Annotated in this window: 117 protein-coding genes, 1 tRNA gene and 1 other RNA gene (2 of these 119 only partly in view); 64 read left to right on the forward strand and 55 right to left on the reverse strand. The window is 65.2% G+C overall.

Annotated features, from left to right (window positions below; all coding sequences use genetic code 11):
- Positions 1–146 carry the 5' portion of a YebC/PmpR family DNA-binding transcriptional regulator gene (locus KUW62_RS12570; RefSeq protein ID WP_224815813.1) on the reverse strand. The gene continues 625 nt to the left of window position 1, outside the view, so only the first 146 of its 771 coding nucleotides appear in the window; its start codon is at positions 144–146; its stop codon lies beyond the left edge, outside the window.
- A gap of 175 nt (positions 147–321) precedes the next feature.
- Here KUW62_RS12570 and KUW62_RS12575 point away from each other — a divergent pair, with 175 nt between their 5' ends.
- Both KUW62_RS12575 and KUW62_RS12580 read left to right on the forward strand, forming a co-directional pair.
- Complete coding sequence (locus KUW62_RS12575) at positions 322–1,578, forward strand: hypothetical protein (RefSeq protein WP_224815814.1); 1,257 nt, start codon at positions 322–324, stop codon at positions 1,576–1,578.
- Between the two features lie 65 nt (positions 1,579–1,643).
- Positions 1,644–3,413 carry an SLC13 family permease gene (locus KUW62_RS12580; protein ID WP_224815815.1) on the forward strand — a complete coding sequence of 590 codons (1,770 nt, stop codon included), beginning with the start codon at positions 1,644–1,646 and terminating at the stop codon, positions 3,411–3,413.
- A 498-nt stretch (positions 3,414–3,911) separates the two neighbouring features.
- Here the strand turns inward: KUW62_RS12580 and KUW62_RS12585 are convergent, their stop codons facing one another.
- The 5 genes from KUW62_RS12585 to KUW62_RS12605 are packed head-to-tail and all read right to left on the reverse strand — an operon-like array spanning position 3,912 to position 8,444.
- Complete coding sequence (locus tag KUW62_RS12585) at positions 3,912–4,292, reverse strand: hypothetical protein (RefSeq protein WP_224815816.1); 381 nt, start codon at positions 4,290–4,292, stop codon at positions 3,912–3,914.
- Positions 4,293–4,309: 17 nt separating this feature from the next.
- Entirely contained in the window at positions 4,310–6,091 is a 1,782-nt protein-coding gene (locus KUW62_RS12590) for an SLC13 family permease (protein WP_224815817.1), read from the reverse strand.
- A 59-nt stretch (positions 6,092–6,150) separates the two neighbouring features.
- The gene (locus tag KUW62_RS12595; protein ID WP_224815818.1) at positions 6,151–7,050 is read right to left on the reverse strand and encodes a DMT family transporter; all 900 of its coding nucleotides are present in this window, start codon (positions 7,048–7,050) and stop codon (positions 6,151–6,153) included.
- Positions 7,047–7,850, reverse strand: coding sequence for a TIGR00282 family metallophosphoesterase (locus KUW62_RS12600; RefSeq protein WP_224815819.1), 804 nt, complete (start codon positions 7,848–7,850; stop codon positions 7,047–7,049). The genes KUW62_RS12595 and KUW62_RS12600 overlap by 4 nt, the downstream gene beginning before the upstream one ends.
- A 9-nt stretch (positions 7,851–7,859) precedes the next feature.
- Positions 7,860–8,444, reverse strand: coding sequence for a 5-formyltetrahydrofolate cyclo-ligase (locus KUW62_RS12605; protein WP_224815820.1), 585 nt, complete (start codon positions 8,442–8,444; stop codon positions 7,860–7,862).
- A 75-nt stretch (positions 8,445–8,519) separates the two neighbouring features.
- Here KUW62_RS12605 and KUW62_RS12610 point away from each other — a divergent pair, with 75 nt between their 5' ends.
- The 5 genes from KUW62_RS12610 to KUW62_RS12630 all read left to right on the forward strand — a co-directional run bounded on the left by KUW62_RS12610 (position 8,520) and on the right by KUW62_RS12630 (position 11,950).
- Positions 8,520–9,134: a VOC family protein gene (locus KUW62_RS12610; protein ID WP_224815821.1), complete on the forward strand. Its 615-nt coding sequence runs from the start codon at positions 8,520–8,522 to the stop codon at positions 9,132–9,134.
- Positions 9,131–9,601 (forward strand): GNAT family N-acetyltransferase, encoded by a 471-nt coding sequence (locus KUW62_RS12615; protein ID WP_224815822.1) that lies wholly within the window; start codon positions 9,131–9,133, stop codon positions 9,599–9,601. The genes KUW62_RS12610 and KUW62_RS12615 overlap by 4 nt, the downstream gene beginning before the upstream one ends.
- A gap of 200 nt (positions 9,602–9,801) precedes the next feature.
- Positions 9,802–10,503, forward strand: a complete 702-nt coding sequence (locus KUW62_RS12620; RefSeq protein ID WP_224815823.1) for a molecular chaperone DjiA — start codon at positions 9,802–9,804, stop codon at positions 10,501–10,503.
- A gap of 72 nt (positions 10,504–10,575) precedes the next feature.
- Positions 10,576–11,574, forward strand: coding sequence for an endonuclease/exonuclease/phosphatase family protein (locus KUW62_RS12625; RefSeq protein WP_224815824.1), 999 nt, complete (start codon positions 10,576–10,578; stop codon positions 11,572–11,574).
- A gap of 22 nt (positions 11,575–11,596) precedes the next feature.
- Positions 11,597–11,950, forward strand: a complete 354-nt coding sequence (locus KUW62_RS12630; RefSeq protein WP_224815825.1) for an AAA+ family ATPase — start codon at positions 11,597–11,599, stop codon at positions 11,948–11,950.
- 9 nt (positions 11,951–11,959) lie between these two features.
- On the opposite strand, the gene KUW62_RS12635 is transcribed toward KUW62_RS12630, so the two are convergent.
- Positions 11,960–12,292 carry a hypothetical protein gene (locus KUW62_RS12635; RefSeq protein ID WP_224815826.1) on the reverse strand — a complete coding sequence of 111 codons (333 nt, stop codon included), beginning with the start codon at positions 12,290–12,292 and terminating at the stop codon, positions 11,960–11,962.
- Positions 12,293–12,474: 182 nt separating this feature from the next.
- On the opposite strand from KUW62_RS12635, the gene KUW62_RS12640 reads away from it, so the two are divergent.
- From KUW62_RS12640 to KUW62_RS12650, 3 genes are read left to right on the forward strand one after another with little or no spacing between them, the layout of a single operon-like run.
- Positions 12,475–14,319, forward strand: a complete 1,845-nt coding sequence (locus tag KUW62_RS12640) for a M3 family oligoendopeptidase (RefSeq protein ID WP_370632891.1) — start codon at positions 12,475–12,477, stop codon at positions 14,317–14,319.
- Complete coding sequence (locus KUW62_RS12645; RefSeq protein ID WP_224815827.1) at positions 14,316–14,795, forward strand: GNAT family N-acetyltransferase; 480 nt, start codon at positions 14,316–14,318, stop codon at positions 14,793–14,795. The genes KUW62_RS12640 and KUW62_RS12645 overlap by 4 nt, the downstream gene beginning before the upstream one ends.
- Positions 14,792–15,694, forward strand: coding sequence for a M28 family metallopeptidase (locus tag KUW62_RS12650; RefSeq protein WP_224815828.1), 903 nt, complete (start codon positions 14,792–14,794; stop codon positions 15,692–15,694). Before KUW62_RS12645 ends, KUW62_RS12650 begins: the two co-directional genes overlap by 4 nt.
- A gap of 3 nt (positions 15,695–15,697) precedes the next feature.
- Here KUW62_RS12650 and KUW62_RS12655 read toward each other — a convergent pair whose 3' ends face one another.
- A complete protein-coding gene (locus tag KUW62_RS12655; protein ID WP_224815829.1) occupies positions 15,698–15,967 on the reverse strand; it encodes a DksA/TraR family C4-type zinc finger protein in 270 nt (89 codons plus the stop codon).
- A 79-nt stretch (positions 15,968–16,046) separates the two neighbouring features.
- Between KUW62_RS12655 and KUW62_RS12660 the strand changes: the two genes are divergently transcribed.
- Entirely contained in the window at positions 16,047–17,234 is a 1,188-nt protein-coding gene (locus KUW62_RS12660; RefSeq protein ID WP_224815830.1) for a dipeptidase, read from the forward strand.
- A 99-nt stretch (positions 17,235–17,333) separates the two neighbouring features.
- On the opposite strand, the gene KUW62_RS12665 is transcribed toward KUW62_RS12660, so the two are convergent.
- From KUW62_RS12665 to KUW62_RS12685, 5 genes are all read right to left on the reverse strand, one after another.
- Positions 17,334–17,576 (reverse strand): CDGSH iron-sulfur domain-containing protein, encoded by a 243-nt coding sequence (locus KUW62_RS12665; RefSeq protein WP_224815831.1) that lies wholly within the window; start codon positions 17,574–17,576, stop codon positions 17,334–17,336.
- A gap of 108 nt (positions 17,577–17,684) precedes the next feature.
- Positions 17,685–17,990 (reverse strand): DUF4389 domain-containing protein, encoded by a 306-nt coding sequence (locus KUW62_RS12670; RefSeq protein ID WP_224815832.1) that lies wholly within the window; start codon positions 17,988–17,990, stop codon positions 17,685–17,687.
- 94 nt (positions 17,991–18,084) lie between these two features.
- A complete protein-coding gene (locus tag KUW62_RS12675; RefSeq protein ID WP_224815833.1) occupies positions 18,085–18,462 on the reverse strand; it encodes a hypothetical protein in 378 nt (125 codons plus the stop codon).
- Between the two features lie 398 nt (positions 18,463–18,860).
- The gene (rpoH, locus tag KUW62_RS12680; protein WP_224815834.1) at positions 18,861–19,757 is read right to left on the reverse strand and encodes an RNA polymerase sigma factor RpoH; all 897 of its coding nucleotides are present in this window, start codon (positions 19,755–19,757) and stop codon (positions 18,861–18,863) included.
- 169 nt (positions 19,758–19,926) lie between these two features.
- The gene (locus KUW62_RS12685; RefSeq protein ID WP_224815835.1) at positions 19,927–20,946 is read right to left on the reverse strand and encodes an RluA family pseudouridine synthase; all 1,020 of its coding nucleotides are present in this window, start codon (positions 20,944–20,946) and stop codon (positions 19,927–19,929) included.
- Here KUW62_RS12685 and KUW62_RS12690 point away from each other — a divergent pair.
- Positions 20,945–21,262, forward strand: coding sequence for a DUF6476 family protein (locus KUW62_RS12690; protein WP_224815836.1), 318 nt, complete (start codon positions 20,945–20,947; stop codon positions 21,260–21,262). The genes KUW62_RS12685 and KUW62_RS12690 overlap by 2 nt on opposite strands.
- A 136-nt stretch (positions 21,263–21,398) precedes the next feature.
- On the opposite strand, the gene KUW62_RS12695 is transcribed toward KUW62_RS12690, so the two are convergent.
- Together KUW62_RS12695 and KUW62_RS12700 are read right to left on the reverse strand one after the other, a co-directional pair.
- Positions 21,399–21,475: transfer RNA gene (locus KUW62_RS12695), tRNA-His, on the reverse strand.
- A gap of 53 nt (positions 21,476–21,528) precedes the next feature.
- Positions 21,529–22,017, reverse strand: a complete 489-nt coding sequence (locus tag KUW62_RS12700; RefSeq protein ID WP_370632892.1) for an N-acetyltransferase family protein — start codon at positions 22,015–22,017, stop codon at positions 21,529–21,531.
- Positions 22,018–22,089: 72 nt separating this feature from the next.
- Between KUW62_RS12700 and KUW62_RS12705 the strand changes: the two genes are divergently transcribed.
- A complete protein-coding gene (locus tag KUW62_RS12705) occupies positions 22,090–22,284 on the forward strand; it encodes a DUF6324 family protein (RefSeq protein ID WP_224817116.1) in 195 nt (64 codons plus the stop codon).
- Positions 22,285–22,635, forward strand: coding sequence for a hypothetical protein (locus KUW62_RS12710; protein ID WP_224815837.1), 351 nt, complete (start codon positions 22,285–22,287; stop codon positions 22,633–22,635).
- 48 nt (positions 22,636–22,683) lie between these two features.
- Here the strand turns inward: KUW62_RS12710 and KUW62_RS12715 are convergent, their stop codons facing one another.
- A complete protein-coding gene (locus tag KUW62_RS12715) occupies positions 22,684–23,142 on the reverse strand; it encodes an MmcB family DNA repair protein (RefSeq protein ID WP_224815838.1) in 459 nt (152 codons plus the stop codon).
- A 287-nt stretch (positions 23,143–23,429) separates the two neighbouring features.
- Here KUW62_RS12715 and KUW62_RS12720 point away from each other — a divergent pair, with 287 nt between their 5' ends.
- The 3 genes from KUW62_RS12720 (at position 23,430) to ssrS (ending at position 24,376) form a co-directional block, all read left to right on the forward strand.
- The gene (locus KUW62_RS12720; protein ID WP_224815839.1) at positions 23,430–23,750 is read left to right on the forward strand and encodes a helix-turn-helix transcriptional regulator; all 321 of its coding nucleotides are present in this window, start codon (positions 23,430–23,432) and stop codon (positions 23,748–23,750) included.
- Positions 23,747–24,160 carry an SRPBCC domain-containing protein gene (locus KUW62_RS12725; protein WP_224815840.1) on the forward strand — a complete coding sequence of 138 codons (414 nt, stop codon included), beginning with the start codon at positions 23,747–23,749 and terminating at the stop codon, positions 24,158–24,160. The genes KUW62_RS12720 and KUW62_RS12725 overlap by 4 nt, the downstream gene beginning before the upstream one ends.
- A 59-nt stretch (positions 24,161–24,219) precedes the next feature.
- A non-coding RNA gene (ssrS, locus tag KUW62_RS12730) (6S RNA) lies at positions 24,220–24,376 on the forward strand.
- Here ssrS and KUW62_RS12735 read toward each other — a convergent pair.
- Positions 24,376–24,684: a hypothetical protein gene (locus KUW62_RS12735; protein WP_224815841.1), complete on the reverse strand. Its 309-nt coding sequence runs from the start codon at positions 24,682–24,684 to the stop codon at positions 24,376–24,378. The genes ssrS and KUW62_RS12735 overlap by 1 nt on opposite strands.
- Before the next feature lie 170 nt (positions 24,685–24,854).
- Here KUW62_RS12735 and KUW62_RS12740 point away from each other — a divergent pair, with 170 nt between their 5' ends.
- Both KUW62_RS12740 and KUW62_RS12745 read left to right on the forward strand, forming a co-directional pair.
- Positions 24,855–26,198: a hypothetical protein gene (locus KUW62_RS12740; protein WP_224815842.1), complete on the forward strand. Its 1,344-nt coding sequence runs from the start codon at positions 24,855–24,857 to the stop codon at positions 26,196–26,198.
- Positions 26,191–27,003 (forward strand): hypothetical protein, encoded by an 813-nt coding sequence (locus KUW62_RS12745; RefSeq protein WP_224815843.1) that lies wholly within the window; start codon positions 26,191–26,193, stop codon positions 27,001–27,003. Before KUW62_RS12740 ends, KUW62_RS12745 begins: the two co-directional genes overlap by 8 nt.
- 131 nt (positions 27,004–27,134) lie before the next feature.
- Here KUW62_RS12745 and nusB read toward each other — a convergent pair whose 3' ends face one another.
- The 6 genes from nusB to KUW62_RS12775 form a co-directional block, all read right to left on the reverse strand.
- Entirely contained in the window at positions 27,135–27,626 is a 492-nt protein-coding gene (gene nusB, locus KUW62_RS12750; protein WP_224815844.1) for a transcription antitermination factor NusB, read from the reverse strand.
- Entirely contained in the window at positions 27,623–28,174 is a 552-nt protein-coding gene (locus tag KUW62_RS12755; protein WP_224815845.1) for a 6,7-dimethyl-8-ribityllumazine synthase, read from the reverse strand. Before KUW62_RS12755 ends, nusB begins: the two co-directional genes overlap by 4 nt.
- A complete protein-coding gene (ribB, locus tag KUW62_RS12760; protein WP_224815846.1) occupies positions 28,174–29,304 on the reverse strand; it encodes a 3,4-dihydroxy-2-butanone-4-phosphate synthase in 1,131 nt (376 codons plus the stop codon). The genes KUW62_RS12755 and ribB overlap by 1 nt, the downstream gene beginning before the upstream one ends.
- A 75-nt stretch (positions 29,305–29,379) precedes the next feature.
- The gene (locus tag KUW62_RS12765; protein ID WP_224815847.1) at positions 29,380–29,949 is read right to left on the reverse strand and encodes a hypothetical protein; all 570 of its coding nucleotides are present in this window, start codon (positions 29,947–29,949) and stop codon (positions 29,380–29,382) included.
- Positions 29,946–30,173, reverse strand: coding sequence for a hypothetical protein (locus KUW62_RS12770; protein ID WP_224815848.1), 228 nt, complete (start codon positions 30,171–30,173; stop codon positions 29,946–29,948). Before KUW62_RS12770 ends, KUW62_RS12765 begins: the two co-directional genes overlap by 4 nt.
- A 13-nt stretch (positions 30,174–30,186) precedes the next feature.
- Positions 30,187–30,777 carry a riboflavin synthase gene (locus tag KUW62_RS12775; protein ID WP_224815849.1) on the reverse strand — a complete coding sequence of 197 codons (591 nt, stop codon included), beginning with the start codon at positions 30,775–30,777 and terminating at the stop codon, positions 30,187–30,189.
- Positions 30,778–30,948: 171 nt separating this feature from the next.
- On the opposite strand from KUW62_RS12775, the gene KUW62_RS12780 reads away from it, so the two are divergent.
- The 3 genes from KUW62_RS12780 to KUW62_RS12790 all read left to right on the forward strand — a co-directional run bounded on the left by KUW62_RS12780 (position 30,949) and on the right by KUW62_RS12790 (position 35,556).
- On the forward strand, positions 30,949–32,238 hold the full coding sequence (locus tag KUW62_RS12780) for a capsule biosynthesis protein (protein WP_224815850.1): 1,290 nt from the start codon (positions 30,949–30,951) through the stop codon (positions 32,236–32,238).
- A gap of 116 nt (positions 32,239–32,354) precedes the next feature.
- Positions 32,355–33,512, forward strand: a complete 1,158-nt coding sequence (locus KUW62_RS12785; protein WP_224815851.1) for a polysaccharide biosynthesis/export family protein — start codon at positions 32,355–32,357, stop codon at positions 33,510–33,512.
- A gap of 4 nt (positions 33,513–33,516) precedes the next feature.
- Positions 33,517–35,556 carry a capsular polysaccharide biosynthesis protein gene (locus KUW62_RS12790; protein ID WP_224815852.1) on the forward strand — a complete coding sequence of 680 codons (2,040 nt, stop codon included), beginning with the start codon at positions 33,517–33,519 and terminating at the stop codon, positions 35,554–35,556.
- Positions 35,557–35,625: 69 nt separating this feature from the next.
- On the opposite strand, the gene ribD is transcribed toward KUW62_RS12790, so the two are convergent.
- From ribD to KUW62_RS12810, 4 genes are all read right to left on the reverse strand, one after another.
- A complete protein-coding gene (ribD, locus tag KUW62_RS12795; RefSeq protein ID WP_224815853.1) occupies positions 35,626–36,720 on the reverse strand; it encodes a bifunctional diaminohydroxyphosphoribosylaminopyrimidine deaminase/5-amino-6-(5-phosphoribosylamino)uracil reductase RibD in 1,095 nt (364 codons plus the stop codon).
- A gap of 1 nt (position 36,721) precedes the next feature.
- The gene (nrdR, locus tag KUW62_RS12800) at positions 36,722–37,192 is read right to left on the reverse strand and encodes a transcriptional regulator NrdR (RefSeq protein ID WP_224815854.1); all 471 of its coding nucleotides are present in this window, start codon (positions 37,190–37,192) and stop codon (positions 36,722–36,724) included.
- A 165-nt stretch (positions 37,193–37,357) separates the two neighbouring features.
- Positions 37,358–37,774 (reverse strand): secondary thiamine-phosphate synthase enzyme YjbQ, encoded by a 417-nt coding sequence (locus tag KUW62_RS12805; RefSeq protein ID WP_224815855.1) that lies wholly within the window; start codon positions 37,772–37,774, stop codon positions 37,358–37,360.
- A gap of 101 nt (positions 37,775–37,875) precedes the next feature.
- The gene (locus KUW62_RS12810; RefSeq protein WP_224815856.1) at positions 37,876–38,520 is read right to left on the reverse strand and encodes a DUF2161 domain-containing phosphodiesterase; all 645 of its coding nucleotides are present in this window, start codon (positions 38,518–38,520) and stop codon (positions 37,876–37,878) included.
- A 194-nt stretch (positions 38,521–38,714) separates the two neighbouring features.
- On the opposite strand from KUW62_RS12810, the gene rpmB reads away from it, so the two are divergent.
- The 3 genes from rpmB (at position 38,715) to KUW62_RS12825 (ending at position 40,047) form a co-directional block, all read left to right on the forward strand.
- Positions 38,715–39,005, forward strand: coding sequence for a 50S ribosomal protein L28 (gene rpmB, locus KUW62_RS12815; RefSeq protein ID WP_224815857.1), 291 nt, complete (start codon positions 38,715–38,717; stop codon positions 39,003–39,005).
- Between the two features lie 109 nt (positions 39,006–39,114).
- Positions 39,115–39,468 (forward strand): hypothetical protein, encoded by a 354-nt coding sequence (locus KUW62_RS12820; RefSeq protein ID WP_224815858.1) that lies wholly within the window; start codon positions 39,115–39,117, stop codon positions 39,466–39,468.
- A gap of 51 nt (positions 39,469–39,519) precedes the next feature.
- Entirely contained in the window at positions 39,520–40,047 is a 528-nt protein-coding gene (locus tag KUW62_RS12825; protein WP_224815859.1) for a copper chaperone PCu(A)C, read from the forward strand.
- A gap of 92 nt (positions 40,048–40,139) precedes the next feature.
- Here the strand turns inward: KUW62_RS12825 and KUW62_RS12830 are convergent, their stop codons facing one another.
- Entirely contained in the window at positions 40,140–40,835 is a 696-nt protein-coding gene (locus tag KUW62_RS12830) for an NAD-dependent deacylase (RefSeq protein WP_224815860.1), read from the reverse strand.
- Positions 40,825–41,415 (reverse strand): hypothetical protein, encoded by a 591-nt coding sequence (locus KUW62_RS12835; RefSeq protein WP_224815861.1) that lies wholly within the window; start codon positions 41,413–41,415, stop codon positions 40,825–40,827. The genes KUW62_RS12830 and KUW62_RS12835 overlap by 11 nt, the downstream gene beginning before the upstream one ends.
- Positions 41,416–41,454: 39 nt before the next feature.
- Here KUW62_RS12835 and KUW62_RS12840 point away from each other — a divergent pair, with 39 nt between their 5' ends.
- On the forward strand, positions 41,455–41,886 hold the full coding sequence (locus KUW62_RS12840; RefSeq protein ID WP_224815862.1) for a low molecular weight protein-tyrosine-phosphatase: 432 nt from the start codon (positions 41,455–41,457) through the stop codon (positions 41,884–41,886).
- Between the two features lie 15 nt (positions 41,887–41,901).
- Here KUW62_RS12840 and KUW62_RS12845 read toward each other — a convergent pair whose 3' ends face one another.
- On the reverse strand, positions 41,902–42,201 hold the full coding sequence (locus KUW62_RS12845; protein WP_224815863.1) for a hypothetical protein: 300 nt from the start codon (positions 42,199–42,201) through the stop codon (positions 41,902–41,904).
- A 150-nt stretch (positions 42,202–42,351) separates the two neighbouring features.
- Here KUW62_RS12845 and KUW62_RS12850 point away from each other — a divergent pair, with 150 nt between their 5' ends.
- Positions 42,352–43,113 carry a 1-acyl-sn-glycerol-3-phosphate acyltransferase gene (locus KUW62_RS12850; RefSeq protein ID WP_224815864.1) on the forward strand — a complete coding sequence of 254 codons (762 nt, stop codon included), beginning with the start codon at positions 42,352–42,354 and terminating at the stop codon, positions 43,111–43,113.
- Complete coding sequence (locus KUW62_RS12855) at positions 43,110–44,054, forward strand: phosphatidate cytidylyltransferase (RefSeq protein WP_224815865.1); 945 nt, start codon at positions 43,110–43,112, stop codon at positions 44,052–44,054. The genes KUW62_RS12850 and KUW62_RS12855 overlap by 4 nt, the downstream gene beginning before the upstream one ends.
- Before the next feature lie 28 nt (positions 44,055–44,082).
- Here KUW62_RS12855 and KUW62_RS12860 read toward each other — a convergent pair whose 3' ends face one another.
- The 4 genes from KUW62_RS12860 to KUW62_RS12875 all read right to left on the reverse strand — a co-directional run bounded on the left by KUW62_RS12860 (position 44,083) and on the right by KUW62_RS12875 (position 46,555).
- Entirely contained in the window at positions 44,083–44,331 is a 249-nt protein-coding gene (locus KUW62_RS12860) for a ParB/RepB/Spo0J family partition protein (protein ID WP_224815866.1), read from the reverse strand.
- A gap of 449 nt (positions 44,332–44,780) precedes the next feature.
- A complete protein-coding gene (locus KUW62_RS12865; RefSeq protein ID WP_224815867.1) occupies positions 44,781–45,923 on the reverse strand; it encodes a hypothetical protein in 1,143 nt (380 codons plus the stop codon).
- Positions 45,924–46,301, reverse strand: coding sequence for a type II toxin-antitoxin system death-on-curing family toxin (locus KUW62_RS12870; protein ID WP_224815868.1), 378 nt, complete (start codon positions 46,299–46,301; stop codon positions 45,924–45,926).
- Positions 46,298–46,555 carry a hypothetical protein gene (locus KUW62_RS12875; protein ID WP_224815869.1) on the reverse strand — a complete coding sequence of 86 codons (258 nt, stop codon included), beginning with the start codon at positions 46,553–46,555 and terminating at the stop codon, positions 46,298–46,300. The genes KUW62_RS12870 and KUW62_RS12875 overlap by 4 nt, the downstream gene beginning before the upstream one ends.
- A gap of 126 nt (positions 46,556–46,681) precedes the next feature.
- On the opposite strand from KUW62_RS12875, the gene lepA reads away from it, so the two are divergent.
- From lepA to KUW62_RS12895, 4 genes are all read left to right on the forward strand, one after another.
- The gene (gene lepA / locus KUW62_RS12880) at positions 46,682–48,481 is read left to right on the forward strand and encodes a translation elongation factor 4 (RefSeq protein ID WP_224815870.1); all 1,800 of its coding nucleotides are present in this window, start codon (positions 46,682–46,684) and stop codon (positions 48,479–48,481) included.
- Between the two features lie 356 nt (positions 48,482–48,837).
- Complete coding sequence (locus KUW62_RS12885; RefSeq protein ID WP_224815871.1) at positions 48,838–49,488, forward strand: DUF5343 domain-containing protein; 651 nt, start codon at positions 48,838–48,840, stop codon at positions 49,486–49,488.
- Positions 49,489–50,088, forward strand: coding sequence for a Swt1 family HEPN domain-containing protein (locus KUW62_RS12890; RefSeq protein WP_224815872.1), 600 nt, complete (start codon positions 49,489–49,491; stop codon positions 50,086–50,088).
- A gap of 33 nt (positions 50,089–50,121) precedes the next feature.
- Positions 50,122–50,469 carry a hypothetical protein gene (locus KUW62_RS12895; RefSeq protein ID WP_224815873.1) on the forward strand — a complete coding sequence of 116 codons (348 nt, stop codon included), beginning with the start codon at positions 50,122–50,124 and terminating at the stop codon, positions 50,467–50,469.
- An 841-nt stretch (positions 50,470–51,310) separates the two neighbouring features.
- Here KUW62_RS12895 and KUW62_RS12900 read toward each other — a convergent pair.
- Positions 51,311–52,072, reverse strand: a complete 762-nt coding sequence (locus KUW62_RS12900; RefSeq protein WP_224815874.1) for an alpha/beta fold hydrolase — start codon at positions 52,070–52,072, stop codon at positions 51,311–51,313.
- Between the two features lie 99 nt (positions 52,073–52,171).
- Between KUW62_RS12900 and KUW62_RS12905 the strand changes: the two genes are divergently transcribed.
- Positions 52,172–52,543, forward strand: coding sequence for a hypothetical protein (locus KUW62_RS12905; RefSeq protein WP_224815875.1), 372 nt, complete (start codon positions 52,172–52,174; stop codon positions 52,541–52,543).
- 70 nt (positions 52,544–52,613) lie between these two features.
- Here KUW62_RS12905 and KUW62_RS12910 read toward each other — a convergent pair whose 3' ends face one another.
- Positions 52,614–53,525 carry a pirin family protein gene (locus KUW62_RS12910; protein WP_224815876.1) on the reverse strand — a complete coding sequence of 304 codons (912 nt, stop codon included), beginning with the start codon at positions 53,523–53,525 and terminating at the stop codon, positions 52,614–52,616.
- Between the two features lie 88 nt (positions 53,526–53,613).
- On the opposite strand from KUW62_RS12910, the gene KUW62_RS12915 reads away from it, so the two are divergent.
- Complete coding sequence (locus KUW62_RS12915) at positions 53,614–54,126, forward strand: hypothetical protein (RefSeq protein ID WP_224815877.1); 513 nt, start codon at positions 53,614–53,616, stop codon at positions 54,124–54,126.
- 57 nt (positions 54,127–54,183) lie between these two features.
- On the opposite strand, the gene KUW62_RS12920 is transcribed toward KUW62_RS12915, so the two are convergent.
- On the reverse strand, positions 54,184–55,617 hold the full coding sequence (locus KUW62_RS12920) for a Glu/Leu/Phe/Val dehydrogenase (protein WP_224815878.1): 1,434 nt from the start codon (positions 55,615–55,617) through the stop codon (positions 54,184–54,186).
- Between the two features lie 272 nt (positions 55,618–55,889).
- Between KUW62_RS12920 and KUW62_RS12925 the strand changes: the two genes are divergently transcribed.
- The 13 genes from KUW62_RS12925 (at position 55,890) to KUW62_RS12985 (ending at position 70,687) form a co-directional block, all read left to right on the forward strand.
- Positions 55,890–57,599, forward strand: a complete 1,710-nt coding sequence (locus KUW62_RS12925) for a TadE/TadG family type IV pilus assembly protein (RefSeq protein WP_224815879.1) — start codon at positions 55,890–55,892, stop codon at positions 57,597–57,599.
- Positions 57,600–57,604: 5 nt separating this feature from the next.
- Entirely contained in the window at positions 57,605–58,144 is a 540-nt protein-coding gene (locus tag KUW62_RS12930; protein ID WP_224815880.1) for a TadE/TadG family type IV pilus assembly protein, read from the forward strand.
- Positions 58,145–58,157: 13 nt separating this feature from the next.
- Positions 58,158–58,706 (forward strand): TadE/TadG family type IV pilus assembly protein, encoded by a 549-nt coding sequence (locus KUW62_RS12935; protein ID WP_224815881.1) that lies wholly within the window; start codon positions 58,158–58,160, stop codon positions 58,704–58,706.
- Between the two features lie 125 nt (positions 58,707–58,831).
- Complete coding sequence (locus tag KUW62_RS12940; RefSeq protein ID WP_224815882.1) at positions 58,832–60,085, forward strand: sarcosine oxidase subunit beta family protein; 1,254 nt, start codon at positions 58,832–58,834, stop codon at positions 60,083–60,085.
- Complete coding sequence (locus tag KUW62_RS12945; RefSeq protein WP_224815883.1) at positions 60,048–60,524, forward strand: hypothetical protein; 477 nt, start codon at positions 60,048–60,050, stop codon at positions 60,522–60,524. Before KUW62_RS12940 ends, KUW62_RS12945 begins: the two co-directional genes overlap by 38 nt.
- Before the next feature lie 8 nt (positions 60,525–60,532).
- Complete coding sequence (locus KUW62_RS12950; protein ID WP_224815884.1) at positions 60,533–60,796, forward strand: sarcosine oxidase subunit delta; 264 nt, start codon at positions 60,533–60,535, stop codon at positions 60,794–60,796.
- On the forward strand, positions 60,793–63,720 hold the full coding sequence (locus tag KUW62_RS12955; protein ID WP_224815885.1) for a sarcosine oxidase subunit alpha family protein: 2,928 nt from the start codon (positions 60,793–60,795) through the stop codon (positions 63,718–63,720). Before KUW62_RS12950 ends, KUW62_RS12955 begins: the two co-directional genes overlap by 4 nt.
- Entirely contained in the window at positions 63,713–64,258 is a 546-nt protein-coding gene (locus KUW62_RS12960) for a sarcosine oxidase subunit gamma (protein ID WP_224815886.1), read from the forward strand. The genes KUW62_RS12955 and KUW62_RS12960 overlap by 8 nt, the downstream gene beginning before the upstream one ends.
- 290 nt (positions 64,259–64,548) lie before the next feature.
- Positions 64,549–66,495 carry a DNA primase gene (gene dnaG / locus KUW62_RS12965; RefSeq protein WP_224815887.1) on the forward strand — a complete coding sequence of 649 codons (1,947 nt, stop codon included), beginning with the start codon at positions 64,549–64,551 and terminating at the stop codon, positions 66,493–66,495.
- A 94-nt stretch (positions 66,496–66,589) separates the two neighbouring features.
- A complete protein-coding gene (gene rpoD, locus KUW62_RS12970; protein ID WP_224815888.1) occupies positions 66,590–68,602 on the forward strand; it encodes an RNA polymerase sigma factor RpoD in 2,013 nt (670 codons plus the stop codon).
- A gap of 656 nt (positions 68,603–69,258) precedes the next feature.
- Positions 69,259–69,636, forward strand: coding sequence for an HlyU family transcriptional regulator (locus KUW62_RS12975; protein WP_255599018.1), 378 nt, complete (start codon positions 69,259–69,261; stop codon positions 69,634–69,636).
- A gap of 29 nt (positions 69,637–69,665) precedes the next feature.
- A complete protein-coding gene (locus tag KUW62_RS12980) occupies positions 69,666–70,157 on the forward strand; it encodes a thiol-disulfide oxidoreductase DCC family protein (protein ID WP_224815889.1) in 492 nt (163 codons plus the stop codon).
- Positions 70,157–70,687: a DUF4166 domain-containing protein gene (locus KUW62_RS12985; protein WP_224815890.1), complete on the forward strand. Its 531-nt coding sequence runs from the start codon at positions 70,157–70,159 to the stop codon at positions 70,685–70,687. Before KUW62_RS12980 ends, KUW62_RS12985 begins: the two co-directional genes overlap by 1 nt.
- Before the next feature lie 2 nt (positions 70,688–70,689).
- Here KUW62_RS12985 and meaB read toward each other — a convergent pair whose 3' ends face one another.
- Entirely contained in the window at positions 70,690–71,682 is a 993-nt protein-coding gene (gene meaB, locus KUW62_RS12990) for a methylmalonyl Co-A mutase-associated GTPase MeaB (protein ID WP_224815891.1), read from the reverse strand.
- Positions 71,683–71,775: 93 nt separating this feature from the next.
- Between meaB and hrpB the strand changes: the two genes are divergently transcribed.
- Positions 71,776–74,184: an ATP-dependent helicase HrpB gene (hrpB, locus tag KUW62_RS12995; RefSeq protein ID WP_224815892.1), complete on the forward strand. Its 2,409-nt coding sequence runs from the start codon at positions 71,776–71,778 to the stop codon at positions 74,182–74,184.
- A gap of 2 nt (positions 74,185–74,186) precedes the next feature.
- Here hrpB and KUW62_RS13000 read toward each other — a convergent pair whose 3' ends face one another.
- The 4 genes from KUW62_RS13000 to truA form a co-directional block, all read right to left on the reverse strand.
- Positions 74,187–75,266, reverse strand: a complete 1,080-nt coding sequence (locus KUW62_RS13000) for a DUF2235 domain-containing protein (protein WP_224815893.1) — start codon at positions 75,264–75,266, stop codon at positions 74,187–74,189.
- On the reverse strand, positions 75,253–77,550 hold the full coding sequence (locus tag KUW62_RS13005; protein ID WP_224815894.1) for a xanthine dehydrogenase family protein molybdopterin-binding subunit: 2,298 nt from the start codon (positions 77,548–77,550) through the stop codon (positions 75,253–75,255). Before KUW62_RS13005 ends, KUW62_RS13000 begins: the two co-directional genes overlap by 14 nt.
- 73 nt (positions 77,551–77,623) lie before the next feature.
- On the reverse strand, positions 77,624–79,777 hold the full coding sequence (selD, locus tag KUW62_RS13010) for a selenide, water dikinase SelD (RefSeq protein ID WP_224815895.1): 2,154 nt from the start codon (positions 79,775–79,777) through the stop codon (positions 77,624–77,626).
- 2 nt (positions 79,778–79,779) lie between these two features.
- Positions 79,780–80,562: a tRNA pseudouridine(38-40) synthase TruA gene (gene truA, locus KUW62_RS13015; RefSeq protein WP_224815896.1), complete on the reverse strand. Its 783-nt coding sequence runs from the start codon at positions 80,560–80,562 to the stop codon at positions 79,780–79,782.
- Positions 80,563–80,667: 105 nt separating this feature from the next.
- Between truA and KUW62_RS13020 the strand changes: the two genes are divergently transcribed.
- The 4 genes from KUW62_RS13020 to KUW62_RS13035 are packed head-to-tail and all read left to right on the forward strand — an operon-like array spanning position 80,668 to position 85,678.
- Positions 80,668–82,080 (forward strand): YcjX family protein, encoded by a 1,413-nt coding sequence (locus KUW62_RS13020; RefSeq protein ID WP_224815897.1) that lies wholly within the window; start codon positions 80,668–80,670, stop codon positions 82,078–82,080.
- Complete coding sequence (locus KUW62_RS13025; RefSeq protein WP_224815898.1) at positions 82,077–83,081, forward strand: YcjF family protein; 1,005 nt, start codon at positions 82,077–82,079, stop codon at positions 83,079–83,081. The genes KUW62_RS13020 and KUW62_RS13025 overlap by 4 nt, the downstream gene beginning before the upstream one ends.
- A gap of 3 nt (positions 83,082–83,084) precedes the next feature.
- On the forward strand, positions 83,085–84,710 hold the full coding sequence (locus KUW62_RS13030) for a cyclic nucleotide-binding domain-containing thioredoxin-disulfide reductase (protein ID WP_224815899.1): 1,626 nt from the start codon (positions 83,085–83,087) through the stop codon (positions 84,708–84,710).
- 38 nt (positions 84,711–84,748) lie between these two features.
- Positions 84,749–85,678: a DMT family transporter gene (locus tag KUW62_RS13035; RefSeq protein WP_224815900.1), complete on the forward strand. Its 930-nt coding sequence runs from the start codon at positions 84,749–84,751 to the stop codon at positions 85,676–85,678.
- A 97-nt stretch (positions 85,679–85,775) separates the two neighbouring features.
- Here the strand turns inward: KUW62_RS13035 and KUW62_RS13040 are convergent, their stop codons facing one another.
- Positions 85,776–86,966, reverse strand: a complete 1,191-nt coding sequence (locus KUW62_RS13040; protein WP_224815901.1) for an NAD(P)/FAD-dependent oxidoreductase — start codon at positions 86,964–86,966, stop codon at positions 85,776–85,778.
- A gap of 151 nt (positions 86,967–87,117) precedes the next feature.
- Between KUW62_RS13040 and KUW62_RS13045 the strand changes: the two genes are divergently transcribed.
- From KUW62_RS13045 to KUW62_RS13070, 6 genes are all read left to right on the forward strand, one after another.
- Positions 87,118–87,417, forward strand: coding sequence for a hypothetical protein (locus tag KUW62_RS13045; protein WP_224815902.1), 300 nt, complete (start codon positions 87,118–87,120; stop codon positions 87,415–87,417).
- 189 nt (positions 87,418–87,606) lie between these two features.
- Positions 87,607–90,564: an isoleucine--tRNA ligase gene (ileS, locus tag KUW62_RS13050; RefSeq protein ID WP_224815903.1), complete on the forward strand. Its 2,958-nt coding sequence runs from the start codon at positions 87,607–87,609 to the stop codon at positions 90,562–90,564.
- 177 nt (positions 90,565–90,741) lie between these two features.
- On the forward strand, positions 90,742–91,608 hold the full coding sequence (yghU, locus tag KUW62_RS13055; protein ID WP_224815904.1) for a glutathione-dependent disulfide-bond oxidoreductase: 867 nt from the start codon (positions 90,742–90,744) through the stop codon (positions 91,606–91,608).
- Positions 91,598–91,831 carry a DUF3253 domain-containing protein gene (locus KUW62_RS13060; RefSeq protein ID WP_224815905.1) on the forward strand — a complete coding sequence of 78 codons (234 nt, stop codon included), beginning with the start codon at positions 91,598–91,600 and terminating at the stop codon, positions 91,829–91,831. Before yghU ends, KUW62_RS13060 begins: the two co-directional genes overlap by 11 nt.
- Before the next feature lie 31 nt (positions 91,832–91,862).
- Positions 91,863–92,225 (forward strand): glyoxalase/bleomycin resistance/extradiol dioxygenase family protein, encoded by a 363-nt coding sequence (locus KUW62_RS13065; RefSeq protein WP_224815906.1) that lies wholly within the window; start codon positions 91,863–91,865, stop codon positions 92,223–92,225.
- The gene (locus tag KUW62_RS13070; RefSeq protein ID WP_224815907.1) at positions 92,222–92,674 is read left to right on the forward strand and encodes a methylated-DNA--[protein]-cysteine S-methyltransferase; all 453 of its coding nucleotides are present in this window, start codon (positions 92,222–92,224) and stop codon (positions 92,672–92,674) included. Before KUW62_RS13065 ends, KUW62_RS13070 begins: the two co-directional genes overlap by 4 nt.
- Positions 92,675–92,723: 49 nt before the next feature.
- On the opposite strand, the gene KUW62_RS13075 is transcribed toward KUW62_RS13070, so the two are convergent.
- On the reverse strand, positions 92,724–93,476 hold the full coding sequence (locus KUW62_RS13075; protein ID WP_224815908.1) for a folate-binding protein YgfZ: 753 nt from the start codon (positions 93,474–93,476) through the stop codon (positions 92,724–92,726).
- A 121-nt stretch (positions 93,477–93,597) separates the two neighbouring features.
- Here KUW62_RS13075 and KUW62_RS13080 point away from each other — a divergent pair, with 121 nt between their 5' ends.
- On the forward strand, positions 93,598–94,788 hold the full coding sequence (locus KUW62_RS13080; protein ID WP_224815909.1) for an alanine--glyoxylate aminotransferase family protein: 1,191 nt from the start codon (positions 93,598–93,600) through the stop codon (positions 94,786–94,788).
- Here KUW62_RS13080 and KUW62_RS13085 read toward each other — a convergent pair.
- Complete coding sequence (locus KUW62_RS13085) at positions 94,785–95,888, reverse strand: pyridoxal phosphate-dependent aminotransferase (RefSeq protein WP_224815910.1); 1,104 nt, start codon at positions 95,886–95,888, stop codon at positions 94,785–94,787. The two genes, KUW62_RS13080 and KUW62_RS13085, sit on opposite strands and share 4 nt — an antisense overlap.
- A 63-nt stretch (positions 95,889–95,951) precedes the next feature.
- On the opposite strand from KUW62_RS13085, the gene KUW62_RS13090 reads away from it, so the two are divergent.
- Positions 95,952–96,131: a Tat pathway signal protein gene (locus KUW62_RS13090; protein WP_224815911.1), complete on the forward strand. Its 180-nt coding sequence runs from the start codon at positions 95,952–95,954 to the stop codon at positions 96,129–96,131.
- Here the strand turns inward: KUW62_RS13090 and KUW62_RS13095 are convergent.
- The 6 genes from KUW62_RS13095 to KUW62_RS13120 form a co-directional block, all read right to left on the reverse strand.
- Positions 96,128–96,490 (reverse strand): hypothetical protein, encoded by a 363-nt coding sequence (locus tag KUW62_RS13095; RefSeq protein WP_224815912.1) that lies wholly within the window; start codon positions 96,488–96,490, stop codon positions 96,128–96,130. The genes KUW62_RS13090 and KUW62_RS13095 overlap by 4 nt on opposite strands.
- A 91-nt stretch (positions 96,491–96,581) precedes the next feature.
- A complete protein-coding gene (locus KUW62_RS13100; RefSeq protein ID WP_224815913.1) occupies positions 96,582–96,782 on the reverse strand; it encodes a hypothetical protein in 201 nt (66 codons plus the stop codon).
- 92 nt (positions 96,783–96,874) lie between these two features.
- A complete protein-coding gene (locus KUW62_RS13105; RefSeq protein ID WP_224815914.1) occupies positions 96,875–99,919 on the reverse strand; it encodes a valine--tRNA ligase in 3,045 nt (1,014 codons plus the stop codon).
- 80 nt (positions 99,920–99,999) lie between these two features.
- Positions 100,000–101,046, reverse strand: a complete 1,047-nt coding sequence (mnmH, locus tag KUW62_RS13110) for a tRNA 2-selenouridine(34) synthase MnmH (protein ID WP_224815915.1) — start codon at positions 101,044–101,046, stop codon at positions 100,000–100,002.
- 145 nt (positions 101,047–101,191) lie between these two features.
- A complete protein-coding gene (locus tag KUW62_RS13115; RefSeq protein WP_224815916.1) occupies positions 101,192–102,376 on the reverse strand; it encodes an MFS transporter in 1,185 nt (394 codons plus the stop codon).
- Between the two features lie 93 nt (positions 102,377–102,469).
- Entirely contained in the window at positions 102,470–103,354 is an 885-nt protein-coding gene (locus KUW62_RS13120; RefSeq protein ID WP_224815917.1) for an NAD(P)-dependent oxidoreductase, read from the reverse strand.
- A 128-nt stretch (positions 103,355–103,482) separates the two neighbouring features.
- Between KUW62_RS13120 and KUW62_RS13125 the strand changes: the two genes are divergently transcribed.
- The gene (locus KUW62_RS13125; protein ID WP_224815918.1) at positions 103,483–103,770 is read left to right on the forward strand and encodes a putative quinol monooxygenase; all 288 of its coding nucleotides are present in this window, start codon (positions 103,483–103,485) and stop codon (positions 103,768–103,770) included.
- On the forward strand, positions 103,767–104,561 hold the full coding sequence (locus KUW62_RS13130) for an N-acyl homoserine lactonase family protein (protein WP_224815919.1): 795 nt from the start codon (positions 103,767–103,769) through the stop codon (positions 104,559–104,561). The genes KUW62_RS13125 and KUW62_RS13130 overlap by 4 nt, the downstream gene beginning before the upstream one ends.
- Positions 104,562–104,570: 9 nt before the next feature.
- Here KUW62_RS13130 and KUW62_RS13135 read toward each other — a convergent pair whose 3' ends face one another.
- The 4 genes from KUW62_RS13135 to KUW62_RS13150 all read right to left on the reverse strand — a co-directional run bounded on the left by KUW62_RS13135 (position 104,571) and on the right by KUW62_RS13150 (position 109,066).
- Positions 104,571–105,761: a CaiB/BaiF CoA-transferase family protein gene (locus tag KUW62_RS13135; protein WP_224815920.1), complete on the reverse strand. Its 1,191-nt coding sequence runs from the start codon at positions 105,759–105,761 to the stop codon at positions 104,571–104,573.
- Positions 105,762–105,961: 200 nt separating this feature from the next.
- Entirely contained in the window at positions 105,962–107,488 is a 1,527-nt protein-coding gene (locus KUW62_RS13140) for a tripartite tricarboxylate transporter permease (protein ID WP_224815921.1), read from the reverse strand.
- A gap of 12 nt (positions 107,489–107,500) precedes the next feature.
- Positions 107,501–107,995, reverse strand: coding sequence for a tripartite tricarboxylate transporter TctB family protein (locus KUW62_RS13145; RefSeq protein ID WP_224815922.1), 495 nt, complete (start codon positions 107,993–107,995; stop codon positions 107,501–107,503).
- A 96-nt stretch (positions 107,996–108,091) separates the two neighbouring features.
- Positions 108,092–109,066: a tripartite tricarboxylate transporter substrate binding protein gene (locus KUW62_RS13150; RefSeq protein WP_224815923.1), complete on the reverse strand. Its 975-nt coding sequence runs from the start codon at positions 109,064–109,066 to the stop codon at positions 108,092–108,094.
- Between the two features lie 236 nt (positions 109,067–109,302).
- Between KUW62_RS13150 and KUW62_RS13155 the strand changes: the two genes are divergently transcribed.
- Together KUW62_RS13155 and KUW62_RS13160 are read left to right on the forward strand one after the other, a co-directional pair.
- Positions 109,303–109,911, forward strand: a complete 609-nt coding sequence (locus tag KUW62_RS13155; protein ID WP_224815924.1) for a DJ-1/PfpI family protein — start codon at positions 109,303–109,305, stop codon at positions 109,909–109,911.
- Positions 109,912–109,967: 56 nt separating this feature from the next.
- A protein-coding gene (locus KUW62_RS13160) for a response regulator transcription factor (protein WP_224815925.1) crosses the window boundary here: on the forward strand, positions 109,968–110,516 show its 5' portion. It continues 111 nt past the right edge of the window; 549 of the gene's 660 nt are visible here — the first part of the coding sequence; its start codon is at positions 109,968–109,970; its stop codon lies off the right edge, out of view.

The raw sequence follows: 110,516 nt of genomic DNA on the forward strand, positions 1-110,516 counted from the left end.
AGGCGGGGGTTCTTGTCGGGGTCGGGGTCGCCCATCTTGGCGGCGACGGTGATTTCCTTGGCGAGCTTGGAAAACAGCTTGGAGCGCAGCTTGTCCTGACGTCCCTTGCGATGCTGGATATTCGCCCATTTTGAATGGCCGGCCATGGGCTTTCCCCTTGCAGAAATCTCAATGATTGCGGGGTCTATACAACGTCGCCTCCGGTGCGGCAAGGCGGGCGATTTCACGCTTTTCCCCGCCCTTTTCACGCCGGGTTCACGGGCAGGTCGTGGTAAGCTTCGGCCATTGAAAACCAAGCATTCGGGGGGCACCCACATGACGTTGAAACTCACAACCTGGAACATCAAATGGTTCGGCCAGTTGCTGCAAGGCATGACCCGCACCACGCCGCAACGCTCAAAGAAGGTCACGTCTTCGGCGGGCAAGGCGTTGCAGCGCCTGCAACGCGAGCGCATCGCGCTTGAGATCGAGACGATCAATCCGGACATCCTGTGCATTCAGGAAGGGCCATCGACCGGCAATATCGCGCGCCTGAAGACCTTCTGCGCGGAGGATCTGGCGGGCCGGTGGAGCGTGGTGGAGCGGGCGGGCTCAGACAAATATTACATCGGTGGCAGCCAAGGCATCTTCTTCCTGGTGAAGACCGCGCTGGTCCCCGCCCTCGACCCGACGCTTCTGCCGATTTCCCGCTGGCGCGAGGCGACGGAGATCGAAAGCCGCGTCGATCCGGAGGCGGGTGGAGAGCACCAGGACAAGTGGAACGTCAACCATCCGTGGTTCAAGATGGACCGCGGCCACCCGGATGTGGACGTGGCCTATGATTTCGGCGATGGCAGCGACGGGGCGGATGACGCGGTGCCCAACCCGACCCGGTCGTCGCGGGAACACTGGCACTATCGCCATCCCCAGACCCTGATCTGCACGATCGGCGGCAAGCGGGTGGATTTCATCGGGGCGCATCTGAAATCCAAGTTCGGCGGGGACGATTACAAGAAGGCCTCCGACCTGCGGAAGAAGCCCAAGCCCACCAAGGCGGAAGAGCGCCTGATCGAAGCCGTCGAGCAGGTCGCGGTGGAGGCGCGGGTGAAGCTGACCACCGAATGTGTGAACATCCGCCACTATATCGACAATCGATTCCGTAACGAGCCGTGGCCGGCGGTGTTCCTGCTGGGTGATCTGAATGACGGGATCGGCAAGGAATATTTCGAGCGCCGCTACCTGTTCCACGATCTGATCTCCAACCTCCAGGGGGATGTGTTCTTTGCCCAGAGGTTCCTGAACCACGCCCTGTTCGATTACGGGCTGGAAAGCGGTGGCGATCACCGGTGGTCGGCCCTGTTCCAGGATGCCTGGGATCCGGGGCGCGCGCCGGAAGTGCTGTTGGACCATATCATGTTCACTCAATCCGTGACCGGAGAGGCGGCGCTGGACCGGGCGGGCGTGCGCGTCCATTCCAAGGCCGGGCGGGTGGAGCATGACATCCACGAGGCGGTGAATGCCGTCTTCGATACCAGGTCCGACTTCACCTCCGATCACCGCCCGGTCTCCGTCGACATGACGCATGTCGCACCGCTTTGAGCGCGCCGTGCGCCGGGCCGAAGATTGCGGTTCCGGGTCGGGGCGGCCTTGACTAAGGTCGGCCCATGACGACGGAGCAGATCATCCTCTTCACGCTGTTCGGCGCGGTGTTCGGCCTGCTCCTTTGGGGTCGGTTCCGGTACGACCTCGTGGCCTTCTCCGCCCTGATGGTCGGCACGGTTCTGGGCGTGGTGGAACCGTCGGAGGCCTTCGCGGGCTTCGGCCATCCGGCGGTGTTGGTCGTGGCGCTTGTGCTGGTCGTCTCGGCCGGGTTGGTGCGGTCGGGTGCGGTGTTCCTGATCACGCGCACGCTGGTGGATGCGGGCCGGTCGCTGGGGGCCCATATCGCGATCATGGGCGGGATCGGCGCGGTCCTGTCGGCGTTCATGAACAATGTCGCGGCGCTGGCCCTGCTTATGCCGGTGGACATCGCTACGGCGCGCAAGGCCGGGCGCAGCCCCGGCATTTCGCTGATGCCGCTGAGCTTCGCGACGATCCTGGGCGGCATGGCGACGCTGATCGGGACGCCCCCCAATATCATAATCGCCACGATCCGCGAGGATTCCCTGGGAGAGACGTTCCGGATGTTCGATTTTGCCCCTGTGGGCGGCGTGGCGGCTTTGGCGGGGCTCGCTTTCGTGGCGCTGATCGGCTGGCGTCTGATCCCCGGGCGGGATTCCGGAGTGGGCGATCAGCTGGCGCAGCTGGAGCCTTACATCTCGGAGCTGCGGGTGCCCGAAGGCTCCAAGCTCAACGACACGCGCCTGCGCGAGCTGGAAGCCGCGGCGGCGGAAGCGGACGTGGCGCTTCTGGGCATCCTGCGCGACGGCAAAAGGCGCTTCGGCACCGGGCGCAACCTGCGTCTGAGGGAGGGCGACGTGCTCGTCCTGGAAGCCTCCCCCGAGGCGTTGGACGAATTCCGGGTGGGCCAGTCGCTGGAAGTGGCATCGGGCGGCGGCACCGATGCGGTGACGGGCGACGGGGTCAGCTTCATCGAGATGGTGGTGCAGGACGGCGCGCGCATATCCGGCAAGACCGCGGAGAGCGTGGGATTGTCGTGGCGACAATCGAGCACGCTGATGGGGATCGCGCGCAAGGGAACCCGGATCACCAAGCGGTTGCGCAAGACCGTGGTGGAACCGGGCGATATCCTGCTGCTCCTGGTGCCGTCCGACCGCGCCGATGACGTGGTCAGCTGGCTGGGGGGCCTGACCCTGGCCGACCGGGGCCTGACTGTGACGAACGACACCAAGACATGGGCCGCGATTGGCCTCTTCGCCGCGGCGGTGATCGCGGCGTCACTGGGGCTCGTCTATCTGCCGATCGCGCTGGGGATCGTGGCGGTGGGTTACGTACTGCTCCGGATCCTGCCCCTATCGGAGATCTACGACCATATCGAATGGCCGGTCGTGGTCCTTCTGGGCTCCATGATCCCCCTCGGCGCGGCACTGGAAAGCTCCGGCGGGACCGAGCTGATCGCGGGCGCGCTCGTGGGCCTGACGGACGGATTGCCGCCTTGGGCAATCCTGACGGTGCTGATGGTGGTCACGATGACGATGTCGGACGTGCTCAACAACACCGCCACTGCCATCGTCGCGGCACCCGTTGGCATCACCATGGCGCAGGCGCTCGGCGTGTCGCCGGACCCATTCCTGATGGCGGTGGCCGTGGCCGCGTCGGCCGCGTTCCTCACGCCGATCGGACACAAGAACAACACCCTGATCCTGGGGCCCGGCGGATACCGGTTCGGGGATTACTGGCGGATGGGATTGCCGCTGGAGGTGATTGTGATCGCCGTCTCGATCCCGACGATCCTGATCGTCTGGCCGCTCTAATGCGTGGGAGCGATTGCGCTTTGCGTTGCCGCAAATCGCCGGGGGCGCGCTCGGGCTGACGCCCTCGCGCGCGGTGGCCCTTGCCGGGGCCACCCGACCTCCACCCTGCCCGTCTTCCATGTGCCAGAAATATCCCGGGGGGAGTCGCCCTTGGGCGACGGGGGCAGCGCCCCCACGTCTAGGCAAGAAATTTGACCGATGCCGCAATCGGTAGGAAGCGGATCAAGAGTATAATGCCTCCGGCGGGGATATTTTCGGCACATGGAAGACAGGCGTTCACGCTTCGTTAAGCATCTCTCGCAATGATGGATCTGCGGTACAGGCGGGGACGCCGATGGCCGTGCACGTGGAAGACCGCCCGGGAGGAATGGCTGCGGCTAGCCCGGGTGGCTTCTCATACGCGACGCGGGTGTAGTGCCGCGCCGTCGCGCAGCGGCGGCGCCCCCGGGCGATTTGCCGCAAGGCAAAGCGCAATCCCTCATTACCCCGTAGGTTGCTTCAATCGTCGTCCTCGACAGGGCGCGGGGAGGCGAAGGTCCAGGTATTTCCCGCCGGGCCGTCAATCTCCACCCGCGCGATCGGCGCGATGTCCACGCCGATGCTCGCAAAGACCTGCTCCAATCCAAGCCGGATCGGATTGCCGCTGTCATCCAGTTGGACCCGATAGGGGTAGGGGCTGTCACAGCCCTGCAATGTGCCTTGCCAGCTGCTGCCCGTCGCAGGCGCGGGAGCGGGTCCGATGCAGGTCTGGCGGTTGGACATCGTGACCTCGATTGCGGTCCGGCTCACCTCCACCTGCGTCGGTTGGGCCGGCATGGATGCGCATGCCGCGAGGAGCGAGAGCGTCGGAAGGACAAGAAGGGGCTTTGCGATGCGCATCGAGAAATCCTTTTGGGTCAAAGCGGCCAGATCAGCGGTATCGTGAGGCAGACCACGATGCCAAGGCTCAGGTTAAGCGGGACGCCGACGCGCAGAAAGTCGCTGAAGGCATACCCGCCCGGCCCGTAGACCAGCATGTTGGTCTGGTAGCCGATGGGCGTGGCGAAACAGGCCGAGGCGGCGATCATCACCGCGATCACCATCGGGCGCGGGTCGATGCCCGTCGCCTGGGCCAGGGCAATCGCGATGGGCGCCATGATGACGGCGATGGCGTTGTTGGAGACCAGCTCGGTCAGGATCGAGGTCAGGAAATAGACCGCCCAGATCAGCACGACGGGCGGCATGTCCGAGAGCCAAGGCGCGATGGCGCCCACGATCATTGCGATGGCGCCGGTATGTTCCAGCGCGGCCCCCACGGCGAGCATGGCGAAGATGAGCGCCAGGAGCCGGCCCTCGACAAAGGAAAACGCCTCTTCCGCGTCGATGCAGCCGGTGAGCAGCACGATGGCCACGGCGATCACGGCGAGCGCGAGGATCGGGGCGAGGTTCAGGCCCGCGCAGATCACGATGCCAGCCATGGCCGCGATGGCGATGGGGCTTTTCGCCCGGCGATAGGCGCGTTCGGACGGTTGCGAGACATCGACAAGGTCCATGTCGGCGGCCAGTCGCTGAATGTCGGCCGGATCGCCTTCCAACAGCAGAGTGTCGCCCACGCGCACCACCAGATCGTCCAGTTGCGTGCCGATATTCTGGTTCCGGCGATGCACGGCAAGCGGATAGACGCCGTACCGGCGGCGCAGGCGCAGGTTGCCGAGCGAGCGCCCGATCATCCGGCATCCGGGCGTAATCAGCACCTCCACCGTCGCGGTGGCCACCTGGCTGAGCTTGTCGACGGTCTTGAGGTCCTTGCTCTGCTGTAGGCTCAGAACCTCCGACATTTCCGTGCGCAGGACGACGCGGTCGCCTTCCTCAAGCACCACACCGGCCATGTCGCGGCGCAGCGAAGCATCGCCACGTAGCACGTCGATCAGGCGCATTCCGTCGCGTTTGAAGAGGTCCACCTCATGGGCCGATTGGCCGACAAGCGCGGAGCCCTCGGGCACGGCCACTTCGGTGAAGAATTTCGGGCGCGCGCGGTTGCCGCCCAGAAGGGCGGCCATGGACGAGCGGTCGGGCAGCAATTTGCGCCCGAAGATCAGCAGGTAGAGCATGCCCCATCCGACCACGACAAGGCCGATGGGGGTGACTTCGAAGATGGTGAACGGCTCCAACCCCTGCGCGCGGGCGACGCCGTCGACGAGCAGGTTGGTGGAGGTGCCGATCAGCGTCAGCGTTCCGCCCATGATCGCGGCATAGCTGAGCGGGATCAGGAATTTCGACGGCGACTGGCCGAGGATGCGGGCGATCTGGACGAAGACGGGGATCATGATGACCACGATCGGCGTGTTGTTCATGAAGGCCGACGCGATGGCCACGAAAGCCAGAAGCGACAGGACGGCCAAAGCGGGGCGCGCCTTGGCGTTGGCCTCCGCAAACTTGGTCAGCCGGTCAAGCGATCCCGTGCGCACCAACGCGCCCATGACGATGAACATCGCCGCGATTGTCCAGGGCGCGGGGTTCGACAGGACGGAAATCGCGTTCTCATAGGGCAGAAGGCCCAGGATCAGCAGGGTGGCGCAGCCGCCGATGGCGACGACCTCCGTCGGCCAGCGTTCCCAGAGGAACAGCCCGAACATGGCCAGCAGGATGGCGATGGCGAGGAAACCTTCGCCGGTCTGGGAGAGGGATAGGTCGATCATGGTGCGGCGATCATGGTGGAGTGTGCGGGGGGCGGCAAGCGCGGAGACTGCGCGGCGCGTCACGCCCCCTGATTTGCGCCCTTGCGCGGCTGCACCAGCGCGACGCCGATCAGCATCAGGGCCAGTGCGCCCCAGATCCAGCCGGAATAGGATTCCCCCAAGACCAGCTTGGCCCAGACCACCCCGAAACCGGTCACGAGGTAGCCAACCTGGGATACGAAGACCGCGCCGGTTTGTCCCACGAGCCAGACATAGGTGGCGTAGGCGCTGGTATGGGCCAGCGCGATACCGACGATGGCCCAATCCGCCGGCCCCCAGATCGCGGGCGGGGCGATGAATTCGCCGGTCACAAGCGCCAGCGGCAGGGCAAGGATCGCCCCCAGGATCGACGCGCCCAGAAGAACCTGCACCGCATCGAGGCCCGCGGTGCCCCACTTCGCCACCACGTTGCCCTCCACCGCGTAGAAGAACGGCGCGATCAGGGCGACGGGGAGCCAGATGGCAAGCGACGGGTCGGGCAGGCTGCTGTCCGGCGCGGCGATCATCACGATGGCCCCCAGACCGAGCAACAGACCCACGAAGCGCAGCGTCGAGAAGCGGTCCATCCCGAGCGCCATGGCAATGGGAAAGGCCATCATCGGCACCGTGGCCAGCACGATCGAAAGGATGCCGGAGGGCAGGTGCACCGCCGCGGTGAAGCTGGCCCAGTTAGGCAGGATCGTTCCGATCAACGCGATCATCAGATAGAACCGCAATTGGGCGGGCCCGAGCGGGAGGCCCCTGCCCCGGACCAGGTTGAGCGCGCCCAGAAGCACGCTGCCGATGGCGAATTGCCAGAAGATGATGCCGATGTCGCGGTATCCGTCGGCCACGGCGATCTTCGACAGGGGCTGCGTGATGCCCCAAAGCGCGCCCATGCCGATCAGCAGGATCAGCGGCAGCCAGCGCGTGCGGGTCATGGGGTGCTGGTCTGCAAACGTCCGCCTTCGCGAATCGGCGTGATCCTGGTGGTCTTGCCCGTCTGGTCATCGGTTTCGATCAGGACGCCGGACAATGTCGCCTCCCCCGTTGCGGGGCTGAAGCGGTCCTTGGGCATGCCGGTCAGGAAGCGGCGCAGCGGCTCTGTCTTGTCCATGCCGATGACGGAATTGTAGTCGCCACACATGCCTGCATCCGTCAGGTAACCGGTGCCGCCCGGAAGGATCATCGCATCACCGGTGGGGACATGGGTATGGGTGCCGACAACCAGGCTTGCCCGGCCATCGCAGTAATGTCCCACGGCCATCTTCTCGGACGTCGCTTCCGCATGGATATCGACGATGCGCGCCGCCGCCTGCCCGCCGAGGGTCTTGAGCGCCCCGTCGAGCGCGGAGAACGGATCATCGAAGGGTCGTTTCATGAAGACCTGCCCCAGCGCCTGGGCGACCATAACCTTGCGGCCTTTGACGTCGAACAGCCGCGCGCCCTTGCCCGGCGCGGATTTCGAGAAGTTGAGCGGGCGCAGAACCCGCGGCTCTGCTTCGATGAATTGCAGCATGTCCTTCTGGTCGAAGGCATGATCGCCGAGGGTCAGGCAATCGGCGCCAGCCTCCAGCAACACCTTCGCATGTGCGCCGGAAAGCCCCGCGCCTGAGGTCGCATTTTCCCCGTTCACGATCGCGAAATCGACGCGCCATGCCTCCCGCAGGGGCTTGAGCCGTGTGGTGATCGCGGTCCGGCCCGCGCGGCCCATGACATCGCCGAGAAACAGAATACGCATGGCGTTGGCTTAGGTCGCCTTGGCGGGCGCGGCAAGGGGGCCGTTTTCCGTCACGATCTGATCGAGCGGCTGATCGGTCGGCTCCTGCGGAAGCTCCGCCATCTGCTGTGCGGCATAGGCGAACCCGATGGCGCGGACATGGCCCCTGTCGCGAAGATCGTGAAGCGTGCGGTCATAGAAGCCGCCGCCATATCCCAGCCGATTGAAATGGGTATCAAAGGCCACCAATGGTGCGATCACGATATCGGGTTCCAGCCAAGCGCCATCGGCGGGCACTTCCGCTCCGAACGGGCCATCGACCAGCGCGCAATGGGGGGTCCATTCGCGGAAATCGAGCCGCTCGCCCGGTCCCCGGATCACCGGCACGCAAAGGCGCGCGCCCTGCGCGTGGAGCAGCGTCATGGCCGGGCGGGGATCAATCTCCGTTCGGATGGGAAGGTAGCCCGACACGGTCAGGCTGTCGGAGACCGGGCCGATGACGTCGAGCAGGTGGGACGTGGCCATGCCGATCTTGTCGATGGCGCAGGCATGGGCCGCCTTGCGCGCAGCGAAGGCCGACCTGCGGGCGATGGCTTTGGGATCGTCGTCTTTCATGGCGCCATGTGGCGGAAGCGGGCGCGGTCGCGCAAGATGCTTTCCGCCCCGGCGCGCCTGCGCTAGGACAGACCCATGCTGACCCTGGATCATATCGTGGTGACGAGTTCTGCCTTGGCCGAAGGCGTGGCCGAGACCGAAGCGCGCCTTGGCCAGAGCCTGCTTCCCGGTGGGGAACACGCGGCGATGGGCACCCATAATCGCCTGCTGTCGCTGGGGCCGGAGGAATATTTCGAGGTAATCGCGGTCGACCCCGAGGGGCGCGATCCGGGCCAGCCGCGCTGGTACAACCTGGACGCGCGCGGACCCGGCACCGGGCTGACCCATTGGGCGGCGCGGTGCCCCGATATCGACGCGGCGCTGGCGCAGGCGCCGGAAGGGGCTGGCGTGCCATGGGACTTGGCCCGCGCCGATTTGCGCTGGAAAATGGCGGTGCCGGAGAGCGGGCAGACGCCGTTCGACGGGCTGTTCCCGGCATTGATCGAATGGACGGGGCCGGTCCATCCCGCGCCGTTGCTGCAAGATACCGGCGTGCGGTTGCGAGAATTGCGCCTGCATTCCCCCGTGGCGGATGCGCTGCGCGCGGCCCTGGCGCCCCTGTTAGATGACCCGAGGATCGTCATGCAGGAAAGCGAGACCGTGCGGCTTGAGGCGGTGCTGGATACGCCCGACGGCCCGGTCACGCTATGATCCGGCGGGCGACATCTGAAGATGTGCCGGCGATCCGCGACCTTTGGAACGAGGTGATCCGCGAGACGACGATCACCTTCACCTCCACGCCGAAATCGGAAGCGGAGATCGCGGCGATCGTGGAGGACCAGCCGATGTTCGTGGCACTCGTGGACGGGACGTGTCGCGGCTTTGCCACCTACGGGCCGTTTCGGGGCGGGGATGGCTATGCCCATACGAAAGAGCACGCGATCTATCTTGGTCCGGCAGCGCGGGGTCAGGGGTTCGGGCGGGCCTTGATGGATGTCCTGGAGGCCGACGCAAAGGCCGAGGGTGTGCATTCCCTGATCGGCGGCATTTCCGCGGAGAATGCGGGCGGTCTGGCGTTTCACGGGGCGCTGGGATTCGTGGAGGTCGGGCACGTGCCGGAGGCGGGGCGCAAATTCGGACGCCTCATCGACCTGGTGTTGATGCAGAAGCATCTGTGAAGATGCTGGGGCTTGCAGAAGCGTCTGTGAAGACGCTGGGGCTTGCAGAAGCGTCTGTGAAGACGCTGGGGCCAGCAGACGCATCTGTGAATATGCTGCGGCTTGCCGAATTGTGTTTCAAAGTGCGGAGCGGGCTTTGACGCCGCAGGGCCGCGCTTTCCCCATGACGAAACCGGCCCCGGCGCGCTAAAGCTGTGGCCATGTCGCTCTGGACCCGCATAAGTGAAGCCGTGGCCGCGCTCCGCCAGGGAGAAAGCCTGTCGATGGTGTTCGAGCGGCTGCGCACGCCGCCCGAACGCACGGTCGCCTTCACCATCGCGGTCATTGCGCTGTCCGCGAAGATGGCCAAGGCCGACGGGCGTGTGACCCGTGACGAAGTGGCGGCCTTCCGCGACGTGTTCCATATACCCCCCGAGGACGAGCCGGCCGCCGCGCGGGTGTTCAACATGGCCCGCGAGGACGTGGCCGGGTTCGAGCAATATGCCGGCAGGATCGCCAAGATGTTTCGCATCGACGGCCAGCCCTGCGGCACGGATTCGGTCCTGTGCGACCTGATGGAGGGGCTGTTTCACATCGCCACGGCGGATGGCGAATACCACCCCGCCGAGGATGCTTTCCTGTCGCGCGTGGCGGAGATCTTCGGGATGGAGGATATCGCTTTCCAGCGTTTGCGGATGCGCCACGTGCCGGAATACGCGCCCGATCCGTACAGCGTACTGGGCGTCTCGCCCGACGATGACTTGTCGGACATCCGTGCCGCGTGGCGGGCGGAGGTGTTGCAGACCCATCCCGACCGGATGATCGCCCGCGGTGTCCCGGAAGAGGCGGTGCGGCTGGCCGAGCGGCGGATGCAGGCGGTCAACCGGGCGTGGGAAGACATACAGGCCGCGCGCGCGGCGTGACTGTCCCGCAGCCTCCGGCGGGGATATTTTCGGCACATGGAAGACAGGGCGCGCGCGCGAAAGGATCTCGGGATGCGGATTGCGACCTACAATGTGGAATGGTTTCACACGCTGTTCGATGATGCGGGCGGGCTGTTGCACGATGACGCATGGTCGGCGCGGCGCGATGTGTCGCGCGCGATGCAGATCGACGCGCTTGGGGTGGTGTTCCGGGCGCTCGACGCCGACGCGATCCTGGTTGTGGAGGCGCCCGATTGTTCACGCGGGCGCGACGGGGTGGCGGCCTTGCGCAATTTTGCGCATGCGGCGGGCATTCGGGCGCGCGCGGTTTGCATGGGGTTCCAGAACGATACCCAGCAGGAATTGATGCTGCTCTACGACCCGGATGTGGTGCAGGCCGCCCACGCGCCAAGCGATTTGGGCGCGCCGGGTTTCGAGACGGAGTTTCGCATCGACCTGGATATCGACGCGACCGAGGACGTGGTGCGCTTCTCCAAGCCGCCGCTGGAAGTGGCGCTGGAGACGCCGATCGGACCCCTGCACCTGATCGGGGTCCACGTGAAATCCAAGGCCCCCCACGGCGCGCGGGACGATGACCACGCGATGCGGCTGGCCATCGCCAACCGGCGCAAGCAATTGGCGCAATGCATCTGGTTGCGGGCCCGCGTGGAGGCGCATCTGGAGGCGGGCACGCCCCTGATCGTGGCGGGGGATCTGAATGACGGGCCGGGTCTGGATGAATACGAGGCGCTCTTCGGGCGCTCCGGTCTTGAGATCGTGATGGGAAGCGGGGCGGCGGCGGGGCGGCTGTTCGACCCTCACGGCGCCCGGGCGCTGCAATCGCGGCTGTCCGCCATGCCGACAACGGCGCGATTTTTTCTGCGCCACGAGGGGCGGTACCTTCAGGCCTTGCTGGATTACATCATGGTATCCCCCGATCTGAGGACAAAAGCGCGGCGCTGGCATATCTGGCACCCGTTCGATGACCCGGCCTGCTGGGGGGACGCGGCCTTGCGCGATGCGTTGCTGACGGCATCGGACCATTTTCCCGTTTCCCTTGATCTGGGATAGGGGCAGGCCCCATCTTTGGGCCATGAAACATTTCATTTCGACGATGGCCGTGGCCGGGATGCTTGCGATTGCGGCACCCGCCGCGGCGCAGGACGATGGCGGAGATGTCAGCGAGGGCCTTGGCCTTCTGGGCGAGGGGACGCGCCTGATCCTCGAAGGGCTGATGGAGGAGATGCGTCCGATGCTGGAGGAGGCGCGGCCCTATTTCGAGGAAGAGGTGCTGCCGTTCCTGGATCGGATGGGCGAATTGATGGACGATTTCACCTCCTACGAGTTGCCCGAGCGCCTGCCCAATGGCGACATCATCATCCGCCGCTCCCCCGATGCGCCGGAATTCCAGCCCGGTGTCACGGGTGAGGGCGACGTGGAGTTGTAGGCGCGACGTTTAGCGGTAGTCATCCGCGTTCAATTCTTGCAGCGTCTGGCGGACCCGCCGCACGCAATCCTCGTCATTTTCGCATCGGACCGTCCGGTTTCTGACCTGGACCTCCAGAAAGCGGTTTGCGCGCTCCGAGCCGAAACCCGGTCCGGTCCGGCCGTCCTCGATCCAGAGGTGGGTCACGTTCGTGACGAGAAAATTCGTCCCGTCGACGGTAATGATACCGCCATCCTCGCGGATGGTCTGGTCGGGCCGCTGCGACAGGAGTGGCAAGCTCCCATCGGTCGGCGTGACAAAGCCTTCGCATCCGGCAAGCAAGAGGATTCCAGCCAAGGCCATGGCGCAAGTTGAATGTGACATTGAAAATCACCCCTCTCCCAGTCTCGGTGCCTTTCGTGCGCACCGCACTGCCCCACCCCATACCATATCTTGCTGCGCTTTTCATTTTTCGAGGTGACGGATTGCGATCCCGGCTTCGGCCACCCTATGTAGATGCGGAAAGCTACCCAATGAGGATTTACATGTTGCATCGCTCGTTCCGTCCAATCGAAGCCCCGCGTGACGCCGCCGCCGAAGCCGGGGGGATGCCCTTGGGGGACTTGCCGGAATGGGACCTCAGTGACCTGTATGCCGGGGAAGACGCGGCGGAGTTGAAGCGCGATCTGGATTGGCTGGAAGAGGCCTGCCGGTCCTTTGCGGCGGATTACGAGGGCAAATTGGCCGATCTGGATGCGGCGGGCCTTCTGGACTGTACGCTGCGCTATGAGAGGATCGACGTGATCGCCGGGCGCGTCATGTCCTTCGCGGGCCTGCGCTATTACCAGAAGACGACCGACGGTGCGCGGGCCAAGTTCATGTCCGACATGCAGGACAAGATCACGAATTTTACCACGCCGCTGGTGTTCTTCAGCCTGGAATTCAACCGGATCGAGGACGCGCATTATGATGCGATGATGGCAGAAAACGCCGACCTGGGCCGCTATAAGCCGGTCTTTGACCGGATGCGGGCGATGAAGCCGTACCAATTGTCGGACGAGTTGGAGAAGTTCCTGCACGACAAATCGGTCGTGGGGGCAAGCGCGTGGAACAAGCTGTTTGATGAGCAGATCGCGGGGCTGTCGTTCGAGGTCGATGGCGAGGCGATGGGGATCGAGGCGACGCTGAACCTGCTGACCGACAGCGATCGGGACCGGCGGGAAGCGGGCGCGCGGGCGCTGGCCGACAAGTTCGCGGAGACGGCGCCCTTATTCGCGCGGGTGCACAACACGCTTGCCAAGGAAAAGGAAATCCACGACCGCTGGCGCGGATTGCCGAGCCCGCAGATGGGCCGCCACCTGTCGAACCACGTGGAGCCGGAGGTGGTGGAGGCGCTGCGCAATGCGGTCGTCGCCGCCTATCCGCGCCTGAGCCACCGGTATTACAAGCTGAAGGCCAAGTGGATGGGCTTGGACACCCTGGAGGTCTGGGACCGCAACGCGCCCCTGCCGATGGAAGAGGATCGGCTGGTCGGCTGGGACGAGGCGCAGCGCGTCGTGTCAGAGGCCTATGCGGCTTTCGATCCCCGGATGGAGGAGCTGGCGCGGCCCTTCTTCACCGATGGCTGGATTGATGCGGGCGTGAAGGAGGGCAAGGCGCCCGGTGCCTTCGCGCATCCCACGGTCAGCGAGGTGCACCCTTACGTGATGCTCAACTACCTCGGCAAACCGCGTGACGTGATGACGCTGGCTCATGAGTTGGGGCATGGCGTGCATCAACGGCTGGCGGCAGGTCAGGGTGAGTTGCTGTCCTCCACCCCGCTGACGCTGGCCGAGACCGCGAGCGTGTTCGGGGAGATGTTGACCTTCCGCAAGATGCTGGCCGAGGCCAAGGATGACGCAGCGCGCAAGGTGATGCTGGCGGGCAAGGTGGAGGACATGATCAACACCGTCGTGCGCCAGATCGCGTTCTACGATTTCGAGTGCAAGCTGCATGACGCACGCCGTGCGGGGGAGTTGACGGTCGATGACATCAACGCGCTGTGGATGTCTGTGCAGGGCGAAAGCCTTGGCCCCGTGTTCAATTTCATGGACGGGTACGAGACCTTCTGGGCCTATATCCCGCATTTCGTGCATTCGCCCTTTTACGTCTACGCCTATGCGTTCGGCGACGGCCTCGTGAATGCTTTGTATGCGGTCTATGCCGAGGGGGCGGCCAATGGGGAAACCGGCTTCGAGGAGAAGTATTTCGACATGCTGAAGGCGGGCGGGTCGAAGCATCACAAGGAGCTTCTGGAACCCTTCGGCCTGGATGCCAGCGACCCGGCGTTCTGGGACAAGGGCCTGAGCATGATCGAAGGCTTCATCGACGAATTGGAAGCGATGGATTGAGCAGGGCCGTTTCCCTGGCCCGGATCTTGGCGGATGATCGGGCGCGCTACGCCGACATCGCCGTCTTGCCGGAGCAGGAGGTGTATTGCGGCACCGTGGCGGAGGCGTTTGCGGAGAACCCGGCGCGTTTCGACCTGCACGGGATTTTCGAGGGAGACGTCCCGGTGGGGCTGTTCAAGATCGACCGGGCGTATCACTACAACATCCCCATCTGCGCCAGGGATGCGCTGGGGCTGCGCGCCTTCATGATCGACCACGCGCATCAGGGCCGAGGGATTGCGACGGCGGCGGTCCGGGTGATGAAGGCCCATCTGGCGGCGGAATATCCTGACCGGCCTTGCGTGGACCTGACCGTCAACCACCGGAACATTGCGGCGCGGGCGTGCTATCTGAAAGGCGCGTTCGAGGATACGGGCGAAGATTGGCTGGAGGGACGCGCGGGGCCGCAGGATCTGCTGAGGATGCGCCTGAGATGATGGACCGGCGGATGGTTCTGGCGGGGGCAGCCGCGCTTGCCGCCCGACCGGTATGGGCGCAGGGCGATCCGATCGCGGCGCTGGTGGATCAGGTGCGGCCCGCCATGCTGGAATTCGTGATCCAGACCCTGACCGCTTTTCCGACCCGCTTCACGGACCATCCCGATTTTCCCGCCGTCGAGGCCGAGATGGCGCGGATCATGTCGACGGAGGCCGCCCCTGCGCGCCGACAGAGTTTTGACATGCCATCGGGCAAGACGCGCGCGAATATCGTGGCGGGCGATGTGATGGACCCGCGCGGGATCATCCTACTGGGCGCCCATTACGACAGCATCTCGGAAGCGCCGCTGAGGCGTGCGCCGGGGGCAAATGACAACGCGACCGGCGTGGCGGCGATGCTGATGGCCTATGACGTGCTGACGGGGGCGGGCCTGGACAAGGGCGTGGTGGCCGTGGCCTTCGCAGGAGAGGAGCAGGGCTTTGTCGGCTCAAGCGCCTGCGCGCGGATCGCGACGGCCGAGGGATGGCCGGTGGAGATGATGATCAACCTCGACATGTTGGGCTGGCGTCCGCCTGATCCGGCCACCCCGATGATCGTGGAATACGACATGGGCAACGCGGTACCGGGCAATGATGCGGCCGCCGCGCAATTCGGGCGATTGATGGCCGAAGCCGCCGCCGACTACACGACATTGACCACCACCCATACCGATATCTGGGGCAGCGATTACATGCCGTTCGAGGCGGCGGGGTTTCCGGCGGTCGGGCTTTACGACGGCGGGGCCGAAAGCCCGCGCAACCATACCACCACCGACATCGCGCAGGCCCTGGACATGTGGCGCCTTCACCAAGCCACGCAGATCGTCGTCGCGTCGGTCGCCCGCTACGCCGGGCTTTGACGCCTATTTCAGCTGTGAATCCTTGGAGCCGCGCCGGTTGATGCCGCCGCGCATCTCGGGCCGGGCATCGCGGTCGCTGGCGCAGTCGATGCAGAGCTTCACACCGGGGAGCGCCTTGCGCCGCGCCTCGGGGATCGGTTCGTCGCAATCGGCGCAATGGGTGAGGCTTTCGCCCGTCGGACCCTTGGTGGCGCGCATCCGGGCCAGTTCATCGTTGATGGAGGCTTCGATCTGCTCGCTTACCGCACCGTCTTTCGCCCATCCGCCGGCCATGGCCCTTCTCCCGTCACGTCGCCCTTGCGCAGGTGTTACACCTGTTTAACCTGAGCCCGAACGACGGGAGGTTCAAGACATGCGCAGCTTCGGAAAATGGTTAGGACGTTTTTTGCTGGTCTGCATCGCGGCACTTGTCGCGTTCCTGATCTTCGCGCCGGGTTACGTCGAAGCGGAGCGGAATGCCGTGAACTGGCAAGGCCCCTATTCCGTGTCCGACGAGGCCGCCGCCCTGCATGAGACACTGGTCATCGGGGATTGGCACGCCGACAGCCTGCTGTGGAACCGCGACCTGACGGAGCGGGGCAATCGCGGCCATGTGGATGTGCCGCGCCTGTTGGAAGGCAACGTGGCCGTGCAGGTTTTCACCGCCGTCACGAAAAGCCCGGCGGGGCAGAATTACCACGAGAACTCGGCGGATGCGGCGGACAACATCACCCTTCTGGCCATCGGACAGCTTTGGCCACCGCGGACCTGGGACAGTCTGGTGGAGCGGGCGCTTTACCAGGCGGAGCGGTTGCACGGCTTTGCCGACGCCTCGGATGGGGCATTGAGGGTGATTACGGATGCGGCCGGGTTGGAGGCCCTGCTGGCGGACCGCGCGAGCGGCGCAGCGGTGGTCGGCGGGATCCTCGGGATCGAAGGGGCCCACGCGCTGGAGGGGCATATGGCGAACCTCGACCGGTTGGAGGACGCGGGCTATCGCCTGGTCGGGCTGCACCATTTCTTCGACAATGAACTGGGCGGGTCGCTTCACGGGGTGGGCGACCGGGGCCTGACCGATTTCGGACGCGCGGTCGTGGAGGAGGTCGTGGCGCGCGGCATGATCCTGGACCTTGCCCATTCCTCCGAACAGGTGGCGCGCGAGGTGGTGGAGATGACGGATATCCCCCTGATCGTCAGCCATACCGGCCTGCGGTCGGCCTGCGATGCCCACCGGAATTTCCCCGATGACCTGATGCGGTTGATCGTGGAGAACGGGGCCGATCAAGGCGGCGGCGTGATCGGGATCGGCTATTGGGCGGATGTGACCTGCGATGACAGCCCCGACGGGGTGGCGCGGGTGATCATGGCCGCGATTGACGTGCTTGGCGTCGAACACGTCTCTCTCGGGTCGGATTATGACGGGTCGGTCACGGTGGGGTTCGACACGTCCGAACTTGCCGCACTGACCGATGCCCTGTTGCGCGCGGGCGCAACGGAGGACGAGGTGCGGGCCGTAATGGGCGGAAACATGATGCGGGTCTTGCGAGCGCGGCTGGACTAGCGCGACCCCGACAGGGCGACCGTGTGCAAGGTTGCACAGACGGCTGATTCATTGAAAACGCAGGCAATTCTGCGAGGCTAACGGACCACACCCAGATGCCTAGAGCGTGCTGTGAGACCCATCACAAAGCGGCGCGTTAGACGTCGCTTTGCAGCCGCAGAAGAACGCAGTGCCGTCCTCCTCGGCGGTGTATTTCAGGGGCGCGAACGCTGATCCCTGGTGGGACCCGTCGCAAAAGGGCTGCGCGCCGGATTGGCCGCAGGTACACCAGAAATAGGTTTTTCCGGCCTCCACCTTCACGGGATAGGGGGCTTTCTGGGCGATCTTGGGGGCGTCGGACATCCGCTGGCTCCTTGCTGGCGCGATTGCGTGCGAGGATGGGCGGCGCGGGGCCGTTCGGTCAATCACAGACCGCGCAGGCCGCCCGTGCGGACATGCACGGCGCGGCCGTCAGTCGAGGTCGGTCCACGGCCAGGGCTTCACCTCCGACGCCGCGGTCTGGTAGCGCGTGGCCTTGGCGATCCAGATGCCGAGATCGGTGCCGAAATCGGCCAGCCTCTCGTTCGGTTCCCCCTTGGAGGCGGCCATGACGATGAACTGGATCACGGTCACGGCGGTCAGGATTGTGTTGGCAAGGCTGAGCATCACGGCGATCAGAACGATGTAGAGCAACCGTTGCAGCAGCGGATCGCGGTCACTTGCGGGCTGTTCGCCGTTCAATCGGCCGTCCAGATTGGCGTCATCGTTGCGGGCCATGGCATCCTCTCCCACGCATCTACGGGGGACAGCCTACTGGGTTCGCGGTGCATGGGCCAGACGTTGACCGAGCCCATATGCGGGGAATTTTGCCTCAGGCCGCCTCAGCCTGGGGGGCGGGTTGAAGGCCATGGGCCGCGCGCATCATCGTGGTCAGCGCCTGGTCGAGCCCCGATTGCAGGCCCGCGCGCATATCCGGCACCTCGGCGGTGACATCGTTCAACATTTCGTCCAGCACCCCGTGGAGCGCGAAATACGTGCGGGGCGAGGCACCGGCCCCGCGCAAGGCCCGGGCCATCTCCTCCAACGCTGCGCGCGTGGCGGCATCGGAGGGGTGCAGCGCCGCATCGAAGACCACGCCCGCAAGATCCGCCCAAATCGCGGCGACGGGCGCACCGCATTCCATCACCACGCGGGCGTGGTAACGGTTGGAACCGATCGCGGGACGAAAAGCGTGGATCATCTTGGTCATGGTTAAGGCACTTTCGGACGGGGCGTTTGTCGGGATCATCATGGCCTGCGGGGCGCGGGGCAGAAAGGCACGGGAAACCTTACCTGCGTGCCGGGCCCTATCCGGCACCATTACGACAGGGGCTTGAAGAGGCGAAATCCGCCCGCGCGATGCTTTGCACGGGTATGCGTCACGAAGGTCCAATAGGAGGATTGCAGTTTCATGGCGGTCGGTCCCTTTTGAAATGTCGGTTGGGCAAATGAAGGGGACGATTATAAGGCCCCCACCCTATGGTCCAAGTCGGGAGAACCTTACCAGATTGATCGTTAAGCCGCGGTTAAGCACGATGCGGAAAATGCGAAACGGCCCGCACCGGGGGGACCGGGCGGGCCGTTTGCTTGTCGTCGGTCGGGCGGGCGTCAGGCGGTGGCGAGCATGCCCTGCTGCCGCGCCATTTCGCGCATCCGTTTCTGCAACTTCTCGAACGCGCGCACCTCGATCTGGCGGATGCGTTCGCGGCTGACATTGTAGACGCTCGACAGATCCTCAAGCGTCACCGGGCTTTCCTGCAGACGGCGCTGGGTCAGGATGTCCCGCTCCCGTTCGTTCAGGACCTCCATCGCCTCTTCCATCAGGGACATGCGGGCCTGAAACTCATCGCGCTCCGCGTAATCCGTCGCCTGGTCGGCATCCTCGTCCTCCAGCCAATCCTGCCATTGGGCAGAGCCGTCATCCTCGGACCCGATCTGAGCGTTGAGAGAGGCATCGCCGCCCGACAGACGCCGGTTCATGGAGATCACCTCCGTCTCCGTCACGCCCAGATCGTTGGCGATCCGCTCGACGTTTTCGGGGCGCAGGTCACCCTCCTCCAACGCGCCGATGCGGGCCTTGGCCTTGCGCAGGTTGAAGAACAGCTTCTTCTGGGCAGAGGTTGTGCCAAGCTTCACCAGCGACCACGAACGCAGGACATATTCCTGGATCGCGGCGCGGATCCACCACATCGCGTAGGTCGCAAGGCGGAAGCCCTTCTCGGGGTCGAATTTCTTCACCGCCTGCATCAGGCCCACATTCGCCTCGGCAATCACTTCGGCCTGGGGCAGGCCGTAGCCGCGATACCCCATGGCGATTTTCGCCGCGAGACGCAGGTGTGACGTGACCATTTTGTGGGCGGCTTCGGTGTCGCCCTGTTCGACCCAGGCCTTACCCAGCATGTATTCCTCGCCCTGTTCGAGCATCGGGAACTTGCGGATTTCCTGGAGATAGCGGTTCAGGCCGCCTTCCGGGGTCGGTGCGGGAAGATTTGCGTAGTTGGCCATGATCGGTCCCCCTTTGATCGGGCGGGCGCTCCGGCCCGGTTGCAGGACATGTAAATACGATTAACTTCAAATCAAGTGGTTCGGTTCCGAAAACCGGAGCCTGTTATGCACTATGCGAATGCGAACCGCAAGGCGCTACAGCGCGCAGCACCGTGCAATTCTGCACAATTTACCGTGTATTCCGCGTGATCTCGGTCAGGAGCGCGCGCAGGTCCTCCGGCAATGGGGCCTCGAACCGAAGGACATCGCCAGAGACAGGGTGTTTGAAGCCCAGAACCGCCGCGTGGAGGGCCTGGCGCGGGAACGTGTTGAGCGCCGCCGCGCCGGGGGTCTTGTCGGAGACGCGCCGCCGTCCGCCATAGGTCTGATCGCCCACCAAAGCGTGGCCCACATGGGCCATATGAACCCGGATCTGATGGGTGCGCCCGGTCTCCAACCGGCACGACACCAGGGCGACGGTCCCGATCACCTCCTGCACCCGTACCCGCGTGACGGCGTGGCGACCGCCGGAAAACAGCACCGCCTGGCGTTGCCGGTCGGTCTTGTGGCGGGCCAGCTGCGTCGTGATCTTCAGGACCGGCCCCTCGAAGCTGACCCCCTTGGTGCCGCGCAGGCGCGGATCGGACGGCGTCGGCGCACCGTGGCAGATGGCGAGGTATTCCCGCTCCATCGAATGATCGGCGAATTGCGCGGCGAGCCCGTGATGGGCGCGGTCGGATTTGGCGACGACCAGGATGCCGGACGTGTCCTTGTCGATCCGATGCACGATCCCGGGCCGCTTTTCGCCCCCCACACCCGACAATTCCCCACCGAAATGGTGCAGCAGCGCGTTGACGAGCGTGCCGGTGGGGGAGCCGGGGGCCGGATGCACCACCATATCCGCCGGTTTGTTCACCACGATCAGGTCGGCATCCTCGAACAGGATATCGAGGGGAATATCCTCGGCCCGTGTCTCCACCTCGACCGCTTCCTCCACGCGGATCTCCACCGTGTCGCCCTCGGCCACTTTCGCCTTCGGATCGGTGACGGGGGCGCCGTTCACCCACACCGCGCCCGCCGGGATCAGCTTGGCAAGGCGAGACCGGCTGATCGCCTCGCCCTCTGGCACGGCGCGGGCGACTGCCTTATCAAGGCGCGACTCCGGGTCGGGGCCGATGGTAAGTGAAACGATACGTGTGGAGCCCGACATGGCCGATCCTGCCCAGGAAGAAGACCTCCCCCTACCCGCCTCGCTGCGGTTCCTCAAGAACCTCGTGACGGTGCTGACCGGTGTGATGATCCTCGGGATGGTGGCGGTGATCGTACTTCTGGTCGTGTTCCTCAACCAGGATCGCCGCCCGGTTCTGGTCCATCCGGACGTCTTCGACATTCCCGCCGGTGTCGAAACCGTGGGCTACAGCGTCGTCAACGGCTACACGATCGTGATCGGCGATGACGGCATCATCCGCGTCTTCGCCTCCGACACCCGCAACCTGGTCGACGAGATGGACCTCAACACGCGCTGACCCCCCCCTTCCATGTGCCCGAAATATCCCGGGGGGTCCGGGGGGCTGGCCCCCCGGTCGGTCGACGTGCACACGCACGGCGAAACGGTCGCGCGCGCACCGTCACCGCACATCGTCACATCATCGGGAGGGGGCTTGGTACCAGCGCCCCGGCTCGAACGGGGGACCTCCTGATCCACAATCAGGCGCTCTAACCAACTGAGCTACGCCGGCATATCCAATGCACTGGCGCGGAATAGCGCCGAGACCTTCCGATTGCAAGGCCCTCAACGCGACAAGTCGAGCGTCCATTCCTGCTCCACCAGATCCACCCCAAAAGAGTGGACGGGCCGCGACGCGACGCAGACAAACCCGGCCTTTCGGTAGAGCGCGCAGGCCGCCGCGTGGCTCTCGTGGGTCCAGAGCGTGAGCGCCGCGAACCCCTGCGCACGGGCGTGCTCGATGCACAGATCCAGCATCCGGCGCCCCAATCCCTTGCCGCGCGCGGCAGGCAGAAGCAGGAACAGGCGCAGCTTGGCCACACCCGGCAGAGCGCCCTTCACGCAGAAGATGGACCCAAGACGCCTGTCGCCGTCGCACGCGATCCAGGCGCGCTCCACGGGCCGCTCCCGATGGGCCATGAAATCCTCTAGGATGCCCGCCACAAGCGGCCCAAACGTGTCGTCAAACCCGTCATCCTCGGCGTAGCGCTCCGCGTGGGCGCGGATCAGCCATTCCACGTCCCCAACCTCGATATCGCGGAAGGTGATCTCCAACCACGCGCCCTCCCTTGCCTTGCCCCTCTGCCGTGCGATAGGCCGTTCGGGTCAATGTCACCGGAGGCGTCCATGGGGATCAACAGCGAAAACGACATCTCGGCGGATATGCAAATCGGTCCGACGACGCTTGGCATGGTCCGCATCTACATCGCGGGTGACGGGATCGACCTGCCGATGGATTTCGAGCCGGAAGAGGCCGAGGATATCGCCGAGGAGCTCCGCGCCGCCGCCGCCGCCGCGCGCAAGGCCGGCAAGAAACGCTAGATGAACGATCAGACGCCTAAGCCCGGTGGCGTGCCCCCGTTGGGCGTGCGGCTGATCCTGTGGGGCCTTGCCGGACTGGGATACCTCGTGATGGGTCTGGCTCTGAGCAGCGCCCTTGCGGCGTTGGTTTTCCTGTGGAGTGGCGAGATGCAGACACGGTGGGCCGCCGACCGGGACTGGCAGGCGGTCGCGGGATATGCGGCGGGATATGGCGCGGTGGCGATGATCCTCGGCCTGCCGAGCTTCCTGGTTCTGGCGATCCTCCCGTTTCTGCGGTGGAGGCGCGCCTACTGGATCGCGGTGCTGGCCGCAACGGCCTTCGTGCTCTTCGCCTACGTGATGGATGCGTGATGGCGCGGGGCCAAGGGCGCACCTGCCCAATGGCTCAAACCCGAGACCTCAAAACTCGAACACCGCCGCCGGATCGCGGAACCCGTGCAGGCGCATCGCCGCGTGGCGCGCGAATTTCTGCGTCACCGCCTTGCGCCGCGCCCCGGCCAGCTTCGTCTCCGGCCCCATGCGCAGGATTTCCGCGTCATAGGCATCCGCGATGATCAGGCCGGTCCCGTCGGGCAGCAGTTCCGTCGGGAAATCCGCATCCACCGCCCAAAAATAGCGGTCGCCCCATTCCAGATAGCCCTCCCATTTCGCATCGGAGGTGAAGTCCACGCGGGAGGATTTGCACTCCACCACCCACAATTCGCCTTTCGGCCCCATGGCCATCACGTCGAGCCGTTTGCCCCGTTCGGGCGTGAATTCTTCCAGCGTGACGAAATCATGGGCGCGCAGATGGCGGCACACGCCGCGCGCCAGCAACTGGCCGGGCATCAGGACGGGATCGGTGGCATCGTCACGCATCCCTAGAACATGAACAATAGGTGAACAAAGCGCAAGAGATTTCGCGCTTGACGTGATACCTTTCGGTTACATATAAGTCGAGATACCAAACGGTATCATTTAGAGGTACAGATGCGACATTCGCCGCCCCCGGCGCCACCCGCGTGCCCCCTGTCCGGCAACACGCCGTTCGGCAAGGCGCGATCGCGCGCCCCGCTGTCGATGGTGCGTGCCACCTCGGCGCGCACCGCACCAATGCACGAGCGTACCGGCGACGCCGCAAACCCACATTCCCGCCCGGTGACACCATGAGCGGCGCGCAGCCCGTTTTCCGCGCCCTGTCGGACCCGACCCGGCGCGACATCCTGATGATGTTACGCGGCAAGGACATGACCATCGCAGAGGTCGCGCAGCACTACGACATGACCCGCGCGGCGGTGAAAAAGCACCTCAATGTATTGAGCGATGGTGGCCTGATCCGGGTGGAGGCGCGGGGGCGGGAGCGCATCAACAGCCTCAACCCCGAGGCGATGGCACCCATCCGCGACTGGCTGGGGATCTTCGATCAATTCTGGGACGAGAAGCTCTCCGCCCTCAAAACCGCCGTCGAAAAGGACTCCGCACCATGAGCACCCATGCCATCGAGAAGACCCTGATCCTTGCGGCCCCGCCCGCGGAGGTCTGGGCGCACCTGACCGATCCCGACAAGCTGGCCGTGTGGTTTCACCGGCCCGAAAGTAGCCTTGCCACGCCCGGTCCCTTCTCCATGGCCGGATCGGACGGCGCGCCGCTTGTCTGGGGCGAGGTGCGGCACGCCGAGGCCCCCAACCGCCTGTCGATGAGCTTCACCGCGCGTCCCATGGGCGGTTTGATGACGGAGGTGACGTGGACGCTGACGGCGGTGGAGGCCGGCACGCGCCTGCATCTTCGTCACGACGGCATTCCGGACGGCGCGGAGGCCTTCGGTCTGCTTACCGCGTTCGATGCCGGATGGGACGATCACCTGGTCCGGATGCGCAAGGCGGTGGCAGACGAATAAGTGGCACCACGGGCGCGCGCCCTTGTCCCGGCTCTCGGGCGGGCCTATGTCGCTTCCCGACGGGTCTGCCCAATTCGTGCCTGTGGCAACATTCCGGTGGCCTTAAGCAAATCCGAGGGAGCTGGCTCTGGCCGGGCCGTGGTTCGGTTATCCGGCGCCCACCTGTATATACAGGTCCTCGGGAATAAACGCCTCTACGGTTGCGGCGGTCCCCGTCACCCTTCCTGCCGATCGGCGCGCACCCTGATGGGGACGGTTGAGGCCACGCGCTCTGGCGCGCGCGTTCCGCCGCCCTGATCGTCGTCCTTCGCCAGGGCCATGATGCGGATGCCGATCTGGACCGACCCGAAGGTGATCCAGCACAGGATCGTCAGCACGATCACGGCGAGCATCCCTTCGGAGGTGTGCGTCACGAGGTGCCAGAGATTGCCGACATTCAGCACCAGAAGCCCGGCGACGAAGGCGATGGCGACCAGCCCGCCCCAGGCGGCGTGGCGCAAGATGAACCGGATGTGATCGGGCATGGCACAAGTCCCTTTGATGGTGTCGATGGCGTTATTACTATTCTACCACGGTCCCCGCACCGCGCCCAGTCTCGCCATTGGCATCAGCACCTTTCCGCGTGTCACGCTTGGGGTCCCGGCCCTCAGGCTCTATATGCACTGCCAGACCCCAGACCGGAGCCGCCTGCCCCATGCCCGACACCAATCCCCCCGCCCGCGATCCTCAGGGCTTGGCCCATGCCCGCGAATTGCAAGGCCACCTGACATGGCTCGACAGTTTTTCGGGCGCGGCTCTGGCAGTGCTGGCCACCGCGTCGGGCATCTACACCTATCTCGGCGTCTCCTCGCTTCTCGATGATACCGGCGCGATGTCTTTTTTCGCGGCCTCGGCCTATTCCATCGCGGTGTCGGTGGGGATTTTCGTTTTCTGGTCTTACCTGATGCGGCTTCTGCCCGCGATGCGCACGGCGGGCGCGAAACTCAAGCTGATGGGCGCGATGGCGCTGGGGTCGCTTGCGATCATCGCGATGTCGTCCTGGCTGAACGCCGCCGCCTTGGCGGGATCGGCGGCGGTGGAACAGCACCTTGCCCAGACCGTGCAGGAATACCAGCAGGCGCTGGAACAGGCCCATGACACGGCGGTCAGCGCCCAGGCTCTTGAACGCGACGTGACCCGTGTGCGTCAAAGCTTCGAGGATTTGTCGGAGCAGGAAGCCGCGGGCGATCTCTCGGGCCTTGCGGGCCGCGGTGCCGTGTTCCGCGTCCTGCGCCAAAAGGCGGAGGAGCTGGCCGCGTTGGAGACCCAGATCCAAGCCCAGGCCCCACTGATCGAAGCCGCGTTTGACGAGGGCAACGCCATCCTCAGCCGGATGCGCGCCCTGATCGTGGAGCCCGGCGCGGTGGAAGCACGCTCCGTCGCGTTTTCCGAAGATGCCGTGCGCTTGGCCGGTCTGGTCAGCACGCTGCGCCAGCTCTCCGTCGCCCCACTGGTGGACCGCGCGGCGGAGGATCTGTCGGCCTCCGTCGTCTTGCCGGAACTGGATGCATCCGGCGTGGCGGGGCAGAACGCGCAGCAATCCACCATCTCTTCCGTGCTTCAGGTCCTGGCACTTCGCGCCGCGTCGCTGGAGGAAGCGGCCGAACAGGTCCTCGCCCGTCCCGCGGCCCCCGAAGTGCTCTATACGCCGATCTCCTCGGCCGATGCGGTGATCCTTTACGCGGGCAATTTCGTGCCGTCTTGGGCCGGGGCGATCGCCATCGACCTTCTGCCGGCCGTCCTGGTCCTGATCCTGATGGTCACGCAAAGCGCCATCCGCACCGGGCGGGGCGATATCCCGGCGGAAGATACGCTGACACTGGCCGAGTTACGCTCCGCGCTGCACGCGATGCGGGAGATGGAAGCGCTTGACCGGCCCGCCGCCGCGCCCGCCCCCGCCGCGCCAATCGCCCCGGAACCGCCCGCCAGTCCGGAGGCGGAGCCCGAGAATATCCGCGCGCTGCCGCCCCATCCCTCCGTCAGGTCCACCGATGGCTGAGGCGTCGCCGCCCCCCGACGCACCGCGCGGCTTCACGGTTCAACGGGCGATCTACGCGATCCTCGCCTTCCAGATCGCCATGGCGGTGGTGCTGGCAGGCTCCGACCTGATCGGCGCGATCCCACGGCTGTTCACCGGCACCTCCGCGCCGCAACTCGACGCGCCGGTCGCACCGGGGGACCAGGTGCGCCGTTTCCGCCCCGGCGACCTTCCGGGCCGGGACCGCAGCAACCCGGATCGCCAGACGCCGATCCCCGATCCCGGCGACATGCCTTCCCGCCTGCGCTTCACGGTCGAAGGCACAAGCGCGCTTGTGACCGGCACGATTGCACCCGGCGACGCCACCCGCTTCTCCGAATGGCTCGGCGCGGATGCGACGTTCGACACGATCCGCCTGCATTCCCCCGGCGGCTCCGTTCAGGATGCGCTGGCCATCGGGCAGGCGATCCGCGATGCCGATCTCGACACGATGATGGAGGGCGGCGACATCTGCCTTTCCGCCTGTCCCTACATCTTGGCCGGCGGCGTGGCGCGCACGATCGCAGACGACGCGATGGTCGGCGTCCACCAGCATTATTTCGGCGAAAACACCGTCCTGCCCGCCTTCCTCGCCGTCGAGGATGTTCAGCATGGGCAGGCGGATGTGATGGCGCATCTCGATGACATGGGCGTGGATGTCCGCATCATGCAACACGCGCTCAGCACCCCGCCCGAGGCGATCTACGTGCTGCTGCCCGAGGAACTCGTGGACTACGACCTTGCCTTCACGCCCGAGCGCGAGGACGAGGGGGAAGTGGAGGGGTGATCCCCCGGAATCCGGCCCGAACAGGCGAAACCGACAGGACCATCGCCCGAATGGACATGATCCGCCCCCCCGCGTGCCCGAGCCTCATTTCAGGAGATTTGCCCCGCGTCCGCGCCTGCGGGCGCAAGCCCTCAGGCCTCGAACGCCTCGGGCCGGGCCTCGCGCGCCATGTGATCCAGAACCGCGTTCACGAATTTCGGCTCCTTCCCATCGGGAAAGAACGCACGCGCCACGTCGACGAATTCCACGATCACGACCTTGGGCGGCGTTTTGCCCGCCGTCAGCTCCGCCCCCGCGGCCCGGAACAGGGCGCGCAGCGTTGGGTCGATCCGGTCGATGGGCCACTTCGCCACCAGCGCGCGGTCCGTCATCTGGTCGATCACACCCTGCCGCTCCACCGCCCCTTCCAGAAGCGCGCGGAAGACATTCACGTCGCCCTCGGCCATTTCGTCGCCGTCATAGATCGCGCCGAAGCGATGGGTCTCGAACTCCGCGCGCACGGCATCGAGCGTCTGGCTGGAATGCTCCATCTGGAACAGGGCCTGCACCGCGTAAAGCCGAGCCGCGGATTTCATCTGACGCTTTTCCTCGCGCGACGGGCCCTTGGGCTTGGTCTCACTCATGCCTGGTCCGATCCGTCTTGACCGGAACCGTCTGCGATCTCGATCGTGCCCTTTGGCCGGAAGCCGAGATTGCCCTTGGGTCGCCCGTATTTCCGGGTCAGCGCGATCAGGTGCAGCGCCGCCTCCGCCGCGCCGCCTGCGGTGTTGAGCCGCGCGCCATCGGCCCGCTCCTCGGCCTGGTCGCGGTTTTCCACGGTGATGATCCCGTTGCCGATGCACAGCCCCTGCAAACCCAGCATCGTCAGCGCGCGGGAGCTTTCATTGACCACCACGTCGTAATGGCTCGTCGCGCCCCGGATCACGCAGCCGAGTGCCACGTAGCCGTCGAAATTGCTCAGGCGATGGGCGATCACTATTGCGGTCGGCACCTCCAGCGATCCCGGCACCTCGATGGTTTCGTGGCTGACCCCGGCGCGGTCCAGAACGTCGCGCGCGGCGGCCAGCTGCGCCTCGGAAATCGAGGTGTAGTAGGGCGCGATCACGATCGCCACTTTCACCGGCCGGTCAAACTCCGGCAGCCCCAAATCGTTGTCGGAATGTCCGGCCATTATCCAAGCTCCGAAATTTTGCGGGTGCCCACGATGGACAATCCGTAGGCATCCAGCCCCACGACCTTGGGCCGCGGCGAATTGGTCAAAAGCACCATGTCACTGATCCCAAGCGAGGACAGGATCTGCGCGCCCAGCCCGTATTGGCGCAGGGTCTGGGGGCTGACCTCATCCTCTACGACCAGCTTCATCGTCAGGTCGCGCAGCAACACCAGCACCCCGCGCCCCTCCTCCGCGATCAGCTTCATCGCGTCGCCGAATTCATCCGCCCGCCCGCGCGGGCCTGTTCCCACTACGTCGAGGAGCGGGTCCATCGCATGCATCCGCACCAGCACCGGCGCCTCGCCCGAGATGTCGCCCTTGATCAGCACGATATGCTCCGCGCCCTGCGTCTCATCAGTGTAGATCCGCATGGTCCACTGGCCGCCAAACTCGCTTTCGATGACCTCTTCCTGTTTCACCTTCACCAAATTGTCGTGGCGGCGGCGATAGGCGATCAGGTCGCTGATCGTGCCGATCTTGAGGTTGTGGCGCTGGGAAAACGCGATCAGGTCCGGCAGGCGCGCCATGGACCCGTCCTCGTTCATGATCTCGCAGATCACGCCCGCCGGCGTCAGGCCCGCAAGGCGGCTGATATCCACCGCGGCCTCCGTATGGCCGGCACGCACCAGAACGCCGCCATCGCGCGCGCGCAGGGGAAAGACGTGGCCCGGCGTCGCGATGTCCTGCGCGCCCTTGGACGCATCAATCGCCACCTGCACCGTCCGGGCGCGGTCGGCGGCGGAGATGCCCGTCGTCACCCCTTCGCGCGCTTCGATGGAGATGGTGAAGGCGGTTTCGTGGCGCGAAGAATTGTTGGTCGACATCAGCTGCAATCCCAGCTGATCCGCGCGGTCGGAGGTCATGGACAAGCAGATCAAGCCACGCCCGTGTGTCGCCATGAAGTTGATGACATCCGGCGTCGCCCATTGCGCGGGTATCACCAGGTCGCCCTCATTCTCCCGGTCCTCGTGATCGACGAGGATGAACATCTTGCCGTTGCGCGCATCCTCCAGGATCTCCTCCACGGACGAGATCGCGTCGGACCACCCCTTCTCGACGGGGCCGGGCTCCTCAAACGGTTGATTCATGGCGGGCATCCCTTTCGCGCGGCGCACAGGGGGGCAGATAATCCAACCTCGCGCGATTGGCCAGAGATGGTGGCGTCAAGACGCAGGCGCGCCCGGGAACATCACGTCACGCGCCACCGTGCCACCGAAGCCCGCATTGGCGGACCAGTCGCGTTCCAGCGTGGTGGCGGCCACAACGATCAACCCGTCGAACGGCACGTCGCCTCGCCGGGCTAGGTCGCGCAAACCTTCGCGCGCCTCCCGCCACGGGGTGAAGAGGCCCGGCGCGCGCCCCGTGGCCTCGAATCCGCCGCCCGCAAGTACCCGCTCCGGGTCCAGCGGTGGATGCAGGGCCGCGAGGCGTCGGGCCGCGCTGTCCAGATCGTCGAGCCGCGTCCGAGCGTCCACCGGCAACACGCCGTCGCGGCGCATCCCCAACGCATTGTCGGAAAACAGGAACCCCACGATGTCACGCCCGCTGACGGCGCGGATCGTGGCGTAGGTCTTGTAGGGCAGGCCCAGGCGTTGCGCCCGCTTCACGCGAAGGCGCACGACCTCCAGCGGCAGGGCCGGCATCAGGGCCGTGCGCGCCTTGGTCCACGCGACTTTGCGAAACCCCGCGCCCCGCTCCATCGACGGCCCGCCATTATGTCCGATCCCGCTCATGCCTCATCCTCCATCCAGCCGACACTCCCGTGCGCGTCGGCCCGTGCCGCGTCCGCGCTCGCGAACCCGTCCGCCCCGTGTCCCAAGACCCGCCAGCCATGGCGGTCTTCCGGGTCGCGTCGACATTCTGCCCAAGAAAACACTCCATCCGCCCCGCGCCGCAGATCGACGCAGCGTTGACCGGACCAATCCTCGATCGACTGCACCACAATTGCCTTTTTCATCGCACCCCGGTCCCTAACCCTTCCAATCGACAAGCCGGGCGACGTAACGCGCCAGCGTGTCGATCTCCAGGTTCACCGGATCGCCGATCTTGGCCCCGCCCCAGGTCGTCACCGATTTCGTGTGGGGGATGATGTTTACCCCGAAGTCCACCCCATCGACCTCATTCACGGTCAACGACGTCCCGTTCAGCGCGACGGAGCCCTTGGGCGCTATGAAACGGGCCAGATCCTTGGGCGCGCGGAACTTGAAGCGCGTCGAGTCCCCGTCGTCCTGCATCCCCACGATCTCCGCCACGCCGTCCACATGGCCCGACACGATATGCCCGCCCAGCTCATCCCCCACTTTCAGCGCGCGCTCCAGGTTCAGGCGACCGCCCTCCGCCCAGCCGCCTACGTTGGTTTTCGATACCGTTTCCGCCGAAATATCGACATCGAACCAATCCGCGCCCATCGCCACCACCGTCAGGCACACGCCGTCACACGCGATGGAGGCGCCCATATCCACATTTTTCATGTCATAGGACGTGCCGATCCGCGCCCGCAGATCGCCGCGATGTTCCAGCGCGCGCACCGCGCCCAGATCGGTGATGATGCCTGTGAACATGGCCGTTCCCCTTGCCGTTTCCTTCCTCTACCGCGCCGGGGCGGGCAGCGTCCAGCGGCCCAGATGCCACGCCATCGCCACAATCCCGCCCTGCCCCGGCCCAAGGGTTTTGCTCCTGTTCACGAAATGCGGCTATTACGCCCTGCAACGTTGTTCCGAGTACCCCGCCCCATGGCGCCAAGCCACGCCCACCGATCGTTCCTGTTCCTGCAAGGCCCCCACGGGCCCTTCTTCCGCCGCCTGGCGGAGATGATGGAACGTGCGGGTGCCGCGATCTGGCGGGTCGGGTTCAACCGCGGCGATCAGGCCTTCTGGCCCGACCGGGCGACCTACATCCCGTTCAACGACGCGGCCGATGCCTGGCCGGACCGCATTGCGGTGCTGCTTGACGAGAAGTCGATCACCGACCTGGTGCTCTACGGCGACACGCGCCCGATCCATGCCGAGGCGATCGAGGCGGCGCGCGCCCGCGGCATCACGGTCCATGTGTTCGAGGAGGGCTACCTGCGCCCCTATTGGGTCACGTATGAACGGGGCGGGGCCAATGGCCATTCCCGCTTGATGGAGACCTCCGTGGCGCAGATGCGCCGTGCGCTCAAGGATCTCGACCTCGACCTGCCCGACGCGCCCGCCAAATGGGGCGACATGCGCCAGCACGTCTTCTATGGCGCGGTCTATCACGGCTTCGTCCTGCTGGCCAACAAGGCCTATGCCACCTTCCGCCCGCACCGTGCGCTGAGCGTGCGGCAGGAATTCCGCCTCTACCTGCGTCGCCTCGCCCTGATGCCGTTTTTGTGGATGGACCGGGTGCAGGCCACCTACCGGATCAAGACCGGCGGCTTCCCCTATCACCTTGCACTGCTGCAACTGGCCCACGACGCCAGCTTCCGCGACCACGGCCCGTTCGAGGATATGGCCGAATTTCTGGAGGTTCTGATTGCGGGCTTCGCCGATGGCGCACCGGCGCACCACCACCTTGTCTTCAAGGCGCATCCGCTGGAGGACGGCCGCACACCGATCCGGGCCGATATTCGCCGGATCGCCACGCGCCACGGCGTCAGCGACCGCATTCACTACGTGCGTGGCGGCAAGCTTGCGCGGCTCCTGAATGATGCACGGTCCGCCGTGACCGTGAACTCCACCGCCGCGCAGCAGGCGCTGTGGCGCGGACTTCCGCTCAAGGCCTTCGGGCAGGCCGTCTACCTCAAGCCGGAATTCGTCTCGGACCAGTCCTTGCCCGCATTTTTCCAGGAACCGACCCGTCCAGACAGCCGCGCCTACCGCGATTATCGCCATTATCTGTTGGAGACGTCGCAGATTTCCGGCAGCTACTATTCGGCCCGCGGGCGCAGGCAGCTTTTGCGCCAGGTCGTGGACATGATGCTCAGCTCCGAGGACCCCTATGATGCCCTTGACGCTGGCAGACCGGCACCAAGGCAACACCTTTCACTGGTTAAATAAACCCGGGGGCTTCCCCGATCGGGCGGATTTCGCTAATCTGCCCCAAAGCGAGGCAAAAACGCACTCGCCCACGAAAAAAGAGACCGAGGCAGTTTCAGGCTAAAGGAGCCATCCCCGTGACATCGACGGTTCCCCGTTTCGCGCGCATGGCCGCGCTCATCACCTGTGTGGTGGCTGTTGGCGCGTGTGACGTCCTCACCCGCGTCCTGCCCTCCGCCGGGCCGACCCGCAACCAGATCCTCGAAGGATCGGTCCAACGACAGGGCGATGCCTTCGTGGTGGAGGTCAACCAGCGCGTGACCGCCGCAACATCGCTGGTCCCCGCGCTCGGCTTCCCGCAGGAATTGCTCAATGCGGGCGTCTCCAACACCGACGTGATCCGCCCCGGCGACACGCTGACCCTGACCGTGTTCGAGAATGTCAGCGACGGCCTTCTGGCCAACGAGGGGGCCAATGCCTCCAGCCTCTCGACGCTTCAGGTGGACAGTTCCGGCTTCATCTTCATCCCCTATGCGGGCCGTATCCGCGCGGCGGGCAACACGCCCGAGCAATTGCGCGAAGTCATCACCCGCAGCCTCGATGAGCAGACCCCCGATCCCCAAGTGATCGTGGTGCGCGAGGCCGGAAATGGCGCCACCGTCGTTGTGGCCGGGGATGTGGCCAGCCAAGGCATCTTCCCCATCGAACAACCCACGCGCACGTTGTCGGGCATGTTGGCCGCCGCCGGTGGCACATCCGTGAATGACGAGATTGCGCGCGTCACCGTTGTGCGGGGCGGGCATTCCGGCACCGTCTGGTACCAGGACATCTTCCGCGATCCCTCCATCGACATCGCCCTGCGCCCCGATGACCGCATCCTGGTCGAAGAAGACAGCCGCCGCTTTACCGCCCTCGGGGCCACGGGCGCACAGACCGTCGTGCCCTTCGACACGCAAGTGATCTCCGCCATCGACGCGATCGCCTCCGTCGGTGGCCTCAGCCCGACGCAGGCCGACCCGACCGGCGTCTTCATCCTGCGCAACGAGCCGGAGGAGCTGGCCGAGCTGGTGCTGGCGCGCAATGACCTCACCGGCACCCAGCGCATGATCTACGTGTTGGACCTGACCGCGCCCACCGGCATGTTCGAGGCGCGCGATTTCGTGATCCGCGATGGCGACACCGTTTACGTCACCTCCGCCCCCATCACGCAGTTCAACACCGCCATCTCGGCGCTGACCGGCACGCTCACCTCCGTGACCGGTGTGGGCGACGCGCTGCAAGGCACGTCGAACTGACCCGATGGGCGATCCCGGGCGACAGCCCTCGCGCCGGGCCTATCACTACAACGCGGGTTTTCTGACGAATGCCCGCGTCCGGCGCATCCTGACCCTTGCGGGCTATGACCTGAAACTCGGAAAACCCGATGCCGACGACGACGTGGTCGTTTGGGGTCATTCTCCCTACGCCCCGCGCGGGGAAGCGGTGGCCAAGGCCACGGGCGCGCATCTGGTCCGCGTGGAAGACGCCTTCCTGCGCTCGCTCCATCCCGGTCGGTCGGGGGAGCCGCCGCTCGGCCTCGTCATCGACCGGACCGGCATCTATTTCGACGCCAGCGGGCCGTCCGATCTTGAGACGCTGCTCGCAACGCATCCCTTTGACGACACGGCCCTTTTGAACCGCTCCCGCGACGTGATCGCCCGGATGGCCGAAGCAAAGCTGTCGAAATACTCCGCCACCGATCCGTCCCTGACGGCCCCCGATCCGGGCTATGTCCTGCTGATCGACCAGACCCGCGGCGATGCGTCCATCGAACTGGGCCAGGCCACGCCCGACAGCTTCGCGGAGGCGCTGACCTGGGCGCGGGAAGATCACCCCGACGCGCAGATCATCATCAAGACCCATCCCGAAACCCGCGACGGCCATCGCGCCGGGCATTTCGACTCTGCCGCCTTGCCGCCCAATGTCACGCTTGATGATCGGCCGATCCCGCTGTGGCAGATGTTCGATAATGCGCGCGCCGTCTACACCGTCACCTCCCAGGCGGGGTTCGAGGCGATCCTGGCCGGCCACAAGCCCGTCACGTTTGGTGTGCCGTTCTATGCCGGTTGGGGCCTGACCGACGACCGCCGCCCGACGCCCGCGCGCCGTCAACGGGTCCTGACCCGCGCGCAACTCGCCGCCGGGGCGCTGCTGCTCCACCCCACTTGGTATGATCCCTATACCGATGCGCTGGGGGAGGCGGAGGATGTGATCGGCGCGCTGGAGGCGCAAGCGCGCACGTGGCGGGAGGATCGCGGCGGCTATGTCGCCGTCGGCATGCGCAGCTGGAAACGCGGCCACCTCAAGGCGTTTTTCGGCAGCCAGGGCAAGATCAGCTTCACCGATCAGCCAGAACAGGCCGCCGCCGACGGACGTGGCGTCATGGTCTGGGCCGGGCGCGAGACGCAGGAGCTGCGCGCGGCCTGCGACGCCGCCGGTGTCAGCCTGTCGCTAGTGGAGGATGGCTTTCTGCGCTCCCGTGGATTGGGGGCGGAGCTTGTGCCGCCCCTGTCGCTTGTCCTGGATCACGGCGGCATCTACTACGATCCCTCCCGCCCCAATCGGCTGGAGGCGCTCATCGCCGCCGCCTCTGACCTGCCCCCCGCACGGCTGGACCGGGCCGAGCGCCTGATCCAGAGCCTGCGCCGCGCCGGGCTGACGAAATACAACCTCTCGGGCGGCACCATGCCCGATCTGCCGGAGGGTAAACCGGTCATCCTCGTCCCCGGTCAGGTGGAGGACGACGCCTCCATCCGGCTTGGCGCGGGCGATGTAAACACCAATGAGGAGCTTTTGCGCACCGCGCGGCGGCTCAACCCGCAGGCCTTCGTCATCTACAAACCTCACCCCGATGTGGAGGCTGGATTGCGCGTCGGCACGCTTCCCGACACTGCCCGTGACCTGGCCGATCACATCGCGGCTGAGACGGGGGCGGAGGCGCTTATGTCGATCGCCGACCGGGTCGTTACCATGACCTCCGCCATGGGGTTCGAGGCGTTGATCCGGGGCATTCCCGTCACCACGCTCGGCGCGCCGTTCTATGCCGGGTGGGGCCTGACGAGCGACCTTGGTCCGGTGCCGGACCGTCGCACGGCGCGGCCTTCGCTCGCCGCCCTCGTCCACGCCGCGCTGATCGACTACCCGCGATACCTTGACCCCGTGACCGGCCTGCCCTGCCCGGTGGAAGTGGCCGTAACCCGCCTCGCCTCGGGCGAGGGGGTTCCACGCAAACCGAGCCTGCGCGCCTTGGCGAAACTGCAAGGTTGGTTCAGCAGTCAAAGCTGGCTTTGGCGACGGTGAGTTACACATTCTCAATGCGAAGATGCGAAACCCACAGACTTATCCACAGATTTTCCGCTCATTCATAACCTATGCCGGATTACGCCGCCAATGGGCAAGGGCATCCGCTCCGACCCGTTCCACCCCGCGCAAGGTGAAACGCGGGGCCTCCGCCAAGGCCGCGATCCCCAGCGCTCCGATGGCCGGCACCCCTTCCGCCCCCAGCATCGCACCGCCGGAAAACACGCTCAAGTCATCAACCAGATCGGCCCCCAGAAGCGACGCGGCCAGCGACCCGCCGCCTTCGCAGAACACCCGCGTCAGCCCGGCCGCACCCAGAGCCTGCATCGCCGCGCCGACCTCCACCTGACCGCCTGCACCGGTCGCCACCTCGAACAGGCGCGCGCCCGCCGCGTGCCACGCATCGCGCGCCGCCTTAGGCGCGTCGGGGCCGTGGATCATCCAGACCGGAACGTCCCGCGCCGACCGCCCCAGCTTGCTCTCCACCGACACACCCAGCCGCCGGGACATCACCACCCGCCCCGGCTGCGCCACCGCCCCCATGCCCCGCACGGTGAGGGAGGGATCGTCGGCCCGCGCCGTGCCCGCCCCCACCAGCACCGCGTCGTGAACCATCCTCATGCCGTGAACCCGCCGCCGCGCCTCCGGTCCCGTGATCCACTGGCTCTCGCCCGACGCCGTCGCGATCCGCCCGTCCAGGGACGTGGCGAGTTTCAGCGTCACCATCGGGCGACCCTCCTGGATGCGCGTGACGAACCCGCGATGGGCCTCCGCCGCCTGCGCCTCCAGCACCCCGCTCTCCACCGCAATCCCCGCCGCGCGCAACCGGTCAAGCCCGCCACCCGCCACCGGGTTCGGGTCCGCCATCGCCACGACCACCCGCGCCACGCCCGCGTCGATCAGGGCCTGCGCGCATGGCCCGGTCTGTCCTTGATGATTGCACGGCTCCAGCGTGACATAGGCGGTCGCGCCGCGCGCGGCGCCGCCGGCCTGTTGCAATGCCACGATTTCCGCGTGCGGCCTGCCGCCCGGTGCGGTCCAGCCGCGCCCGACCACGCGGCCCGCGCGCACCAGAACGCAGCCCACCGCCGGGTTCGGCCAGACCCGGCCAAGCCCGCGCGCGCCCAGACCCAGCGCCAGAGCCATCCAGCGCCGGTCCGACATCTCAGCTCTCGGGTTCGGTCGCGGGCGGGCGCAGTTCCGACAAGAAGTCCTCGAAATCGCCGGTGGCCTGGAAGTTCTTGTAAACGCTCGCAAATCGCACGTATGCGACGGTGTCAATCGCGGCCAGGCGTTCCATCACGATCTCACCGATGACCTTGGATTGAATGTCCGTCTCGCCCAGGCTTTCCAGCCGCCGCACCATGCCAGAGATCATCTGATCGACGCGGTCGGGGTCCACGGGCCGCTTCTGCAACGCGATCCGGATGGAGCGTTCCAGCTTGTCGCGGTCGAAATCCTCCCGCTTCCCGGAGGATTTGATCACCACCAGATCGCGCAATTGCACGCGCTCATAGGTCGTGAACCGGCCCGCACAGGCGGGGCAGAACCGCCGCCGCCGGATCGCGACGTGATCCTCCGCGGGACGCGAATCCTTAACCTGGGTGTCTACATTTCCGCAAAATGGGCAGCGCATGGCCGCGCCCTCCTGTCCTTGTCGCGCGAAGGGAGCCCTTGCGCCTGCCTCGTTCCTTGGGGCTGGTGCCCTCTTATCCACAGGCACTATACGAAGGCCCCTGCCGATTGGGTAGAGCCATTTACGCGCCACAGCATCTAGGTGTTGCACAGACGCCCCGGCGCCTCAAAACGCCATGAATGTCGCCGCGATCCGGCGCGAATGCGGGGCGTCGCGATGCTCGAACAGGTAAATCCCCTGCCACGTGCCCAGCCGCATCCGCCCGCCCGCCACCGGGATCTGCAACGACACCGGCAGGACCGACGCCTTGATGTGGGCGGGCATGTCGTCGGGGCCCTCCGCCACATGGGTCAGCCAGCCCATCGACGGATCATCACCGCGCGGCACGAACCGCTCGAAGAAGTGCCGCAAATCCACCTGCACGTCCGGATCGGCATTCTCCTGGATCAGCAACGAGGCTGACGTGTGCCGCACCATAAGCGTCAAAACCCCGTCACCCGAACCGGCCACCCAGCGCGCCACGTCGCGGGTGAATTCGTACAATCCAGGCCCCCGTGTACTGATCTCGAATTCCGTCTGCATCACCTTGTCCTTGCTTTATGCGACCGCAAGAACCGCCATCTGCCAGTCCAGGACCATCCGACCCGCGCGCACCTGCCTGAGCAGCATACGCCTAGGCCCCCTTAACCCGCGCTCGCAACGCTGCGGCCTGCGTCACTCAACCGATAGGTGCCGATCGTGACCTTCTCGAACCAGCCGTAATGGTTGTCGCGCATGATCGTGGTGGCCCGTGCCACGCCGGTCGACTTGGCCACCTCAGCCCCCCTGGCCTCCCCCGCCAGTGCAAGGAATTCCGCGCATAACGTCGCCTCCTGCCGGTAGGCCGTGACCCGCGCGCCGCGGATGCCGCCGAGGTTGGGATCGCCCTCGCGCCGCTCGAACTCGCGCAGCATCGCGCGCTTGCGACGGGCCACCTTGCGCGGCGCATAGGGTCCCGGATCGCAATGGATTTCCACCAGCCCGGTCTCCATCCGCACGCTCATCAGCCCAAGGCCCAGCCGCCGGGCCAGTTTCACGTTCTCGCGCAGGGATTTCAGCCAGGGCCGCCCCTTGCCGCGCGCCACGCAGACATAGACGCAATCGCAGACCGCCAGCCGGGCGATCCCCTGGTGGAACAGCGCCAGCGAAAAGCCCCGCTTCAACTCCACGACCACCATGTCATCCCCGCGCAACCCCACCACGTCGGCCGCGCCGATCTCGGCCTTGACGTCGAAGCCCAGCGCCTCCAGGTGGGTCTTGACCGGCGGATACAGATCGCTTTCCTTCATGCGGCGCAGCCTAGGGACAAACGCGGCGCCCGTGAATCCCCCTTCGCGCCCGATTCCCGGCTTGACACCCCGCCCCCGCCTTCGTAATGCCTGCCCTCAGTTTTCCGGGCGTGGGGCGTTGTCCCTCGCCCTTTTGGTTTCCGGCCCGGCAGGCCCCGCCTCCGCCCCGGTAGATGATGATGAGAGGAACGCCCATGTCCCGCGTTTGCGAACTGACCGGCAAAGGCCCGATGACGGGCAACAACGTATCCCACGCCAACAACAAGACGAAGCGCCGCTTCCTGCCGAACCTGAGCGACGTGACCCTTGGCTCCGATATCCTGGATCGCCGATTCAAGCTGCGGATCTCCAACGCCGCCCTGCGCACGGTCGATCACCGCGGGGGCCTCGATGCCTTCATGGCGAAAGCCAAGGATGCGGAGTTGAGCGAACGCGCCCTGAAGATCAAGAAAGAGATCGCGAAGGCCCAGGCCGAACAGGCCTGATCCCACCCGCATCCCCGATTGGCACGCCCCGCCGGTGACAATACCGCGCGGGGCGTTCTCGTTTTTGTGCCTTGGCCACCGATGGTCCGGGGCGCTACACCTGCCCCCGATGATGATGCGCCTTCTCCTGACCGGCTTCCTGGCCGCCTGCCTGACGCTGACCGGCCTCTCGGCTGTCGTGGCGCAAACGCGCATGGCCGCGTCGGGGGGCTATTGCGGCACGGATGCGCCGCAGATTTTGCTGGATGCGGCGGGCCTTCCGGTCCTGGACGCGGGCGGCGAAACCATCACGGCCCCCGATTGCCCGCTCTGCCATCTGCCCGTGGTCCTGTCCGCCCCCGGAACCGCCCCCTCGGCCCCGCCCGAGACCCTGATCGGCGCAGCCCCTGCGCCCGCCACAACCGACCTCGCCCCCCGCGCTGTCCGTCTGACGGCCCAGGCCCGCGCGCCCCCGCGCGCCTGATCCAAGCCGACCTTCCATTTCCAGACGACACAGCAGCGAAAGAAGTTCCCCATGCAGCTCAAATCCGCCCTTCTGGGCGCGGCCCTTGCCGTGCTCCCCGCCCTCGCCTCCGCCCATATGGTGATCGAGGATGCCTATGCCCGCGCCGCCAGCCCGCTGGCGCAGACCGCAGCCATCTACATGTCTGTCCGCAATCACTCGGACGCGGATGATCGCATGTTCCGCGTCGAAAGCGATGCGGCCGACAGGGTGGAAATCCACACCCATGTGCAGTCCGATGATGGCGTCATGCGCATGGTCGAACTGGAGGACGGTATCTCCATCCCCGGTGGCGCAACCCACACCCTGCAACCGGGCGGGGATCATATCATGCTGCTCGGCCTGTCCGAACCACTGGAGCAGGGCGATACGTTCGAGATGCTGGTCTTCTTCGACGTCTGGGTTCCGATGATCGTGACCGTCACCGTCGACAACGAGGCAGTGAATGCTATGGTCGGTCACGGCGACGGTGATGGCGGGATAGACATGGATGGCGATGCCGGGGCCGACCATTCCGGCCACGGATCCTCTGACGGTTGACCGGTACGCGATCTGCGCCGCGCCCGGATCTAGGGGCGGTGGGGTCGAGGCGGGTCGTCATCTCTCCAGGCTCAAACCGCTCCGGTGGCGCGTCACCCGCGCCCATCCATCACCGTCGCAACCCAGCCCGGCACCACGTCCGTCGCCGGTCCGATCAAGCGCGCGTCGAACCGCCCGCCGGTGGCCTCCAGATTGATCTCCAGCGTCCGCGCCCCCGCCCTCCGTGCCTCCTCCACGAAGCCCGCCGCCGGGTAGACCTCCCCCGAGGTGCCGATGGCCACGAACAGGTCACATGCGGCAATCGCCTCCGCGATGCGCTCCATGTGATAGGGGAATTCGCCGAACCAGACGATGTCGGGGCGGCAGGGGCCCTTGCCGCAATCGGGGCAGGCATCGCCCGGCTCCATATCGCCTTGTTGCGCCCATGTCGCCCCGCACGCGGCACATAGCCCGCGCATCAACTCCCCGTGCATGTGGATCACATCCCGCGCCCCGGCGCGCTCGTGCAGGTCATCGACGTTCTGGGTCACGATCACGGCCCCCGCCGCGCCCAACCGCGCCAATGCAACATGGGCGGCATTCGGCGCAGCCTCCAGGGCGTTGCGCCGCCTGGCATTGTAGAACGCATGAACCTTGGCGGGATCGGCGGCGAAGCCTTCCGGCGTGGCCACCTCCGCCAGATCGTATTTCGTCCAAAGCCCGTCCTTGTCGCGGAACGTGCCCAGCCCGGATTCCGCCGACACCCCGGCCCCGGTCAGCACGACGATGCGGGACGGATCAACGGCCACCGCATCGCACCTCGCCCGCGGGCACCTCGCAGATATCGGCCGCGTTGATGCGCGCGACATAGTCGATCAGCAATCCCGGGGGCGTGTCCGGCCCCATGATGAGGGAGGCGAAATGCATCCGCGTGGGCCCGCGTGCCGCAACCATCACATAGCTGGTTTCCGGAACGCCCTGCGCCGCATCCCCCGGACAGGTCAGGTTCAGCGTGTGGCTCGGCAAGGCGGCGACACCGCCCTCCTCCCGGTCCACCAGCCTGATATCGGGACACGCCTGCGCGGCGCCCTGCAACGCGAAATCCGCAAACCGCTCCGGCGTCATTGCGCTGTCCGGGTGCCCTTCCCACGTGGTCGAGATCTGGATCACGATTTGCACGTCATTGGCGGCCACGTCACCGATCACGTAAATCTCCGAATAGACACCGTCGTCCTGGTTTTCCTGAAGCAGCGCCGCGTCGTCGGTCAGGGCAAGGTCAAGCCGCTCGCCGGTTCTGTACCAACCCGGATCCTGCGCCGCCGCGGTCAGCGCCATCGCGCACCACAAAAGGCCGGCAGCGGCAAGAGCGGGTGTTTTCGGAAAAGTCATGTCTTGTCCTTCGTGTTACGGCGGGCGAGCTTACGTGGCATGACCCACTCTATCTTCGTTGTCTGTCTCGGCAATATCTGCCGCTCTCCCACCGCGGAAGCCGTGTTGCGCGCGCATTTTCCCGACCTGCGGATCGACAGCGCCGGAACCGGGGACTGGCATGTCGGCAAGCCCCCCTATCCGCCGGCGATCGAGGCCGCGTCCGCCCGTGGCTACAACCTGAGCGATCAACGTGCGCGCCAGATCACGCGCGCGGATTTCAACGATTTCGACCTGATCCTCGCCATGGACGAGTCCAACCTCGTCGACTTGCGAGAGATTGCGCCCGACAACGCCCGGATCGAACTGTTTCGCGCGCCAATGGGCGGCGGTGCGGTGCCGGATCCGTATTACACGGGCGATTTCGACGGCGCGCTCGACCTGATCGAAGAGGCGGCGGCGGCTTGGGCCAAGGCCCTCACGGCGCCGTAAGCACCGCCAAATGCCTCAGCCGCAGCGTTGTTCGGCCAGGGTGGAGAATGTCCGCCACGCCTGCCACATCGCCTCGTCACTGGCGCGGTCCGACTGGCGCACATCCTGCGCGCGCTGCGGGTCGTCGAACCAGCGTGCGCCCTCGCGCATCTGGCTGCGCGACAGGGTGGCATCCGCCGCCTCCCCGATGCACGAACAGGTGGCCCGGCTCGCATCGCGGTCGGACGCGTTACACGCCCTCTGGATCGGATTTGCGGAAACGGCGGTGGGAACGGCCAGGAATACGGCCGCAAGGACGGGATAAATCAGTTTCATCAATGTCGCCTCGGATGGGGTGTTCGGGTCTTTTGCCCGGTTCTGCTCTGGCCGGAATATGCCCCAAACCGGGCCGTTGGGTCAATTCACGTGTTTGTCGTTCGACTGCCTTGTCTTCCTTTTCGGCCACGGCTCTGCCACAACCTGCAAATGTCTGACCTTGCGTCACTTCCCCGCCGCATCGCGGCCCGCGCCGTCGGCCACGCGCTGGCCTTCGTGGCGCGCTTCATCACCGCCGTGCGCGCCGATTGGCGCGGGATCGAACCGGTGGCCAAGCAACGCGTCTATTACGCCAACCATGTCTCCAACGGCGACATGCCGATGATCTGGACGGTCCTGCCCGGCCACATGCGCCGCCAGACGCGTCCCGTCGCCGCCGCCGATTACTGGCTCAAGAACAGGCTGCGCGCCTTTGTTGGCCCGGAAGTCTTCAACTGCGTCCTCATCGACCGCCGCCCCGAGGCGCGGGAGGAGGACCCGATGGCCAAGATCAACCAGGCGCTATCCGAAGGCTCCTCCCTCATCATCTTCCCCGAGGGCAATCGAAACATGACCGACGACCCCCTGCTGCCCTTCCGCGCCGGGCTCTACAACATGGGCCGCGCCCATCCGGAGGTCGATCTGGTCCCCACCTGGGTCGCCAACCTCAACGAGATCATGCCCAAGGGAGAGATCATTCCCCTGCCGCTCATCTGCACCGTCACCTTCGGCGCGCCGATCCATGTGGCGGAGGGGGAGGACAAGGACACGTTCCTCAAACGGGCCGCCGACGCGCTCGTGGCTCTCGCCCCGGAGGGGCGGTACGAACTTACTTCTCCGGAGGGGCGGTACGAGCTGGCTTCCCCGGAGGGGCGGGATCAAAGCGCACCACCCGAGAAACGCGACCCAGACCAGGGGGCACCCGCCCCATGAACATGGACACGACCACCGATATCGTCCTTCTGGGCCTCGCCGTCTTCGGCATCCTCATTGCCTTCACCATCGCGGGCGAGGGCATGCGCGCCCGCCTGCCGCGCGGCGAAAGCAACCCGGTGGTGGAGGCCTTCGTGATGCGCGTCCACACCTGGTGGGGCCTCGCGATCCTGCTGACCCTCGCGCTGCTTCTGGGCCGGATCGGGATCATCCTGCTCTTCGCCTTCGCCTCCTTCGCGGCCTTGCGCGAATTCCTCACCTTCGCGCGCAAACGCCGGGCCGATCACCTGCCTTTGGCGCTGGGATGTTTCGTCATCCTGCCGCTGCAATACGTGTTCGTTGCGCTGGACTGGACCGCCCTTTTCACCGTCTTCATCCCCGTCTACGCTTTCCTGCTGCTCCCCATCGTCTCCGCGCTCCGCGGCGATGCCACCAACTTCATGGGCCGCGTGGCCGAGACGCAATGGGGCCTGATGATCTGCGTCTTCTGCATCTCCCACGTGCCCGCGCTCCTGACCTACGACATGCCCGACGGCTCCGACCGCTCGATCCTGCTGATCGTCTTCCTCGCCATGGTCGTGCAATTGGGCGACGTGTTCGAATATTACGCGGGCCGCCGCTTCGGCCGCCGCAAGATCGCCCCCGACCTGTCCCCCAAGACGGTCGAGGGGATGGTGGCGGGCGTGTTCGCCGCGGCACTCATCGGGGCCGTGCTCAGCTGGGTGACGCCCTTCGGCGTGCTCGGCGCGGCGGCGATGGCCGCGCTCTCCTTCATCGTCGGCATGTTCGGCAGCCTCGTCTTCGCCGCGATCAAACGCGACAAGGGCGTGAAGGACTGGTCCCACCTAATCCCCGGCCAAGGAGGCCTTCTGGACCAGCTCGACAGCGTGATCTTCGCGGCCCCGATCTTCTACCATGTGACGCAGTTGGTGTGGTCCTAGTCAGTGCTACCGCGCCCGCGTGATGTCCTTAGTGCAATCGCGCCTGCGTCACGAACACCGTCACCCGCTCCTCCCCCAGCGCGCGCAGAGCCTCCAGCCGGTGATACCCCTCCAAAAGCACATACCGCCCCTTCCCCTCCCGCACCCGGATGGGAGTCGTCTGCCCGTTCTCCAGAATGTCATTGGCCAGCGCCTCGACCTTCTCCGCCTCCAACGTCTTCTTCCGTTTGGCGGGCACATAGATGTCGTCGATGCGCAGGGGGATGGCATTGGGCATGGCGCGCGCTCCTTGGGGCTGGAGGGGGAGCGTAGCACGGGATTGGCAAGGGCCGGTGGGAATTCATGCGACATGAGATAGCCCCGCCATCGACGGGCCGGGGACTGTCGATCCAACGGCGCTTCGGAGCGGTTTATGCCCGCCAAGCTCTTCAATTTTATGACCGAAGCACCCAGCCTCATCAAATCGACAGGCCGCCGGACGGCCCGTCGATGGCGGGGCGGGCAAGCCCGCTGTTAACCCGCTTGGACGCCTGCAGTTCCGTTTACCTCAGGCGCCATTGTCGGGCCGCGGTTCGGCGATCCAACATTCGCGCAGTGGCACTTTATACCGGCCAAGCCAGCGCACCCAACGAACGGAGCACCCAGTCTAACCATATCGCCGTGCCGGGGGGCGGCCCGACGATGGCGCGGCGGCGCAAACGCCGCTGTTAACGCGCTTGGTGAATTTCACGTCAGGAGCTTCAGCCAGTCCTGAGCCAACGAGGTTAGCACTCGGATGTTCGCCGGGTTGAGTAGCCAAACCGAGAGACCAAAGGCCGCATTAGCGAAGATCGCGAGTCCGACAACCTCCGCAGGGGAATAGTCTCTTGTTTGGAGAAGCATATATCCGGCGTTAAGTGCTTCGATGGCTTCTTCAATGCTTTCAGCGTTTGGCTCGGAAGACGATGCTTGATTATGGAGAGTCCGGATTGCATTCCAAATGGCAGTTACTTGCTGCACGGCATCGGAATTCAGTCCGGTTGGTTCCGGCGGGCAATTGCCACATATCCCGAACCGGGTATCAAGGTTTGCGCCCGAACCATCCTCGATCTCTTCGATCTTTGAGAGTACGGCAAACCGCGCTTCAATCCGTGCGATCTCCTCCGACACCGCCTCTGGCCCGGCCTCCCAAATGTCATCGGGGATTAGTGCTACAGCCGTCCGAATTTCCTTCGGCAACGGTTCCCCCAAGACGACACTCCGATAGTAGCGCTCCCAAAAGGTCCACGGACTGTCTGGATCGCATAGTCGCGAGCCACTCAGATGTCGATCCGCTTCACCTTGAAACTGAGCGAAGGGAAAGGAGCTAAGGCTCAACAAAGAATGCAAATAATCCAGCGAGCCGGGATAATGGATCGAACGGTCTGAGATGGAGTCGCCGGAACCGGAGTGGGCAGTCGACGCAAACGCTGCACTTGTTGCCTCAGCACAACACAGGGCGATATTCGCATCAGCTTTATGTACGATCGCAACTGCACCTGCTGCAGCATCGCAGGCATAGGCGAACCCGTGATCTGGCAATATTTCTGAGTATGCACCGTATGCCTTTGAGATCACTTGATTGAGTGACCGCGTGATCGAAGTCGCAATCTTCTCACAGAGGTCCACAAAATCGGTCGATGCATTCTCTTGCGCAAGGCCAGCCATCAGAAGCGACCGCGCGCACAGCAACGCAAGTTGTTCGTTCCAACGGTCACTTTCTGAGGCCATCGCCAGAGGGAAGGCTTGAATTGTGGACTTGTAAGCAATCCAGCGTAAATCCTCCGCAGATTGGGTCGTCAGCTCTGAGAGCAATGCGCTTCGAAGACTCGAGTATGTTGAATCGACCACCTACTTCCCCACCTCCCGCAACCACCCCGCCATCTCCTCCGCGCTCATCGCCCCCTGCGCCAGCGCGATCACCTTTGGCCCCATAACCTCCGGCTCGAACGCCATCCGCACGCCATTTGCCTGCAACACCACAACCATCACCTCGTAAGCCGTCCGCTTGTTCGCATCGTTGAAGCAATGCCCTTGCGAAACCGCTTCGCCGTAGGCCGCAGCAAGATCGAACACATCCGCAATCATCCCGTAGGCGATCCGATGATCGACCCGCGCCAACGTACCCTCCAGTGACTTGTCCAAAGCCAAGCCCTGCAGCTCGCCCGGGTTCAGCACAGCATCATGGATCGCCACGACCAATTCGGTCGGCAAAAGAACCCAGCTCATTTGTCTTTCAGGTAATCAAGCACCGGCTGGTCGATGTTCTTGCGGTCTTGGAGAATGGACATAACCTCCTCCATCGTCGCAAACCGAGGCTCCCCCGCACCCGTGTCCTGCACAAACTCCGCCGGCACCAAATATGCCACCGGCTTCGAGTTCTTCAAAATCGCCACCGGCTTGCCGTTCGCCCGCGCCAAAACCTTCTGCGGCTCGCGCAATTCGGTGATCGAGGCAATCTCATTCGTCAGCAAACGTGTCATATCCTACCCTCCAAATTACATATCTCTATACACAAAATCTCGCACATCCGCAACGTCGCCGCACCCCTTTCCCAAACCGCGCCCGTAAGCTACATCCATGCCCAAGCCCTTAGGACGCCGACGCACATGACCGACCTCAACCGCATCCGCAATTTCTCCATCGTCGCCCATATCGACCACGGGAAATCCACGCTCGCTGACCGGCTGATCCAGCTCACCGGCACCGTGGCCGAGCGCGACATGCAGGAGCAGCTTCTGGACTCCATGGATATCGAGCGCGAGCGCGGCATCACCATCAAGGCCAACACCGTCCGCATCGAATACCCCGCCAAGGACGGCCACACCTATATCCTCAACCTCATCGACACCCCCGGCCACGTGGACTTCGCCTATGAGGTCTCGCGCTCCATGCAGGCCGTTGAGGGCTCTCTGCTGGTGGTGGACGCGAGCCAAGGCGTCGAGGCCCAAACGCTGGCCAATGTCTACCAGGCCATCGACGCCGATCATGACATCGTGCCTGTCCTCAACAAGGTTGACCTCCCCGCCGCTGAACCCGACCGCGTCCGCGAGCAGATCGAGGATGTGATCGGGATCGAGGCCCATGACGCCGTCGAGATTTCCGCCAAGACGGGCCTCGGCATCCCCGACGTGCTGGAGGCCATCGTCACCCGCCTCCCCGCCCCCAAGGGCGACGCCGAGGCGCCCCTCAAGGCCATGCTCGTCGACAGCTACTACGACCCCTATCTCGGCGTCGTCGTCCTGATCCGCGTCATCGACGGCAAAATCCGCAAGGGCGACCAGATCCGCATGATGAAGACGGGCGGCAAATACGGCATCGACAAGCTCGGCGTCTTCCGGCCCCAGATGCAGGACATCGCGGAGCTTGGGCCGGGCGAAATGGGCTTCCTCACCGCGTCGATCAAACAGGTCCGCGACACCCGCGTGGGCGACACCATCACGCACGAGAAACGCCCCACCGACAAGGCGCTCCCCGGCTTCAAACCCTCGCAGCCTGTCGTCTTCTGCGGCCTCTTCCCCGTCGACGCCAACGATTTCGAGGATATGCGCGACGCCATCGAGAAACTCGCCCTCAACGACGCCTCCTTCACCTCCGAGATGGAGACCTCCGCCGCCCTCGGCTTCGGCTTCCGCTGTGGCTTCCTGGGCCTCCTCCACCTCGAAGTGATCCGCGACCGGCTGGAACGCGAATACGACATCGACCTCATCACCACCGCGCCCTCGGTCATCTACCACGTCCACATGCGCGACGGCACGATGCAGGAGCTTCACAACCCCGCCGACATGCCCGACCTCACCCATGTCGACCATATCGAGGAGCCGCGCATCAAGGCCACCATCCTTGTCCCCGACGAATATCTCGGCGACGTCCTCAAACTCTGCCAGGACCGCCGCGGCATCCAGCTCGACCTCACCTATGCCGGCACCCGTGCTATGGTCGTCTACGACCTGCCGCTGAACGAAGTCGTCTTCGACTTCTACGACCGCCTGAAATCCGTCACCAAGGGCTACGCGTCCTTCGACTACCAGATGATCGGCTACCGCGAGGATTTTTTGGTGAAAATGTCGATCCTCGTGAATGACGAGCCCGTCGACGCCCTGTCCATGATGGTCCACCGAGACCGCGCCGAAGGCCGCGGCCGCGCCATGTGCGAGAAACTCAAAGAGCTCATCCCCCGCCACATGTTCAAAATCCCGATCCAGGCGGCGATTGGCGGTCGTGTGATCGCGCGCGAGACGTTGAGCGCGATGCGCAAGGACGTGACCGCCAAGTGTTACGGAGGCGACGCCACGCGGAAGCGGAAGCTGCTGGACAAGCAGAAGGCGGGTAAAAAGAAGATGCGGCAGTTTGGGAAGGTGGAAATTCCCCAATCCGCCTTCATTAGCGCCCTTAAGATGGACGGCTAGGCGCAACCAGCCTTAGTCGCGCGACAGGGAATTTCCACCAGTGGGGGAAAGCGACTTTTGCTCGCAGAAGTCTGCGGCCCCACCCCCTCACCATTCCAGACGCACCGCCAGCCCCAAGCCCTCTCAAACGCCCACCACAAAGCCCCGCCATCGACGGGCCTGGGTCCGGCGATCCAACGCCCGCGCTCTGGCACTTTATCCCAGCCACACCATCGCACCCAACGAATGGAGCGCCCAGCCTCACCAAATCGCCGGGCCCCGGACAGGCCCGTCGATGGCGGGGCGGGCGCTGCCCGCTGTTAACCCGCTTGGAACTAGGCATTGAAAACCGGATGTCGCGCCTTTACGGTCAACCTATGGCACAAAAACTACCCTATTTGGCGACCCCGGGAACTGTTCCAAAGGTTCTTGACAAAATTATTGAGGCAAAAACGCCTGAGCGATTCACAATTGATTTCCTAGGGACGCGACTCGGTTTCAAAGGAGGAAACGCGCGTCCAATCATACCGCTACTCAAGCGGATTGGCCTTTTAACAGAGGACGGAACCCCAACTGAACTCTACCGGAAATTTAGAACCGAGGGTGGGCGCGGCAATGCAATGGCGAGCGCCATCAAGCAAGGTTACGACGAGCTATTTATAAGGAATGAATATGCTCATGATCTATCAAAGAATGACCTGAAAGACTTGGTCTACGAAATTACTGGAGCGGAGAAAGGTAACACCGCGACCGAGTGCGTGATCTCTACATTCCTAAACTTAAAGGAATATGCCGACTTTGAGTCTGACGCTATTGCTCAGACCGAAACCGATGCATACGAAGGCCGCACCGATACAATCGCGACCTCTGAACACGAAGACGTGCCGGGTCAAAACCCTTCTGACCAGCCATCAAACCAGAGAACTTTTGGACTTTCTTATACAATCAACATCAATCTTCCTGAAACCAAGGATGTTGAAGTATACAATGCCATCTTTGAGGCCATTGAGCGAAAGCTCCTCAAATAAATGCCAATCAATCACAACCATCGCTATTTTGGGCTGAATAGTCTTTCGTTGGAAGCGGCAGTTCAAGAGGTGCAGCAGCGGCTCGGCTTAAGTCTCGGACCATCTCACAGCGATAAGTCATCCAGCGCAGCTAGTATGGACGCAACCTTTTACCCGCAGTTTTCGGAAAGAATTAGAACTGATGCGGAACGGATGGCGCGGAATTACATTCTCTTCTACAGTCTTGAAAATGCAATCCGAGATCTGATTGATGACGTTCTTTTCGACGCTATTGGTCCCGATTGGTGGGAAGAACCTGATGTAGTTCCCGAACCAGTTCACAAGAATGCGGATAAGAATAAGAAAAAAGAAGATGGCACCGGCGTCACGCCCAGGTCCGATCGGATGCTGGACTATACCAACTTTGGAGAACTTGGAGAAATCATAAAATCGAATTGGACGAATTTCGGAGATATCTTTCGCGATCGCAGGGCGGTTGAACGGATCATCGCAAATCTCAATACCTTGCGCGCTTCAATTGCACACTGCACTGCGCTTTCGGAAGACGAGGAACTTCGTCTTCATCTTTCTCTGAGAGACTGGTTCCGTCAACAGGCGTAGGACTTCCCATCTTTTGCGTCTCTGCCTCCCCACATGCGCCTTCTCCTCGCCCTCCCGCTCCTCCTCCTCCCCGCCTGCGACGCGGGCCATCTCGGCAATCCGCTGCTCCTGCCCATCACAGGCCTCGCCACCGCCGTGGAGAACACCTCCTTCAACGCCCACCGCGCCCGCGTCTCCGACCTCCTCGCCGCCAACCAGCCCGCCGTCATGGCCGAGGCCCTCTCCACCCCCGGCCCTGCCCTCGCCGCCCTCTACCAGACCGCCCAGATCCCCCCGGCCAGCCAACCCGCCATCCTCCGCGACCTGGCCGAGATCTCCGCCGCCCCGCCAGCCGATTGGGTCGAGCGCGCCACAACCATCGCCATGGTCCACTCCATTTAACCTAAGGCTCCCATCCGCCGCCCCCACCCAACCCGCGTCTATACCAAACCTATACCAACCCTATACCCGTCCTATATCCGGCACCGATTCAATATCTTGTAGGCCGTGATTCTGCACCCACGCCCCGAAAACCCCGCCCCGTCCGCTCAAATCGACCACGCCCGCACCCGCTCCTCCACAGGGTGAGAAAAACGTTAACGCTCAACCTTCTGGAGAGTGCATCCCCCTGCGCCACACAGGGTTCTCAACACTTTCATCCACAAGAAATCAGGCCCCCGTCGCGTTATTTCGTTGCCCGCCCGCTGCACTTGGGGAACAGTGATCTCACCGCAGCGAAGGACCTGTCCGACGCGGCGGGCGCCACGGCCTCCGAAGGTCGGAAGCGCGCCAGGTGGAGCTTCGGTTCAAACCAGCACGTGGAAGATCGAGGGCTTGGAAGACGGCTGGCAAGTCATTGACGTGCAAGTCATTTTCGAAGCAGCAGACCATGGTGGGGCGTATAGGGAACCGCAAGGGGACCAAGCGTCAAGTAGGGACCCGCAAGGGTACCCGCGCACCGGAGAGGGAACGTGCAAGCGGACCTGATCCATTCGAAGGCGTCAGGGTGGGGGCAACCCCAATGCATGGACCGCGTCCGAGCACCTGGCGCCTTCACCTTTTCCACACACGTGACACGAGAAAAAGGGCCCGGAACCTCAACGGCCCGAGCCCTCGCATCAGGAATGCAATCCGCGTCCATGCACCTGTGCGGTTTGCCTAACCCGCGCGTGCGGCCCGATCAAGCGCGTCGGGCCGATCTCGGGCCGTCCGCAACATTTACGCAACACCGCGCGGGCGGACACTATTTCTGGGCCTCCGCGTCCAGAAACGCCCGGCACGCCGCCTCGAATTCCCGCGGTTTCTCCGCGTGGAGCCAATGGCCTGCGCCCGGGATCTTCGCGAAGCGTGCGGCCGGGAAAAGCCGTTTGAATTCAGGCCGATGTTCCCGCGTAACGTATTCCGACGCCGCCCCCGACAGGACCAGAACCGGCCCGTCGAAGTGGCCTGGGACGTCCGGAAACCCCAAGATCGCCGCCATATCGGCCTCCAACTGATCCAGGTTCAGCCGCCAGGCCCGCGCCTTCACGTCCAGGGATTGCAACAGGAACGCCCGAACCCCTTGTTCCGAAATGACTTTTGCAAGCAGCCGGTCCGCATCCCCCCGCGTGGCGACCGCGCCCAGATCCACCGACCGCATCGCGTCGATCATCCCTTGCTGCGTGTGGGAATACGCCACAGGCGCAATATCCGCCACCACCAACCGCTTGACGAGATTGGGAAATTTCAGCGCAAGGACCATCGCGGCCTTGCCCCCCATGGAATGCCCGATGACCTCCGCGACGCCGCCATAGGCCCCGATCACCTCGGCCAGATCCTCGGCCATCGCGTCATAGGAATGAGGCGCGGCCCAAGGACTGCTCCCATGATTGCGCATATCGACCGCGATCACCCGGCGCGTATCGCTCAGCCGTTTGGCGATCACGCCCCAGTTCCGCGCCGAACCGAAAAGCCCGTGCACGATGATGAGGGGCGCACCTTGCCCGTATTCGACGACGCTCAACATGGGCCGAGCCTAGGGCGAAACGCGCGGAATACCAACGGGTTGAGCGATGGGCGTCCGAGCGGTATCCTGGCCGGGTTCAAAGGCTGGGGGGCCGATTCCATGGACCACGCGCGCTATATCGAAGTGACCGACGATCTTCGTGACCTGATCGCCGAACGCCTGTCGATCCGCGCGAAAAGCTTCCCCAGGGCAGTGCGAAAGGCCGGGCGGTTGTTGCCGCCCAATGCCCGCGCCGCGGCGGACGCCCTGATACAGCTTGAACCTCGCGTATCGCATCCCAAGCTCGCCGTCCGCACCGACCCTGCACAGGTCGACCACGCGGCGGAGACGATCCGCACCGCCCTTTCGGCCCACCGCCCCGGCGCGCGCGCCAGCCGTCAGCGCAGCTTGTTCATGGCGGAAGTCGGGTTTCGGGCCCTGGTCCTCATCGGGGCGGGGCTCGCATTTCTTCAGTGGCACAGCCCGGTCTGACCCGGCATTCTTTATGGATCGGCGGAGCGGAGGACCTGTCCCCCGCTCTGCACCTGTCACATGACCCGCCTCAGTGGGCGGGCTGGATGAACGTCCCGTTGCGCAGATCCTGCATGGCCTGTTGCAGCTCGGCCTGGGTATTCATCACGATGGGTCCGTGCCAGGCCACCGGCTCCTCGATGGGGGCGCCGGAGACGAGCAGGAAGCGCACCCCGTCGGGGCCGGCCTGAACCGTCACCTCGTCGCCTGAGCCGAAGCGGATCAGGGTGCGGTCGCCGGAAAGGTCGCGGATATTCACCTCCTGCCCCATGACCTCCTTTTCGAGCAGCACGCCCGAGGGCGCGGAGGCGTCAGTGAATGTCGCAGAGCCTTGGAAGACATAGGCAAAGGCGCGGCGATAGGTGTCGATCCGAAAGGTCTTGCGGACGCCCGCAGGCACGGAGATGTCGAGGTATTGGGGATCGGCGGCGATGCCATCGACCGGGCCACGCTTGCCCCAGAACTCTCCCGTGATCACGCGCACATGGGTGCCGTCATCGTCGGTCACTTCGGGAATGTCGGCGCCCTGGATGTCTTGGTACCGCGGGGCGGTCATCTTCTGGCTGCCGGGTAGATTCCCCCAGAGCTGGAACCCATGCATCTGCCCCTTGGCGTTCCCGAGCGGCATTTCCTGATGCATGATGCCGGAGCCTGCCGTCATCCACTGGACCGATCCCGGCCCAAGCCGACCCGTGTTCCCGAGGCTGTCGGAATGTTCCACCGTGCCTTCCAGCACGTAGGTGATCGTCTCGATCCCCCGGTGGGGGTGCCACGGGAACCCCTTGGCGTAAAAGGCCGGGTCGTCGTTGCGGAAATCATCGAACAGAAGGAAGGGATCAAGCTCCGACGGGTCCTGGAACCCGAAGGCGCGGTGCAGGTGAACGCCGGCTCCTTCCATGGTGGGCATGGCCGGGCGCGTTTCCAGAATGGGACGAATGGACATATCAAGGCCTCCTTGCGGCGTGTCTTGCCCCTAGGTAGGACGGGCGAGACCCTGCGCCTAGTCTGCATGGGTCCACGGAAGGTGTGCGATGGCGCGGAAGAAGAAGATCGACCCGAACGAGGTTCTCGCCTCCATCACCCCCAAACCGGCGCGGCGCGTCGTGGCGGTCGGCATGATCGTGGCGCTCGGGCTGATCGTGCTGAGCGTGGCCATCGCCCGGCCCCCGGCGGCGCTTGGCTGGATGCTGTTCCTGACGTTTTTCGGTGCGGGCTGCATGTGGCTGGCCTGGGCCATGTGGCAGGCGACCGGGCGGCGGATCGAGCTGACACGCTCGGAATTGCGCGAGGTGGGCGAGGATGGCCGCGTCCTTTGCACGATCGAGAACCTCGCCAAGGTGGATCGGGGCATGTTCGCCTACAAACCGGCGGGCGGGTTCGTGGTGCGCCTGAAAGAACCGATGAGCCGTGTCTACGCGCCCGGCATGTGGTCGCGCTTCGGGCGGACGCTGTCGGTGGGCGGGGCCAGCGGGCGGCGCGATTGCAAGGAAGTGGCCGACCTGATGATCGTGTTGATGGTGGAGCGGGACGGCGGCCTTTCCTGACAAGACCGCCGCGCGGGGCGCGCTAGAAGGCGCATTCCCCTTACCGCCCCGCCCGGGTCAGATCCCCTTGGCCTGGTAGCTTGCCGCGACCCGGTTGATGGAGACGAGGAAGCCAGCCGTCCGCAGGTCCGTAACCTCATCGCGGGTGTGCCAGACCTCCCGCATTGCGGCGTAGGCCTCCCGCATCGTGTCGTCGAGGCCGGACCGGACAAGCTCCAACTCTCCCGCGCCGCGCAGGTACTTCGTCTTAAAGTTTGGCGACAGGGTCCAGTTGATCGAGCTGTCCTTGGAGATCCGTTCCAATTCGTCCACGATCAATTGGTGGCGCGCCTCCTCCTGCCGGCGCTGCATCCGCCCGAACCGGATATGGCTGAGGTTCTTGACCCATTCGAAATAGGACACCGTCACACCACCCGCATTGGCATAGAGGTCGGGGATAATCACCGTGCCTTTTTCCATCAAGATGTCGTTGGCCCCCGCGGTTACGGGGCCGTTGGCCGCCTCGATGATAAGGGGCGCCTTCACGTCATTGGCGTTCGACAGGTTGATCACGCCTTCCAGCGCGGCGGGTATCAGGATGTCGCAATCCTCCGTCAGGCAAGACGACCCGTCCTCGACATAAGTGCCGTGGGGATAGCCCTTCACACCCTGGTGGTCCGCGATCCAGTGGCGAAGGCCCTCCACGTCGATACCGTTCGGGTCATGGATCGCACCGTCGCGTTCGATCACATGGGTGATGATCGACCCGTCCTCCTCGCTCAGGAACTTGGCGGCGTGGTAGCCCACATTGCCGAGGCCCTGCACGATCACGCGCTTGCCGTCGAGCGACCCGCTCAGCCCCGCCTTGGCGATATCCTCGGGGTGGCGGAAGAATTCCTGGAGCGCGTATTGAACGCCGCGCCCCGTCGCCTCCACCCGGCCCTGGATGCCGCCCGCATGGGGGGGCTTGCCGGTCACGCAGGCGCGCGCGTTGATGTCGGTGGTGTTCATGCGCGCGTATTGGTCGGCCATGATCGCCATCTCCCGCTCGCCCGTGCCCATGTCGGGGGCGGGGACGTTCTGGGCCGGGTCGATCAGGTCACGCTTGATCAGCTCATAGGCGAAACGGCGGGTGATCTTCTCGATCTCGTCCTGGTCATATTCGCGGGGGTCGATGCGCAGGCCCCCCTTCGATCCGCCGAAGGGCGCTTCGACAAGGGCGCATTTGTAGGTCATCAGGGCCGCCAGCGCCTCAACCTCGTCCTGGTTGACGCCCATGGAATAGCGGATGCCGCCTTTGACCGGTTCCGTATGCTCGGAATGCACCGACCGGTATCCCGTGAAGGTCTGGACTTTGCCGCGCAGTTTCACACCGAAGCGCACGGTGTAGGTGGAGTTGCAGACGCGGATCTTCTCTTCCAGCCCCGGGGGCAGATCCAGAAGGGCGGCCGCCCGGTTGAACATCAGGTCTACGGATTCGCGGAAACTGGGCTCGGCCCGGTTGGTCGTCATGGCGCTTCTCCCTTTCGCCGTCGCCTCGCACACAGAGGCAGGGACGCCAGGGGTCCCCGGACGCCCGGGAGCAGAAGGACACAAGGTCGTTGGTTTCGCAACCGAAGCTTGCGCCGCGGCGCAGCACATCAACGGGGCGGGGAATTTGCAGATGACCACTTGTCTTCACGCCCCTGCCCCATTTCTGCCTTGCTTGGCCCGGATAACGACCAACGGCGATATGTGTCCGTAAGAGCCATACGCCGAGGGTATTATTTTGTGGAGTAGAGGCCATGACGGGCCTTTTGGCAAAAATGGCGACCTCTGCCAGCGCGATGGCCGCGCGGCTGTCGCCCCGGCGCTTCGCACGCCGCGAAGACGGCACCGTGACCGCGTTCGCGGTGATGATGTTCATCCTGATGGTCAGCGTCAGCGGTATCGCGATCGACGTCATGCGCTACGAAACGCAGCGCGCACAGCTTCAATATACATTGGACCGCGCGATCCTCGCCGCCGCCTCGCTCACGCAGCCCTATGACCCCGAAGGCGTGGTGCGCGACTATTTCGCGATTTCCGGGCTGACCGAGTATCGCCTCGATATCCGCGTGGAGGAGGGGCTGAATTTCCGCCGCGTCCACGCCTATGCCGAGACCGAGTTGCGCCCCCACTTCATGCAATTGTTCGGTGTGCGCATGATGACCTCCCCCGCGATCGGCGCGGCGGAGGAGCGGATGGATTACATCGAAGTCTCCATGGTCCTCGATATCTCGGGCTCCATGGGCGACAACAATCGCATGGTGAACCTGCAACCGGCCGCGCGTGAATTCGTGACGGAGGTTTTGACCGCAAACGGCACCGACGCGGAGGAGAACCTCGTATCGGTCTCCATCGTGCCCTATAACGGCCGGGTGAATGCCGGTGCGCTGATCGGCAGCGTCTTCACCTTCGACGACGTCCACAATTATTCGAACTGCGCCCGTTTCCTGCCCGCGGATTACCTGACGACTGCCATTGACCCGGCTGTCCCGATCCGCCGCCTGGCCCATTGGGACCGCGACAACGAAGACGACGATCAGCTGTTCGAAACCCCCCATTGCCAGACCGACCAATACGGCGCGATCCTGCCTTGGCAGCACGACGAGACCACGCTGCACAACGCGATCAACGCCCTCTCGACCGGTGGCTGGACGGCCATCGACGTCGGTATGCGCTGGGGCGTGGCCCTGCTGGACCCCGCGGCGCTGCCGGCGGTCAACGGCCTGATCGCCTCGGGCGACGTGCATCCCGATTTCGCGCAACGTCCCGCCCCCTACCGCGACGGGATCGAGTCGACGCGCCGCGACGACGAGACGATCAAGGTGGTCGTCCTGATGACGGACGGCGACAACACCAACCAATATGACCTGCGCGATGCCTATCGCACCGGCTATGCCCCGATCTTCTACCATCCCGGGGACGATCAGTACTCGGTCTGGTGGGAAGACCAGGGACAGTTCTGGCTTCCGGCCGACGACCCGCGCGATGCAAGCGGTTCTTGGCAGAATTCGCCCCATGGCGGGTGGAGTGCCTATGGCATGACCTCCGCAGAATTTACCACCGACGGCCCCAACGCCTATGACGGTGGCAGCCATACGGGTGAGGTCCTGCTCTGGGCCGACCTCTGGGCCGCCTATACCGCCGAATACATCGCGGAGGAATGGCTGGAGGAACCGGCCCGCGCCTCCGGCCATTGGGCGTTCCACAACGCCGTCGCGGACGATGCTAGCTATCGCTATGCCGCCCGGACCGAGGCCGATACGAACCTCTACAATATCTGCGACCAGGCCCGTGCCGCCGGCATCATTGTCTTCTCCATCGCCTTCGAGGCGCCCGAGGGCGGCCAGGACGTGCTGGAATACTGCGCCACGACCGAGTCCCACTACTATGACGTGGACGGGTTGGAGATTAACCAGGCCTTCGCCTCCATCGCGCGGACCATCAACCAGTTGCGGCTGATCCACTGATGCTGATGTACGAGCTGAAAAACGCGCTGCGCCGCTTCCGCGACGATGAAAGTGCCACGGCGACGATGGAACTCGTCATCGTGTTCCCGTTGCTGCTTCTGGTCTTCATCGCCGCGTTCGAGACGGCGATGATCCTGACCCGGCAGATCATGCTGGAACGGACACTCGACATGGCGGTGCGCGTGTTGCGCCTGACGCGCGGCGAGTTGACCGACGCTGACGAGGTGCGCAATGCGATGTGCAGCAACACCTCGCTCCTGCCCAATTGCGAGACGCTGTTGTCCATCGACCTCTACGTCATCGACGACGACACGTACGACATGCCGTCCAACGACGAGATCTGCGCCGACCGCGGCAATGACATCGTGATCGCCCCCAGCAACGAGTTCTCGCCAGGCAGCAACGATAGTTTCCTGCTGGTGCGGACCTGCCTGATCGTGGACCGTATCCTGCCGATTTCGGGATGGGGCCTGAACCTCGCGCGCGACGATTCCGGGGGGATGCACATGATGGCCTCCACGATCTTCGTGAACGAACGGAATTGAGAGGAGACCTGATATGAAACAGCTTCTGTCCCGGTTCTGGTCCGACACCTCCGCCGCCGTCGCCTTCGAATCCGTGATCGTCATGCCGCTCCTGATCTGGGCATGGGTCGGCACGTTCACCTTCTTCGACGCGTATCGCACGTACAATACGTCGGTGAAGGCCACTTACACGGTGGCCGACCTTCTGTCGCGCCAGACCGATATCCAGTACCCGTCCGACATCGACGGCATGTCCGCCATGCTCGACGCGATGATCCGCAACAATGACGGGGTGGAGGTGCGGGTGACACAGATCCTGCGCACGACGACCGACACCTATTCCGTCGACTGGAGCCACGCTACCGGCACATTGGCCGCGCTCGCCACGCCCAACCTGACCGCGATCGAGGCGCAATTGCCCGCGATGGCCCAGGGGGAACGGGTCGTGTTGGTGGAAAGCTTCATCAACTACGTGCCGACCTTCAACATGGGCCTGCTGGACCTGACCTTCGAGAATTTCACTCTCACCCGCCCCCGCTATGCCGGGCAGGTGCGCTATGACCCGGTGCAACCGACCAGCTGATCCGGCGACACGTCGCGCCCCGCAAGCCGCATGTCGCGGACGGGCTTTCGGTTGCGCGGACCCTGGTTTAACGTGGTGCAACAGCCCTCCGATCCGGGGGGCTTTGCTGCGACCGAGGGGGCGACATGCGCTATTCCGGGCTTGGGGTTCTGTGGCAGGGCCTGACAGGCAACACAGGCTGGCGCCCGGCATGGCGCGATCCGGAGCCGAAATCCGAATATGACATCGTCATCATCGGCGGCGGCGGTCACGGATTGGCAACGGCCTATTACCTTGCCGCCGAGCACGGGCTGACCAATGTCGCGGTTCTCGAAAAAGGGTATCTGGGTGGCGGCAATATCGGCCGGAACACCACCATCGTGCGCGCCAATTACGGGCTTCCCGGCAATTCCGAATTCTACTCCCACTCCCTCAAGCTCTGGGAAGGGCTGGAGCAGGAGTTGAACTATAACGTGATGCATTCCCAACGCGGCATCATCAACCTGTTCCATTCCGACGGTCAGCGCGATGCCTTCGCCCGGCGCGGCAATGCGATGATAAACCAGGGCGACGATGCGATCCTTCTGGACCGCGCGGGCGTGCGCAAGATGCTGCCCTATCTCGACTACGAACAGACGCGCTTCCCGATCTATGGCGGGCTTTACCATCCGCGCGGCGGCTCGGCCCGGCACGACGCTGTCGCATGGGGCTTCGCGCGCGGCGCGGACCGGCGCGGGGTGGATTTGATCCAGAATTGCGAAGTGACCGGGATCGACATCGAAGGCGGTGCGGTGCGCGGTGTGCAAACGACGCGCGGGGCGATCCGGGCGAAGAAGGTCGGGATCATCGTGGCGGGCCGCTCGTCACAGGTGGCGGCCATGGCCGGAATGCGCCTGCCGATTGAAAGCCACGTCTTGCAGGCCTTCGTAACCGAGGGGCTGAAGCCCGTCATTGACCATGTCGTGACCTACGGGATGGGCCATTTCTATATCAGCCAGTCCGACAAGGGCGGGCTGGTGTTCGGCGGCGATCTGGATTTCTACGCCTCCTACGCCGCGCGGGGGAACCTGCCGATGGCCGAACATGTGGTGGAGGCGGGCATGACCCTGATGCCGATGATCGGGAAGGCCAAGATGCTGCGGTCGTGGGGCGGGATCATGGACATGTCGTCCGACGGCTCCCCCATCATCGACAAGACCCATATCGACGGGCTCTATTTCAACGGCGGCTGGTGCTATGGCGGGTTCAAGGCGGTGCCGGGATCGGGCCATTGCATGGCGCATCTGATGGCCACCGACCGCCCGCACGAGGCCGCCGCGCGTCACCGGCTGGATCGGTTCACAACAGGGAAAGGGTTGATGGATGAAGAGGCTACGGGCTCTCAGCACAATCTGCATTAGCGCGATGCTGTGTTCCGGTGCTGCCGATGCGCAGGGCTTTCCCGCAGGTTGTTTCGTGCGGGATTACAGCCCCGAGCACCTTGCGACCCACCCCGAACAGGGGATCGCGGGCCTGCGTATGCTGTTCGATACTGCCGACCTGACGGTCTCCATCGTGGCTGTCACCTCCTACGGGGGTCAGGCGCTGCGCGACGGGGTGCCGGGGCGCTTGCTGATCGCGAATGCCCTGTGCGACAGCGATGGGCGCTGCGACATTCCCTGCAACGGCGGTGGCTTCTGGCTGCACCGGGATGAGGGGGAGACGATCCTGATCCGCACGGACGGTGCGCGCGTCGCGGAACGGACCTGCGATCCGGACGCATCGGGCACCGACCTGGTCGAAGTGCCGGGCGAAGTCACAACCTACCGTCTGACCCGTGTTCCCCTCGAAAGCTGTTAGAGGCCGCTATGCAAATCCCCTGCCCCCTTTGCGGTGATCGAGACCTGCGCGAGTTTTCCATCCGCGGCCATGCGCTTGGCGCCAAGCGGCCCGAAGGCGAGACGTGGAGCGCGGATTGGGACGATTTCATCCACAATCGCGACAACCCCGCCGGCCGGACGGAGGAGTTGTGGTTTCACGGCGGTGGCTGCTCTGCCTGGCTGATCGTGGACCGCGATACCGTCACGCATGAGGTGTTCGGCGCGCACCTCGCCTCGGAGGGCGGGCAATGAGGCTGGATGGCAAGGGCCTGATCGACCGTGACACGCCCGTCCGGTTCCACTTCGACGGCAAGGCTTACGAAGGCTTCAGGGGCGACACCGTCGCCTCCGCCCTGCTGGCCAATGGCGTCAAGCTGATGGGCCGCTCGTTCAAGTATCACCGCCCGCGCGGCGTGATGACCGCCGGGTCGGAAGAACCCAACGCCCTGATCCAGGTCGGCGCGGGCGACGCGATGTTGCCCAATGTCCGTGCGACGGTGCAGGAGATCTTCACCGGTCTTGAGACGCGCAGCCAGAACCGCGTCGGCCCCCTCGACCGCGATCTGATGAGCGTGAATGACCTGCTGTGGCCCTGGCTCGGCGCGGGCTTCTATTACAAGACGTTCATGTGGCCCCGCGCCTTCTGGGAAAAGGTCTATGAACCGACGATCCGCCGCGCCGCAGGCCTAGGCCGGATGACGAAGGGCGCCTCCCCCGAGGAAAGCGAACGCGCCTTCGCGTTTTGCGACGTGCTGGTGATCGGCGGCGGCCCGGCGGGCCTGATGGCGGCACTGACCGCGGCACGCTCCGGCGCGGACGTGATTTTGCTGGAGGAGAGCGCGGAACTGGGCGGGCGGCTCCTGTCCGACGGCGAGGATGTCGACGGCCTGCCCGGCCCGGTCTGGGTTCAGGACATCCGCGACGCCTTGGAAGAGACCGGTCGCGTCCGCATCATGACGCGCACCACCGCAACCGGAATCTATGACGGCCTCACCTTCGGCGCGGTGGAGCGGGTCGGCAACCACCTGCCGCGCGCGCAAGATCTTCCACAAGAATGCTTCTGGCGCATCCGGGCGGGTCAGGCCGTGCTCGCCGCAGGCGCATTGGAGCGCCCCATCGCCTTCCCGATGAATGACCGCCCCGGCATCATGCTCGCCTCCGCCATCCGGACCTATGTGAATCGCTACGGCGTCACGCCCGGCGAAAACGTGACGCTCTTCACCACCAACGATGACGCGCATCGTACGGCGGTGGAACTGGTAGATGCAGGGATCAAGGTCACGCTTCTCGACAGCCGGGTCGGGACGGAGGCGAAGGGCGATTACCGCGTAATCGACGGCGCGCAGGTGATCGGCACCACGGGCCGCCGCGCGCTCACGGAAATCACCTACCGCACCGCCTCCGGCACCCATAAGCTCGAAACGGATTGCCTTGGCGTGTCGGGCGGCTGGAACCCCTCCGTCCACCTGACTTGCCACACGGGCGCGCGGCCTGTCTGGGACGAGGCGATCCACGCCTTCGTCCCCGCTCAAAACGCGATCAAGGGTCTGCATGTGGCGGGTGCATGCACCGGCGCGTTCTCCACCACCGACGCCCTGACACAAGGCGTGGAGGCCGCCAGCGCGGCCCTCAAGGCTCTCGGCAAACGGGTCCGCAAGCCGGATCTGCCCCAAGCCAGCGACGAGGCAGGCACCACCTCCGCGCTCTGGAGCGTCGAGGGCAAAGGCCGCGCCTGGCTCGATTTCGCCAATGACGTCACAACCAAGGACGTCAGGCAATCGGCCCGCGAGGGTTTCAAATCCGTCGAACATATGAAGCGCTACACCACGCAGGGCATGGCACCGGACCAGGGCAAAAGCTCCAATATCGGCGCGCTGGCGGTGCTGGCCGATGCCACCGGCCGCGGCATTCCCGAGACCGGAACCACCACCTACCGCCCGCCCTTCACGCCCGTGGCGCTTGGCACGATGGCCGCAGGCGCGCAGGGCAAGGGCTTTTCGCCCGAACGCTTCACAACCTCCCACAAGGCCGTCACCGCGCGCGGCGCGCCGATGATCGAGGCGGGCCTGTGGTATCGCCCCTCCTACCTGCCCGCGCCGGGTGAAACCCACTGGCGCCAAAGCTGCGACCGCGAGGTCAATATGGTCCGCAACGCCGTGGGCGTGGTCGATGTCTCGACCCTTGGCAAGATCGAGATCATGGGCAAGGATGCCGGGGCCTTCCTCGATTTCTTGTATACGAACATGTTCTCCACCCTGAAGCCGGGCCGTGTCCGCTATGGCCTGATGCTGCGCGAAGACGGGCACGTCATGGATGACGGCACCACGGCCTGCCTCGGCGAGGGCCACTACGTCATGACCACGACCACCGCCGCCGCCGGGCAGGTCATGGCGCATATGGAATTCGTCTCTCAGGTCCTGCGCCCCGATTGGGACGTGCGGTTTGTGTCAGTGACAGAGCAATGGGCGCAATTCTCCGTCGCCGGGCCACGGGCGCGGGACCTGCTCAACGGCGTACTCGACACGCCCATCGACAATGACACCTTCCCCTTCATGCAATGCGGCACCGCCCGCATTCACGGCATCGACGGCCGCCTCTTCCGCATCTCCTTCTCCGGCGAACATGCCTATGAGATCGCGGTGCCAAGCACCTATGGCGACGCGCTCTACCGCGATCTGGTTGCCCGGGCCGAGGCGCTTGGCGGCGGCGGCTATGGGATGGAGGCGCTGAATGTCCTCAGGATCGAGAAGGGCTTCATCACCCATTCCGAAATCCACGGGCGGGTGACGGCCTTCGATATTGGCATGCAGGGCATGCTGTCGAAGAAGAAGGATTTCATCGGCAAGGCGGCAGCCACCCGCCCCGGCCTGCTGGAGGAGGATCGCGAGCGGCTGATCGGCCTGAAACCGGTAGGCGCGGTCAAGGAACTCACCGCCGGGGCGCACCTGTTTGAACAAGATGCCGAGGCCACGCGCGTCAACGATCTGGGTTATGTCACGTCCGTCGGGTACTCGCCCACGCTGGGGCATTTCATCGGGCTGGGGTTCCTGCGCGACGGGCCAAGCCGCATCGGGCACCACATGAAAATGGTCGACCATCTGCGCGGCGTGACGGCGGAGGTTGAGATCTGCGATCCGGTGTTCCTCGAGCCGGAAGGAGGACGCGCCCGTGGCTAATCTGACTGCAAAGACCGCCTTTGACGACCTGCTGCCGATCACAAATGGCGATGTGACGCTGAGCGAAATCCCCTTCGATACCATAACCTGGGTCGCGCCCTACAACGGCAAGGCTGCCGCCGTTTCCAAGGCGTTGGACAAGCAGATCGGGGCGGATTTCCCCGGACCGAACCGCACAACCTGCAGCGCCGATGCGCGGGCGGTCTGGACCGGGCCGGAGCAGGCCTTCGTCCTCGGCAAGCCGCTCAAGCCCATCACCGGGGCCGCGATGGCGGATCAGACCAGCGCCTGGGCCGCCTGCGCCCTCGAAGGGGATCACGCGGCGGAGGTTCTGGCCCGGCTGATGCCGATCGACCTGCGCGAGGAGGTCTTCGCCGTCGGCCATGCCGCGCGGACGGTTCTTGGCCACATGAACTGCGTGCTGATGCGCACGGGCGCGGCGCGCTACGAGATCATGGTGTTTTGGTCCATGGCATCCACCTGCGCCCACGAGATCGAACGCGCGATGCGGATGGTCGCGGCGCGGGCAGACGCCTGAGCGCAGTCCGCCAAGCCGACGACAAAAGCGGGTTAACAGCGGCGCAGCCGCCCCGCTATCGACGGGCCGTCTGGCGGCCTGTCGATTTGGATGCGCTTGATGCATCCTTCGTTGGGTGGAGGGGCTTGGCTGGGATCAAGTGCTCCGAACCGGCGTTGGATCGACAGTCCCCGGCCCGTCGATAGCGGAGCTCCACGACACACACCCAATTCTCCAACCCGTCCAACCGGTTAACCAAACGCCCGTTTCGCCATCTGGACACTCCCCCGGCGCGCCCCGATATTGGTCCCATGAGCCTGCCCCCCGGATTCCTTGATGAGCTTCGAAACCGCACCTCGCTGGCGCAGGTCGTAGGCCGCAAGGTCGTCTGGGACAATCGCAAATCCAACCAGGCCAAGGGCGACATGTGGGCGCCCTGCCCGTTCCATCAGGAAAAGACGGCCAGCTTCCACGTGGAGGACCGCAAGGGCTTCTATTATTGCTTCGGATGTCACGCGAAGGGCGACATGATCTCTTTCGTACGCGAGACGGAGAATGTGGGATTCATGGAAGCCGTCGAAATCCTCGCCCGGGAAGCCGGCATGACGATGCCCGAACGCGACCCGAAGGCGCAGGAGAAGGCGGATCGGAACGCGGAATTGGCGAAAGTGACGGAGGCCGCGGTTTCCCATTTCCGCCTGCAACTGAAGACCCAGGCGGCGGCCGAGGCGCGCGCCTATCTGGAACGGCGCGGCATGGACGAGGCGACGCTGGATCGGTTCGAGATCGGCTTCGCCCCCAATGCCCGCGACGCCACCTTTCAGGCCCTGACCGGCAAGGGCCTCAACCCCGAGCATCTGGTCGAGGCGAACATCGCCGCGCAACCCGACGATGGTGGCGCGCCCTATGATGCGTTCCGCGACCGGATCATCTTCCCGATCCGCGATCCCCGCGGCCGCTGCATCGGGTTCGGTGGCCGGGCGATGGACCCGAACGCGCGCGCCAAATACCTGAACAGCCGCGAAACCCCGCTCTTCGACAAGGGCCGCGCGCTCTACAATCACGGCCCCGCGCGGGAAGCGGCGGGCAAAGGCCAGCCGTTGATCGTGGCCGAAGGCTACATGGATGTCATCGCGCTGGTGAAAGCCGGGTTCGAGGCCGCCGTCGCCCCCCTCGGGACGGCGATCACCGAGGATCAGCTGCGGCTGCTCTGGCGCATTTCCGACGAACCCATCGTGGCTTTGGATGGCGACAAGGCGGGGCTGCGGGCGGCGATGCGGCTGGTCGATCTGGCCCTGCCCCTTCTGGAAGGCGGCAAGTCCCTGCGTTTCGTGATCCTGCCCGAAGGCCAGGACCCCGATGATCTGATCCGGGCGCGGGGCGCGGGCGCGATGCAGGCGCTGCTCGACAAGGCCATGCCGATGGTCCACCTGCTCTGGCAGCGGGAAACGGAGGGGCAGGTCTTCGACAGCCCCGAACGCCGCTCCGCCCTCGACGCCCGCCTGCGCGAGGCGCTCAAGCGGATCGGTGATCCCGGCCTGCGCCGCCACTACGCCGATGCGATCGCGGAGATGCGCCGCGCGCTGTTCCGTCCGCAATGGAACGGTCCGCAACGGCGGGGCGGACGGCCGGGCCAGTGGAAGGGCCGTGGTTTCGCCGAGGCTCAGGCCCCGCTGGCCGCCACCCGCGCCAAGGCCGGCGCCCTGAACGGAGAGGTTTTGCGCACCGGGCTGATCATCGCCACGCTGATCCGGTTCCCCGACCTCATCGACGCCTATGAAGCGGAACTGGACCGCCTGTCACCGCGCAATCCCGACCATCGCGCGCTGGCCCGGCACCTGCTTGGCACCACAACCCGCGACCCAGGCACGCTTTTCGACGAAATTTCCGCCTCTCCCCTGCGCGCGGCTCTTGAAAGCCTGATGGGGCTTTCCCACTTGGCGATCACACCGTTCCTTCTGGGTGAGGGCGATCCCGACCGTGCGGCCACTTGCCTGGCCGAGGAATTCGTCAAAATCGACGCCGCTCGCGCGATCGAGGAGGAGATGGTGGAAGCCGCCCAGGACTTGGGCGATGTCACCGATGACGAGGATCACACGCTTGCCTTCCGCCTGACCGAGGCGGTGCGCGGAAAACACGCCGCGCTGCACCCCAAGGGAGAGGAGAATGCAGAGCAATTCGGCGAAACCGCCGAGGCACGCTCTGCCTTCCACCAGTTGCTCTCCTCCGCCGGACAGGGCAAGAAAACAAGGAACTAGGCCTTTCCGAATCACTGATTCGGGTTAGAGTCAGTTGCAGATGCAAGGAAACGACTCACCCCGAATCGTTTTCAAGCCCAAGGGAATGGACCGCATGGCCAAAGACACCGACGATCGAAAACAGGACGGCGACGACCAGGAACTTGGTCTCGACATGAGCCAGACCGCCGTCAAGAAGATGATCGCCGACGCCCGAACGAAGGGCTACATCACCTACGATCAGCTCAACACGGTCCTCCCGCCCGAACAGGTCTCCTCCGAACAGATCGAGGACGTGATGTCGATGCTCAGCGAGATGGGCATCAACATCATCGAGGATGAAGAGGCCGAGGAAGGCGAGGACACCAAGGGCTCCACCGATGTGGTGGAAACCTCCGGCTCACGCGAAGTGGCCGTCGCCGCGACGGAAACGGAGAAGCTGGACCGCACCGACGACCCCGTGCGCATGTACCTGCGCGAGATGGGTTCCGTTGAACTCCTCTCGCGCGAGGGGGAGATCGCGATTGCCAAGCGGATCGAGGCCGGGCGCAACACGATGATCGCGGGCCTGTGCGAAAGCCCGCTCACTTTCCAGGCTATCACGATCTGGCGCGACGAACTTCTGGACGAAGACATCTTGCTGCGCGACGTGATCGACCTCGACACCACCTTCGGCCGCCAGATGGGCGAGGAAAGCGACACCCCCGTGGTGCAGCCGGGCTCCAACCCCGCGCCCGCCCCCGGTGCCGCCCCCGCCGCCGCGCCCGAGGCCAAGAAGGAAGAGCCCGAGCAGGAACTCGACGCCGACGGCAACCCCATCCAGAAGGATGAGGACGAGGATGAGGACGAGGCCGCGAACATGTCGCTGGCCGCGATGGAGGCCGCGCTGAAGCCGCAGGTCCTTGCCACGCTCGACCGCATCGCGGGCGATTACATCAAGCTCAGCGAAATGCAGGACAGCCGGATTTCGGCGACCCTTAATGAGGATGACAGCTTCTCCGCCAAGGCCGAGAAGGAATATCAGCACCTGCGCTCCGAGATCGTGGAACTGGTCAACGAGTTGCACCTGCACAACAACCGGATCGAGGCGTTGGTCGATCAGCTTTACGGCATCAACCGCCGGATCATGTCCATCGACTCGTCCATGGTGAAACTCGCCGACCAGGCCCGCATCAACCGCCGCGAATTTATCGAGGAATATCGCGGGCAGGAACTTGATCCCACCTGGATGGAGCGCATGGGCGAGAAGTCCGGGCGCGGCTGGCAGGCGCTGATGGAACGCTCCTCCGGCAAGATCGAAGAATTGCGCGGTGACATGGCCCAGGTCGGCCAATATGTCGGCCTCGACATCCCCGAATTCCGCCGCATCGTGAACCAGGTCCAGAAGGGCGAGAAAGAAGCCCGCCAGGCCAAGAAGGAAATGGTGGAGGCCAACCTGCGCCTCGTGATTTCCATCGCGAAGAAATACACCAATCGCGGGTTGCAATTCCTAGACCTGATCCAGGAAGGCAACATCGGCCTGATGAAGGCCGTCGACAAATTCGAATACCGCCGCGGTTACAAGTTTTCCACCTACGCGACGTGGTGGATCCGTCAGGCGATCACGCGGAGCATCGCCGACCAGGCCCGCACGATCCGCATCCCGGTCCACATGATCGAGACGATCAACAAGCTGGTTCGCACCGGCCGCCAGATGCTCCACGAAATCGGCCGCGAGCCGACGCCGGAAGAACTGGCCGAAAAGCTGCAGATGCCGCTGGAGAAGGTCCGCAAAGTGATGAAGATCGCCAAGGAGCCGATTTCGCTGGAGACGCCGATTGGCGACGAGGAAGACTCACAGCTTGGCGATTTCATTGAGGACAAGAACGCCGTCCTGCCGCTCGATTCGGCCATTCAGGAGAACCTGAAAGAGACGACGACGCGGGTTCTGGCGAGCTTGACGCCGCGTGAGGAGCGGGTTCTGCGGATGCGCTTCGGTATCGGTATGAATACGGACCACACGCTTGAGGAAGTGGGCCAGCAGTTCAGCGTGACCCGCGAGCGTATCCGGCAGATCGAGGCGAAAGCGCTGCGGAAGCTGAAGCATCCGTCGCGGAGCCGGAAGTTGCGGTCGTTCTTGGATCAGTAGAAAATGGCCAAGTCTGACGCCGCCGTTTCGCAACTCATTCATGATTTGGTTGGCCTGATTGAGGCTAAGCATCTTGCTACGAGTCAAGCAATTCAGCTCTTGGCCTACGCGATTGAGCAAATGAGGCGACCCGGCTTCCAGTTGGATAGGCCAATGAGCTAGACAAGTTGCGTCTCGGCAATGAGATGATGACGGACGATAACGATGTATTCCGGCAGCGTGTTTCGGAAGCACTCGGCGAGTTAATTTCGAATCTGAAAGACGAATAGCGCCCGACGTCGCGTTTAAATTGGGATCGACCAAGCCGCGGTACGGACAGGAGCACGCCAAGCTTCGCACATTGTTCCCTAGGGCGGGTTAACAGCGGCGCAGCCGCCCCGCCATCGTCGGGCCTCCCCACGGCCCGGCGATTTGGCTGCCGCACCCACTCCGCCCGTTAAGTCACAAAGACCTGGCCACCATAAACTGCCAAACACGACCTGTCCGGATCGCCGCACCGAGGCCCGACACCGCCTTGGCTCATCAATCCAGCTTGACGCCGATCGTCGCCGAAAAACCGCTGCGCCATCTGCCGTAGCGCGGATCGGAAGCCGCAACCGCCAAACATGCTTAATCAAACGTAAACGAAATTCTGTTTATCGAATGATTCCAGCATCTTGACCCACTTGTGCACGCGTGCACAAGCGCCTCATCTTCCCCTCCCCACCCCATCGCGCTACCTTCCCTCGCAACCCGAACGAACCGGAGCGCCGCCCATTTCCTTCCTCTCCAAGCTTTTCGGTGGCGGCTCCAACGCCGCCAAATCTTCCACCCCCGCCGAGGAGCATGAGGGCTACCGGATCTACCCTGCCCCGACCAAGGAAAGCGGCGGCTACCGGATCGGCGCGCGGATCGAGAAGGATATCGACGGGGAGACGAAGGTGCACCACCTGATCCGGGCCGATCAATGCCAGTCGCCGGAGGAGGCGGAGAAGATTTCCGTCCTCAAGGCCAAGCAGATGATCAAGGAACAGGGCGACGGGATCTTTCGTTAGGCCGACCCGGTGACCTTGCGCCGCATCCCATGGCCGCGCGGGCACGCTACCGTCGGGTCATGGCCAAGGTCTCCGATCTTCCCCCATCCTTACAGGCGCGTCTGGCAGGCCGCGACCTGATCGTTTTTGACGGCGAATGCGTACTCTGCTCCGGCTTTTTCCGCTTCATCACCCGCGTGGATCGCGCCGAGCGGTTCCATTTCGCCCATGCCCAATCCGCCCTTGGCACGGACCTGTTCATCGCGCTCGACCTGCCGACCGACGACTTCCAGACCAATCTCATCATCGTCGACGGCGTGATCTACACCCATCTTGACAGTTTCGCCGCCGCGATGCGGGCGCTTGGCTGGCCCTACCGCGCGCTCGGTGTGGTACGCATCTTGCCGGGACCGCTGAAGACCTTCCTCTACAACCGCATCGCAAGGAACCGTTATGCGTTGTTCGGGCGCTACGACATCTGCATGATGCCCGAACCGGCGCTGATGGCCCGGTTCATCGACCGCGGAACGGAGGCCGCCTGATGCTCTATCCCGATGCCATGGGCGCCGCCTTTGACGACTTACCCGAGGCGTTGCAGGTGTTTCATGCGGTGGAGGACAGTCACCTCTACAAGGGTCTCGTCACGGTCAGCCATGGCGGTGCATTGGCGCGCCGGGTCGCGAAATCGGGCGGGATGCCGGGCAAATCGGGCGAGATGCCCTTCAGCTTCCGCGCCACCCGCGACGGCGATCATGAGATTTGGGAGCGGAACTTCGACGGGCACGTGACCCGCTCGCTGCAATGGCTTCACGCGCCGGGGGTGGTGGCGGAACGGGTCGGGACCAGCGAATTCCTGATGGCACCCGAGGTGCGGGATGAGCGTTTGCACATCCCCATCACCGGGGTGACGGCATTCGGCCTGAAACTTCCCCCCGGTGTCCTGCGCAGTTGCGAGGGGGTGGAGCATGTGACGGAGGATGGCGGGATCGCCTTCGATGTCCATGCGGAGGTGAAGGGGCTGGGGCTGATCATCCGCTACCGCGGTGTGCTTTACGGGCCGGTCGAGGGCTGAAATCAGTCGGGCGGCGCGCCCACGCCGAGGCGTTGAAGGATCTCCCGCGCCGCGGCGCTTGGGGTTGCCGTCCCCTCCGCCACGTCGCGCGACCGCTCCGCCATTGCGGCGCGCAGGTCGGGATCGTCGCGCAGTTGCGCCAGAAGCCCCTCCCGCACTTCGTAATCGAACCAATGGGCCGCCTGCGCGGCGCGGCTGTGATCCCAATGCCCCTCGTCGCGGCGCCATTGGGCGAGGGCCTGCATCTCCGCCCATGCCTGGGTAAGGCCGCGCCCTTCGGTGGCGGAGACCGCCATGGCTTTCGGAAAATCCTCCGGATCCTGGGGCCGTTTGCGCAACAGGCGCAGCGCCCCGGCGTAGTCCGCGACCGTCCGCGTCGCCGTCGACTTCAATTCGCCATCGGCCTTGTTGATGAGGATCAGATCCGCCATTTCCATGATGCCGCGCTTCACCCCTTGCAGCTCATCCCCGCCTGCGGGCGCAAGGAGTAGCACGAACAGGTCGCACATCTGGGCCACCATCGTCTCGGACTGGCCGACGCCCACGGTCTCGATCAGGACCACGTCGAAATTGGCGGCTTCGCACAGGCTGATCGCCTCCCGCGTGCGGCGGGCGACGCCACCCAGTGCGGCGGAGGAGGGCGAGGGGCGGATAAAGGCCCCCTTCTCACGGCTGAGGCGATCCATGCGGGTCTTGTCGCCCAGGATCGACCCGCCCGAGCGAGCCGATGATGGGTCGACCGCCAGAACCGCGACCGTCAGGCCCGCCGCGATCAGTTGCATTCCGAAGGCCTCGATAAAGGTCGACTTGCCGACCCCCGGTGTCCCCGACAGACCGATGCGCAGGGACTGCCGGTTGAGCCCGCGCAGCCGCTCCAGCAGATCCGCGGCCTCCGCCCGGTGATCGGCGCGGGTGCTTTCCACAAGCGTTACCGCGCGCGCCAGCGCCCGCCTGTTGCCCGCCGCGATCTGGTCTGCAAGCTCCACCACATTCATCCTTGCGCTGCCGTTGCGCGCAGTTGAACCCGGTGCGGCCCCGGCTGTCCAGCCGTTGACGCCCAAGCGCCCGCCACCTATCGCAGGGGCATCATGGACCTTCCCATCGACGCCATCCTGCCGGAGCTTCTGGGCGCCCTTGCACACGAGGGCCGCGCGGTCCTGCAAGCGCCGCCGGGTGCGGGCAAGACGACGCGGGTTCCCCTGGCCCTGCTGTCTCGGGTCGAGGGGCGCATCCTGATGCTCGAACCGCGGCGTCTGGCCACCCGTGCGGCGGCGGAACGGATGGCGGAGACCTTGGGGGAACGTGTCGGGGAGACTATCGGCTACCGCGTCCGGGGTGACAGCGCCGTGGGGCCGCACACCCGGGTGGAGGTCGTGACCGAGGGCATCCTGACCCGCATGGTGCAATCGGATCCGGAGCTTGCGGGCGTCGGCGCGGTGATCTTCGATGAATTCCACGAACGCTCGTTGAATGCCGATCTCGGCCTTGCCCTCACATGGGAGGTGCGCGGGGCCCTGCGCCCGGATCTGTGGCTCGTCGTGATGTCGGCAACGCTCGACGCTGCACCGGTGGCCGCAATGCTGGACGATGCGCCACTCATCTCCTCCGACGGGCGGGCGTTCGAGGTGGAGACCCATTGGCTGCCCAAACCCCTTCCCACGGATACGCGGCTGGAACGGGCGGTGGCGGATCAGGTGCTGGACGCCATGGCGGCCCATGCTGGGGGCTGCCTCGTCTTCCTGCCGGGCGAGGGCGAGATCCGGCGCTGTGCCGCCGCGCTGGAAGGGCGATTGCCGGAAGATGTTCACCTGCGGCCGCTTTTCGGGGCGATGAAACTGGCAGATCAGCGCGCCGCCATCCGGCCGGAGGCGCAGGGGCGCAAATTGGTGCTGGCCACATCCATCGCCGAGACCTCGCTGACCATCGAGGACATTCGGATCGTCGTGGATGCGGGCCGCGCACGGCGCGCGCGCTTCGATCCGGGGTCGGGCATGGCGCGGCTGGTGACGGAGCCGGTCAGCCGGGCGGAGGCCGCGCAGCGGCGGGGCCGCGCGGGCCGCGTTGCACCAGGCGTATGCTACAGGCTGTGGACGAAAGGCGCAGAGGGTGCACTACCTGCTTTCCCACCCGCAGAGATCGAGGCGGCGGACCTTGCGCCCCTGGCGCTGGAACTGGCGCTTTGGGGTGCGGATGATGGGCTTGCCTTCCTGACCCCGCCACCCGAGGGCGCACTGGCGGAGGCCCGCGCGCTTTTGCGGAGCCTTGACGCGCTGGACATTCAGGATCGGATCACCGCCCATGGCCGCCGCTTGGCGAGCCTGCCCCTGCATCCGCGGCTCGCCCATATGCTGAGCATCGGCGGGCGCGGGACCGCGCGTCTGGCAGCGCTGATGTCGGAACGCGACCCCATGCGGGGCGCGGGCGTCGATCTGGCCAAACGCCTGAAGGCGCTGGACAATCCCAAGGCCTATCATGCCGATCCCGGTGCCATCGCGCAGATCCGGGCGGAGGCCAAGCGCCTGCAGAAGTTCGAGGGCGGCGCGCCGCGCAATCCCGGAGCGCAAGCGGCCCTGGCCTATCCCGACCGGATCGGATTGCGCCGCAAGGGCAGCGATCCGCGCTATGTCCTGTCGGGCGGCAAGGGTGCGGTCCTGCCCGATGGCGACACGCTTGGCGGGGCGCGGCTGATCGTGGCGACGGATCTTGACGGCAACCCGACGGAAGCGCGCATCCGCGCCGCCCTTCCGGTGACGGAGGCAGAGATCCGGGACGTGTTTGCCGGCCGGATCGCGTGGCACGATGTCTGTACCTGGTCCAAACGCCACCGCCGGGTGGAGGCGCGGCAGCAGGAACGCCTTGGCGCGCTTGTGCTGGATGACCGCATCTGGGCCGACGCGCCGCAGGACGCCATGACAGGGGCGCTGTTGGACGGGATACGCGACCTCGGCATCGGCGCGCTTGGCTGGTCGAAACGCGCGCGGCTGTTGCGGGCACGGGTGGCGTTTTCGGGCCTGCGGGACGTGTCGGACACGGCGCTGCTGGACAATCTGGAGGATTGGGCCGCGCCTTTCCTTCATGGGATGAAGACGGCGGCCGACCTGTCCCGGTTCGACCCCGCCCCGGCCCTGGAGGCGTGGCTGGGTTGGGACCTGCTGCAGCAGGTGGGCAAGCTGGCCCCGGACCATTGGCAGACGCCGTTGGGTCGGAAAGCGGCGATAGATTACTCCGGCGATGCACCGGAAATCGCGCTTCGCCTGCAGGAGGTGTTCGGGACCACGACGCATCCGCGCATCGGACCGGACAAGCTGCCGCTCAGGATGGTGCTGCTGTCACCCGCGCAACGGCCCGTTCAGGTCACGAACGATCTGCCGGGGTTCTGGGACGGCTCCTACAGCGAGGTGCGCAAGGAGATGCGGGCGAAATATCCGCGCCATCCCTGGCCCGAGGACCCAAGACAGGCCGATCCGACCTTGCGCGCCAAGCCGCGCGGGACCTGACCTCAGCTGGCCGGTGTGGCGTCCGGGTCCGGGGTTTCGGTGACGGGGACCCGCCCCCTGTCGCGCACGGTGGGATGAAATGCCTCTGACGGGTCCTGCCCGGTGCGGCGGCGGCGGCGCATCCACAGCAGCTTGCCAAAGCCGCCGAATGTCCCGACCGAGGGCGCATCCGCATCCGCCGGGAAGCGCGTCGTCCACCCCTCTGGCAGGTACAGGCCCGCCGCCTCCGCCTCTGCCAGCATCCAGTTGAGGGTCAGGTTGGACCGGGGCCGCGCAGCGTGATGTCCGTTGAGGTGGCCGCCGATGTCACCGTGGCTGCCCGCGAACCACATCTGGACCACATCCTGCCCGGCCAGCGGGCGGTTGGTGTTCCACAGCACCGGCGCATAGGCCACCCGCGTCTCATCAAGCGCAAGCGCGTGGCGGGCGACGACCACATGGGGGCCAAGCGCGTGGTTATGGTAGGGGTGCGGCAGGGGCAGCATGCGCCAGAATACCGGCCAGCGGATGCCGAGGGCGCGCACGGTGTCATAGACGCCCAGAAACGCGATCGGGATCGCATCGCCGCAGAATTGCCGCCGCATCGCATCGGCGGCGGGGCTGTCGGGGTCTTCGCGGTAGAGGTCGTAGAGCGCCTCCACCCGCTGCTGATTGAGCGCGCCCGTGCGCATCAGGCCCATCCGGTCGATGAACCCGCCAAGCGAGCGCACCGCATAGGACCCGCGCGAATAGCCCATCAAGACCACGCGGTCGCCTGGTTTCCAGCCCTGGGACAACCAAACATAGGCGCGGCGGATCTGGCGGTTGATGCCGATCCCCGCCATCACCTCATGGGCGCGGGACACACCGCGCCACTGGATGCCCGGCTCGTAGTAAAGACGTATCCCGGTATCCGGCGGCAGCTCCTTTAACAGGCGATAGGTCAGGCCGATATTGGTCTCGTGACCCGGTGAGAGGGACGACATCGTACCGTCGAGCAAGATCACATGGGTGCAGCCGCTGGTTTGCGGCTCCTGCGCCGGTGGATCGGCCTGTCGCAGCCCGCGCAGCCACGCCCATATGCCCCCCTTACTCCGCGGCAATGGCCTCTGCGTCCTTCAGCATCTTCCAGACCCGTGCAGGCGTGAACGGCATGTCCACTTGCCGCAGGCCAAGGGGCCACATCGCATCTTGCACGGCGTTGGCGACCGCCCCCAGAGCGCCGACCGTTCCGGCCTCCCCACAGCCTTTCATGCCAAGCGGATTGGCGGTGGAGGGCACTTCCTCGGTGTAAAACGCGATGAAGGGCGTGTCCTCGGCGCGCGGCATGCCGTAATCCATGAAAGTCGCGGTCAGAAGTTGGCCATCGGCGTCGAAGACCGTGTGTTCCATGATCGCTTGTCCGATGCCTTGCACGACGCCGCCATGGACCTGACCTTCGGCCAGCATCGGGTTCATCAGGACGCCGAAATCATCGACCACGGTGTAACGGTCCACGCGCGTCTCACCGGTGTCGCGGTCAATCTCCACCTCCGCGATGTGGCAGCCATTGGGGTAGGAGCGGCCGTCAAGCGTGGTGGTGCGTGAGGCGGTCGCAAGCTCCGCCTGTCCCGCCGCGCGGGCGCGGTCGGCCGCCTCCAGCAGGGTCACGACCACGTTCGAGCCGGGGGCGCGGAACACGCCCTCCTCTGTGTCGAATGTCATGTCGGGCGTATCCATGTCAGCCTCAAGAAACGCGGTCAGTTGCGAGATTAGCATATCCGCCATGGCCCGCATCGCCGTTCCCTGAACCGTGACCGACCGTGATCCGCCGGTGCCGCCGCCCTTGGCGATCCGGTCGCTGTCGCCCTGCACAACCTCGATCTGGTCAAACGGCAGGCCGGTCTGATCATGCAGGATCTGGCGATAGACCGTCTCGTGCCCCTGCCCGTTGGATTGGGTGCCGACATAGAGCGTGGCACCGCCATCCGTCAGCTCGACCTTCGCGGTTTCCTCGGGATCGCCGAGGATGCTTTCGATGTAATAGGCAATCCCCAGCCCGCGCAGTTTCCCCGCGCTTTCGGACGCTTCGCGGCGGGCGGGGAACCCGGCCAGATCGCCCTCCGCCTCCGCCCGGCGCAGGACACGGTCGAAATCGCCGACATCGTAAAGCTCCCCCGTCGCGGAGCGGTAGGGAAAGGCGTCCGGCGCGATGAAGTTGATGCGGCGCAGCTCCACCGGAGAGACCTGCAGTTCCCGCGCCGCGAAATCCATCACACGCTCCAGCGCGTAGATCGCTTCGGGTCGCCCCGCGCCGCGATAGGCGTCGACCTGCGTGGTGTTGGTGAAGATGCCGCGGTTGCGGAAATACGTGGTCTGGATGTCGTAGGGCCCACATAACACGCGGGAAAACAGTTGCGATTGAATGGCTTGGGCGAATTGCGAATTATATCCGCCCATGTTGGACAGGCTGTCGACCTTGTAGGCCGTGATCCGGTTGTCGGCGTCGAAGCCAAGCGTGCAGGTGACGTCCAGATCGCGGCCGGAATTGTCCGACAGCATGGATTCCGTGCGTTCCCCGATCCAGCGCACCGGTTGTCCGGTCTGTTTCGTGGCGAAGGCGACGAGCAATTGTTCGGGATACCCCATCGCCTTCATGCCAAAGCCGCCGCCCACATCGGGGTTCGTCACACGCACGTCGCCCTCGTCCAGGCCAAGTGTCCGCGCCACGTCCGATTTCGTGCCCCAGACACCTTGCCCGTTCACCGCGACATGGAGACGGTCCCCCTCCAGCTCCGCGTAGCATCCGCGCGGTTCCATCGCGTTCACGATCACGCGGTTGTCGTGGGAGGTGAGCGTCACGACCCTATGGGCAGCAGAGAGCGCGGCATCGGTCGCGTCCTCATCCCCCAATCCGAAATCGTAGACTACGTTGTCGGGTGCGCTGTTGTGGATGACCGGCCCGCCTGGGGCAAGGTCCAGCTTCACTGGCAGGTCGTCGATGTCCAGCTCTATCAGCTCCGCCGCGTCCTTGGCCTGGGCGAGCGTGTCGGCCACGATGAAGGCCAATGCGTCGCCCACGAACCGCACGCGACCCTCCGCCAGGATCGGGCGTGGCGCGCGGTTGCCCTTGGACCCGTCGCGGTTCTTGACGGTGGAAAAGCGCATCTCGTTCGCCACGCCCGCCGTCGCAAGGTCCGCAGCCGTCAGCACCAGATGGACCCCGGGTGCCTCCCGCGCCGCGTCCACGTCCAGCGCCGCAATCTCACCGTGGGCGACCGGAGAGCGCAGGACATAACCGTGGAGCGCATCGGCGGGCGCGAGGTCATCGACGTAACGCCCTTCCCCGGTCAGGAAACGGGTGTCTTCGAACCGAAGGACGGATTGGCTGGAGCCGAATTTCGACATCACGCGCGCCTTTCATTGGGCAAGGGGTTGGTCGGGACATTAGGGGCATGGTGGCGCGTGTCCAGTGCGCCCCTCATCGCGCGCCGAGCGTCCGATCCGCGGTGATCGTTCCGATCCGGCGCGCATCGGGCAAAGCGTCCATAACCGCGCGCGCCTTGTCCTCAGGGATCGCCGCCAGAAGCCCGCCTGCGGTTTGCGGATCGAAGAGCAGATCGCCAAGCGGCGTTTCGGGGGCGTCCATCCCGGCGCTCGCGCGGTTCTGCGCCCAGAGGGAGGAGCGGACGCCACCCTCCGCAAGCGCCACTGCGCCGGGCAGAACGGGTATGTCGGCCAGGTCGATTTGGGCACCGACGCCGGACGCCGTGCAGATATTGGCCAGATGTCCCGCAAGGCCGAAGCCCGTGACATCCGTCATGGCGTGGGCATGGGGCGCGAGGATACTCGATTGCCTGGCCGACGGGGCGGACATCGCCGCCCAACAGGCCAGCACGTCGTCGCCCGCGGCGCGGGCCTGCATCTCGGCGGCCAGAACCACGCCGGTGCCGATGGGTTTGGTCAGGATCAGGGCATCGCCGGCCTGCGCCCCTGACAGGGTGATCGCGTCGCGCTCCAGCAGACCGGTTACGGTGAAGCCCACGACCAGCTCCGCCCCTTCGGTGGAGTGGCCGCCCGCGATTGCCACGCCCTCGTCCCTGAAGACGGCGCCGGCGGCCTCCATCACCTCCGCCAGCCAGACGCCCTGCAACCGTGGCGCTGCTCGGGGCAGGATGATCTGCGCCAGGGCCGCCTGTGGTATAGCCCCCATCGCCCAGATATCGCCAAGCGCGTGGATCGCGGCCACACGCGCGACAAGCGCCGGGTCGAGCGCGAAGCCGCGCAGGTGATCGGTGCTGATGACCTGCCGTGCCTTCCCGACCCGCAGAACGGCGGCATCGTCGCCGGGCAAAGCGGATATGTCCAGCCGGGTTGCCCCCGGCGACGCGGAGATGATTCCAACCAATGCCTCCGCTCCCAGCTTCGCGCCGCAGCCGCCGCAGGGCGCGGGGCCTTGCAGCGCCGCGGCCACACCTTTCGCGGCTCCTTTGGGCGGGGCGGGTACCTCCATCCGTGGCAAATCGCGGAACCGATCCATGAACCGCTGGTCGATACGATCCTTCAATCGCCAGAGCCGGGGGCCCGACAGCGCAAGGCCGCGCTTCTCACCGACCGCATCCTTGGCACCCATCGAAATCAGCTTGAGGAAATCCTTTTGCGGACGGAAGGCCTTGCGTTGCTGACCCAGCAGGTCGGCCCGGAGATTGTGGGCGAGGATCGGGGCCGCGCGCACGGCATAGACGCCCGCCTTGGGGCGCGGATCATGACGAAGATGCGCGCAGTCGCCCGCGGCATAGACCGACGGGTCGGCGGTGGAGCGAAGGTGCGCGTCGACATCCAGAAACCCATCCGTGCAAGGCAGACCGCTCTCTGCGACCCAAGCCTGCGGGGTGGCCCCGGCCGTGCCTATGGTCAGGTCCGACGGGACGCGCCTTTGGTCGCTCAGCACGACGGCATCGGCCTCCACGGCGACGGGGTCGGTATTCTCGATCAGCGCCACCCCGTGTTCGGACAGCGCCGCCATCAGCTTCCGGCGGGCGGCGGGGGCCACGCTGGACAGCACCTGTCCCCGGTCGATAACGGACACCGCCACGTCGCGCCCCAGATCTCGCATCCGGTGCGTTGCGGCCATGGCAACCTCGCACCCCGCCACGCCGCCGCCAAGGATCGCGATGCGGATCGGCCCGTCTCCGGCGCAGGTCTTGGCCCAGATATCGGCGAACCGCCCTAGAGGCTTTGCTGGCACACCATGCTCCGCGAAGCCGGGCAGAACCGGCATCTCCGCCGTGATCCCGACATCTAACGACACGATGTCATAAGCAACGCGACGCCCGGAGCCGAGGCGGATCACCTTTTCAGCGGGGTCCAGCGCGACAGCCCGGTCCACGATCAGACGCGCGCCCGCGAAGCGCGCCAGGCGGACAAGGTCGATGTCGAGATCCTGTCGCGTGTAGTGACCGGCGATATGACCCGGCAGCATCCCCGAATAGGGCGCCGTCGCACCGGGATTGATCAGCGTCAGACGCGCGCCGGGTACCGGGCGCATCCCCCATCTGCGCAGAACAAGCGCGTGGGTATGGCCCCCGCCGACAAGGACGACCTCTTGCACGATGGGGACGGGGGTCTGCTCCATGCTCAATCGCGCCACCCTTCCGCGAAGGGGTCATCCGCGTATCCGACCCGCGTCAGGTATAGGCCCTGGGGCGGGGCAACGGGGCCGCAAGCCGCGCGGTCGCGCGCCTCAAGCGCAATTCGCACATCACCCGGCGCGAGTGATCCCGCCCCGACCCGTTCCAGCGTCCCGACGATGGAGCGGACCTGGTTGTGCAGGAATGACCGCGCGCTGAGGTGGAAGCGGATTTCACGCCCGGCGGGCAGCGCCACCTCCTCGACCCCTATCTCATCGAGCGTTTTGATCGGCGACTGCGCCTGGCAATGGGTGGCGCGGAAGGTGGTGAAATCGTGCTTGCCGATAAGGTGTTGCGCACCCGCCCGCATCGCGTCCGCATCCAGATCGGCGCGCAACGCCCAGACCGTGCCGTCTTCGTGGACCATCGGCGCACGGCGACAGATCAGACGATAGGTATAACTGCGCGACAAGGCGGAGAAGCGGGCGTGGAAATCATCGGCCACTCGCGCGCAGGCCGTGATCGCAACGGGCGCAGGTTTCAGGTGCCAATTCAGCGCCTCCGCCAGCCGGAACGCATCCCAGTCGCGGGCCAGATCCACACTTGCCACCTGCCCCAGCGCGTGGACGCCCGCATCGGTGCGCCCCGCGGCCGCGATCGTAGGGACGTCCGCCTCCAGCCGACGCAGCGCCGCCTCCACCGCGCCTTGCACGCTTGGCACGTTGGCCTGGCGCTGCCACCCGGCAAAGGGTGCGCCGTGATATTCGATGCGAAGGGCATAGCGGGGCATATCAGGGGGGCTAAACGATCACGGCTTCCCCGTCCATCGCCCCTCGAAACCTTTGACCGGAATGGCTATGTCTCAACCGGTCACAAGCGCGAGAGGATGCCCCCCTTGGTTATCGGAGCCATTGCAGACACCCTTGGCCGGGGCATTGAAGGCGTGACGGATGCGGTGTCGGAGACGTTCTTCGAGCCGGTGATCCGCCTTGGCGTGACCGGGCTTGCGCGGTCCGGCAAGACGGTCTTCATCACATCGCTGGTGGCGAACCTGCTGGATCGGGGCCGCATGGCGGGGCTGGAGGCGGCGGCCTCGGGCCGGATCGAGGCGGCGTTCCTGCAACCGCAACCCGACGACACCGTGCCGCGCTTTGAATTCGAGAACCACCTGTCCGCGATGACCGGGCCTGAGCCGTTCTGGCCGGACAGCACCCGCTCCGTCTCGGAATTGCGGGTCTCGCTTCGGGTGCGGCCCACGGGGCTGCTATCGGGTCTGCAGGGGCCGCGCACGGTCCATCTGGATATTGTCGATTATCCGGGAGAATGGCTGCTGGATCTGGGCCTGTTGGACATGGATTTCGCGCGCTGGTCCGAACAGGCCCTGTCGAAAGCGGACGCGCGAAGCGAAGGCGTGGCCTATCTGGCGCAGGTGCGCGAGATGGACACGCAGGCCAAGCTGGACGAGGTCGCGGCGAAGGCGCTCGCCGATGGCTGGACAGCCTACCTGCGCGCCGCGCGCGATGCCGGGTTCTCCGATTGCACGCCGGGCCGGTTCCTCTTGCCGGGCGATCTGGAAGGCTCCCCTGCCTTGACCTTCGCACCCCTGCCGCCGGGTGCCACGCCCCGCGGATCGCTGGCCCGCGAATTCCAGCGCCGGTTCGAGGCCTACAAATCCCAGGTCGTGAAGCCATTCTTCCGCTCCCACTTTTCGCGCATCGACCGGCAAGTGGTGTTGGTGGACGCGTTGGGCGCGATCCATTCCGGTCCGCAAGCGTTGGAGGACCTGCGCCAGGCCCTGTCGAGCATCCTTGGCGCGTTCCGTCCCGGTCAGAACACCTTCCTGACCTCCATCCTCGGGCGGCGGGTCGACAAGATCCTGTTCGCCGCGACCAAGGCCGATCACCTGCACCACGAGCAACATGCGCGACTTCAGGCGATCATCGAGGCGCTGGTGAGCGATGCGCGGCGGCGGGCGGATTTTTCGGGCGCGACCACCGGGGCCATGGCCATCGCATCCCTGCGCGCCACGGTGGAGGAGACGCGGCGCGCGGGCGGCAAGGATCTGGGCGTCGTGCGGGGCCGATTGCTTGCCGATGGGCGCCAGGCCGCGCTGCATCCCGGCGATCTGCCCGCTGACCCGGCCGCCCTTTTGTCGCCCGCCCGCAGCGGGGCGGAGGCGTGGCTGGATGCCGAATACGACGTCATGCGGTTCGCGCCCGCGCCCCTGTCGCTGCGCAATGGCGAAGGTCCGCCCCATATCCGGCTGGACCGGGCGGCGGAATTCCTGATCGGAGACAAGCTGCGATGAACGATCGAAACGGCCCGGTCCTCTTTGAACTGGACGACGCGCCCCAAGCGGGCCCCGAGGCCGCGGCACCCGTGCCCGATGATGCCATGCCGCTGCCCGATGGCCGCGCGATGCAGATGGTCGCCACCTTGGGCGCGGGCCGCCCGTCGCGGTTGGGCCGGTTCTTCTGGGCCGCCCTGCTCAGCCTTCTGGGTTTTGTCGTGTCGCTGGCGGCGTGGAATTTCGTCACCGGCCTTCTGGCCGACAACCCGACCCTGGGCTGGATCGCAACCGCCCTGATCGGAGCGGTTGTCCTTGCTCTTTTGCTGATCTGCCTGCGCGAGCTGGCGGCGTTTTCGCGGCTTGGGCGGCTGGACCGGGTGCATCAGGCGGCAGAGGCGGCCCTTGCTTCCGGCGATCTGACGGCGGCCCGCGACGTGGTTGCCCGAATCTCGACCCTCTATGCCGGGCGGTCGGAATTGCGGCTGGGGCGGGAGGCGCTGGACCGTCAGCGGGAAGAGATGTTCGAGCCCGCCAGCCTGTTCGCTCTGGCCGAGGCGGAACTGATGGCGCCGCTCGACCGCGCCGCCGAGCGGGAGGTGGAGGCCGCCGCACGGCAGGTTGCAACCGTCACGGCCCTTGTCCCCTTGGCGCTTGCCGATGTCATCACCGCGCTGACCGCGAACCTGCGCATGATCCGGCGCATCGCGGAGATCTATGGTGGCCGTGCCGGCACGCTGGGGTCGTGGCGCTTGACGCGCGCCGTGATGACCCATCTTGTCGCCACGGGGGCCGTTGCCATCGGGGATGATCTTCTGGGATCGGCACTGGGGGGATCGGTCCTGTCGAAGGTGTCGCGCAGGTTCGGGGAAGGCGTCGTGAACGGCGCGCTGACCGCGCGAGTCGGTGTGGCCACGATGGAAGTCTGCCGCCCCCTTCCCTTCGGCACCCGCGCCCGCCCGTCCGTGACCGGTTTGATCCGGCGCGCATTGACGGGATTGTTTGGAAAGAAGGAAGGGTAAGCCATGGAAACGCTGGCCGATGATCTGCGCACGATGGTGCGTACCCCGCTGGAGGCATCCCACGTCGCCGCCCTGCGCAAGGCGGGCAGCGTGGAAGTGATCGAGGCGGGCGATTACCTGGCACGCGCGGGCGATCATGCGAACCGGTTCTGCTACCTCGTGGAGGGAGAGATCGAGGCGGTCGATCCCACCACCGGCGAACGCTACGGGGATGGCGCCACCCTGGGCCCGACGCAGTTCACCGGAGATATCTCATTCCTTTCGGGCGGCGTCATCACCTTCGGGCTGCGCGCGGTGCAGCGTACCGAATTGCTGTGCGTGGACCGCCCGGCGATGCTCGACCTGATGTCCCGCATCCCCGAGATGTCGGATATCGTCATCACGGTTCTGGCCGCGCGGCGCCGGGGACAACTCGAACGCGGTGCCTCCGCGCTTACGCTGATCGGGGCGGAGGTGGATCGCAATATCCGCCAGATTTCCGCCTTTGCGGGGCGCAATCGCATCCCCGTCCGGTCCCTCACCCTGGACGAGGCGGAGGCGGAAGCGGTGGCCCATGCCTGCTCCATCGCGCCGCGGGAACCGGCGGTGATCTTCGGCAAAGGAGAGGTGATCGAAGACCCGAGCCCGCGTACGGTCGCCAGCCGCCTTGGGCTGGACCTGAATTTCGAGGAGGACGAGCTACACGACGTGCTGATCGTGGGCGGTGGCCCCGCCGGTGTGGCCGCCGCCGTCTATGCCGGATCGGAAGGGTTGAGCGCGCTGGTGATCGAGGACCTCGCGATTGGCGGGCAGGCCGGAACTTCCAGCCGGATCGAGAATTACATGGGCTTTCCCACGGGCATTTCCGGCGCGGACCTGTGTTGGCGGGGCGAAGTGCAGGCGATGAAATTCGGCACGCGCTTTGCCGTGCCCCGGCGCGCGGCGGAGTTGCAGCGCAAGGACGACGGCACGTTCCACGTGATCCTCGATGACGGGGCGGAGACCTGCGCCCGTGCCCTCGTCGTGGCGACGGGCGTGCAATACAGGCGCTTGCCCATAGACCGGCTGGAAGAGTTCGAGAATGCGGGCATCTATTATGCCGCCACCGACGTGGAGGCGCGCTATTGCAGGGATACGGAAGTCGTGGTGATCGGCGGCGGCAATTCCGCCGGGCAGGCCGCGATGTTCCTCAGCCGAACGGCGAAACATGTCCACCTTCTGGTCCGGGGCCGCAGCCTTGCCGCGTCGATGTCCCATTACCTGACCGACCGGTTGGAAGCCCATCCGAGGATCACCATCCACTACCAATCCGAAATCCGCGAATTGCACGGCGAGGCGGAGCTTGACGGCATCACGATCTACGAGAAATCCGCGGCACAGCCATGGCGCATCAACACCCGGGCCGTTTTCGTGATGGTCGGTGCCGCGCCGAATACCGATTGGCTGTCCAACCTGGTGGAACTGGACGAAGGGGGTTTCGTCAAGACGGGTCAGGCGGTTGGTGGCGCGAATGCCTATGCCACGTCCTGCCCCGGCATCTTCGCCGTGGGCGACGTGCGCGCCGGAAGCGTGAAGCGGGTGGCAAGCGCGGTGGGCGAAGGCTCCGTCGTGATCAGCCGGGTCTGGGATTACCTCAACGCGGACACCTAGTGGCTGACAAGCGCGTCACGCCGTGCGATTGAGGCCTCATGACCGTCGGGACCGCCTCATCTGCTGACAGACCGCTTCTGGGCATCTTGCTGATGGTCGGGTTCTGCGCGGTCATCCCGTTTGCCGATGCCCTCGCCAAGTTGCTGGGGGAGGATTTTCCCCTGATGCAGCTTGTTGCGGTCCGCTTCGCCACGCAGTCACTTCTGTTCGCGCCGATGGCGATGCTGGCCGGTGCGGCGCTGTTTCCCACGCGCCGGGTCGTGGCGCTGACGCTGGCGCGGTCGGTGTTGCAGATCATCGGCCTGTTGCTGATGTTCTCAGCCCTGCGGGTCCTGCCGCTTGCCGATGCCGTGGCCATCGCCTTCGTCATGCCGTTCATCATGTTGATCCTGGGCCGTGTTTTTCTGGACGAGGAGGTCGGAACGCGCCGCCTGATCGCCTGTGCCGTGGGCTTCGTGGGTACGCTGATGGTCGTGCAACCCAGCTTCGTCGCGGTTGGCTGGGGCGCGCTGCTGCCGATTGGTGTGGCTTTCGCTTTCGCCTTTTTCATGCTGGTCACGCGCGCCATGGCGAAGGAAATCGACCCGCTGGCCTTGCAGGGCGCATCGGGGTTGTTGGCCCTGCCGCTTGTGGTGCCGCTGATCTTCCTGCCCGTCGCCGAGACCGCGCCGCTGGTGGGCTGGATCACGCCCGCGGGACCGGAGATCTGGCTGTTCGTGGCCCTGGGCGTCTTCGGGTCCATCGGGCATCTGCTGATGACATGGTCGCTGCGGTTCGCGCCCTCGGCCACGCTGGCCCCGATGCAGTATCTGGAAATCCCGATGGCCACGCTGGTGGGTTTCCTGATGTTCAGCGAATGGCCCAACGGGCTCGCCGCGGCGGGCATCGGGGTCACCATCGCGGCAGGGCTCTATATTGTGATGCGGGAGCGGGCGGTGAGCCGGGCGGCAGCACCGCCTGCGGCGTGAGGCCTATGTTATCACGCTTGATAACAGGGGTTAAACCGTTGATTCAAGAAGACAACGCTGAAAAACTTAACCATTTGTTAAGGTCTGAAATGCCCCGTCACCCGCCCCGCACGTCCAGCGCGGCCATGGGCGGCACCAGATCCCCACAGACCAGCCGCGTCAGGATCGAGGTGACGGGCCAGGTGCGCGACATCGGCGCAAGCACGCGGTCGCGGATCACGGGTAATGCGCGGCTGTCGGATTGGTATTGCGGCGTGAACGACGCCGACAGCAGCTGGTAGAGCCAGACGTGCCAGCGCCGGGCCATGGCGTAGCGGCGCAAGGCCTCCTCCCCCCGTGCCTGACGCAGCGCCCGTTGCAGCGCGCGGGCATCCAGCAGCGCCATGTTCGCCCCCTGCCCCAATTGCGGAGAGGCGCGGTGCGCCGCATCGCCGATATGGACCAATCCGTCGTCATAAGGCCGCTTCAGGGTGCCGTGGGTATAGGTGGCGCGGGTGAATTGGCCATGGTCAAGGCTGTCGGGAAGGAAGGCTTTGAACGCGGGCCAGAGCGCCTCGGCCTCCGCGCGCCAATCCGCGAAGGGTCGCGCATAATGGGCGTCGATCGCTTCGGCTTTCAGGGAGTAGAAAATCGCGGCGAGGCGCGTGTCGGGCGCTTCTCGCAGGGTGCCTACGGGCAATACACCCAACATCCGGTCCGCGCGGCGATACCGTTGGGTCAGGCGATCCTCGGGGAACGGCGCATCGGATGGCCAAGGCACGGTGGCCCAGACAGCCCCATAGGGCAGCGGTCGGGAGGTGAGCGGCGAAAGCGCCGAGCCCGCCCCGAGGGCGTCGACGATCAGGTCGAACGGGCCGTCGCGGCGATTGGCGATAATCAGGTATTGCCCATCGCGCCCAGAAACGGGGCTGGACGGGATGATCCGCGCGCCCGCTTCAAGCGCCGCGTCATAGAGGGATTGGAACAGGGCCGCCCGATGAATGCCAAGACCTTGGCGGTCGGCGGCAGCGCCGTAGCTGACGGAGAGGACGGTGCGGTTCCGCGCGACCTCATCCCCGAACATGGTCGCGATGGGGGTGCCGTGGTCCTGCGCCTGCCGCGCGGCACCGGCGGCGCGCAGAACCTCCATTCCCACCGGCTGGATCACGAGCCCTGACCCCACGGGGCGCGGCGCATCGAACTTGTCGTAGACACATACCTCATGGCCGTCCCTTGCCAGCAGGGCGGCCGCGGCCAGCCCACCGATCCCTGCGCCCGCAACGGCAATCGTCATCGTCTTTCGCGTCATGGGGCGGACTTTAGCGTTCGCGCCCGCCCCGCCCATGCGGCATCGCGCCCGAAGGTCGGGGAGCTGCGGGGAAACCGCCATTGCCGGATGGGCCGGTTACGTGGTTCCTTGCACGTGCCCCTTCACGAATTCCCGGACCCGTCCCATGCAAATGTCTGACCTGACCACCCTGTCGAAAGTCGCCATCGGCCTCGCCGTCGCGGGCTTCTTCGTCAGTTTTTCGACGCTCAACACCTCCACCGTGAACGGGGTGGGGACGTGTGACTTCCTGGATTACGGAAAGCTGATCCTTGGCGGCCTTGCGGTGATCGTCGGCGGATTGGGGGAGGTCACGGCGTTGCGCATGGGATCTGAGGCGCGGATACCGAACCTTCTTGCGTCAGGCGGGGCCTCCGTCGTGGGCATCTTCCACATCCTCATGGGCCTGGGGGTGATCGGCGGCCCGTGCTGAACCTTTGACCTTCCCCGCGGGCGGGCGTATACCGCGCGCCATGGGATATCGCATGAGTTTCATCATTCGAATTAGCCGCCCGGCCCTCTGATCCCCAGAGGCGTCGGGATTTCTGCTGCTTATGGGGCTTGAGCCCCGGCGCGGCCCTGCTACACCCCAATCAACATTCGAATACGAGGAGCGCCCCAGATGTGCGCCGATGAAACTGCTGTCGATTACAAAGACACGCTGAACCTGCCCAAGACCGATTTCCCCATGCGCGCGGGCCTGCCCAAGCGAGAGCCAGAGTGGCTGGCGCGGTGGGAGCAAATCGGGGTCTACGACCGGTTGCGAGAGAAAGCGGCCCGGGTCCGGACGAACGCAAATGAGCAAGCGCGCGAGAGCTTCACGCTCCATGACGGGCCGCCCTATGCCAACGGGCACCTGCATATTGGCCACGCGCTCAACAAGACGATCAAGGACATGATCGTGCGCAGCCACCAGATGCTGGGATATGACAGCCGCTACATCCCCGGCTGGGACTGCCACGGCCTGCCGATCGAATGGAAGATCGAGGAGCAGTACCGCAAGAAGGGCAAGAACAAGGATGACGTGGATATCGTCGAGTTCCGGCAGGAATGTCGGGAGTTCGCGGACCACTGGGTCGGCGTCCAGCGCGAGGAATTCAAGCGGTTGGGCATCACGGGGACGTGGGACAAGCCCTACCTCACGATGGATTTCCACGCCGAGCGGGTGATCGCGGAGGAGTTCCAGAAGTTCCTGATGAACGGGACGCTCTATCAGGGGTCCAAGCCCGTGATGTGGTCGCCCATCGAGCAGACGGCACTCGCCGAGGCGGAGGTGGAGTACCACGACAAGGACAGCTTCACGATCTGGGTGAAGTTCGGGGTTGGCGTGTCAGGTGGGGACACTGAACAAGAAGCCACGGACCTCCTTGGAGCGTATGTTGTGATTTGGACAACAACGCCGTGGACTATCCCCTCGAATAAGGCAGTCGCCTTCGGTGAGGACATCGCCTACGGCCTCTACGAAGTCACTGGCATACCAAACGAATGTTGGGCCTCGGTAGGTGACAGATACCTCTTGGCCGATACCCGCGCAGCGGATGTCATGGCGCGCGCTCGTCTCGAAGACGGGCAATGGAAGCGTGTCCGGGACGTGAGCACTGCGGAGCTTGAGGAAATCCTCTTGACCCACCCCCTGGCCCAAGCCGAAGGAGCAGAGGGCGAATGGGACGACCTGCGTGATTTCCGCCATGGCGATTTCGTGTCCGATGAGGAAGGCACGGGCTTCGTCCATTGCGCGCCGTCGCACGGGATGGAGGAATACGAGCTTTACCGTGACCTCGGGATGCTGGAGCAGGTCATCACCTATAACGTGATGGATGACGGCTCTTTCCGGGCCGACCTGCCGTTCTTCGGTGGCACGTACATCCTCAGCCGCAAGGGCGGTGAGGGGGATGCCAACAAGGCGGTCATCGACAAGCTGGCTGAGGTGGGCGGACTTCTGGCGCGGGGCAAGATCCACCATTCCTACCCCCATTCGTGGCGGTCGAAGGCCCCGGTGATCTACCGCAACACGCCGCAATGGTTCGCCGCCATCGACAAGAAGATGAGGGTTGGCGACGACGAATTCACCATCCGCGACCGCGCGCTGGCGGAGATCGACCGCGTGAACTGGACCCCGAAATCGGGGCGCAACCGCCTGCATTCGATGATGGAGGCGCGGCCCGACTGGGTGCTCTCGCGCCAGCGGGCGTGGGGCGTGCCGCTGACCTGTTTCACCAAGAAAGGCGCGCTGCCGACGGACCCGGATTACCTGCTGCGCAACGAGGCGGTGAACGCCCGCATCTTGGAGGCGTTCGAGGCCGAGGGGGCGGATGCGTGGTACAAGCAGGGCGCGAAGGAGCGGTTCCTGGGCAATGACGTGGACCCGAATGATTACGACCAGGTCTTCGACATCCTCGATGTGTGGTTTGACTCCGGCTCCACCCACGCTTTCGTGCTGCGCGACCGCGAGGACGGGACCGAAGACGGCATCGCGGATGTCTACATGGAAGGCACCGACCAGCATCGCGGGTGGTTCCATTCCTCGCTGCTGCAATCGGTCGGCACAACGGGCCGTGCGCCCTACCGCAACGTGGTGACACACGGCTTCACGCTCGACGAGAAGGGCATGAAGATGTCCAAGAGCATCGGCAACACGATCGTGCCCGAGGAGGTCGTGAAGCAATACGGGGCCGACATCCTGCGGTTGTGGGTGGCGCAAACTGACTACACCGCCGACCAGCGGATCGGGCCGGAGATCCTGAAGGGGACGGCGGACAGCTATCGTCGCCTGCGCAACACGATGCGGTTTCTTTTGGGCTCGCTGAGCGATTTCAGTGAGGCGGATCGGATGGACCCGGCGGACATGCCGGAATTGGAGCGCTGGGTGCTGCATCGCTTGGCCGAACTGGATCAAGTGGTGCGCGACGGCTACCGCGCCTTCGATTTCCAGGGCGTGTTCCAGGCGGTTTTCACTTTCGCCACCACGGACCTCTCGGCCTTCTACTTCGATATCCGCAAGGACGCGCTTTACTGCGATGGCGACACGGCGCGGCGGCGGGCGGCACGAACGGTGCTGGATCTGCTGTTCCACCGGCTGACCACGTGGCTGGCCCCGATCCTTGTCTTCACGATGGAGGAGGTGTGGCTGGAACGCTTCCCGGGCGAGGACTCGTCAGTGCATCTGGTCGACATCCCCGAAACGCCCACCGATTGGGCCGACACGGCGTTGGCCGCGAAATGGGCGAAGGTCCGCTCCGCCCGGCGCGTGGTGACGGCGGCCTTGGAGGTGCAGCGGCGCGACAAGGTGATCGGCGCCTCGCTCGAGGCCGCGCCGGTGGTCCATGTGGAAGATGGCACGGCACTGGAGGCGTTGAAATCGGTGGCGTTCGAGGATATGGCAATCACGTCCGACATCTCACTGACGGCCGACCCCGCCCCGGCGGAGGCGTTCCGCCTGCCCGAGATCGAGGGGATCGGCGTCGTCTTCGAAAAGGCCGAGGGGCAGAAATGCCAACGCTGCTGGAAGATCCTGCCCGACGTGGGCACCCATACCCATGAAGGTGTGTGCGGGCGGTGTGACGCGGCGCTTTCGGCCTGACCCATCCCGCGATGCCTCAAGGAACCGCGCCCCGCACCGGGCGCGGTTTTTCTTTTCGCGTTGGGGTTCGGCAGCACACCGAGCCAAAGGCGCGCGCCAGCGCGGCCGTTGTGCCTTGGGTTTGTCGGGAGAGCGGCCTAGGTTTCCATGAAACGGAACCGCGAGGAGGCTGCAGCGATGGCACGTCAGGAAGAATATACCCCGCCCAAGGTTTGGACCTGGGACAAGGAGAACGGGGGCGAATGGGCATCGCTCAACCGGCCCATCGCGGGCGCGACCCATGAGAAGGAGCTGCCGGTCGGCGAGCATCCGTTTCAGCTTTATTCCCTTGGCACACCCAACGGCGTGAAGGTCACGGTCCTGTTCGAGGAATTGTTGGAGGCGGGCTATTCCGATGCGGAATACGACGCGTGGCTGATCCGCATCGGGGATGGCGACCAATTCAGCAGCGGCTTCGTGGAGATCAATCCCAATTCCAAGATCCCCGCGCTGGTGGATCGCAGCGGGCCGTCGCCCGTGCGCGTCTTCGAGAGCGTCGCGATCATGCTGCACCTGGCCGAGAAGTTCGATGCCTTCCTCGGGCCCGCCGAGGCACGGCCCGAATTGCTGTCCTGGCTGATGTGGCAGATGGGGTCCGCGCCGTTTCTGGGCGGCGGGTTCGGGCATTTCTACGCCTACGCGCCCTATCCGATGGAATATCCAATCAACCGCTACGCGATGGAGACCAAGCGGCAACTGGACGTGCTGAACCGGCATCTGGCCGAGAATGAGTGGATGGCGGGCGGCGCATACACCATCGCCGATATGGCGATCTGGCCGTGGTACGGGCGCACGGTGATGGGCGAAAGCTACGACGCGGGGGAATTCCTGTCGGTGCATGAATACGAGCATGTCATCGAATGGGCCAAGCGGATCGAGGCGCGCCCGGGGGCCGCGCGCGGCAAGATGGTGAACCGCACTTCCGGCGAGCCGAGCGAGCAGCTGCGGGAGCGACACTCGGCCGAGGATTTCGAGACGAAGACGCAGGACAAGATTGGATCGTGACCGCGCGATCGCCGAGGCGCTGATGCGCCTTGCCGCGGAAAGGGCGGGGCGCAGCTTCTGTCCGTCGGAGGCCGCACGCGCGGTGGCCGAGGATTGGCGCCCCTTGATGGGCGACGTGCGGCGCGTGGCGGCGGAGATGGGTTTGCGCGCCACACAGGGCGGCGTTCGAGTCGATCCGCTGACCGCGCGCGGGCCGATCCGGTTGTCGCAAGATCCGGGTTGATCGTTCGTGCCGTCGGGCGCAGGTTTGGCCCATGACCTGGAAACCCGAGGGCTATACAAGCCTTGCCCCCTATCTGATCGTGCCCGACCCGGACGGCGTCCTGGCGTTTTGCGAGGCCGCCTTCGGCGCGGAGCGGCTGCGGGTGATCCGGGAGGGCGACCGGGTGGTCCACGCGGAATGTCGGATCGACGACACGGTGCTGATGATCGGCGGGGCCGACGGGCCACCCGCGCATCTGCACCTTTACCTGCCGGACCCGGACGCGGCCTTCGCCCGCGCCGTGGAGGCGGGGGCCAAAGAAGTTCAGCCGGTGCAGGACCAGGGCGACGGGGACCGGAGGGGCGGCCTGCAATCCCGTGACGGGACCACGTGGTGGCTGGCGCGACAGGTATGAGGTGTTCGGTCGAAACGCCACTTGGCCCGGTCAGGTTGGAGGAAGCGGACGGCGCCATCGTGCGCGCCGGTTGGGGCCGGGTGGAGGCACCGGATGATAGCCCGCTGTTGCGGGAAACGGTGGCCGAATTGCAGGCCTATTTCGACGGACGATTGACGCGGTTCAGCGTGCCCGTGCGTCACGGGCGGAACGATGCGACGGGCCGGGTCTTCGACGCCATGCGCGCCATTCCGATGGGAGAGACGCGGAGTTACGGCGACGTCGCGAAGGACGTCGGACTGCCCGCGCAGGCGGTCGGACAGGCTTGCGGCGCGAACCGCATCCCGATCCTGATCCCGTGTCATCGCATTTTGGGATCGAACGGCCTTGGCGGGTTTTCCGCGCCGGGGGGTGTGGAAACAAAAGTATGGCTTTTGCGACATGAAGGCGCGGCCAGCTTGCTGATATAGGCCGGATCGTTGCACATCCCTGTGATCCTTAGCGCGTTATCCACAGGGCTCAGGTCGACGCATCGGGCCACGTGACACCGGCATCACCGGCCTGCATCGGCCCTTTCGCGCGGTCAAAACGGAGGAATGCGATGCCCTGCCCGTTGGCTTGCGTGTAGAGCGTGCCGACGGATTTCTCACCGGCGAGGATATCCGTTCCGACCGGCGCGGTCCCGGCCACGTCCACGGTCACGAGGCCCTTGCGAAGTTCCGTCTTGTGTTTCATGCGGGCCGTCACCTCCTGACCCACGTAACAGCCCTTGCGGTGGTCCACGCCGGACAGCCGGTCGAACCCGGCCTCGAGGATGTAGGTGTCGTTGGGGATCAGCTCCACATTCGTTTCGGGGATGCAGGCGGCCACGCGGATCGCGTTCCAGTCGATGGCGGGATCGCCCCCGTCCACACCGTAAGCGCGCCATCCAAGCGACGGGTCGCGGGGATCGGCAAAGGCCCCCTCGGGCGCTTCGCCCAGACCGCGCGCGACGCTCACGCCCGCCTCCTCAATCACCACATCCGCGCGCAGGCGGTACATCGACAGGCGCTGCACGAGCGCGGGAGCGAGGTCGGACGTCACGTCGAGCAGCAGATCGTCCCCCCGGTCGAGCAGGAAGAAGTCGGCCAGGTATTTGCCCTGGGGTGTCAGCAGCGCCGAATAGGTCAGCCCCGCGCCGGGATCGCGCGTCACAAGGCCTTGGAGAAACCCGTGCGCATCGGCCCCCGCAATCCGCAACACCGTCCTGTCATTCGCCCGTTCACCGACCATGTGGTCTTCCCCCGTTGATAGCTCACATCACAGCTATTCATTACCCGGGCCGCCCGCAACATTGACCGCCCCGTGGGGCCGCGATACCTCTGCGATCACGACCTTCCCCCCGGAGCCGCCCATGACCCTTTCCAACGGACGCCACTACCTTGCCATTCCCGGCCCCTCGGTCATGCCGGACCGGGTGTTGCAGGCGATGCACCGCCCCGCGCCGAACATCTATCGCGGGGAATTGGTGGACATGGTCGCCACCATCGTGCCGGACCTCAAGGCGGTCGCGCGCACCCGGCATCACGTCGCCATGTATATCTGCAACGGCCACGGCGTCTGGGAAGCGGCGCTGATGAACACGTTCAGCCGGGGCGATAAGGTTCTGGCCCTGTGTACCGGGCGGTTCGGCACCGGATGGGGCCAGATGGCCGCCGATCTGGGGATCGAGGTGGAATGGCTCGATTTCGGATACCAGTCGGACGTGGATACGGCCCGGGTGGCGGAGGTTCTGGCGGCGGATACGGCGCACCGGATCAAGGGTATCCTGACGGTTCAGGTGGACACCTCCACCTCCGTGAAGAACGACATCCCCGGGCTGCGCGCCTGTCTGGACGAGGCGGGGCATCCGGCGCTTCTGCTGTCGGACAATATCGCGTGCCTGGGCTGTGACGAGTTCCAAATGGACGACTGGGGCGTCGACGTGATGATTACCGGCTCCCAAAAGGGGCTGATGACGCCGCCGGGCATGGGGTTCGTTTATTTCAACGACAGGGCGGACGCGGCGCGGGGCCGCGCCGATCTGGTGACGCCCTACTGGGATTGGCGCCCGCGCGTCGATCCGGACTATTTCTACCGCTATTTTTGCGGCACTGCGCCGACCCACCACCTCTATGGCCTGCGCGTCGCGCTCGACATGCTGGTCCACGAGGAAGGGGTGGAGGCCGCCTGGAGACGCCACGCGGTCCTCGCCGAAGCGATCTGGACCGCGCTGGAGGTCTGGGGCCAGGCCGGCCCGACGCGGCCCAACGTGACCGAACGGGAGAAGCGTTCCAACGCGGTAACGCTGGTGAATTTCGGCCCCGGCAACGGCCTGCGCCTGCGCGATTGGATGGAGCACAATTACGGCGTGACACTCGGCATCCCGTTGGAGGGGATGGAAAATCCCGACGATTACCTGCGCATCGGCCATATGGGCCACGTCAACGGGCAGATGGTGATGGGGGTTCTGGCAGGCCTGCAAGCGGGGATGAGCGCGCTGCAAATCCCGCACGGCCCCACGGGGATGGAAGCCGCGATGAAAGTGATCGCGGAGGCCGCCTAACCCGCCGCCTGCAACGCGACCGGAAGCGCCTTCGCGAAAGCGTCGAGCGTGCTGTCCGGCCCGCAGGAGACCCGAATGCAGCGGTCCTGCGGGGCGACAAATGGCATGCGCACGAAAACCCCCTCCGCCACAAGACTGCCGAGCACGGCGCGCGCGAAATCACCGTCGCGCCCGCAATCAATCGTTACGAAATTCGTGGCCGAGGGCAGCGCCACCAGCCCGTTATCCGCCGCAATCGCTCCGATCCGGTCGCGCGCGGCGGCGATGCGCGAAACGGTGTCGCGCAGGTAATCCTGATCCGCCAGGGCCGCCAAGGCCGCGGCCTGCGCCACGCGACCCATGCCGAAATGGTTGCGGATCTTGTTGAAGGCGGTGATGAACGGCTCCGCCGCCAACCCGTATCCCACGCGCATCCCCGCAAGTCCGTAGGCCTTGGAGAAAGTCCGAAACCGGATGACCCGGGGATGGGTGAGGTCGAGTGGAGGTATCACCCCGCCCGGCGCGGTGTCGGCATAGGCCTCATCCAGCGCCAGCACGCAGCCCTTGGGAAGGTCCGCGATCATGCGCTGGACCACATCTGCCCCGTGCCAGGAGCCCATCGGATTATCGGGATTGGCGAAGTAGACCAGCTTGGCATCGACCGCCACCGCCTTGGCGATCAGGGCGTCGGGGTCTTCGTGGTCGCCGTTGTAGGGCACTTTGTGGAGCACCCCGCCGAACCCCGCGACGTGGTAATTGAAGGTCGGGTAAGCCCCGTCCGAGGTCACGACGGCGTCGCCCTCATCCACCAGCAGGCGCACCAGATAGCCGAGAAGGCCGTCGATCCCCTCCCCCACCACGACATTGCCTTGCGCCACCCCGTGATGGGTGGCGAGGGCCGCGCGCAGATCGTGGACTTCCGGGTCGCCGTACATCCATGCGCCGCTCGCGGCCTCCGCGATGGCGGACAGGACCTTGGGCGACGGGCCGAAAACGCTTTCGTTGGCGCCCAGGCGTGCGGCGAAGGGCGCGCCCCGCGCCCGTTCCTGCGTCTCCGGCCCAACAAAGGGGACGGAGGCGGGCAGCGATCGGACGAGCGGGGTGTAGCGCGGTTCTGACATGGGCGTCAGCGTTTGCGGATTTTTCCCCGCCCTGCAAGGGGCGGACGGGATTATCTATTGCCCATGACCCGAACCAACCGTCGCCAATTCCTGATCCTGTCGGCCGCTGCCGCAACCGCCGCGCGGCTTGCGCCCGTCGTCGCCACACGGGCCGCGCAATCTCCGGCGGGGCGGCGCGTATTGACGCTTGTCTACGACAAGGGCGTTGGCATGATGCGGGCGGTGGACCGCTTGGTGCCTTAATACGCATCCTCGGTCAGGAAGCGGCGGTTCACCCAACCGCGCTGATACCCGTTCCAGACGACAAGGCACCAGGTGGGATAATTGTTCAGCTGCTGCTGCAAGGCGGGGCTTAGCGCGAAATATTGCTGCTGGGTCACGGTGGGAGTGCAGAATTCGATCTGGATGCCACGGGCGTTATGGGGCAGCGCGTCGATGGAGAAGTAGTTTGTTCCGGGGCCGACGCGGACATTTAGGACGTCGTAGGAGGCGACGTTGTGCACACGCCACGCATCGGGGCCATCGGCGGTGGCATGGGCGGCGGGGGCTGCGGCGGCGAACAGGGTCGCGATCAATGCGAGTTTGGCAAAAACGGCTTTCATGGCTGGAATCCTCGAAGAAGGTGCAATCTGGCGGGAGTGTGCCGCCCAAACCTATTCGAGGCAATGGAGGGTTTCCCGAAGCCCGCGCGGGTCAGAGGATCGGCAGAAGCGCCTCGACCATCTGGCCCAGTTGCACAAGCGCCGGATCGGCGATGCCCGCGTTGCGCCCGTCGGACCGGTGCAGGCCCATACCCATCGTGCGCACTTCGCAAGCCGCGATGGCGGCGGCAACGAAGGTGACGATGCCCAACAGGCCGCGCCGGGGGAGCGGGGCGAAAAGCTGCCGGATCATGAGTGAATTGAGCCTGTCCATGGGGGCCTTTTGCCATCGCGCGCGTAGAAACGCGATGGCGGGAACCCTTACCCCTCGCTTGTCAGCAAGGATCAGCCGACCTCGGCCAGACGCGCCAGCGCCTGCTTGATGCGGGCCTCTTCCTCCTCCCGCGCGGCGAGGTTTTCGCGCGTCTCCGCCACCACCTCCGGGGGGGCGCTTTCGGCGAATTTCGGGTTGTTGAGGCGTCCGCGCAGCCCGCCCAATTCCTTGCCGAGCTTCTGAAGCGTCTTATCGAGCCGCGCCTTTTCCTCGTCGACATCGATCAGGTCGGCGATGGGCAGCCCGAACGTGCCGCCCTCGACGGCGATGGTGACGGTGCCTTTCGGGAAGGCGTCGGTGGGGGTTACGTCGCTCAGCCGCGCGAGGCGTTCGATCATCGCGGCATTGTTGGCGAAAGCAGTCTGGCCCGCCTCGTCGAGATCACTTTGCAGCAATTGGCATTTCAGACCGGCGGGCACGTGCATCTGCTGGCGGGCGGAACGGATGGATTCGATCAGGTGGATGACCCACGACATCTCCCGCTCCGAGGCTTCGTCGATCAGGTCCGCGCCATAGGTGGGCCAGTCGGTGTGGACGAGCATCTTGTCGCGCGACGCGATCTCCCCCCACAATTCCTCGGTAATGAAGGGCATGGTGGGGTGCAGAAGGATCAGGCATTGGTCGATGACCCAGGCCATGGTGGCGTGGGTTTCGGCGATGACGGCGTCGTCGCCCGAGGCGAACAGTGGCTTGGCGAATTCCAGATACCAGTCGCAAACCTTGCCCCAGACGAATTGGTAGAGCCCGCCGGCCGCATCGTTGAAACGGTAGCCCGCCAGCGCCTCGTCGTGCGCCATGCGGGCGCGGGCGGTTTCGGTCACGATCCACTTGTTGACGGTTTGGGATGGGCTTGTGGGGTCGAAGGAGGCGTCTGGCTTGCACTCGTTCATCTCCGCGAACCGGGCGGCGTTCCACAGCTTGGTGCCGAAGTTGCGGTAGCCCTGAATGCGGTCGGTGGAAAGCTTCAGGTCCCGCCCCATCGCGGCCATGGCGGTGAGCGTGAAGCGCACCGCGTCGGCGCCGTATTCGTCGATGAGTTCGAGAGGGTCGAGGACGTTCCCGATGCTCTTCGACATCTTTCGGCCCCTTTCGTCCCGGACAAGCGCGTGGACGTAGACGTCGCGGAACGGCACGTCGCCCACGACGGCCAGCTGCATCATCATCATCCGGGCGACCCAGAAGAAGATGATGTCGAAGCCAGAGACGAGGGTGGAGGTGGGGAAGTATTTTTGCAGTTCAGGGGTTTGCTCCGGCCAGCCAAGCGTGCCGATGGGCCAGAGGCCGGAGGAGAACCAGGTGTCGAGGACGTCGGGGTCGCGGTAGATTGCGGCAACGGGTTTGCCCGGTGTCGTCGATCCTTCAAATGCTGCTTTTGCTTCAGCCTCGTTTGCGACGACGACATAGCCACCGCGATCGAATTCCATTGATTGTGAGAACGAAAACAGGCGCAACGCTTCTTCGAATGTGGGCGCGCAGACCATCTCAGGTTCGTCGGAATTGTTCCTCGTGACACCGTACCAAACCGGAATCTGGTGACCCCACCAAAGCTGCCGTGAAATCGTCCAGGGCTCGATGTTCTCCAGCCAGTGGAAATACACCTTGCGGTGCTGATCGGGCATGATTTTCGTGCGGCCCGTCCGGACAGCCTCTAAGGCGGGCTCGACGATTTTGGCGGTGTCGACGAACCATTGGTCGGTCAGCATCGGCTCGATCACGACCTTGGAGCGGTCGCCAAAGGGCTGGGTGATCGGCTTGGCCTCCACCAGCGGGACCAGCTCATCCGTGCGCATTTCGCCGCCTTCCTCGGGGGCGAGGGGGGCCTTGGTGGCCTTCGCGCCTAAGCGGGTATCGGTGGGGACGGTCATCACCGCCAGCCCTTCGGCGGTGATTTCGGCCACGACCTTTTCACGCGCCTCGAACCGATCAAGGCCGCGCAGGTGGTCGGGGACGAGGTTGAGGGCGTCGGCCTCCATCTCCGTCAGCGTCCGCTCCCCGTTTGCGACGGCCTGCGCGATCTCGGCGGCGTCGGCATAGGGCGCACCGTCGTCGCGCAGCGCGCCCTTGGTGTCCATCAGGCGGTAGCAGGGAATATCGTTTCGCTTGGCGACCTCGTAATCGTTGAAATCATGGGCGCCGGTGATCTTCACGGCACCCGAGCCGAAATCCGGGTCGGGGTATTCATCGGTGATGATCGGGATCAGGCGGCGGTGTTCCTTGGGGCCGACGGGAATCTCGCAAAGCTGGCCGACGATTGGGGCGTAACGCGCATCGTCCGGGTGGACCGCGACCGCGCCGTCCCCGAGCATCGTTTCGGGCCGCGTGGTGGCGATGGAGATGTAGTCGCGCGTCTCGCGCAGGGTCTCGTTCCCGTCCTCGTCCTTCTCGACGTATTCATAGGTGGCCCCGTTCGCGAGCGGGTATTTGAAGTGCCACATGTGGCCAGGCTGGTCGATATTCTCGACCTCCAGATCGGAAATCGCCGTCTCGAAATGCGGGTCCCAGTTCACCAAGCGTTTGCCGCGGTAGATGTAGCCCTTGTTGTACATCTCCACGAAGACCTTGATGACGGCGTCGTGGAAATTGCCCTCTTCCCCCTCGGGCGCCCCCGGGGCGCCGGACATGGTGAAGGCCTCGCGCGACCAGTCGCAGGACGCGCCAAGGCGCTTGAGTTGGTCGCGGATCGTGCCGCCGGATTTGGCCTTCCACTCCCACACATGGGCGAGGAATTCTTCTCGGCTGAGGTCCTTGCGGTTGATCTGGGATTTCGCCAGCTCGCGTTCGACGACCATCTGGGTCGCGATGCCCGCATGGTCCGTACCCGGCTGCCAGAGCGTGTCGAAGCCGCGCATCCGGTGCCAGCGGGTCAGGACGTCCTGCAGCGTGTTGTTGAAGGCGTGGCCGACGTGGAGGACGCCGGTGACGTTCGGGGGCGGGATCATGATGGAAAACGGCTCCGCCCCCGGCTTGGCATTGGCGCCAGCCTTGAAGGCCCCCGCCTCTTCCCAAGCGGCGGAAATGCGGGCTTCGGCCTCGGCAGCGTTGAAGGATTTTTCCATCGTCTTGGTCCCTATCCACATTCAGGGGCTGAGGTAACGGATGGGGCGCGGAAGGAAAAGGGGCAACGCCGCGCGGGGCGTCAGTGCAGGTGGTCCAGCAGCGTGCGTGCGGTGGCGTCCAGCGCGCGGTCACCCAGATTGTCCATGTGGAGCCTGGCGATGGGGTCCGCCGCTTTCGTCCGGGTCAGGCGGCCGTAGGCGGGATCGTAATGGTCGGTGATGAGGGCGAGGGCCAATGCCTCCGCCTCGTCCGCGGCTAAATGCGCAAGCCAGCGTTCGACGATGGCGTGGCCCACATGGGCGCGCAGGTTGTTCAGGCGGGCGGTCAGGGCGGGCGCATCGGCCATCAGATCGGCGTAGGCCGCGGCAAGGAACCGGGCGCGGGCCGCGGGTGGGGCCGTCACCTCAATCCGCGGGCTATCCTTCATCCCGGCCCAGAGGGCGGGCGGCAGGCGAATATCTCCGATCCGCGCCGATTCCGCTTCCACGAGCACCGGTTTGGCCGGATCGAGGGTGGAGAGCGCCGAGAGCAGGGCCGTCTCAAACCCCTTTTGCGATGGTTGCGCCCCGTCGATATCGCCCAGGACGGACCCGCGATGGTTGGCCAGCCCTTCCAGGTCCAGCACCTGCCCGCCAAGCGCACCGACGCGGTGGATCAGCTCGGTCTTGGCGGTGCCGGTGAACCCGTCCAGGCGGAGGATGCGATGCGGAAGGGTCGCATCGTAGAGCTTTGCTACGACGTGCCGGCGCCAGCTTTGGTAGCCGCCGTCCAGAACCTCTGCCCGCCAACCGATCTGTTGCAGGATCGAGGCGAAGGATCCGCTGCGTTGCCCACCGCGCCAGCAATAGACAAGCGGACGCCAGCCGCCATCCTTGTCCATCAGATGCGCTTCGATCGCCGTGGCGGCGTTCCGGGCCACGAGGGCCGCCCCGATCTTGCGGGCCTTGAAGGGGCTGTCTTGCGTGTAGATCGTGCCGACCGTCGCGCGTTCCTCGTTCGACAGGACGGGCATGTTGACCGCACCCGGCACGTGATCCTCCGCGTATTCGGCGGAGGAGCGGACGTCGATGACCGTGTCGAAGGCGGCGGCCCGGAGCGCGGAAAGATCGGTGAGGGTATAGGCCATGGAGGGGGAGTAGTGGAGTTTGCCATCGGGGTCAAAGAGGCGGCGGGCGGAGGCGGTTTCAAGGTTGAGAAGCCAGGTTAAGTATATGGTAAATATATGGATTCTTTCATGTATTAACACATTCTTAGGATATTGAACGCCCGCCTCAGGCCAGGGCGCGGGCGCTGCGCCAGAGCGCAATCCCGGCGATTGCAAGCAGTGCCGCCGCCACGCCGGCCACGGCGATCCAGCCCAGGCCCGCAACCAAAGCCCCCGCGGCGAAGGCGCAAAGGGTGGAGACGAGCGCCAGAACGGTATCGTTGGCACCCTGGACCAGCGCCCTGTCCTCCTCCGTCACCGAGGCGGCGAGGATCGCGGTTGCACCGATGAAGCCGAAGTTCCAGCCGACCCCGAGGACGATCAGCGCGCCGTAGAAGTTCACCGCATCAAGGCCCGCCATCGCCAGAAGCGCCGCCACGATCAGCAGGCCCACGCCCGTGAAGGCCACAGGTTGCGCGCCGAGCTTCTTTATCAGGAAGCCGGTGACGAAGCTGGGGGCGAACATCGCCACAACGTGCCAGCGGATGACGTCGCCCGCCACGGCCTCGGAGAACCCGCAACCGATCATGGCCAGGGGTGTGGGCACCATCAAAAAGACCATCACGCCCTGGGACACCGCGCCAAGGCCCACGGCAAGGCGCACGGGCCGGTCGCGCAGGATCGACAAAGCGGCAAGGCGCGCGCGCAGGCTTTGCGGTGCGGCGGGCGCGGGTTTGGGCAAGGTCGTGAGCGCAAGGGGCAGAAGACCCACGAGCGAGAGCGGCACCAGGGCGGCATAGGCCCCGGCCAGCGGGATGGGTGCCAGCGCGTCCTTGGCCCAGATGAAGATCTGCGGACCCACGAACGCCGCGATGAGGCCCGAGGTCAGGATGAGGGAGATCGCGACCGGTTGCCATGCGGGGCTGACCGTCTCGGCGGCGGCGAAGCGGAAGAAGGCGTAGCAGGCGACGGCGGCCCCCAGCGGCAAATGGGCGATGCACAGGAGAACGAAACTGCCGCTGACGATGGCCCAGACGCCGAGAAGCCCGCCCAGGACGGCGCAGAGCCCGCCCGCCACGAACCCTGCCCGTCGCCCGAAGTGCCCCATTAGGAGCGAGAACGGCGCGGCGGCGAAGAGCCCGGCAAGCGTCTGGAGCGAAGCGGGAAGGGTCGCAAGTGCCGTGGTGGGGGCCAGCATCAGCCCCGACAATCCCCCCAGGATGATCAGCATCGGCATGGCGGAGCCGAGGATCGTGTTGGCCACGAGCAGCCCGATATAGGACCGGTTGCGGGAGAGGAGCGTGCCGGTCATCGGGTGCTTTCGGATCAGGTGCCGTGCGCCGGGATTGGCGCGGTCTGGAGGTCGAAGCGCGGGTGAAACGGTGCCGGGCGGGCCGGATCAGCCTCAGAACCCGTCGTCGTTCATCTTGCGGAACCGCTGGATCAGGCTTGATGTATCCCAGCGCCCGCCGCCCATCTGCTGCACCTCTGCATAGAACTGGTCGACCATCGCGGTGACGGGCATGGACAGGCCCATTTCCTTGCCCTGCCCCAATGCGATGCCCAGGTCCTTGCGCATCCAATCGACCGCGAAGCCGTGGTTGAACTCATTGTCGACCATGGTGCCCGCACGGTTGGCGAGTTGCCAAGATCCGCCCGCGCCCTGGCTGACCAGATCGGCCACTTTCTTGGCGTCGAGCCCGGCCTTCATCGCCATGTAGAGCCCTTCGGAGATCGACTGAATGGCCCCGGCGATGCAGACCTGGTTGACCATCTTGACCAATTGCCCCGCCCCCACATCGCCGAAATGCACGCTGGCCTTGGAATAGGCGGCGATGATCGGTTTGGCGGCCTCGAAATGCGCCTCGTCCCCGCCGCACATGATGGCAAGCTGACCGTTTTCGGCCCCGGCCTGCCCGCCGGAAACGGGGGCGTCGACCCAGCCGATGCCCCGCTCCGCCCCGGTCGCGGCCAACTCGCGGGTGACGATGGCAGAGACGGTCGTGTGATCGACGAAGATTGCGCCTTCATTCATGCCCGCGAAGGCGCCGTCATCGCCCAATACGACGGAGCGGAGGTCATCATCATTGCCGACGCAGGCCATGACGAATTCGGCCCCTTCCGCGGCCTCACGCGGGGTGGTGGCGAAGGTATCCTCGATCTCCGATGCCCATGCCTCGGCCTTTTCGGTGGTGCGGTTGTAGACGGTGACGGAATGGCCCGCGCCGTGCAGATGGGCCGCCATGGGGTAGCCCATCACGCCAAGTCCAAGGAATGCCAGCTTCGCCATCGTACCCTCCAAAATCCGGTGTCGGCGCGAAGGTAGCAGGGCGGGGGCCGGTGTCCAGCGGCAGTGTTTTCGCTTCCCCTGCGGGGCCGGTCGGGGCCATGCTGGGGCGCGGAATGGGGAGGGATGCGATGTATGCGGTGGTGGTGACGTTCACGGTCAAGCCGGAACACCGGGCGGCGTTCGCGGCGTTGATGGCGGAGAATGCTGCTGCGTCACGGCGCGAGTCTGCGTGCCGTCAATTCGATGTCTGTACCGATCCCGCGCGCCCGGACGAGGTGTTCCTGTACGAGCTTTACGATGACCGCGCGGGGTTCGATGCCCATCTGGACATGGCCCATTTCAAGGCGTTCAAGGCCGCGATCGCACCGATGATCGACGGTGTTGACCTGCGCGGGTTCGAGAGTGTCGTGCAATGACCTGGGACGTCTTCGCCGTCAAATACGCCGACCGGAACGACCGCTTGCGGGCGGAGAGTTTCCTGTTCGATGCCGCCCACGATGCGCCCCATCCGATGGATTACTTCATCTGGGTCCTGCGGCGCGGGGATCGGGTGATCCTTGTCGACACCGGCTATGACAGTGCGGAGGCCGCGGCGCGTGGTCGCCCGATCGCCCGGGATCCAAGAGACGCGCTCAAACCCCTTGGCATCGCGGCAGAGGCGGTGGATGAGGTGATCGTCACCCACCTGCATTACGATCACGCGGGCGGTCTGCATCTGTTCCCCAACGCGCGCCTGCATTTGCAGGAGGCGGAGATGGCCTATGCCACCGGGCCGTGCATGTGCCACGACACGTTGCGGATGCCGTTCACGGCGGACCACGTCTGCGAAGCGGTCAGGCGGGTCTATTCCGGAAAGGTCATGTTTCGCGACGGCGATGGGGAGGTTGCCGATGGCGTCACCGTGCATCGCATCGGCGGCCATTCGCGAGGGTTGCAGGCGGTCCGCGTGCACACGGATGCAGGCTTTCTGGTGCTGGCCTCTGACGCTGCGCATTTCTACGAGAACATACGCGCCCGTAAACCCTTTCCTATCGTAGTCGACCTAGACGACATGCTGACCGGGTTCGGCATGTTGGAGCGGCTTGCGAGCGAACGGAATTTGATCGTGCCGGGCCACGATCCGCTGGTGCGCCAGCTTTTCCCCGTGGGGCCGGAGGCGCATATCACGCGCCTCGACCAGGGACCGCTGAAGGATGTGCCTCTCTAGCCGGGAGGCTCAGACCACGCCGTTCCGCGCCAGACGCGCAATGGCCTCGGCGTCGAAGCCCAGTTCGCGCAGGATTTCCGCGTTGTGCTGACCAAGCTCCGGCGGGGGCGTGGGCACTGAGGGGCGCGTCTGGTCCAGCAGGAAACCGGTCGTGACGACGTCGATGGCGCGATTCACGCCCGGCACATCGGCGAAATGCGCGATGAGATCGCGGTCGGCAACCTGGGGGTGAGAGAGGATGTCCGGCACGCCTAGCACCGGACCGGCAGGGATGCCGTTGGCGTTGAGCATGTCGACCCAGTGGGCGGCGGGGCGGGCGGTCAGCACGGTTTCAAGCTCCGCGCGCAGGGCATGGCGGTTGGTTTTGCGATCCTCCCGCGTAGTGAACCGCGGGTCCGCCAGCAGGTCCTCCCGATCCAGAAGACGGGCGAGCGCCGTCCATTGCTCATCCTTGTTTGCCGCGATGTTGAGCGGCGCGTCCGCGGCCTGGAACGTGCCGGACGGGGCGGAGGTCGGGTTCTCGTTGCCATGGGCCTGCGGTGGGGTGCCGCCGATCAGGTGGTTGGAGACGACCCAGCCCATGGTGGCCAGCGTCGCCTCCAACATGCTGACGTCGATGAATGTGCCGCGCTCGGGCGCGTTGAGGGCCGCCGAGATCGCCATGGCCGCCGTGAGCCCGCCGATCGTGTCCGACAGCGGATAGCCGACGCGGGTGGGTTGCGTCCCGTCCCCGGTGATCGACATGACGCCCGAGGCGCCTTGGATGATCTGGTCATAGGCCGGTTTGTCCGCCCACGGGCCGTCCTGCCCGAAACCGGAGATCGCGCAATAGATCAACGCAGGATTTTCGGCCCTGAGGACGTCGTAGGACAGTCCGAGGCGCGCCATGACGCCCGGCCGGAAATTTTCCACCAGAACATCTGCGGTGCGCACGAGGCGTTTGAGGATGTCCTTGCCGTCGGGGTATTTGAGATTGAGGGTGAGGCTCTTCTTGCCCGCATTCTGCGCGAGGAAGCTGATGCCCATGCCCTGCGCGCTGAATTCGGGAGAGGCCCCGAGGTTCCGCGCCAGATCTCCGCGGCCGGGTGTTTCGATCTTGATGATGTCGGCGCCCAGATGGGCGAGTTGATGGCAGGCGAAGGGGCCTGCGAGGACATTGGTGAGGTCGAGGACGCGGATGTCGGCGAGGGGGCGGGTCATGGGGTCACTATCGGCCAGGCCATGGCCGTCAGGCGGGGTGGCGATCCGATGGACTGGCGGCAGCACGTCATGGTCGCGACGTCCTCAGATCGAAGGCACGCAGCCCCCAGCCTCCCCAAATCGCCATTCCGGGGGGCGGGACGGCGATGCACCGGTGCGCTGCGCGCTTGCATCCGATCCCGGCGCGTCATTCGGGCGGATTAGTCGCCATCCGCCACGCCCTGCGCCCGCTTCCGGGCCCGCATCGCACGGTAGCTCGGCAGCAGCACCAGAAGCACCGCCAGCACCAGGAGGCCGAGGGTCATCGGACGCTCCAGGATGAATCCAAGGCCTTGGTAGAGTTGCATCGAGCGGGAGAAGTTATCCTCCAGCATCGTGCCGAGGATGAAGCCGATCAAGAGCGGGGCCAGCGGGTAATCGGCGAAACGCAGGATCGTCGCGCAGACCCCGAAGCCCACGAGGATCAACAGCTCCGTTGCGTTGTTCTGGCCGATATAGGCGCCCATCAAGGTGAAGAACAAGATGAACGGGATCAGGTAGTTGCGCGGGATCGCGAGGATCTTGGCAATGTAGGGAATGAGCGGCAGGTTCAGGATCAGAAGCACCAGATTGCCGATATACATCGAGATGATGACGGCCCAGAACACCTGCGGCTCATCCACCATGAGGCGCGGGCCGGGCGTGACGTTGAGCGCGATCAGCGCGCCCAGAAGGATCGCCGTGGTGCCGGAGCCGGGAATGCCAAGCGTCAGGAGGGGCACGAAAGACCCGGTGCAGGCCGCGTTATTCGCCGTCTCCGGTGCCGACAGACCCTTGATGGAGCCTTTGCCGAATTCCTTCTGCTCTTCCTTCGTGGCGAGGTTGCGTTCGACGGCGTAGCCCAGGAAGGACGCGATGGTGGCCCCGGCCCCCGGCAGAACGCCGATGAAGAAGCCCTGCACCGATTGCCGGCCGATCACGGGCGCGATGGCACGCGCCTCTTGCCGGTTGATGCGCAAGTTGTCGATCTTGCCGGATTTGTCGTCACCGGACCCTTGGGCCGACCGCGCGGGATTCATCACGAGGAAAATCGCCTCCGGCAGGGCGAACATCGCCATGGCCAGCGTGATGAAGGAAAAGCCCGATTGCAGATCGAGGATTCCGGCGGTGAACCGTGGCATGGCCGCCAAGGCGCCTTCGCCCACGGTCGCCATCATGAGGCCGAGGATCGTCATCATGACGGCCTTTCCCACTTGTCCCGTACCCGCGAAGGCCGCGATGGCGCTGAGGCCGACAACCATCAACGCGAAATATTCGGCGGAATGGAACAGGAGCGCGACGGACGACAGCATGGGCGCGAAGATCATCAATAGGATCGCGCCGATCGTGCCGCCTGCGAAGCTGGAGATTGCGGCGATGGTCAGCGCCTTGCCGGCCATGCCCTTCTGGGCCATCGGGTAGCCATCGAAGGATGTGGCAACCGTGCCCGCGACCCCCGGCGCGTTCAGAAGGATCGACGATGTGGAGCCGCCGAAGATGGCGCCATAGTAGACGCCCGCCAGAAGGATCAGGGCCGCGGTCGGATCACCCAAAGTGATTGCCACAGGGATCATGATGGCGATGATCGACATCGGCCCCAGCCCCGGCAACATGCCGATGAAGGTGCCGATGATGCATCCGAAGACGACCATACCGAGGTTGAACGGATTGATGGCCGTTTGCAGGCCGATCATGAGACCTTCAAGCATGGCGGGTCCTCCTCAATCGACCAGGAATGTCGGCCAGGGGCGCAGGAAGATGCCCAGGACCTGTTGGACGAGAAACCAGATGATGAATGTCGCGATCGCCGCGACGGGGATCAGGATGTGGTATTTCCGCTCTCCCAGGATCGTGGCACCGGCGGTCAGGAACAGGATCGTGGCGGCGATGAAGCCGATGGGCCGCAGGCAAAGGGCGTAGACGACCATCGCGACAAGAAGGCCGATGGCCTGACCGGTGTTGTAATCACCCAGGCGGCGATAGTTGATATCGGTGGCGGACGGCTCTTTCTGGCCGGTCTGCTTTTCGAGACCCAGCAGCACGACAAGACCGCACAGCGCGCCCGCGACGCTCAGTACCTTGGGGAAGGTCGAGGGCCAGACCGGATTGCGCTGCATGAAGGGCGGCAACGATTGGTCCATCGTGAAGAATGCGGTGTATCCGTAGATGCAGCACATCGCCACGAAAATCAGCGCGATCCAGCGATCCAGCGCCATGGTGTCCCCTCCCAAGGATTGTCGTTCGGTGGTGACGCCCCGGGGCCTTGGCCCGGGAACGGCGCGCGCATGTTCGGCGCGCGCCGTCCGAGGTCTTCAGAGGAACCCGAGCGTGCGCATCAGATCACCGATCTGCTGCTCCTGGTTTTCGAGAAACGCCTCGAAATCCTCGCCGGGATTGTGGATGTTTACCCAGCCGTTCTGGGCGCGGATCGTCTCCCACTCCTCGGTTTCGTACATCGCGGCGATGGCGGCGCGCATGTTCTCGACCGTTGCCTCGTCCAGACCCGGTGCAGCGAAGAAGCCGCGCCAGTTGACGAATTCCACGTCGATGCCCTGCTCCATCATCGTGGGTGCGTCGGAGCCTTCGATCCTCTCGGGCGCGGTGACGCCGAGGATGCGCACTTCGCCCTGCTCGGCAAGGGTCACGGCCTCGGAATAACCGGTCGAAAGCGCCTGGATCTCACCCGACAGCAGGCCCGCCATGGCAGCACCGCCCGCGTCGTAGGGGATGTAGTTGAAGCCGGTGGGATCTTCGCCCGCCGCTTCCATCGCCATGGCCGCCACGAGGTGATCCATACCGCCCGGCACGGACCCGCCACCGATGGCGAAAGACGTCGCATCGGCCTGGTAGGCTGCCACGAGGTCTTCCATGGATTGCAGGTCGCTGTCGGCGGGCACGACAAGAGCCGCGTAATCGCCGATGGTGCCCGCGATCAGCGTGAGGTCACGGAAGCTCTGCGGGAACACGCCCGTCAGGGAGCGGATGACGATGGGGGTGGAGTTCACCATCATCGTGTTGCCCATGCTGTCGGCGTTCTCGATCAGGTGGGCAATGGCCACACCGCCACCGCCGCCGGACATGTTCTCATACGAAGCGGAGCCGACGATGCCGGCGCTTGTCAGCGCCTCACCGGTGCCGCGCGCGGTGCCGTCCCAACCGCCACCGGCGCCGCCGGGGATCAGGAAGTGGATTTCGTCAAGGACCTGGTGGCCATCGGCCTGAGCCGCACCAGAAAAGGCCACCATCGCGGCGGCCGCGGTCATCATGACCCGACGCGTGAATTTCATTTGGTATTCCTCCCAATTCACGGGCAGTCGTTCGCTGCCCATCCCCGGACTGTCGCATCCGAAGCTGACAGCGGCCTGACATGGGATGGATGCGGGGCATGGCGACGGTTCTGATGCGCTTACCCATTGGCCGGGCCCCGCGTCAGGGCGAGACGAATGAAGTTGCTCAGCCGCCGGACCTTGCGCCGGGGGGCGCACATCGTCACCGTTGCCCGACAGATCAAAGGACAACGCATATGCGAAACATGGCGGCCCTCGTGTTCCCCGGATTTCAGACCTTGGACTATTTCGGGCCGATCGAAATGCTTGGCGGGTTCCGGGATGAGATCAAGATCGTGACAGTGGCCAAGACGCGTGATCCGGTTCCAAGTCGCCATGGCCAGCGGATCGTCCCCGCCAGGACCTTGTCCGACGCAAGCGACTACGAATTGCTGTTCATCCCCGGTGGCGACTCGGCGCTTGAGGCCGCAAAGGACCCCGACCTCATGCAATGGGTGCGCAACACATCGGCCCACGCGGATCGGGTGATGGCCGTGTGTACCGGCACGGTGCTGTTGGGAATGACCGGTGTGCTGGACGGGCGTCGCGCAACAACCAACAAGCTGGACTTCAACGACACCGTGCATTTGGCCCCGAACGTCACGTGGGTGAAGCGCGCGCGATGGGTGCAGGACGGCAAATTCTATACCTCATCCGGCGTGTCGGCCGGTATGGACATGGCACTGGCCGCAGCCGCCGATCTGTTCGGGATGCAAGCCGCGGAAACCATGGCCGAGGAATGCGAATACAATTGGACGAGGGACCCCGATGATGACCCATTCGCGGCGCTTGCGGGTTTGGTCTGACATCTGGGCGTTGCGTCCCGCGCGTCTGACCGGCAGTCTTGCGCGGGGAGGATGCGATGCGGTTTTTGCTGGTCGAGGACAATGCCGAATTGGCCGATGCGGTGGTGCAGCGTCTGGGGCTGGACGGGCATGCCGTGGATCACGCCGCGACGCTTGCCGGGGCGGAAGATTGCCTGGCTGTGGCGGAATACGATCTGATCTTGCTGGACGTCATGCTGCCCGACGGGGACGGGCGCGATTTCCTGGCCCGCAAACGTGACCATCTTGAAACGCCCGTGATCGTCCTGACCGCACGCAGCCAGATCTCCGACCGGGTGGGCGCGCTGGATCAAGGTGCGGATGACTACATCACGAAGCCGTTCGATTTCAGTGAGTTGGAGGCGCGCTGCCGCGCCGTTCTACGCCGCAGGGGCGGGGTGGCGCGGAATGAGATCCCGTTGGGCCAAGCCATTTTTGAGCCTAATGCCGGGACGCTCACCTGTGGCGACGAGACCCTCGAATTGCGCAACCGCGAAATTCGCCTGCTGGAGGTCTTTGCCCGCAATCCGGGGCAGATCCTGTCCAAGTCACAGCTTCTGGATCGCCTGTTCAGCCAAGACGCCGAT

Source organism: Hasllibacter sp. MH4015, from assembly GCF_020177575.1.
In the GTDB taxonomy this organism is placed as follows: Bacteria; Pseudomonadota; Alphaproteobacteria; order Rhodobacterales; family Rhodobacteraceae; genus Gymnodinialimonas.

Coding starts and splice junctions, on each gene's coding strand:
- KUW62_RS13025 (WP_224815898.1), top strand. CDS start 82,077: ATGAACGATCGAAACGGCCCGGTCCTCTTTGAACTGGACGACGCGCCC.
- KUW62_RS12890 (WP_224815872.1), top strand. CDS start 49,489: ATGCCAATCAATCACAACCATCGCTATTTTGGGCTGAATAGTCTTTCG.
- KUW62_RS12605 (WP_224815820.1), bottom strand. CDS start 8,444: ATGAAAGACGACGATCCCAAAGCCATCGCCCGCAGGTCGGCCTTCGCT.
- KUW62_RS12870 (WP_224815868.1), bottom strand. CDS start 46,301: ATGAGCTGGGTTCTTTTGCCGACCGAATTGGTCGTGGCGATCCATGAT.
- dnaG (WP_224815887.1), top strand. CDS start 64,549: ATGAGCCTGCCCCCCGGATTCCTTGATGAGCTTCGAAACCGCACCTCG.
- KUW62_RS12930 (WP_224815880.1), top strand. CDS start 57,605: ATGTACGAGCTGAAAAACGCGCTGCGCCGCTTCCGCGACGATGAAAGT.
- KUW62_RS13145 (WP_224815922.1), bottom strand. CDS start 107,995: ATGGCGCTGGATCGCTGGATCGCGCTGATTTTCGTGGCGATGTGCTGC.
- KUW62_RS12725 (WP_224815840.1), top strand. CDS start 23,747: ATGAGCACCCATGCCATCGAGAAGACCCTGATCCTTGCGGCCCCGCCC.
- KUW62_RS12860 (WP_224815866.1), bottom strand. CDS start 44,331: ATGCCCAATGCCATCCCCCTGCGCATCGACGACATCTATGTGCCCGCC.
- KUW62_RS12745 (WP_224815843.1), top strand. CDS start 26,191: ATGGCTGAGGCGTCGCCGCCCCCCGACGCACCGCGCGGCTTCACGGTT.
- ribD (WP_224815853.1), bottom strand. CDS start 36,720: ATGTCGGACCGGCGCTGGATGGCTCTGGCGCTGGGTCTGGGCGCGCGC.
- KUW62_RS12615 (WP_224815822.1), top strand. CDS start 9,131: ATGATCCGGCGGGCGACATCTGAAGATGTGCCGGCGATCCGCGACCTT.
- KUW62_RS12910 (WP_224815876.1), bottom strand. CDS start 53,525: ATGTCCATTCGTCCCATTCTGGAAACGCGCCCGGCCATGCCCACCATG.
- KUW62_RS12940 (WP_224815882.1), top strand. CDS start 58,832: ATGCGCTATTCCGGGCTTGGGGTTCTGTGGCAGGGCCTGACAGGCAAC.
- KUW62_RS12810 (WP_224815856.1), bottom strand. CDS start 38,520: ATGAAGGAAAGCGATCTGTATCCGCCGGTCAAGACCCACCTGGAGGCG.
- KUW62_RS12885 (WP_224815871.1), top strand. CDS start 48,838: ATGGCACAAAAACTACCCTATTTGGCGACCCCGGGAACTGTTCCAAAG.
- KUW62_RS13030 (WP_224815899.1), top strand. CDS start 83,085: ATGGAAACGCTGGCCGATGATCTGCGCACGATGGTGCGTACCCCGCTG.
- KUW62_RS12935 (WP_224815881.1), top strand. CDS start 58,158: ATGAAACAGCTTCTGTCCCGGTTCTGGTCCGACACCTCCGCCGCCGTC.
- KUW62_RS13155 (WP_224815924.1), top strand. CDS start 109,303: ATGCGAAACATGGCGGCCCTCGTGTTCCCCGGATTTCAGACCTTGGAC.
- KUW62_RS13140 (WP_224815921.1), bottom strand. CDS start 107,488: ATGCTTGAAGGTCTCATGATCGGCCTGCAAACGGCCATCAATCCGTTC.
- KUW62_RS12955 (WP_224815885.1), top strand. CDS start 60,793: ATGAGGCTGGATGGCAAGGGCCTGATCGACCGTGACACGCCCGTCCGG.
- selD (WP_224815895.1), bottom strand. CDS start 79,777: ATGGAGCAGACCCCCGTCCCCATCGTGCAAGAGGTCGTCCTTGTCGGC.
- ileS (WP_224815903.1), top strand. CDS start 87,607: ATGTGCGCCGATGAAACTGCTGTCGATTACAAAGACACGCTGAACCTG.
- KUW62_RS13075 (WP_224815908.1), bottom strand. CDS start 93,476: ATGGTCGGTGAACGGGCGAATGACAGGACGGTGTTGCGGATTGCGGGG.
- KUW62_RS12735 (WP_224815841.1), bottom strand. CDS start 24,684: ATGCCCGATCACATCCGGTTCATCTTGCGCCACGCCGCCTGGGGCGGG.
- KUW62_RS12895 (WP_224815873.1), top strand. CDS start 50,122: ATGCGCCTTCTCCTCGCCCTCCCGCTCCTCCTCCTCCCCGCCTGCGAC.
- KUW62_RS13105 (WP_224815914.1), bottom strand. CDS start 99,919: ATGGAAAAATCCTTCAACGCTGCCGAGGCCGAAGCCCGCATTTCCGCC.
- KUW62_RS12920 (WP_224815878.1), bottom strand. CDS start 55,617: ATGACGACCAACCGGGCCGAGCCCAGTTTCCGCGAATCCGTAGACCTG.
- KUW62_RS12685 (WP_224815835.1), bottom strand. CDS start 20,946: ATGTCGGGCTCCACACGTATCGTTTCACTTACCATCGGCCCCGACCCG.
- KUW62_RS12840 (WP_224815862.1), top strand. CDS start 41,455: ATGACCCACTCTATCTTCGTTGTCTGTCTCGGCAATATCTGCCGCTCT.
- KUW62_RS13095 (WP_224815912.1), bottom strand. CDS start 96,490: ATGAAAGCCGTTTTTGCCAAACTCGCATTGATCGCGACCCTGTTCGCC.
- KUW62_RS13150 (WP_224815923.1), bottom strand. CDS start 109,066: ATGAAATTCACGCGTCGGGTCATGATGACCGCGGCCGCCGCGATGGTG.
- rpoH (WP_224815834.1), bottom strand. CDS start 19,757: ATGGCCAACTACGCAAATCTTCCCGCACCGACCCCGGAAGGCGGCCTG.
- ribB (WP_224815846.1), bottom strand. CDS start 29,304: ATGAATCAACCGTTTGAGGAGCCCGGCCCCGTCGAGAAGGGGTGGTCC.
- KUW62_RS12670 (WP_224815832.1), bottom strand. CDS start 17,990: ATGGCCCGCAACGATGACGCCAATCTGGACGGCCGATTGAACGGCGAA.
- nusB (WP_224815844.1), bottom strand. CDS start 27,626: ATGAGTGAGACCAAGCCCAAGGGCCCGTCGCGCGAGGAAAAGCGTCAG.
- KUW62_RS13125 (WP_224815918.1), top strand. CDS start 103,483: ATGTATGCGGTGGTGGTGACGTTCACGGTCAAGCCGGAACACCGGGCG.
- KUW62_RS12705 (WP_224817116.1), top strand. CDS start 22,090: ATGGGGATCAACAGCGAAAACGACATCTCGGCGGATATGCAAATCGGT.
- KUW62_RS12835 (WP_224815861.1), bottom strand. CDS start 41,415: ATGACTTTTCCGAAAACACCCGCTCTTGCCGCTGCCGGCCTTTTGTGG.
- KUW62_RS12580 (WP_224815815.1), top strand. CDS start 1,644: ATGACGACGGAGCAGATCATCCTCTTCACGCTGTTCGGCGCGGTGTTC.
- KUW62_RS12655 (WP_224815829.1), bottom strand. CDS start 15,967: ATGGCCGGCGGATGGGCGAAAGACGGTGCGGTAAGCGAGCAGATCGAA.
- KUW62_RS12905 (WP_224815875.1), top strand. CDS start 52,172: ATGGACCACGCGCGCTATATCGAAGTGACCGACGATCTTCGTGACCTG.
- mnmH (WP_224815915.1), bottom strand. CDS start 101,046: ATGGCCTATACCCTCACCGATCTTTCCGCGCTCCGGGCCGCCGCCTTC.
- hrpB (WP_224815892.1), top strand. CDS start 71,776: ATGGACCTTCCCATCGACGCCATCCTGCCGGAGCTTCTGGGCGCCCTT.
- KUW62_RS12600 (WP_224815819.1), bottom strand. CDS start 7,850: ATGCGTATTCTGTTTCTCGGCGATGTCATGGGCCGCGCGGGCCGGACC.
- KUW62_RS12630 (WP_224815825.1), top strand. CDS start 11,597: ATGAAACATTTCATTTCGACGATGGCCGTGGCCGGGATGCTTGCGATT.
- KUW62_RS12590 (WP_224815817.1), bottom strand. CDS start 6,091: ATGATCGACCTATCCCTCTCCCAGACCGGCGAAGGTTTCCTCGCCATC.
- KUW62_RS12825 (WP_224815859.1), top strand. CDS start 39,520: ATGCAGCTCAAATCCGCCCTTCTGGGCGCGGCCCTTGCCGTGCTCCCC.
- KUW62_RS12675 (WP_224815833.1), bottom strand. CDS start 18,462: ATGACCAAGATGATCCACGCTTTTCGTCCCGCGATCGGTTCCAACCGT.
- KUW62_RS12950 (WP_224815884.1), top strand. CDS start 60,533: ATGCAAATCCCCTGCCCCCTTTGCGGTGATCGAGACCTGCGCGAGTTT.
- KUW62_RS12585 (WP_224815816.1), bottom strand. CDS start 4,292: ATGCGCATCGCAAAGCCCCTTCTTGTCCTTCCGACGCTCTCGCTCCTC.
- meaB (WP_224815891.1), bottom strand. CDS start 71,682: ATGAATGTGGTGGAGCTTGCAGACCAGATCGCGGCGGGCAACAGGCGG.
- KUW62_RS13070 (WP_224815907.1), top strand. CDS start 92,222: ATGAGGTGTTCGGTCGAAACGCCACTTGGCCCGGTCAGGTTGGAGGAA.
- KUW62_RS13035 (WP_224815900.1), top strand. CDS start 84,749: ATGACCGTCGGGACCGCCTCATCTGCTGACAGACCGCTTCTGGGCATC.
- KUW62_RS12875 (WP_224815869.1), bottom strand. CDS start 46,555: ATGACACGTTTGCTGACGAATGAGATTGCCTCGATCACCGAATTGCGC.
- truA (WP_224815896.1), bottom strand. CDS start 80,562: ATGCCCCGCTATGCCCTTCGCATCGAATATCACGGCGCACCCTTTGCC.
- rpoD (WP_224815888.1), top strand. CDS start 66,590: ATGGCCAAAGACACCGACGATCGAAAACAGGACGGCGACGACCAGGAA.
- KUW62_RS12660 (WP_224815830.1), top strand. CDS start 16,047: ATGCGCAGCTTCGGAAAATGGTTAGGACGTTTTTTGCTGGTCTGCATC.
- KUW62_RS12980 (WP_224815889.1), top strand. CDS start 69,666: ATGGCCGCGCGGGCACGCTACCGTCGGGTCATGGCCAAGGTCTCCGAT.
- KUW62_RS12720 (WP_224815839.1), top strand. CDS start 23,430: ATGAGCGGCGCGCAGCCCGTTTTCCGCGCCCTGTCGGACCCGACCCGG.
- KUW62_RS12635 (WP_224815826.1), bottom strand. CDS start 12,292: ATGGCCTTGGCTGGAATCCTCTTGCTTGCCGGATGCGAAGGCTTTGTC.
- KUW62_RS12755 (WP_224815845.1), bottom strand. CDS start 28,174: ATGGCCGGACATTCCGACAACGATTTGGGGCTGCCGGAGTTTGACCGG.
- rpmB (WP_224815857.1), top strand. CDS start 38,715: ATGTCCCGCGTTTGCGAACTGACCGGCAAAGGCCCGATGACGGGCAAC.
- KUW62_RS12650 (WP_224815828.1), top strand. CDS start 14,792: ATGATGGACCGGCGGATGGTTCTGGCGGGGGCAGCCGCGCTTGCCGCC.
- KUW62_RS13045 (WP_224815902.1), top strand. CDS start 87,118: ATGTCTGACCTGACCACCCTGTCGAAAGTCGCCATCGGCCTCGCCGTC.
- KUW62_RS12620 (WP_224815823.1), top strand. CDS start 9,802: ATGTCGCTCTGGACCCGCATAAGTGAAGCCGTGGCCGCGCTCCGCCAG.
- KUW62_RS12625 (WP_224815824.1), top strand. CDS start 10,576: ATGCGGATTGCGACCTACAATGTGGAATGGTTTCACACGCTGTTCGAT.
- KUW62_RS12740 (WP_224815842.1), top strand. CDS start 24,855: ATGCCCGACACCAATCCCCCCGCCCGCGATCCTCAGGGCTTGGCCCAT.
- KUW62_RS12985 (WP_224815890.1), top strand. CDS start 70,157: ATGCTCTATCCCGATGCCATGGGCGCCGCCTTTGACGACTTACCCGAG.
- KUW62_RS12805 (WP_224815855.1), bottom strand. CDS start 37,774: ATGCAGACGGAATTCGAGATCAGTACACGGGGGCCTGGATTGTACGAA.
- KUW62_RS13005 (WP_224815894.1), bottom strand. CDS start 77,550: ATGTCGAAATTCGGCTCCAGCCAATCCGTCCTTCGGTTCGAAGACACC.
- KUW62_RS13120 (WP_224815917.1), bottom strand. CDS start 103,354: ATGGCGAAGCTGGCATTCCTTGGACTTGGCGTGATGGGCTACCCCATG.
- KUW62_RS13115 (WP_224815916.1), bottom strand. CDS start 102,376: ATGACCGGCACGCTCCTCTCCCGCAACCGGTCCTATATCGGGCTGCTC.
- KUW62_RS13100 (WP_224815913.1), bottom strand. CDS start 96,782: ATGATCCGGCAGCTTTTCGCCCCGCTCCCCCGGCGCGGCCTGTTGGGC.
- KUW62_RS13130 (WP_224815919.1), top strand. CDS start 103,767: ATGACCTGGGACGTCTTCGCCGTCAAATACGCCGACCGGAACGACCGC.
- KUW62_RS13040 (WP_224815901.1), bottom strand. CDS start 86,966: ATGACGCGAAAGACGATGACGATTGCCGTTGCGGGCGCAGGGATCGGT.
- KUW62_RS12665 (WP_224815831.1), bottom strand. CDS start 17,576: ATGTCCGACGCCCCCAAGATCGCCCAGAAAGCCCCCTATCCCGTGAAG.
- KUW62_RS12690 (WP_224815836.1), top strand. CDS start 20,945: ATGGCCGATCCTGCCCAGGAAGAAGACCTCCCCCTACCCGCCTCGCTG.
- KUW62_RS12770 (WP_224815848.1), bottom strand. CDS start 30,173: ATGAAAAAGGCAATTGTGGTGCAGTCGATCGAGGATTGGTCCGGTCAA.
- KUW62_RS12640 (WP_370632891.1), top strand. CDS start 12,475: ATGTTGCATCGCTCGTTCCGTCCAATCGAAGCCCCGCGTGACGCCGCC.
- KUW62_RS12820 (WP_224815858.1), top strand. CDS start 39,115: ATGATGATGCGCCTTCTCCTGACCGGCTTCCTGGCCGCCTGCCTGACG.
- yghU (WP_224815904.1), top strand. CDS start 90,742: ATGGCACGTCAGGAAGAATATACCCCGCCCAAGGTTTGGACCTGGGAC.
- KUW62_RS12900 (WP_224815874.1), bottom strand. CDS start 52,072: ATGTTGAGCGTCGTCGAATACGGGCAAGGTGCGCCCCTCATCATCGTG.
- KUW62_RS13135 (WP_224815920.1), bottom strand. CDS start 105,761: ATGACCCGCCCCCTCGCCGACATCCGCGTCCTCGACCTCACCAATGTC.
- KUW62_RS12715 (WP_224815838.1), bottom strand. CDS start 23,142: ATGCGTGACGATGCCACCGATCCCGTCCTGATGCCCGGCCAGTTGCTG.
- KUW62_RS12765 (WP_224815847.1), bottom strand. CDS start 29,949: ATGAGCGGGATCGGACATAATGGCGGGCCGTCGATGGAGCGGGGCGCG.
- lepA (WP_224815870.1), top strand. CDS start 46,682: ATGACCGACCTCAACCGCATCCGCAATTTCTCCATCGTCGCCCATATC.
- KUW62_RS13090 (WP_224815911.1), top strand. CDS start 95,952: ATGACCCGAACCAACCGTCGCCAATTCCTGATCCTGTCGGCCGCTGCC.
- KUW62_RS12850 (WP_224815864.1), top strand. CDS start 42,352: ATGTCTGACCTTGCGTCACTTCCCCGCCGCATCGCGGCCCGCGCCGTC.
- KUW62_RS12945 (WP_224815883.1), top strand. CDS start 60,048: ATGAAGAGGCTACGGGCTCTCAGCACAATCTGCATTAGCGCGATGCTG.
- KUW62_RS12925 (WP_224815879.1), top strand. CDS start 55,890: ATGACGGGCCTTTTGGCAAAAATGGCGACCTCTGCCAGCGCGATGGCC.
- KUW62_RS13065 (WP_224815906.1), top strand. CDS start 91,863: ATGACCTGGAAACCCGAGGGCTATACAAGCCTTGCCCCCTATCTGATC.
- KUW62_RS13080 (WP_224815909.1), top strand. CDS start 93,598: ATGACCCTTTCCAACGGACGCCACTACCTTGCCATTCCCGGCCCCTCG.
- KUW62_RS12855 (WP_224815865.1), top strand. CDS start 43,110: ATGAACATGGACACGACCACCGATATCGTCCTTCTGGGCCTCGCCGTC.
- KUW62_RS12610 (WP_224815821.1), top strand. CDS start 8,520: ATGCTGACCCTGGATCATATCGTGGTGACGAGTTCTGCCTTGGCCGAA.
- nrdR (WP_224815854.1), bottom strand. CDS start 37,192: ATGCGCTGCCCATTTTGCGGAAATGTAGACACCCAGGTTAAGGATTCG.
- KUW62_RS12710 (WP_224815837.1), top strand. CDS start 22,285: ATGAACGATCAGACGCCTAAGCCCGGTGGCGTGCCCCCGTTGGGCGTG.
- KUW62_RS13085 (WP_224815910.1), bottom strand. CDS start 95,888: ATGTCAGAACCGCGCTACACCCCGCTCGTCCGATCGCTGCCCGCCTCC.
- KUW62_RS12775 (WP_224815849.1), bottom strand. CDS start 30,777: ATGTTCACAGGCATCATCACCGATCTGGGCGCGGTGCGCGCGCTGGAA.
- KUW62_RS12915 (WP_224815877.1), top strand. CDS start 53,614: ATGGCGCGGAAGAAGAAGATCGACCCGAACGAGGTTCTCGCCTCCATC.
- KUW62_RS12595 (WP_224815818.1), bottom strand. CDS start 7,050: ATGACCCGCACGCGCTGGCTGCCGCTGATCCTGCTGATCGGCATGGGC.
- KUW62_RS12780 (WP_224815850.1), top strand. CDS start 30,949: ATGGCGCCAAGCCACGCCCACCGATCGTTCCTGTTCCTGCAAGGCCCC.
- KUW62_RS12845 (WP_224815863.1), bottom strand. CDS start 42,201: ATGAAACTGATTTATCCCGTCCTTGCGGCCGTATTCCTGGCCGTTCCC.
- KUW62_RS12790 (WP_224815852.1), top strand. CDS start 33,517: ATGGGCGATCCCGGGCGACAGCCCTCGCGCCGGGCCTATCACTACAAC.